Consider the following 114,547-nt stretch of genomic DNA (forward strand, 5'->3'; position numbering starts at 1 on the left):
GCACATCGCGGCCCGCGCCCACCGGGTGGTCCGGGTGGCGGACGGGCGGTGCCGGAGCGTGCCCACGGCCGGCTGAGCCGCGGCCGGGTGACCTACGGCCAGGTGAGCAGCGCGCGGGCGGTGGGCTCGTCGACGACCAGGGTGTGCAGGATCCCCGAGCGGAGCAGCGCCGAGATGGCGTCGCGCTTGGTCGGTCCCCCCGCCACGCCCATCACGTTGTCGATGGCGCGGAGATCCTGGAGCGAGATCCCGATCCGGCGGTCGTCCAGACCGCGCAGCGCCTGCCCCTCGGCGTCGAACATGAGGGCGCAGGTCTCGGCCGCCACACCGGAGGCCAGCAGCGCGTCCCGCTCGGCCGGCGCGAGCCGGTCGTACACCTGGGACTCGGGCGGTGTCCACGAGCCGACCGAGACGACGGCGCGGGTCACCTTGCGGTACTGGGCGATGGTCGCCTTGACGCCGGGCTGGCGGCGCAGGGAGTCGGCGGACTCGGGGTCGGGGGTGATCATCGGGGCGTAGATGGGATGGGCCCGGCCGCCGCTGACCGAGGTGATGCGGCCGAGTATCTCCAGGCCCGTCTGCTGGACCGTGCCGGTCAGCCCGGTGAGCTGCACGACATCGCACGGCGGAAGCCGGTTCAGATGGTCCGCGATATGGCTGACGGTCCGTCCGCTGTCCAGCCCGAGCACATCGTCCTTGGTGACCGTCTCGGAGAGAACTCCGGCTGCCACCCGGCCGAGACGGTCGTGGATCTGCGCGCGGTCGGCCTCCTCGTCGGCCGTCTCGTCGACCCGCACCGCGTACGCGTGGCGCAGCCCGAACCGCCCGGCGAGGGCGTCGGAGACCTCCGGCGCGATCAGGGCGCTGGGCTTGATGGTGATGGTGACCAGGCCGGACTCCAGAGCGGCGTCCAGCAGCCGGCCCGTCTTGAACCGGGAGATGCCGAGGCGCTCCGCGATCTGAACCCGGGTCAGCCCGCCCAGGTAGTAGAGGCGCGCGACGCGCCCCATGAGTTCCACATCTCTTGTCCCGGTCATGCCGTCATCCTGCCCTAATGTGGGCGAGACTCGCAAACGAGTGCTCATGTGAGCAATGCATTGACGTGTGAGCAATCCGGGGTCAGCATGGCACCACTCGCCACGGGAGGCGGGGAAAAAACGCCCCAGCCATCGTTGCCTCGGGGAAGGAGCCGTGATGGACAGCGACGGATCAATAGCGGCCGAGCCCGCCATGCTGGAATGCCGGGAGTTGTACAAGTCCTTCGGCGGCGTGCCGGTCCTCAAGGGAGCGGGTCTCACCCTGCGGCCCGGTACGGTCACCGCCCTCGCCGGGGAGAACGGCGCCGGCAAGTCGACCATGATGAAGATCGCCTCGGGCCAGCTCAGGGCCGACCGCGGCGTCGTACACGTCCGCGGGGAGCAGCTGACACCGGGCGACCCCAAGGCCGCCCACCGGCTCGGGGTCGCGATCGTGCCGCAGGAGCTGGCCTCCATCGACGACATGACCGTCTACGAGAACCTCTTCGTCGGCCACGAGACCCGCACCCGCCTCGGGCTGCTGGACCGGCAGGCCATGATCGCCGCGGCCCGCCGCGCCCTGGACGTCTTCGAGGTCGGCATCGAACCGACCACGCGGATGTCCCGGCTGCCCGTGGGACTGCGCCAGATCGTGGAGATCGTCAAGTGCACCCACCGCGGTGCCAAGGTCCTGCTGCTCGACGAGCCGACCTCGGCCATCGCCAAGCACGAGGTCGACAGCCTGTACACCCTGGTCAGACGCCTCCGGTCGACCGGTGTGGCCGTGATGTACACGACCCACAAGATGGAGGAGATGCGGGCGCTCGCCGACCGGGTGGTGGTGCTCCGCGACGGCGTCCTCGTCGCCGACCGGAGCATGGCCGAGGTCAGCGACGACGACATCGTGACCGCCATGATCGGCCGCGACCTGGAGAGCCTCTTCCCGGCGGTACGGCCCCCCGCGGCCGAACCGGTCCTGGAGGTCCGCGACCTGCGGGTCACGGGCAGCCCGGAGCCCACCACGCTCACCGTCCGCGCGGGCGAGATCCTCGGCCTCGCCGGACTCGTCGGCGCCGGGCGCACGGAGCTGCTGGAGAGCATCTTCGGAGCGCGCCCCGACGACGGCGGCACGGTCAGCGTCGACGGCCGCCCGGTGGCCCGGCGCACCCCGGCCGGCTCGATCCGCAGCGGGATCGCGTTCGTCCCGGAGGACCGCAAGGGCGCCGGGGCCGTACTCACCATGAGCATCCTCGACAACGCCACGCTGCCCCGCCTCGCGGACTTCAGCATCGCCGGCTGGCTCCGTAACTCCGCCCGTACCAGCAGGATCGACACCGCCATGGAGTCGGTACGGCTGCGCAGCCGCGGCACCGGCCAGTCGGTGGGCACCCTGTCCGGCGGCAACCAGCAGAAGGTCGTGATCGCCCGCTGGCTCACCAGCGACGTACGCGTCCTGCTGCTGGACGAGCCCACCCGGGGCGTCGACGTCGGCGCGCGGTCGGAGATCTACCGGATCATCGCCGACCTGGCCGCCGAGGGCATGGCCGTGGTGATGGCCTCGTCCGACATGCCGGAGATCCTCGGGCTCTCCCACCGGGCGCTGGTCCTGCGCGGCGGCGCCGTCGCCGCGGAGCTGGACCGGGCACAACTCGACCGCGCCGACGCGCAGGCCACCATCTTCCGGATCGCCGCGGGGCTGGCGGACAGCGGGACGACCGCCGCCCCGGACGACCCGCCCGCCCCACCAGCGGCGGACACACCATCCCCCTCACCGGGCAAGGACGACGCCTCATGACCGCACTCTCCACCCACGACACCTCCCCGGGCCCCTCGGCGCCGGACGGACAGGGCAGCCGCGTCAGCGCCGCCTGGCTCAAGGCCATGGCGCTGCGGTACTCGATGTTCCTCGTACTGCTGCTGGTGATCGGCTACTTCTCGTACCGCAGCGCCCGGTTCGGCACGGTGGACAACCTCCAGACCATCCTGATCGCCGCCGCGCCGTTCGCGCTGATCGCCCTCGGCCAGACGCTGGTGATCCTCACCGGGGGCATCGACCTGTCCGTCGGCTCGGTCATCGCCGCCTCGGGGATGACCGCCGCCTGGACCGCGAAGAACTACCCGGGCAATCTCCTCCTGCCCATCGTGGCCGCGATGCTGGTCGGGCTGGCCGCCGGGGCCGTCAACGGATTCCTGGTCTCCCGGCTCAACGTGCCCCCGTTCATCGCCACCCTGGGCATGCTCACGGCCGGCAGCGGAATCGCCTATGTCATCGGCGGCGGCGCGCCCATCAGCGGGCTGTCGTCCGACTTCGGGAAGATCGCCAACTCCAGCTTCCTGGGCCTCAAGGTCCCGGTGATCGTCATGATCGTCGGCATTGTCGTCCTGGCGGCGATCATGCGCAGGACGGCCTACGGCCTGCGCGTCTACGCCGTCGGCGGCAACCGGGTGGCCTCCGAGATCGCCGGTGTCAACGCCCGCAACGTGCTCTTCAGCGTCTACGCGGTCTCCGGGATGCTGGCCGGCCTCTCCGGGGTCATGCTCGCCTCCCGGGTGATCTCCGGCGCCCCCGACCTCGGCCGGGGGTACGAACTCGACGCCATCGCGGCGGTCGTCATCGGCGGGGCCAGCCTGATGGGAGGCCGCGGCACGGTCTTCGGCACCGTCCTGGGCCTGCTGCTCATCCAGACGCTCAACAACGGCCTGGACATCCTGACCGTCCCCGCCTACTGGCAGAACGTGATCAAGGGCGTCCTGATCGTCGCGGCGGTCGCCGTCGACACCTGGTCGGCCCGCCGCCGCGTCACCTAGCGGTACGCCCCGCCGCGTACGCCCGTACGCCCCGAACCCCCGCACCCCCGCGCACTCCCGCGCACCCGCACCCCACACCCCCGCCCCTTCCTCCTCCGTGCTGCCCGTGTGCCCGCACGCCCGTACCAGCAAAGGAAAAAAGAGACATGCGCCGTTCCGTCAGCAACAGAATCATCACCTGTATCGCCGTCTCGGGCATGGCCGTCGGCCTCGCGGCCTGCGGCGCCGGGGACCCGGCCAAGGACTCCGGCGGCAATGACGCGGACCGCCGTCTGCGCGTCGGCGTCACCGTCTACAACATGTCCTCCTTCATCACCGAGGGCAAGGAGGGCATGGAGACCTACGCCAAGGCCAACAACATCGAGCTGGTCTGGAACTCGGCCAACAACGACGTCTCCACCCAGGCCAACCAGGTCGACCAGCTGATCAACGCCGGCGTCGACGCCATCATCGTCGTCCCCGTGCAGGCCGACTCCCTGGCCCCGCAGATCGCCGAGGCCAAGAAGAAGAAGATCCCCGTCCTCGCCGTCAACGCCGAACTCAACAGCTCCGACCTGGCCGCGAGCGTGCAGCCGGACGATGTCGCCGCGGGCGCCCAGGAAATGGAGATGATGGCGAAGAAGCTGGGCGGCAAGGGCAATATCGTCATCCTCCAGGGCCCGCTCGGCGGCTCGGGCGAGATCAACCGCGGCAAGGGCATCGACCAGGTCCTCGCCAAGTACCCGGACATCAAGGTCCTGGCCAAGGACACCGCGAACTGGAAGCGGGACGAGGCCGTCAACAAGATGAAGAACTGGATCTCCGCCTTCGGCGGCAAGATCGACGGCGTCGTCTCCCAGAACGACGACATGGGCCTGGGCGCCCTCCAGGCCCTCAAGGAAGCCGGCCGGACCGTCCCGATCGTCGGTATCGACGGCATCCAGGACGGCCTGAACGCGGTCAAGGACGGCAGCTTCATCGGTACGTCGCTCCAGAACGGCACCGTCGAGCTGTCCGCCGGACTCGCCGTCGCGGACAAGATCGCCCGTAACGAGAAGGTCGCCACCGAGCCCGTCTACATCATGCCCGCCATCACGAAGGACAACGTCGGCGTCGCCATCGAGCACGTGGTCACCGGGCGCGCGGACTTCCTGGCCAAGCTGCCGAAGATGACGGAGGAGAACCTCAAGACGGGCGACATCGCCTACGAGGGCATCCCCGGCCAGAAGCAGCAGTGATTCCCCCCGGGAAGCAGACCGGGCGCGACCGCTCCGGCCCGGAACCCCGGCCCGCCAGGGAGCCCCGGCTGCTTCCCCCCACGCTCCTACACCCCCACGAGGCGCCCATGAACGGCACGCCCGACGCGTCCGTCCAGACCATACTCGACGCCGCTCGCGACCTGATCCGGCTGGAAGCGGCCGCCCTGACCAACCTGGTGGACCAGGTCGACCAGAGCACCGCCCAGGTCGTCGGCATGATTCTCGCCGGAACCGGCAAGGTGATCACGACGGGCACCGGCACCTCCGGCATCATGGCCGAGCGCCTGTCCCATCTGCTCGCCGTCACGGGCACCCCGGCGTTCTACCTCCCCTGCCTGGACGCCCTGCACGGCGGAATGGGCTCGATCGCCCCCTCCGACCTCGTCATCGCCTTCTCCAAGGGCGGCAAATCCGCCGAGCTGACCCAGCTGGTCACCCGGCTGGAGGAGCGCGGCATCCGGGTCGTCGCCGTCACCGAGAGCCCGGCCTCCGAATTCGCCGCCGCCGCCAGCCATGTTGTCACGATCACCACGGACCCGGCGGAGGCGGACCTCGGCGGCCTTGTCGCCACCGGATCCACCCTGGTGGCGGGCGCCTGGGGCGACGCGCTCGTCGCCGTACTGATGAGCGCGCGCCAGTACAGCTGGGAAGAGGTCATCTCCACCCACCCCGGCGGTATCGTCGGTCAGCAGGACACCCTCCCCGCCCGGATGCGTCTGGACCCGCACACCGGACCCGCTGTCGCCGAGGAGGCCCCGTGACCGGCACGCTCGTCGCAGGTGTGGACTCCTCCACACAGTCGTGCAAGGTCGAGCTGCGCGCCCGGGACGACGGCCGTCTCATGGGCAGCGGCTCGGCCCCGCACCCGCCGGCCACCCCGCCGGCCAGCGAACAGGACCCGGGGGCCTGGTGGGACGCGTTCGTCCTGGCCTTCTCCGCCGCCGTGCGCGACGCCGGCGCGGCGCCCGGCGACGTGTCCGCGATCAGTGTCGCGGCGCAGTGCCACGGACTGGTCGTGCTCGACGCCCACGACGAGGTGATCCGGCCGGCCAAACTCTGGAACGACACCACCTCCACCCCCGAACTCCTCGAACTGCGCGCCCGGATCGGCGACGCGGCCCTCATCCGGCGCACCGGATCCCTGCCCACGGCGGCCTTCACCCTGAGCAAGATCGCCTGGCTGGCCCGGCACGAACCGCACGCCTTCGCCCGGGTGCGCCGCATCCTGCTGCCGCACGACTACCTCACCTTCCGGCTCACCGGCCGCGCGGTGACCGACCGCTCCGAGGCATCGGGCACCGCCTACTACGACGCGGCGGAGAATCGTTACCTCACCGAGCATCTGGACCTGGTCGCGGACGCCGACTGGCTGCCCATGCTCCCGGCCGTCCTCGGACCCGACGAACCCGCGGGCGAGGTCACGCCGGCCGCGCTGGACGCCCTGGGCCTGCGCGGTCCGGTCCTGGTCGGCGCCGGCGGCGGCGACCAGCACGCCGCCGCCCTGGGGCTCGGCATGGTCCCGGGCGACCTCATGTACTCCTTCGGCACCTCAGGAGTCGTCATGGGGGTCAGCGAGCAGCCCGTCCACGACCCGGAGGGCTTCGTCGACGGCGTCGCCGACATGGCCGACGGCTATGTCCCCCTGGTCAGCACGCTCAACGCGGCCAAGGTCACCGACACCTTCGCCCGGCTCCTGGGCGTCGGACACGAGGAGCTGTCCCGGCTCGCCCTGCGGGCCCCGGCCCTGGAGCGCCGCCCGGTCATGGCCGCGTACCTCGACGGGGAGCGCAAACCCAACCGCCCGGCCGCCCGCGGGCTGCTGAGCGGCATCACGTCCCACACCACCCGGGAACAACTGGCCCGCGCCGCCTACGAAGGAGTCGTCTTCGGGCTCTACGCGGGCCAGGGACACCTGGAGCGCAGCGCCGTGCCCACCTCCGGACGGGTGCTCGCGGTGGGCGGCGGCGCCCGCTCGGCCGCCTACACCCAGCTGCTGGCCGACACCGTACGGCGCCCGGTCCTGCTGGCCGACGCCGCCGAGGCGACCGCGCGCGGCGCCGCCGTCCAGGCCGCGGCCGTCGCCACCGGCACCCCGGTCGTCTCCGTACGCGACGCCTGGGCTCCGCCCACCCGGGTCGCGGCCGAACCCGGTACGTTCCCGGCGCGCGCCTGGGACGACTACCGGGCCACCGCCGCGGTGACCGGACTGGACCCGGCATGAGCGAGACCGCGCACGACCCCCTCCGCGCTCCTCGCGATCCGCTGCGCGACTGGTACCGGCAGTTCCCGCCGTTCACCGTCGGCGGCAGCCTGTACGCCGTACCGCCCGCGCACCGCGCCGCCACCGCGGCGGCGCTGGCCGCGCGCGACTGCCGGGTGCACATCGACATCATCGTCGACGCCACCGGGCGCGGCCTCGGTGTCAGCGCGCGGGAGCTGGCCGAGGCGCGCGCCGCCGCTCCGTACGCCAGGATCGACCTGCACCTCATCGTCGCGGACACCCTGCCCGCCGCCCTGGCCGCCGAGGTCGTCGGGGAGACGGTCGCGACCGCCCTCCGGACCGGGGCGGAGGCCGTCACCATGGACCTCGCCCGGATCGGCCGGCACCCGGCCGCGGTCGAGGCGCTCCACCGCGGCGGGGTCGCGCTCTGGCTGGAACACACGCCGCGCGCCCGGGTGCTGGAGGTTCCGCCCGGCGTCGACGGCGCGCTCGTCATGTTCATCCCGCCGGGCACCAAGCAGAGCGCCGACCCGTCGATGCTCACCGAGGTCGGCCGGCTGGCCGCCACCCTGCCGACCGCCGTCGACGGAGGCATCACGGCACCGGTCGCCGCGCGGTGCGCGGAACGGGGCGCCGCGTACATCGTCGCGGGCCGCAGTCTGCTCACGGCGGCCGTTCCCTCCGCTCCGGCCCCGGCACCGGCGTCGGTACCCGCGTCCGTACCGGCGCCCGCATCCGTATCCGCACCCGCACCCGCACCTCGCACCGAGAACCACCGAGAGGATCTGCCATGACCAGCACCGGCACCGGCGCCGTCCCGTCCACCATGAGGGCCAGTGTGCTCACCGGTCCGCGCACCCTGACCGTCCAGGAGGTCCCGGTCCCGGAGTGCGCCTCCGACGAGGTCGTGATCCGTGTCGCCGCGGTCGGTGTGTGCGGCTCCGACACCCACTACTTCCGGCACGGCCGCATCGGTGACTTCGTCGTGGACGCGCCCCTCATCCTCGGGCACGAACTATCCGGCCGTATCGTGGCCGTGGGTACGGAGGTCCCCGCCACCCGCGTCGGTGAACGCGTCGCCGTCGAGCCCCAACGGCCGTGCCGCCGCTGCCGGCAGTGCCGCGCGGGCCGTTACAACCTCTGCCCCGACATGGAGTTCTACGCCACCCCGCCGGTGGACGGCGCCTTCGCCGAGTACTGCGTCATCCGTACCGAGTTCGCGCACACCGTGCCCGACACGCTCTCCGACGAGGCGGCGGCCCTGCTGGAGCCGCTGTCGGTGGCCATCACCACCATGCGCAAGGCCGGTGTCGTCCCCGGATCCAGCATCCTCATCGCCGGTGCCGGGCCCATCGGCATCATCTGCGCCCAGACGGCGCGGGCGTTCGGTGCCGCGCGGATCGTCGTCTCCGACCCCGTGGCGGAGCGCCGCGAGCGCGCCCTGCGCTTCGGCGCCACCGAGGTGATCGACCCGCTGGACACCGATATCGCCACCGCCGGCCTGGACGTCGACGCCTTCGTCGACGCCAGCGGCGCCCCGGCGGCCGTCATGGCCGGGATCAAGGCCGTCGGGCCGGCCGGGCGGGCGGTGCTCGTCGGGCTCGGCTCCTCGGAGATGCCGCTGCCCGTCGAGCACATCCAGAACCGCGAGATCACCGTCACCGGCATCTTCCGCTACACGGACACCTGGCCCGCCGCCATCCATCTGGCCGCGACCGGGCAGGTCGACCTCGATGCCCTGGTCACCGGCAGGTTCGACCTCGAACACGCCCCCGAGGCGCTGGAGAGCGACCTCGACCCGGCCGGCCTCAAGTCCGTCGTCTACCCCGTGTCCGCCCCTGCCTCCGTCTCCGCCCCCGCCTCCGCTTCGTAGCGACTCCGCGGTCACGGAAGGCGGTTCGCGCCGCCGCCCGGGGCCGGGTCCGCTCCCGTACTCACCGAAAGGTCACCCGCACATGTCATCTCCCTTCAGCCTGGAAGGCCGTACCGCGCTTGTCACCGGCGGCAACCAGGGGCTCGGCAAAGCCTTCGCGTTCGCCCTCGCGGAGGCCGGTGCCCGTGTCGCCATCTCCGGCCGGCGGGCCGAGGCCAACCGCGCCGCCGCCGACGAGGCCGCCGCGGCCGGCCACGAGTTCGTGGCCATTACCGCCGACATCACCGACGACGCCCAGGTCACGGCCATGACGGAGGAGGCCGAGGCGGCTCTCGGCGGACATATCGACATCCTCGTCAACAACGCCGGTACGTGTTACCACGCACCGTCCTTCGAGGTCACCGACGACCAGTGGTCCTCGGTGTTCGACCTGAACGTACGCGCCCTGTGGAAGACCTCCCTGGCCGTCGGCGCGGGCATGTGCCGGCGGGGCTCCGGCTCGATCGTCAATATCGGCAGCATGTCCGGGCTCATCGTCAACCGCCCCCAGTGGCAGCCCGCCTACAACGCCTCCAAGGCCGCCGTCCACCATCTGACCAAGTCCCTCGCGGTCGAATGGGCGCCCCACGGCGTACGGGTCAACGCGCTGGCCCCCGGCTACACCAAGACCGAGATGGCCCCGGTCGACCGCCCCGACCTGCGCCGCCACTGGATCGACGACTGCCCCCAGCAGCGCGCCGCGCTCCCCGAGGAGATCGCGCCCAGTGTGGTCTTCCTCGCCGGCGACGCCGCCAGTTTCATCACCGGATCCATCCTGGTCGCCGACGGCGGCTACACCGCGGTCTGAACAGGAGACACCCCCATGAGCACCCCCGCCACCAACCGTCAGGTCGTCGTCAACTCCGCCGACGACATCCGGATCGAGCGGATCCCGCGCCCCGAACCCGGGCCCGGCCAGGTCCTCGTCCGCTCCACCGTCGTGGGCATCTGCGGCTCCGACATGCACGCCGTCCACGGCCGTCACCCCTTCGTCAGCCTGCCCATGCGCCCCGGCCACGAGGTGGTCGGAGTCGTCGCCGCGGCGGGCCCCGGGGTGGACCCCGCGCTCACCGGCGGCCGGGTCGTCATCGAGCCCAACCTCGCCTGCGGCAGCTGCGCGCAGTGCGCCCAGGGCCGATACAACATCTGCGCCACCCTCGATGTCTTCGGCTGCCAGACCCCCGGCGGTATGACCGACTACTTCACCATCGCCGCCGACCGGGCCGTGCCCCTCCCCGACGACCTCGACGACCTGCGGGCCGCCCTGGTCGAACCGGCGGCCACCCCGGTGCACGCCGTCCGCCGGGCCGGTGACCTCACCGGCCGGCGGGTCGTGGTGATCGGCGCCGGTCCCATCGGCCTGTTCGTCCTCCTCGCCGCGCGCGCGGCCGGGGCCGCGCACATCGCCGTCGCCGACCTCCTCGACAGCAAGCGGGATCTCGCGCTGCGGCTCGGCGCCGACTCCGTCCTCGACCCGGCGGACCCCGGCGCCGCCGACCACACCGTCACGGCGCTGGACGGCAGGGCGGACGTCGTGTTCGACTGCGTGTCCCGGGAGTCGACCGTACGGCTGGCGATCAACGTCCTGGACAAGGGCGGTCTGCTGATGACCGTCGGTGTGCCCAGCGGCCCCACCTCGATCGATCTCGATCTGGTGCAGGACCGCGAACTCACCATCATGGGCAATCTCATGTACACCCGTCAGGACGTCGACCGCGCCATCGAGCTGCTGCGCGACGGTACGTTCGCGCTGACCGACATCGTCACGGCGACGTACGACATCGAGGACGCCGCCGACGCCTTCCACGCGTCCGACGATCCCCGGCATGTCAAGGTGCTCGTCACCGTCGACCCGTCCTGAGCCCCCCCGGCACCGTCCGGACCCTGAGCCACCGTCCCGCCGACGGTGGCTCAGGTGTTGTGTCCCGGGTGTTGTGCTCCAGGTGTTGTGTCCTCCGGGCGTGTGCCGGGCCGGCCGGCGGTCTCCTACCGGCCCGGGTCGTCGATGGCCGCCACGATCGCGTCCCAGAACCGGGACCTGGCCCGAAGAGCCAAATTCGCCGTCTCCGCGGCCTCCTGCCAGCGGGTGTCGTCGTCGCCGCAGAGATCGGCGACCATCGCCATGGCCATGGGAGTGTGTTCCTCGCCGTCCACCTCGATATGGCGCGCGAGATAGTCGCGGAAGAGGGGGAACCGGTCGGCGCCCTCCCTCTTGATCACCTGGTCGAACATGTCCGGGATGAGGTCCTCCCGGGCGAAGGCGAAGGCCGCCGCGCGGGAGTGGAGCGGTCCTTCGGTGATGAACCCGAAGGTGGTGGTGACGAACTCGGCCGCCGGGCGGGGGACCTGGGCGACGCGCAGCGCGGCGGTGACCTCGTGGCCCTCCACCAGCAGGGCCAGGAAGGTGTCCAGCCGGGTGGTGTCGGCGCCGGCCTCGGCCATCCCGGCGCGGTACAGCTCGAAGTGGCTGGTGAAGCCGGAGCCCAGCTCGTCGCTCTCCTCCACCAGCACGATGTCGTTGATCAGCCGCCGGGCGACCGCCGAGCCCCGCGGCACCCACGGGACCTCCACACAGGTCAGCTCCCGCTGGAGGGACTTCAGCAGCGACATGAAGTCCCACACGGCGAAGACATGGTGCTCCATGAAGGCCGCCAGGTCTTCCCGCGTGTTCATCCGCCGGTAAATCGGATGCGTGGTGACTTCTTTCCGTGCCGGCTCGATCGCGGCTCGTGTCCTGTCGATTCCCTCGTGGGCAATACCCCAGTCATACCTGGACATGGGTCTCCTTCTTGCTCTTTCGGATCCGGCCCCGGATCCGGCTGACGCGGCAGTTCGCATTGCCCCCGAAGTTGCCGCCGGGGCCGATGTTGCCGCTTCCCCGAGTGCCCGGCAAGCGATTCTCGGAATTTGCGGAAGATGGCAGTCCATTTTCTGCGACAAACTTCTTGTAAACGGACAAAGGTTGATAAGAAGCCATGTGTCGGGTGGCCGAAAAAAATCCGTTGAGAGTTGAACAGAATGGTCCCTCTTCCCGTAATAAGGGGCGTGACCAGCAATTCTGTAACCGTCACCATCGCCTATCAGGTGGTGCCGGGCAGTGAGGCGGCTTTTCACTCCTGGGCGTGGGGTGTGCTGGGTGCGAGTGCGCGGCAGTCGGGCTTTCTGGGCGGCGGCGTACTGGTCGGCGGAGAGATGGAGTCGCATGTGATATACCGCTTCGGAAGTGAGGCGTCGGCCCGGATCTGGGAGGAGTCGGAAGAGCTGGCGCGCTGGTCGGACCGGGGGGTGAGGTTTGCCCACGAGACCGGCCGAAGATCGGTGCGGGATTCGAAGATGTGGTTCGATTCGCAGTCCCCGACCGTGTCGGCACCCAGTCCGCCGCCGAAATGGAAGCTATGGTTCGTGAATATGAGTGCGGTCTTCCCGCCGGTGCTCCTGTTCAATCTCTCCGTGCTTCCGTATCTCGGCAGCCTTAACCCGCTGGTCCGCACTCTGCTGTTGTGCCTGGCGGTCACGGCCATTGTCACGTGGATCCTCATGCCGCGACTTCAGCGATTCTTCAAGAAATGGCTGTACCCGCCGTTGCAGGCCCTCCGTGGCCGTCATAAACGACGGGCTGCGCCAGGCTGAGAACGAAATAGGGAGGTGAGCGGGTGAAAACCCTGCTCGTCGACAACTACGACTCGTACACGTACAACCTGTTCCAGCTGATCGCCGAGGTCAACGGCGAGGAGCCGGTGGTCGTCCTCAATGACACCCCGGCCGGCGAGGTCCCGGATCTCCGCGACTTCGACAATGTGGTGGTGTCACCGGGACCCGGACACCCCGGAAAGCCCCGTGACTTCGGGATCAGCGCGATCCTGCTGGCCCGGTCGCCCCTTCCCGTCCTGGGCGTCTGCCTCGGCCACCAGGGCATCGCGGCGGGGGAGCGCGCCCGGGTGGCGCCCGCGCCCCGACCCCGGCACGGACATCTCTCCCGGATCCGGCACAACGGCGAGGACCTGTTCCGCGGACTGCCGCAGGACTTCACCGCCGTCCGCTACCACTCGCTGTCCGTGCGCGAGCCGCTGCCCGCGAGCCTCCAGGCCACGGCCTGGGCCGAGGACGGTGTGCTGATGGGACTGCGGCACCGCACCCGGCCGCTGTGGGGCGTGCAGTTCCACCCGGAGTCCATCCTCACGGAGTTCGGCCACCGGCTGCTCCTGAACTTCCGGAACCTCACCGAGACCCGGCCCCGCCCCGCGAATCCCCGTACCCGCGAGGGAGGTTCCCCCACCGCGCGGACCGGGTCCGAGGCCGCGCCGGTGACCGCGCGGGCGACCGCGTCCGCCCCCCTGACGGCGGCGGTCCTCCCCGGCCCCCGGCGCCCGGCCCCCGCGGCCGGCTACCGGCTGCACACCCGCCGGATCGCCACCGCCGTCGACACCGAGGCCGCCTTCACCCGGCTGTACGCCGACGCCCCGAAGGCGTTCTGGCTGGACAGCTCCCAGGTCGAGGAGGGACGGTCGCGCTTCTCCTTCCTCGGCGACGGCAGCGGCCCGCTGGCCGAGTTCGTCCGGTACGACGTCGAGACCGGCGTCTGCGAGATCGAACGCGAAGGACGGCCCCCGCGCACCGTCCGGACGAGCGTCTTCGACTACCTCAAGCAGCAGCTGACGGCCCGTCATGTCGACCCCGGCGAGCTGCCCTTCGACTTCACCGGCGGCTATGTCGGCTACTTCGGCTACGAGCTGAAGGCCGACTGCGGCTCCCCGAACCGGCACCGGGCCACCACCCCGGACGCCTGCTGGCTCTTCGCCGACCGGCTGATCGCCGTGGACCACCGCGACGGCCACACCTACGCCGTCTGCCTCGCCGAGAACACCCCCCGAGGCACCCGCGCCGCCACCGACTGGCTCGACAGCACCCTCGCCCAGCTGAGCTTCGTGGCGGCGGCCGAACCCGCCGCGCCCCCGCCGCCGTCCGCACCGGACCCCGGCGCCGCCGAACCCTGGCTGGTCCGGGACCGTACGGCCTATCTCGCCGACATCGAGGCATGCCACCGTGAGCTGAACGCCGGCACGAGCTACGAGATCTGTCTGACCAACGCCGCCCGGCTGCCCGCGCCCGACGATTCCTACGCCTTCTACCGGGTACTCCGCCGGCTCAACCCCGCGCCGTACGGGGCCTTCCTGAGGTTCGGCGAGCTGGACGTGGCCGGCTCGTCCCCCGAACGGTTCCTCCGGATCACCCGGGACGGGCTCGCCGAGGCCCGGCCCATCAAGGGCACCGCGCCCCGCGACAGCCGGCCCGAGGAGGACGCCCGGCTCCGCGACTCGCTCGCCGCGGACCCCAAGACCCGCGCCGAGAACCTGATGATCGTCGACCTCCTCCGCAACGACCTGGGCCGGGTCAGCGAGACCGGCACCGTACGGGTGACCGGCCTGATGACCACCGAAACCTACGCCACCGTGCACCAGCTGGTCTCCACCGTCGAAGGCCGGCTCCGCGCCGGCACGGACGCGGTGGACTGCGTCCGCGCCTGCTTCCCCGGCGGCTCGATGACCGGAGCGCCGAAGCTCCGCACCATGGAGATCATCGACTCCCTGGAGACCGAGGCCCGCGGGGTGTACTCCGGCTCCCTCGGCTACCTCGGCTGCGGCGGCGGCGCCGACCTCAACATCGTGATCCGCACCGCCGTCCTCACCGGCGGACAGACCCACCTGGGCGCCGGCGGCGCCATCGTGCTCGGCTCGGACCCCGTCGCCGAGTACGACGAGATGCTCCTGAAGACCGCCGCCCAGATGCGCGCCCACCACGACGTCCTGGCCGCCGGGCCCGCGCCCGTACAGGAGCCGGTCCGGTGACGCCCCCGCCCACCGCCGCCGGGAACCTGGCGGCCCGGCTCGCCGCGCTGGCCGAACACCGCGGCTGGACGTCCCGCCCCGCCTTCCACCAGGACCACCGCACCTGGACCCACGGCGAGGTGCACGGCCTCGCGGCCCGCGCCGCGAGCGTCCTGGCCGGCCACGGAGTGCGCCCCGGCGACCGGGTCCTGCTCGCCCTGCCCGACTCCCTCGCCTGGGTGACGGCCTTTCTCGCCGTCGCCCGGCTCGGCGCGGTCGCGGTGCTGGTCAATCCGGAACTGCCCCCGGACGAGATCGACTTCATGGCCAAGGACGCCGACGCCGCGCTCTGTGTGACCGGACCTGGCCCGGCCGAGCGGTTCGCCGGACGCGCCCGGCTGGGCGGCGACCAGCTCGTCGCCCTCACCCCGGACGCGCCGCCCGCCACCGACGCGCACCCGGCAGGACCCCGCACGCCCCTCTACATCCAGTACACCTCCGGCACCACCGGCCCGCCCAAGGGAGTGGTGCACGGCCACGGCGACCCGGAGACTTATCACACACTCATCGGCGACCGGCTGCTGCGGATCACCGAGGACGACGTCACCCTCTCGGTCTCCAAGCTGTTCTACGCCTACGGCTTCGGCAACGCCTTCGTCTTCCCGCTCTTCTCCGGCTCCTCCGCCGTCCTGGTGGACCACCGGCCGAACCCCGCCGCCGTCGACGAACTCGTCGCCCGCCACCGGGTCACCCTGCTGTACTCCGTACCCTCCGCGTACGCCGCGCTCGTCACCGACCGCGCGTCCGGACACGGAAGATGCTTCGCCTCCGTACGGGCGGCCGTCTCGGCCGGCGAGGCGATGCCCGCCGAACTCGGCGAGCGCGTCACCGAACTGCTCGGCGCCCCCGTGCTGGAACAGATCGGCTCCACCGAGGCCGGGCACGCCTTCTGCGCCAACAGCCCCGCCCACAACACCCCGGGCACCGTCGGCCGCCCCGTCCCCGGCTTCGAAGTGGAGCTGCGCGACCGCGCGGGGCGCCCCGTACCGGACGGCGCCGAGGGCGAACTCTGGCTCCGCGGACCGACGGTGACCAGCGGCTATCTGAACCGTCCCGAGGAGACGGCGCGCACCCTCGTGGACGGCTGGCTCGCCACCCGGGACCTGGCCCGGCGCGAACCGGACGGCACCTACCGCCATCTGGGCCGGGCCGACGACATGGAGATGGTCGGCGGCATCACCGTCTCGCCCCTGGAGGTGGAGGCCGTACTGCGCACCCATCCGGCGGTACGGGAAGCCGTCGTCGTCGCCGTGCCCGACGAGCGCGGCGCCACCGGACTGCGCGCGTACGTCGTCACCGCCACCACGGCCCCACCGGGCCTGGAGGCCGAACTCATCACGCTCGCCCGCGGCGCCCTGGCCGCCTTCAAGGTGCCCAGAGCCGTCCACGTCGTGGCGTCGCTGCCCCGCACCCCCACCGGAAAACTCCGCCGCCACCTCGCCCGCCACGGCGCGTGGTGACGGTGGCCGCGACCATGAACACCGCAGAAAGGAACAGGCCCGTGCGACAGCCGCAGCCCATGCTCTCCGATCGTGGTTTCTACCTGGGTCCCCTCTTCGAGCAGGCGGCCGCCCGGCACGGAGCCGTCCCGGTCACCCTGGACCGTCCGCTCGACATCAGCCCCGGACTCGGGCTCGACCTCAGCTATCCGGTGCTGGCCGGCCTGGTCGAGGAGCTGTCCGGCCGGCTGTGGGAGGCCGGCGTCCGGCCGTCCGAGCAGGTCGCCGTCCACAAGACGGACAACGCCGACATCGCCCTGCTGGCCTGCGCGGTCTCCCGGATCGGCGCCGTCCCCGTACTCCTCTCCCCGGGCCTCGACGGCCCCGTCGTCGGCCAGCTGCTGGCCCGCCTGCACGACCCCTGGCTGATCACCGACCGCGCCAAGCTGACCGGCCCGCTCGCGGACGCCGGCGGCGCCGCGCCCGTACGGCGGACCCTCACCGTGGACGACGGACCCGGCGCCGTACCGCTGGACAAGTACGCCGGAGCCGCGCCCCACGCGGCGGTCCGGCTGCACCCCCGCGAACCCGCGCTGATCACCCACAGCTCGGGCACCACGGGCGTCCCCAAGCTCGCCGTGCACTGCGCCGCCACCATGTGGAACCGGCTCGTCCCGCAGAAGGCCATGGGCTGGCCCACCCGGGGCGAGAACGCCGCGCTGCACATGTCCTTCGCCCACTCCCGCTTCTACCATCTGCTCGGCGTACTGCTGCACTTCGGCAGCCCGCTGCTGCTCCTCACCGACCCGGAACCCGCCGCGGCCGGCCCCCTGCTCGCCCGGCACCGCCCCGGCATCGTCGAGACCCACCCCAACACCTTCGTCCTGTGGGAGGAGCTGGCGGACGCGCCCGGCGCGCCGCTGTCCCGCGTCCGCTCGTACGGCTCCACCTTCGACGCCATCCACCCGCGCACCGTGCAACGGCTGCTCGGGGCCTCGCGGCGGCGCTCCCCCTGGCTGATGCAGCTGTACGGACAGAGCGAGACGGGCCCGGTCGCGTTCCAGTGGTACACCCGGCGCGGCGCCGCGCGCGCCGACGGCCGCCGCGTCGGGATCCCGATCCCCGGCTTCACCCGGATACGGATCGCGGGCGACGACGGCCGGCGCGCCGAGCCCGGGACACCGGGCCGGATCGAGGCCCGCACCCGGGGCCGGATCCTGACGTACCTCGGCGCCCGCGACACCTACGACCGCCAACTCGACGGCGAATGGTGGCAGATGGGCGACATGGGATATCGGAGCCGGTGGGGCGCGCTGTATCTGATCGACCGTGAGATTGACCGGATCGACTCCGTGCACAGCAATCTGGAGATCGAGGACACACTGATGTCCCGGCTCGACGAACTGCGCGAGGTCGTCATCGTCCGCGGCGCCGACCACGAGCCCGTGCCGGTGGTGTGTGTCCGGGGCGAACAGCCCCTGGACCCGGGGCGCTGGCGGGAGGCCACCGCCGATCTGCCGCCGATGGCGGAGCCCCGGCAGTGGCGGTTCGACGAACTGCCGATGACCGCCACCTGGAAGGTCAAGCGGGTGGAGATCACCCGCATGCTCACCGAGAGCGCCACCCCGGCCGGCGCCGTCGCCACCGCCGTCCGGCCCGGCAGTGGCGGCTGACATGGCGCATGTCGTCGTGGTGGGCGCCGGCCCCGTGGGCCTGTCGGCGGCGCTCGGCCTGCGGGCGCACGGACTGCCGGTCACCCTTCTGGAGGCGGATCCCCAGGGCCGCCAACGGCCGGGCAGCCGCGCCCTGTTCGTCCACCGGGAGAGTCTGGCGCTGCTCGACGGGATGCGGCCGGGACTGGCCGGCACGATCACCTCGTACGGCAGCACCTGGCACACCCGGCGCACGCTCTACCGGGGCCGCGAGGTGTACGCCCGTACCTTCCCGGCGCCCGAGGGCCCGCCGCCCTTCACCAGCCTGCGCCAGGTCGACACCGAACGGTTCCTCCTCGCCGCCTGCGAGGACGCCGGGGTGGACATCGTCTGGGACGCCCGGGTGACCGATGTACGGGTCACCCCCACCGGCGTCGCCCTCACCGGCGAGGACGGGCGCGGCTGGACGGGCAGCCATGTCATCGCCGCCGACGGCGCCCGCTCGGCGGTCCGGCGCCTGCTGGACATCCCCATGGAGGGCAGCCACGCGGACGGATTCCACGTGGTCGCGGACATCGCCGACATCCCGGGGGCCGAACTCCCGCTGGAGCGGGTCTTCCACTACGAACACCCCGGGGCCGGCGGACGCACGGTGATGCGGGTGCCCTTCACCGGGGGCTTCCAGGTGGATCTCCAGTGCCGGGAGGACGATCCGGAGGAGTCCTACGGGAGCGAGGAGGCGGCGCGCCGGTGGCTGCCGGGGATCGTGGGGGAGAGATACGCCGAGCGCGTCCTCTGGGTGTCGACGTACCGCTTCCTGCGCAAGGTGGCGGCCTCGTTCACCGACCCCCGCCACCGGGTGCTGCTCGTCGGCGAGGCCGCCCATCTCTTCCCGCCCTTCGGCGCCCGCGGCATGAACAGCGGTATCGCGGACGCGGCGGCAGCGGCGGCGGCCGTCGCCGCGGGCACCGAGGAGGCCGTCGCGGAGTTCGCCGCCGCCCGCCGGGCGGCGGCCCTGTTCAACAGCGCGGCGGCCGGCACGGCCCTGGACCATCTGCGGCCCCGGCGCCGGATCGTCCGGGCCAGACAACGGGCCGCCGCCGCGCTCGCACCCGTACTGCCGCGGTGCGGCGCCTGGCTGGAGCACGCGCCCTACGGGCCGCGCACCGGCTCACCCGCGAGCGCCGGCCGCACCTACTGAAAGAGAGAGTCCGACCATGATCAAGAACGACAGCACGCCGCGTGTGGCGCTCAAGAAGACAACCCCCGAGGTGTCCGGCGCGATGGGCGCGCTGCACGGCGCCGCCGTCTCCGCCGCGCGGGACGCCAAGGTGGAACCGGAGCTGCTGGAACTCATCAGGATCCGCGCCTCGCAGATCAACGGCTGCGCGTTCTGCCTCGACATGCACACGAAGGACGCCCGTGCCCAGGGCGAGAGCGAGCAGCGTGTCCACGCGCTGAACGCCTGGCAGGAGACGCCCTTCTTCACCGAACGGGAGCGCGCCGCCCTCGCGCTGACCGAGGCGGTCACCCTCGTCCACGACGGCCGGGTCCCCGACGAGGTCTACGCGCGGGCCGCGGAGGTCTTCGACGAGGCACAGCTCGCCGCGGTGATCTGGGCGGCCACCGTCATCAACGCGTACAACCGGATCGCGATCGCGACCCGTATGGTGCCGGGGGCGTACCAGCCGGCCCCGAGAGAGAGCTGAGCGCCCCGCCGGGCCGAACTCCCTGTCTGGGCACGGTCAGCGGTCCCGGCGGGCGTTGAGCCGGGCGGCCCGGCGCGTCAGATGGTCGCGCTCGGCGAGATTGGGGGCCCGGTGGGCCGCCTCGGCGTACAGCCGCGCCGCCGTCGCCAGGTCGCCGTCGCGCTCGTGCAGATACGCCGCGACCGCGGTGTGGCGGGGCAGCGAGGCGTCCAGCGCCGCGAGCGCCGCCAGACCGGCGCGCGGCCCGTCGGCCTCCCCGACGGCGACCGCGCGGTTGAGCCGGACGACCGGGCTGTCGTCGGTCAGCCGCGCGAGTTCGTCGTACCACTCGACGATCTGCGGCCAGTCGGTCTCCCCGGCCGTGGGCGCGTCGGCGTGCAGCGCCGCGATGGCGGCCTGGGCCTGGAACTCGCCCAGCCGGTCACGGGCCAGGGCCGCCTGGAGGATCCCGACGCCCTCGGCGATCAGCGTGGTGTCCCACCGGCCGCGGTCCTGCTCGGTGAGCGGCACCAGACTGCCGTCGGCCGCGGTCCTGGCGGCCCGCCGGGCGTGGTGGAGCAGCATGAGGGCGAGCAGCCCGGCCACCTCCGGGTGGTCGATACGGGCCGCGAGCCGCCGGGTGAGCCGGATCGCCTCGGCGGCGAGGTCGACATCGCCGGAGTACCCCTCGTTGAAGACGAGGTAGAGGACGCGCAGCACGGTGGCGACCTCGCCGGGCCGGTCGAACCGTACGCCCGAGACGGTGCGTTTGGCCCGGCTGATCCGCTGCGCCATGGTGGCCTCGGGCACCAGATAGGCCGCGGCGATCTGGCGGGTGGTCAGCCCGCCCACGGCGCGCAGCGTGAGCGCGACCGCCGACGCCGGGGTCAGCGACGGGTGGGCGCAGAGGAAGTAGAGCTGGAGCGTGTCGTCCACCGCGGGCGCCGGACCGGGCGCCGGCTCCTCCTCGACGCGGTACTCCCGCCGGCGCCGGGAGGCGGCGGCGCGCGTCGTGTCGAGGAACTTGCGCCAGGCCACGGTGGTCAGCCAGCCCCGGGGATCCCGCGGCGGGTCGGCCGGCCAGACCCGCAGCGCCTCGACCAGCGCGTCCTGCACCGCGTCCTCGGCCGCCGCGAAATCGGCTCCGCGGCGGACGAGGACGGCGAGCACGCCCGGTGTGAGGCTCCTGAGCAGGGTCTCGTCCATCGGTGACGTCACAGGTCACTCCGTGATGGTGGGCGGCGCGGTGAGGAACGGGCGTACCTCCAGCCACTCGTGGATCGGCCTGCCGCCCGCCCCGGGGGCGGCCGACAGCTCCCCGGCCAGCTCGACGGCGCGTTCGTAGCTGTCGACGTCGATGATCATCCAGCCGGCGATGAGGTCCTTGGTCTCCGCGAACGGCCCGTCGGTGACCGGCGGACGCCCCTCGCCGTCGTAGCGGACCCACGCGCCCTCGGGCGCGAGCGCCTGCCCCTCGACGAACTCGCCCGTCTTCTCCAGCCGGGCCGCGAAGTCGTTCATGTACCCCATGTGGGCGGTGATCTCCTCCGGGCTCCACCGGTCCATCGGTACGTCGTTGACCGCCGCCGGGGCGCCGCGGTAGTGCTTCAGCAGCAGGTACTTGGCCATGGTCGTTCTCCTCGGTGCGGGTGCGGCCCATTGTGGCCGCGTTCACTCCGGGGACGGAGCGGGACGCGGGTTCTCGACATCGCCACCCGATTTTTTTACGACTTCTTTTTACGGCTCTCCTCTTACGGCTCTTCTCTCACGGCTTCGCGGTGACGGCCCGCGCGGGCTCGGCCTCGTCGGCGGTGGCGGAGGCCGCGGCGTGCGCGGGGCGGTGGCGGGGGAGGAAGACGGCGAGGCCGAAGGCGAGGAGGGCCGCGCCGGCGCCGATGGCCATGACCGTCCGGAAGCCGTTCTCGGAGGGCAGGACGCTGGTGCCGAAGGTGGTGGTCATCTGCGCCAGGACGACGCCCGCGACCGCGCTGGCGACCGAGGTGCCGATGGAGCGCATCAGGGTGTTCAGACTGTTCGCCGCGGCCGTCTCGGACGCCGGCACGGCGCCCATGATCAGCGCGGGCATGGCCCCGTACGCGAAGCCGACACCGGCGCCGATGACGCAGGACACCAGCACCAGGTGCCAGACCTCGGACATCAGCAGCATGTTCAGGCCGTAGCCCGCGGCGACGATGAGGGCACCGGCCATCAGGGTGATCTTGGGCCCCCGGGCCCTGGAGATGGCGGCGGACAGCGGCGCCATGGCCATCATCACCAGGCCCTGCGGCGCCATCACCAGACCGACGGCGAGCATCGACTTGCCCAGCCCGTAGCCGGTGGCCGAGGGCAGCTGGAGCAGCTGCGGCAGGACCAGGGACATCGCGAACATCGAGAAGCCGAACGCCACCGAGGCGAGGTTGGTGAAGAGCACCTGGCGGCGGGCCGTGGTGCGCAGGTCCACCAGGGGCTGGGCGGTGCGCAGCTCGTACGCGCCCCAGGCCAGCAGGACGACGACCGCGGTGGCCAGCAGGCCGAGGACCGTACCGCTGGTCCAGCCCCAGTCGCCGCCCTTCGAGACGGCCAGCAGCAGGGACACCAGTCCCACGGCCATACCGAGGGAGCCGACCAGGTCGAAGCGTCCGCCGGTGCGCACCTTCGACTCGGGCACGAACGCCAGGACGAGCGCGATGGCGACGGCGCCGAGGGCGGCCGAGGTCCAGAACAGGACGTGCCAGTCGAAGTTGTCGGCGATCAGCGCGGCCGACGGCAGTCCGAGCGCGCCACCGACGCCCAGGGACGCGCTCATCAGCGCGGTCGACCCGGTGAGGCGCTCGGCGGGCAGCTCGTCGCGCATGATGCTGATGCCCAGCGGTACGACGGCGGCGGCCAGGCCCTGCATGACCCGTCCGGCGATCATCGGGATCAGGGAGTCGCTCAGCGCGGCGACGACCGACCCGGCCACCAGCAGACCGAGGCTGACCAGCAGCAGCCGGCGCTTGCCGAACATGTCGCCGAGGCGTCCGGCCACCGGGGTGGCCACGGCGGCGGCGAGCAGGGTGGCGGTGACCGCCCAGATGGCGTTGGACGGCGAGGCGTCCAGCAGCCGGGGCAGCTCGGGGACGATCGGGATGACCAGGGTCTGCATCAGCGAGACCACGATGCCCGCGAAGGCCAGAACCGCCACCACGGCGTTCGGCCTCGGCGGGGTGGAACCTCGGGCCTCGGTGGCCCGGGCAGGGGCTTCGGACATGGGACTGCCTCCGTCAGGGGGTGAGCAGGGGGGAACAGGGATGAAACGGATTGCTTGACTCACGCAACATAATACGCTTGATTGAGTTAAGCAAATGATGCTGGTGGGGGGCGTGGGACCGGGTAGTCCGCTCGGCGGCCGTCATCGGCGCAGCGGCAGTTCGGCGACGACTTCGAAGCCGCCCCCGGGCCGGCGGCCCGCGTGGAGCCGGCCGCCGGCCGAGAGGGCGCGCTCGCGCATACCGAGGAGCCCGAAACCGTCGCCCGGCGGCGGGGCGCCGGGGGCGGAGGGCGAGCCGGGGGAGGGGGACGAGCCGGGGGAGGGGGACGCCGTACCTCCGTCGTCGGAGACGGTGATCTCCAGCAGGTCCCGCGTGTAGGCGAGCCGCACCTCGGCGGCGCCGGTGGCGGCGTGCTTGGTGACATTGGTCAGCGCCTCCTGCACGATGCGGTACGCCGTGAGATCCGCGCCGGGGGTCAGCGGCGCCGGGGGCCCCTCGACGACGACGGTGACGGCGAGTCCCGCGCCGCGGAACGAGGCGGCCAGGCCGGGCAGCCGGTCCAGCCCGGGGGCCGGCTCCGGGGACCGCTCCGGATCGTCCGTGTGGCGCAACAGGCCGACGACGGCCTTGAGTTCGCGGATGGCCGAGGAGGTGCTGTCGGCGAGTTCGCCGACGATCCGCTCGGCCTCGCCGGGCCGGGTACGCAGCGACCGCGCGGCGGCGCCCGCCTGGATGTGGGCGAGGACGAGATGGTGGGCGACGACATCGTGCAGTTCGCGCGCGATCCGCATGCGCTCCTCGGTGACCCGGCGCCGGGTCTCCTCCTCCCGGGTGCGTTCCGCGTGCTCGGCCCTGGCCCGTACCGCGTCCAGATAGGCCGCGTGGATCCGGCCCACGGTGCCCAGGGAGGTCGGCAGCAGCAGCCAGGCCGCCGGGCCGACCAGCTTGAGGACCAGCGGTTCCCCGGCGGGGCCCGCGAGCAGCGCCGTACCCGCCAGCAGCGCGATGACGACGGCGGTGCAGAGGTTCGCGGTCCCGCGGCCGGTCCGCCCGGCCAGCGAGTAGAGCGCCACCAGGAGCGCTCCCAGCAGCAGGACGGTGACGACATAGCCGAGCGCGGTGATGGCGACGGCGCAGACCGCGGCCACCGCCACCGTGGTACGGGGCCGGTCGCGGCGCCACAGCAGGGTGGCGCAGGAGACCCCCGCCAGGCCCTGTCCGGCAAATAGCGCCGTCCGCCCGTAGGGCGGGGCTCGCGGCGTCTGGTGCGTGCGATCGCAAGGCGGAGGGTCGTCCTCGTACTGGACGTACTTGGACGGGCCCGACAACGCGGCGAGCGTGCGTGCCAGGCGTCGTGAGCCAGGCGGGATTTGCCGGACAGGGCCTGGCAGCACCCCGGGCCACCACGGGGGTCCGGGGGAGCGGCCCGGCAGGGTGATCATGCTGCCGGGGAAGGAACAGGCGAAGAGCGCCAGGGCCAAGGCCGCGTCGACGGTACGGGGATGGCCGCGCAGACGCCGCCGCAAGCTGTCGATCATGAGGTCGGGTCCTGTCCGGCGTCCTGTCCGGGCGGCGCCGGTGCTGGTGCCGCGGCCGGAGAGGTGCCGCCGTGGGCATGGCCGGTACGTACGGGGGCGGCTGAGGCCGGGCGGCGGGGCGCCGTACCGGAGCCGGGCGGCGCGCCGGTTCCCGCCGACCGGTCCCGGTCGGCGGGAACCCGGAGGCCGTCGGTGTTACGCCGCCGGGCCGTCGAAGGTGACGACGACCTTCTCCGCCGCTCCCGGCGTGAGGGTGAGGTCGAAGGCGCGCCCGACCTCGGAGAACGGGACGCGGTGGCTGATGAGCCGGGCGAACCGCTCCTGGTGCTCGACGATCTCCGGGGTGACCTCGAAGATCTCCGTGGGGTAGCCCTGGGAGGCGATGAGGGTCAGCTCGCTGCGGAGCATGCCGCCGAGATCGATGGCGGCGGACTTCTTCTGGACGGCGACCATCACCATCTTCGCCCCCCACTTGGCGGACGCCACGGTCGCGTCGAAGACGGCGGGCGCGCCGGCGGCGTCGATGTAGATGTCGGTGCCGGCCCTGGGCTGGCCGAGGGCGTTGACGGCCTCGCCGTGCAGCTCGGTGAGGCGGGCGGTGACGTCCTCGGTGGCGGAGTTGATGACGGCGTCCGCGCCGATGGCGAGGGCCGTCTCCAGCCGCTCGGGGATGACGTCGGCGACGGTCACATGCTCGACTCCGCGCAGCTTCAGCCAGATGGCGGCGCCCAGCCCGATCGGCCCGGCGCCGAAGACGACGACCTTGTCGGCGGGGCGCGCCCCGGAGCGGTTGACGCAGTGACGGGCGACGGCCATGGGCTCGTTGAGCGCGGCGACGTCGAAGGGGACGGTGTCGGGGAAGACCGCGACGTTCTTGCCCACGGCGGCGCCCTCGATGAGCAGATACTCGCGCATCCCGCCCAGCTCGCCGCCGCAGCCGATGATGCCGGAGGGCACGCCCTGCGGGTTGACGACCACACGGTCCCCGGCCTTCAGCCCGGTGACCTCGGCGCCCGCCTCGACGATCTCACCGGCCGGCTCGTGCCCGAGGGGCAGCGGGATCATCGACCCGCCGGGGCCGAAGGGGGCGCCGCCCATGTGCAGGAAGCTCACATCGGTGCCACAGATGCCGCAGGCGCGGACCCGTACCACCACATCCCGGGGGCCGGGGACGGGCCGCTCGATCTCCACCACGTCGACGGTGTTCGGCGCGGTGCCGGTCTGGACGGACTTCATCGTGGCCATGGGGGCTCTCTTCTCCTCGGAGGTACGGAAAAAACAGGAAAACCGGCCGGGTGCGCACCCGGACCGGGACCCAGTTGCTTGAGTTAGGCAAGCATAAATGAGTTACTTGAGTCAAGCAAGCTTCTTATGCGTTGCTTAAGTTACGCAACTATCGGTTAGGGTGGCGGCATGTCCCCACAGTCCCCCGGCGCGGACCCCGTCTCCGCTGATGTGATCGAGGTCGAACGGCTTCTCACCCGTATCGCCTATCTGGCCGGCGGTGTCCGGCAGCACGGGCAACTCGCGGCCGAGGCCGGGCTGTCGCTCGACCGGGCCGCCGTGGCACTCCTGCGCCACGTCGCCGACAGCGAGCCGCTGCGCCCGGGGGAGCTGGCGGCCCGGCTCTCCGTGGAGGCGTCCCACATCACCCGCCAGCTGCGGCAGTTGGAGGCCGGCGGCTATGTCGTCCGGGTGCCCGACCCGGACGACCGGCGCGCCCGGCGGGTCCGCCTCACCGACGCAGGCCGGGACGCGATCGACCGGATCCGCGCGGTGGGCCGCCGGGGCATCGAGGTGGCGCTGTCGGACTGGTCGCCCGAGGATCTGCGGCGGATCGCCGGGCTGTTCGACCGGCTGGTCGACGACTTCGTCGCGCACGCCGCCCCGAACGCCGCGCTGCGCGATGTCGTCGCCGAGGACGCGGCCATCCGCGAGGGGCTCGACGGCTCCGGCACGGTGCCGTCCCCCCGGACGCCTCCGGGCCAACCGCCGCGGCGGTGACGGGCCGGCGGATCAACAGACCTCTCCCGTAGGGGAGTTGGGCCCCAGGACCGTCAGGCGTCCGAGGTGTCCGCTGCCGGATCGCCGGACTCCGGGCCGAGCAGCGCCAGGAAGTCCCGGAACGCCGTGGGCATGTCGACCGCTCCCGGGTCCAGCAGCCACTGGAGCTGGAGCCCGTCCATCACCGCGACGAGCAGGGGAGCGGCGCGCTCGGGGGTGAGCCCGCCCGGCAGCCGGTCGCCGTACTCCCTGCGCAGCACCTCGACCAGTGACGCACGGACCTGCGCGTAGCGGTGCTCGAAGAACTCCCGGGCCGGATGGTCCTCGGTGACACTGTCACCGGCCAGCACCGTGAAGGTCTGTACGACACCGGGCCGGTCCGCGTTGTACTCCACCAGCCGCGCCAGGGTCTCCAGCGGCCAGGGCTCGCCCTTGGTCGCGGCGGAGGCCATGTCCCATTCGTCGCGGGCCTCCAGGACCGCGACCATCAGCGCCTCCTTGCCGGGGAAGTGGTGCAGCAGACCCTGCTGGGTCAGCCCCGCCCGCTCGGCCACGGCCGCGATCGACGTACCCCGGTAGCCGCGCTCGGAGATGATCTCCAGAGCGGCCTGGATGATCTCCGCGCGCCGGTTCGAGGCCCGGAGTGCCCGGCCGCCCTGTCGTCCCGGGGAGTTGCCTGCCATGGCGTGAGCCTAACGCGCCGGAGGAGCCTCTCGTGACGTAAGAATTACGAATGTATAACGACACCTACCGGAAATGAGGTCCGCGGGGTCACTATGCAGACACCACTTCCGACTGCCGCCCGGCTCAACGACCCACCACGCGCCACCACGACCCACAAGGAGTGAACTCCTCATGACCGACTACGCCAAGACTGTCGAGGACGCCGTCGAGACCGCGCTCGGCAAGCTCGATCTGGACGACAAGGCGCGGCTGCTGGCCGGGCAGGACATGTGGTCGCTGCCGGCGTTTCCGGGGATCGGGCTCGGTTCGCTGGTGATGTCGGACGGTCCGGTGGGGGTCCGGGGGGTGCGCTGGACGGCGGATGATCCCTCGGTCGCGCTGCCGTCGCCGACCGCGCTGGCGGCGAGCTGGGATCCGGGGCTGGCGCGGCGGGCGGGGCGGCTGCTGGCGCAGGAGGCGCGCCGCAAGGGTGTGCATGTGCTGCTGGCTCCGACGGTGAATCTGCACCGGTCGCCGCTGGGCGGGCGGCACTTCGAGGCGTACAGCGAGGACCCGTACCTCACGGGCGAGATCGGCACGGGATACGTGCTGGGCGTCCAGGACGGCGGCGTCGGCACGACCGTCAAGCACTTCGTCGCCAACGACGCCGAGACCGACCGCTTCACCGTCGACAACATCGTCGCCCCCCGCCCCCTGCGCGAGCTGTACCTCGCCCCCTTCGAAGCCATCGTCAAGAACGCCCACCCCTGGGGCATCATGGCCGCCTACAACCAGGTCAACGGCTCCACCATGACCGAACACCGCTACCTCCAGAACGAGGTGCTGCGCGGCGAGTGGGGCTTCGACGGCTACATCGTCTCCGACTGGATGGCCACCCGCTCCACCGCCGCCGCCGTCAACGGCGGCCTCGACGTGGCCATGCCCGGCCCCCGTACGGTCTACGGCGAGGCCCTCGCCGCGGCCGTACGGAGCGGAGAGGTGGCGGAGGCGGTCGTCGACGGCGCCGTACGCAACGTCCTGCGGCTGGCCGCCCGCGTCGGCATCCTCGACGGCACCCCGCCCGCCGTCACCGAACTCCCCGCGCACACCGACGGCCCGGCGCTCGCCCGCGAGATCGCCCGCCGCTCCTTCGTCCTCGTCCGCAACGAGAACGGCACCCTGCCGCTCGCCCCCGGCGCGGACGCCACCATCGCCCTGATCGGCGCCGCCGCCCGCGAGGCCCGCGTCCTCGGCGGCGGCTCGGCCCAGGTCTTCCCCGCCCATGTCGTCTCCCCGCTGGAGGGCCTCACCGCCGCCCTGCCCGCCGGGGCGACCCTCACCTACGCCACCGGCGCCGACCCCACCGACGAACTCGCCGCCGCGGGCGCGGGCTTCACCCTGCGGGCCGTCGTACGGGACGCGGCCGGCGAGATCCTGGGCTCCGGTCCGCTGCCCAGCGGCCAGATCCAGTGGTTCGGCAGCGACCTCCCCGACGGCGTCACCTACGAGGCCCTGCACAGCGTGGAGGTGACCGGCACCTTCACCCCGCGCGAGAGCGGCCCGCACACCTTCGGCACCAAGGGCCTCGGCGGCTTCAAGCTGGCCGTCGACGGCCGGGTGCTCTTCGACGGAGTGGCGAGCGCCACGAAGGACGACCCGTTCGAGGCGTTCTTCGGCGAGCCGGTCCCGCGCGGACAGGTCGACCTCACCGCCGGCCGGAGCGTCGAGGTCAGCCTCTTCCACATCGCCACGAAGCCCGCGGACGCGCCGATCCAGTCGATCGGCTTCTCCCTCGCGCACCGCGCTCCCGAGCGCGACGCCGACGAGATGATCGAGGAGGCGGTGGCCGCCGCCGCTGCCGCCGGCACCGCGATCGTCGTGGTGGCCACCACCGACCGCGTCGAGAGCGAGGGCTTCGACCGCACCTCGCTGGCCCTCCCCGGCCGGCAGGACGAACTCGTCGCCCGCGTCGCCGCCGTCAACCCCCGTACCGTCGTCATCGTCAACTCCGGCTCCCCGGTGGAGCTGCCCTGGCGTGAGGACGTCGCGGCGGTGCTGCTCGGCTGGTTCCCGGGCCAGGAGGCCGGCGCCGCGCTCGCCGATGTGCTGCTCGGCGCCGCCGAACCGGGCGGCCGGCTCCCCACCACCTGGCCGGTGGCCCTGGCCGACGTCCCGGTCACCCAGGTCGTGCCGGACGACGGGGTCCTCCGCTACGACGAGGGCGTGCTGATCGGCTACCGCGCCTGGGAGCGCGCCGGCACCGTCCCCGCGTACCCCTTCGGCCACGGCCTCGGCTACACCACCTGGTCGTACAAGACCATCGAACTGACCGGCCGCACCGCCAAGGTCCGCCTCCGCAACACCGGTTCCCGGCCCGGCCGCGAGGTCGTCCAGCTGTACGTGAGCCCCGAGGCCCCGGAGACGGCCGGGACGCCGGGGACGCCCGAGGCCCCGGAGCGCCCGGCGCGCTGGCTGGCCGCGTTCGGCTCGGCCGAGGCCGGGCCCGGCGAGACGGTCGATGTCACCCTGGAGCTGCCGGAGCGCGCCTTCCAGATCTGGGACGAGACCGCCGGCGACTGGAGCACCGTCCCCGGTGTCTACCACCTCGCCGCGTCGCACTCGCTCACCGACCCCCGGATCTCGATCTCGCTGCGCGTCGGCGGCTGACGGACCTGTCCTCCGGACCGGCGGTGGCCGCCGCCGGTCCGGGGATAGGCTGCTCCCCGGTCCTGACGCCGAGGTGGGAAAAGGGTGCGTATGGCACGCGCGGAGCTGTTGGCACCGGCCGAGGTGTGGATGCTGGTGCGGGAGCACCCCGTTCCGCTCCAGGGCTCGACCCGTGAGCTGGCCGACGCGTTCACCGCGCGCTTCGGAGACCGGTTCGCGGTCTGGCACACCGACGAGTTCGTGTTCGGCGTCCGGGACGGGCGGCCGGTCCTGCGCACCCTCGCCGGGCTGGACGTGCCCGCCCCGAAGGTGGTGTGCGTACGGCAGATCCCCGGCTCGATGCGGCACGACCGCGAGGTGACCCTGCTGCGCCAGCTGGAGCGCATGGGGGCCACCCTGATCAACCCGCTGGCGGGCCAGCTGATCTGCCGGAACAAGATGTGGCAGCTCCAGGAACTGGCCCTGGCCGGGCTGCCGGTGCCCGACACTCTCTCGTACGCGACCGCCCCGCTGGCCGGTGTCGTCCGTACCCCCGGTCTCGACGCGCCGTGCGTGGTGAAGTCCGTCGGCGGCCACAAGGGCAGACAGGTCTTCCTGGCCCCCGATGTCCGGCTGCTCCAGGAGGTGTCGGGTGCCCTCGCGCAGGAGACGCCGTATCTCTTCCAGGAGTATGTGGCGCACTCGCACGGCCGGGACCTGCGGCTGATCGTGGTCGACGGCGAGACCGTGGCCGCGGCGGTCCGTACCTCCCGGGACGGCGGCCTCGCCTCGAACATCGCCCAGGGCGGCTCCGCCGCGCGGTGCCTGGGCGACCATCCGCACGCGGAGGCCCTGGCGGTCCGGGCGGCCCGCGCGGTGGGACTCACGGTCGCGGGCGTGGATCTGCTGTTCACGTCCCCGGACGGCTACACCGTCTGCGAGGTCAACTCCGTGCCGGGATGGCGCCCGGAGATGACGGCGGTGGCGCCGGCCGTCACTGACTGCGTCGAGCGCGGCCTGGCCGCGTGGAAACCCATGGAGGACGTCTCCCCCTGAGCCCCTGAGCCGCCGAGCCGCCGAGCAAAGACGACGGAGGCCCCTTCCCGCCGGGGAAGGGGCCCTGTCGTATCCCGAGTTCAGGACTGGGGGCGGCTGCCGTGGTTGGCGCCGTTCTTCCGACGTGCCTTCTTCTTACGGCGTCGCTTCGATGACATGCCGTCTCCTTTCCGGTTGCGCTGTCCCGTTCCGTGCGGTGTCGCACCGGACCCCGAGTGCCGCGGCCTCGGCGTCCGGCCGACCAAACTACCCGTTCCGCCCCGCCCGGCGCGGCAATTCGCCCGCTTCCGCGTTGCGGCGGCGCGCCGGACGGAACGCGTTCAGACGACCGTGCAGGGCGTGGAGTTGAGGGTGAACGCGGACGGCCGGTTGTTGGCGCTCGTCCATGACGCGGTGAAGCCGACGGAGACGGTGGCCCCCGGGGCGATGACCGCCGTGTACGAGGCCGCGGCGGCGCTGACCGAGGAGCCGCTCTGGGTCGCGGTGGCCCCCCACATGTTGGTGATCCGCTGGCCGTTCGGGAAGGCCCAGGCCAGCGTCCAGCCGTTGACCGCGGCCGTCCCGGTGTTGCGGATCGCGATCTCGCCCTGGAAGCCGCCGCTCCACTGCCCGCTGACGGTGTAGGCGACCGAGCAGGCGGAGGTCGTCCCGCCGCCCCCACCGCCGCCGCCGGACGTTCCGTACACCGTGGCCTGCTGGGAGGTGCTGCCGATGCCGTTGGCGCCCTTGAAGATGCGCTGTCCCCAGGAGCTGAGCGCGTTCGGGTTGAAGCCGGTCGCCATGTCGAGGTACTCCACACCGCCGCTGTTGCCGCTCCACGACCAGCCGAGATAGCCGAGGCGCAGGGACTGCGTGGTGGCCATGATGGCGTCCTCGTCCGGGTCGCCGTCCGAGTGCATGTCCCCGAACTCGCCGACCAGGATGGGCAGTCCGGCGTTGACGAAGGTGTTGAGATACGCGCTGACCTTCGCCGCCGTGTTGAAGACGCCGTACATGTGGATGGAGAACATGGTGTTGCGGTCCGGGTCGGCGGCGAAGACGGACGCGGCGTTGTCCCGCATGGTGAAGGACCAGTCCTGGCCCCAGTTGGGCGCGTCGACCATCAGGGTGTGGCCGAACCCGGCGTTGCGCAGCTTGACGATGGCCGCCTTGGTGTCGGCCGTCCAGCCCGCGTAATTGGTGTTGCCGTAGGGCTCGTTGCCGATGTTGACGATGACATAGCTCTCCTGGCCGGTCAGCGCGGACTGGACGCTGATCCAGTAGTCCGCCGCGCGGGAGAGGGTGACCGCGGCGCTCTGCTCGCCGTAGCCGGTGGTGTCATGTGCCTCCAGCACACAGATCAGCTTGTTCTGCTTGCACTGCGCGACGATGTTCGCCACATCCGCGGTGTCGTTGCGCGTCCACTGGTCGCCGGTGCTCAGCACCACGCGCACGGTGTTGGCGCCGAGCGCCTTGATGTCGCTGAGGGCGGCCGTGGTCCGGCCGGTGTACCAGGTGTGGGCGTGGTTGACGCCGCGCATGACGAACTCGTTGCCGTTCGCCTCCAGCAGTCTGCCGTTGCTGACCCGCAGACCGGTGGCGGCGGCCTCCCGCGCCTGCGCGGCCGGGGCGGGCAGCGAGACGGCGAGCAGGCCGGCCAGGGCGAGCAGGGGGAGGAGCAGGCCGAGCAGGGGGAGTCGCCCCCTTCGGGGCCGGGCGGTGGTGTGGGGTGGTGCGACGCTCATGGGGGGTCTCCTGGGACGTCGTTGTTCCGGGATGTCGGTGTGAGCGGGAGAACGGACGAGGGGTCTCAGCGGGCGGTGCAGCCCGCGACGGTGGTCGCCGGATTCCCGGAGGCGGTCCGGGACGCGATGAAGCCGAAGGCGGTGCTGGCCCCGGCGGCGAGCGGGCCGTTCCAGGACGCGTCGGCGACGCTCGCGGTGCCCTGGCCGGTGGTGAGGGTGCCGTTCCAGATCTGGGTGATCGCCTCACCCGTCGGTACGGTGAGCCGTACCGTCCAGCCGTTCAGTGGCGCCGTGCCGTTGTTGCTGACGGTCACCTCCGCCTGGTAGCCGCCCTGCCAGGACGAGACGGTACGGAGCGACGCGGCGCAGCCGGTGGTGCCCGGGGCCGTCGGGGTCGGCGTCGGGGTGGGTGTCGGGGTCGAGGTGCCGGGGGTCAGCAGCGGGGTGAGCGCGGGGAACCATCGGCCCGCGATCTTGTCGTCGCCCGCGCTGTTGGGGTGGACACCGTCGTAGGTGTCGGCGGCCGTGCTGAACCCGGTCCACTGGTCGACGGCGGTCACCGGCGACCGGGCGGTGCTGCGGCCCGCCGCCCAGGCGGGGATCCGGGCGTTGAACGCCACCACGCGCTGGGCGCACTCGCCGCAGCTGCTCGGATTCATCGGGATGATCTGGGCGACCAGGATCTTCATGTCCGGATTGCTCGCCCGCATCTGGTCGACCAGTGTGTCGAAGGCGGCGAGGATCCGGTCCGGGGCGATGTTGCTCCACACATCATTCGTGCCGAAGTGCATGACAACGATGTCGGGTCGCGTGGCGGACAGCCAGCCCGGCAGCAGGTTCTGCGCGGCGACATTGGTGGCGAGATACCCGCCGTGGCCTTCGTTGTTGCCGTCGCTGCCCTGCGCGCAGCCCTGCGGGCCGAGCGTGCCGACGAAGTCGGCCGAGGTGTAACCGGCGTTCAGGAGACGGTTCTTGAGCACGGCCCGCCAGCAGCCCGGCGAGCCGGTGATCGAGTCGCCCAGCGGCATGATCCGTACGGGGTCGGCCGCCGCCGAGGCGGTGCCGCCGGGGTGCGCTACAAGCGCGCCGAGGGTGAGCGCGGTGAGCGCGAGGACGGCCAGGACCGCCCGCAGCGCGGTGCTGCCCGGTGATCGCGTGGGGGTGTGCGCGGTCGGGTACGAGGTCGTGCGGGGTGAGGGGTCGTTCCGCATATCCAAGGTCCCTTCTCGTGTATGCGGAGGTTCGAGAAGAAGTGGGAGCGCTCCCACTTCTGGGCGAGAACGGTCCGTGTGCGCGGCCTGGCCACATCAACCCACTGTTGTCGAAGGCACGTCAAGGGTGGTGACGGATGTCGGCCGCCGGGACGGCCGACATCCGTTCACTCCTGCCCCTCGCTCCTCAGCAGCCGCCCAGGCGCAGCATGACCTTGCCGCTGCCGCTCCCGGCCGCCACGGTCAGCGCCTCGTCCGCCCGCTCGATACCGAAGCGGTGGCTGATGACGGGGGAGACGTCGAGCCCGTCCCGCAGCGCGCGCAGCGCCTCGTCGATCTCGTCCACGAACCGGTACGAGCCGATCCAGCTGATCTCCCGGGTCACCAGGGAGCCGAGCACGGCGGGTACGGCCGTACCGGGCAGATTGCCGACCTGGACGAGGGTGCCGCCGCGCGCGGTCGCCGCCAGGACGGGGCCGAGCGCCGCCGGGGCGCCCGAGGCGTCGAAGGACAGCTCGATGTCCGCGGGCAGTTCCTCGCCGGCCGCGAGGTCGACCGTACGGTCCGCGCCCATGGCACGGGCCACGGCGAGCGGGGCCGCCGAGATGTCGGAGGCGATCACGGTCGCGGCGCCGCGGTGCTTCGCCGCGGCCACCACCAGCGCGCCGATCGGTCCCGCGCCGTTGACGAGCACCGCCTTGCCCCGTACGTCACCGGCGCGGTGCACGGCGTGCAGCGCCACGGCGAGCGGTTCGGCGAGCGCGCCGTGCTCGGTGCTCACCCCTGCGGGCAGCGGCCGGATCAGCTCCGCGCGGACCGTACGGTACTCGCTGAACCCGCCGTCGGTGTGCGGGTCGAAGGCGGCCGAGCCGAAGTACCGGACCCGCGGGTACAGATTCGTCCGGCCGGCGATCCGCTCCGGCAGCGGGTCGTCCCCGACCGGCTCGGCCGGGTGCACGGTCACCGGCTGGCCGTCCGTCAGCCCGTCAACTCCCGTTCCGACAGCGGCGATCCGACCGGCGACCTCATGGCCGAGCACCAGCGGATGACGCAGGGTGGCGGTCCCGGAGGCGCCGTGCTTCCAGTAGGCGACGTCCGAGCCGCAGATCCCGCCCCACTCCATGGCGACGAGGACCTCGCCGGGGCCCGGCTCCGGCCGGGGGCGCTCGTCTATCCGCAGATCGCGCGGACCGTGCACGACGACGGCCTTCATACGGCGTCCTCCATCCGGACCAGATCGCGCCCGCGCGTCTCGGGCGCGAGGACGGCCGACACGAGGGTGATGAGCGAGTAGACGACGAGCATCGCGGCGATCGGCCACCAGCTGCCGGTGACCGCGGTCAGGGTCGCCGCGACGACCGGCCCTATGGCGGTGGCGAGGATGCCGCCGATCTCCTTCGACAGGGCGAGCTGGGTGAAGCGGGTCCGGGAGCCGAAGAGTTCGGCCATCGTGACGCTCTCCAGCGAGAACAGGCCGAGGACACCGACATTGAGCCCCAGGACCATGCCGAGCATCAGCGCGGATGTGCTGCCCGAGGTGATCAGCAGCATCATCGGGAACGCGAACGCCATGGTGATCAGGGTGAGCGCGATATACATCGGACGGCGCCCGAACCGGTCCCCGAGCAGCCCGACCAGCGGCACGGTGACAAAGCCCAGCAGCGAGCCGTAGACGATCGCGTCGGTCGGGACCGCCCGGTCGGCGTGCAGGTTCGTGGCGATGTAGCCGACGAGGAAGGTCTGGATGAGCCCCGAGTTGCCCGCCTGGCCGAACCGCAGCCCGAGGGCGAGGAAGAACGCCTTGCCCTTGCGCTGCCGGATCCCGGCCTCCAGGACGCTCGCCGGCGGGGTGACGGGCGAGGACCCGGCGGAGCCGGCGGAGGAGGACTTGGCGGCGGGTTCGGTCGCGGCGGACTCGGCGATGACCGATTCGACCTCCGTACGGGAGAGCGCGACGCCGTCGACGACATCCGCCCGTCCCTCGAAGACCGGGCTCTCCTTCAGATTGCGGCGCAGCCAGACCGCGAAGATCATGAGCCCGAAGCTCAGCAGGAACGGCAGCCGCCAGCCCCACGAGAGCAGTTGTTCCTCGCTGAGCACGGCGAGCAGGATCGCCCACAGCCCCGACGCCGCCAGGGTGCCGGAGTTGGTGCCGAGCGACACCAGCGACGCGACGAGGCCGCGTCGTTTCACGGGCGCGTACTCGGCGAGCATGACGGTGGCCCCGGCGATCTCGGCTCCCGCGCCGAAGCCCTGGACGAGCCGCAGGACGACCAGCAGGATCGGGGCGAGGATACCGATCGTGGCGTAGGTGGGCAGCGCGCCGATCAGGGTGGTCGAGGCGCCCATCAGCAGGATGGTCAGGAACAGCACCCGCTTGCGGCCGATCCGGTCGCCCATCCGCCCGAAGTAGACGGCCCCGGCGAGCCGGGCGACATACCCGACGCCGTAGGTGGCCATGGCGGCGATGAGCCCGATGGCGGGGCTGACATCGGGGAAGAAGATCTTGTTGAAGACGATGGCGGCGGCCAGCGAGTAGAGCTGGAAGTCCATGAACTCCATGGCGGTGCCGAGCCAGCCGGAGACGGCGGCTCTGGTGAGGTCGCGCGTGGTGCGCGTGGCGGCGCCCGGGGGCGCCGTTCTGGTGGTGTCGGTCATGGCGAACTCCGTTGTTCAGGGCCGTACGTGAGCGGTGCGGGGGACGGGTGGGGGGACGGCTGGTGAGAGGGGACGGTGGTGAGCGGGGACGGGAAGGCGGAACGGATGGAGCGCGGGGACTGGACGGAACGGACGGTAGGGGCGGCCGTACGGGTCAGATCTCGACCCGGCCAGCCCGCAGCGCGGGGAGCCGCGCGGTGACGGCGGAGACCAGCGCGGGGTCACCGGCCAGATCGGCGGCGCCGACCGCACCGAGCAGCCGCCGTACGGTGTCCGCCGTGTCCGGGGTGTCCGGACCGTCGCGCCGGCAGGCGGCCAGCCCGGCGGCGGCGGGGTCCGTCGTCCCGTACACCTGACGGCCGCCGCCGTCGGGGGCCGGGCGGGTGGCGTTCACCCAGGCGGCCAGGGCGAGTTCGAGCACCGGGGTGGGCGCCGAGGCGGCACGCAGCGCGCGCAGCGCCCCGAACCACCGCTCCGGGAGTTTCAGCGACCCGTCGGAGCCGATCTGCTGGAGCAGATGCCGCATTCCGGGGTTGCGGAACCGCGCGACGAGATCGTCCGCGTAGGCCGCCGGATCGGGGCCGCCCGCCGGCAGTGTCGGTCCGACCTCGGCGCAGAACGCCCGTACCAGCCGCTCGCCCCACTCCGTCGCCAGCGCCTCGGCGACGGATCCGCACCCGGCGGCGGCGCCGATATGGGCCAGCGCGGAGTGTGATCCGTTGAGCAGCCGCAACTTCGTGAGCTGATACGGCACGACGTCCGGGACGAAGAGCGCGCCGTCCCGTTCCCACGGCGGCCGGGCGCCCGCGAAGGCGTCCTCCAGCACCCACTGCCGGTACGGTTCGGCCACCACCGGCACCCCGTCGCGCACCCCGAGGGCGCGATGGGCCGCCGCCCGGTCCGCCTCGGCCGTCGCGGGCACGATGCGGTCGACGACCGTCGAGGGGAAGGCGACCGAGGTCTCCAGCCAGTCGAGGAGCGCGCGCCGGCCGGGCCAGGACGACGCCTCCACGAAACCGCGGAGGACCCCGGCGAGCGCCGGGCCGTTCGCGGCCATGTTGTCGCAGGAGACGACCGTGACCGGGGCGCCGCCGGCCCGCTGCCGCGCGGCGAGCCCGGCGGCGAGCCGCCCGACGACCGTGGCGAGACCGGCGGTGTCCGGCGCGGCGAGATCGGCCGCGATCCCCGGCGCCCCGGTGTCGAGAGCCTGGGCGTCGAGCACGCCGGAGCCGGGGCGGCGGTGGTACCCCTTCTCGCTGATCGTCAGGGTCACCACCGTCACGTCCGGGGAGGCCAGCAGCGTGTCGATCCGCGCGGCGTCGGACCCCATGCGCAGTGCCTCGGTCACCGATCCGACGACCCGGGTGACCGGACCGTCCCCGTGCAGGCCGGTCACCGAGTAGAGACCGTCCTGCGCGCGCAGCGCCGCCACCGTGTCCGCCGAGCGCGGCGCGACGGCGGCGATGCCCCACGGCTCGCCGGAGCGGGCCGCGGCATGCTCGGTGTAGACGGCCTGGTGCGCCCGGTGGAACGCGCCGAGGCCGAAGTGGACGATACGGGACCGCAGTTCACGCGGATCGACGGCCGGGCGCAGCTCGGGCGCGAGCCGGTCGAGCGTGCCGAATGCCAGCGTCGCGTCGGGCCCGGAAGCGGGCCCCGACGCGGGCCCGGCGGAGTGCGGAGGCATGGCGCTCATGGCGTTCACCAGTCGTGCACCGACCCGTCGAGCCGCCGCGCGACGGGCAGATAGCGGGCCTGGTACGGGAACCGCTCGGCCGCCTTCTCGTCGTACGCGACCCCGAGCCCGGGCTCCTCCGACGGGTGGAGCATGCCGTCCGCGAAGGTCACCCCGCTCCGGAACACCTCGGCGGTCTCGTCCGCGTGTCCCATGTACTCCTGGATGCCGAAGTTGGGCACGGTGATGTCCACGTGCACGGCGGCGGCCAGGGAGACCGGCGAGAGGTCCGTCGCCCCGTGCGAGCCGGTCCGCACCTGGTAGAGCGCGGCCAGGTCGAAGATCCGGCGCAGATGCGTGATCCCGCCGGCGTGCACGACGGTGGTGCGTACGTAGTCGATGAGCTGCTCGGTGATCAGGTGCTGCACGTCCCAGATCGAGGTCAGCACCTCGCCCACCGCGATCGGTGTCGTCGTGTGCTGCCGGATGAGCCGGAACGCCTCCTGGTTCTCGGCCGGGGTCGGGTCCTCCATCCAGAACAGCTGGGCGTCCTCGACACGCTTGCCGAAGCGGGCCGCCTCGATCGGGGTGAGCCGGTGGTGCACGTCGTGCAGCAGATGGAAGCCGAAGCCGAAGCGCTCGCGCACGGCCTCCAGATACGTCGGCGCGAACCGCAGATACGCCTCGGTGTCCCAGGGCTGCTCGTCGGGGAGCGCGGTCGCGGCCGGCTCGTACACCTTGCCCTTGCGCACCCCGTAGCTGCCGCCGACGTCCGGGACGGCGGCCTGGGCGCGGACGGCCTTGTACCCGAGGGAGAGGAACCGCTCGACATCGTCCAGCAGCGACGGTACGTCCGTACCGCTGGCGTGCGAGTAGACCATGACGCCGTCCCGGGACCGGCCGCCGAGCAGCTGGTAGACCGGGAGGCCGGCGACCTTGCCCTTGATGTCCCACAGCGCCGTGTCGACGGCGGCGATCGCGGTCATCGTGACCGGACCGCGCCGCCAGTACGCGCCCCGGTACAGGTACTGCCACATGTCCTCGATGCGCGCCGGGTCCTTGCCGATCAGCAGCGGGACGAGATGGTCCCGCAGATAGCTCGCGACGGCCAGCTCACGGCCGTTGAGGGTGGCGTCGCCGAGGCCGGTCACCCCGTCCGACGTGGTGATCCGCAGGGTAACGAACGTCCGCCCGGGGGAGGCGACGAACACCTCCACGCGTTCGATGGTGCTCACAGGTCCCACTCCTTCGGACGCGGCCGGCGCGCCACTGGTCGACATCGCTGGTATACAAGCACTGGTCGTGCAGCGATGCAATACTTTCGGAGGGGTGAGTGTGCCCTGGTCCGGCGGGTGGCCGGACGCCGATCGGACAGGAGTGCGGCAGTGGTGACGCCACCCCGATACGATGACCGCATGGCTCACTCGAACCGGCGGCGGACCAGCCGCCGCGCCGTCTACGCGACGCTGCGCCGCAAGGTTCTGACCCTGGAGTTCCCCCCGGGCGCGGCGCTGTCCGAGAACGAACTCGCGGCGGCGCTCGGGGTGAGCCGCACCCCGGTCCGCGAGAGCCTGATCCTGCTGTCCGAGGAGGGCCTCGTACAGGTCTTTCCCCAGGTGGGATCCTTTGTCTCACGGGTGGACCCGGCCCGCGTCGCCGACGCGCAGTTCCTCCGGGAGGCCGTGGAACTCGCCTCCCTCGACGACCTCCCCGCCGAGCTGGACCCCGCGCTCGTCGGCGAACTCCGGCAGAACCTGACGGAGCAGCGGCGGCCGGGCCTCGGACTGGAGGACTTCTTCGAGCTGGACGAGGCGTTCCACCAGGGCCTGCTGCGGCTCAGCGGCCACGGCAGCGCCTGGGCCACCGTCGTCTCGGCCAAGGGCCATCTCGACCGCGCGCGCCGGCTCGGCCTCTACGACACGGCCTCGTCGGCCGGGTTCGCCGCGCAGCACGTCGAGATCCTCGACGCGGTCCTCGCCGGTGATGTCTCCCTGGCCCGGACCGCCATGCGCACCCATCTCCGGGCCGTCTTCGACGATGTCGAGCGGATCAGACAGCGCTCGCCGGAGCTGTTCGCCACGGACACCGGAGCCGTGCCGGTCCGGCGCAACATCGTCGTCTGGGAGTGACCGGACACACCGTCAGGTTCACCACGGGCGGGCGGGCTATCATCCCCCGATGAACGCTACTTGGGAACCCGGAACACCGGGCATACTGCGGCTGCCCTCGGGCCGGCTCGTCCGGGGACGGGGCCTGCGCCACCCACTTCCGGACGGCCGGCCGCCCGCCTTCGGCCTCTATCTGCTGGGGCACGAGCCGCCCGCCGTCGACTGGGAGTCCCGCTGGCTGCGCTGGCCGGACTTCCGGCTGCCCGCCGACCGCGCGGACGCGGGCGTGGCGCTGCGCGCGGTCTGGGAGCGCGCGGAGACCGAGCGCGTCGAGGTCGCCTGCGGCGGCGGCTTCGGCCGCACGGGTACGGCGCTGGCCTGCCTCGCCGTCCTGGACGGGGTCCCCGGCGGCGAGGCCGTCGCCTATGTCCGTACGCACTACAACCGGCGTGCCGTGGAGACCCCCTGGCAGCGCCGCTTCGTCACCCGCTTCTCCTAGCGCTCCACAGCCGGAAGGGGAGGGGGCACCGGCGTCTGGAAATATGAGAAAGGGAGATCAAGGGGGGACTGGAAATGTCAGGGAACGCGGGGCGCTTTGTCGACAGTCCGGGGTTCATGGGCCTGAGCATCCTGTTCTGGGGATGGACTGCGGCCAGCAGCGCCACCCCGACCTGGTCAAGGGTTGTCGCGCTGCTTGCTCTGGCGGCCTGGGTGACGCTGCTGGCGAGGCATCTCCTGCGCCGCGACCGCGCCCGCGCGTCCTCCGCTCCTCCGGACGAACCGGGCGCGCCCTGACCGGCCTCCACCGCCCGTCATCCCCGCAATTCCCCGTAATCCCCCGAGGGAAAGAAGGAACCGCCGTGCTCCTGACCCATCTGCTGCACCCCGGCATTCTTGAGGCGCTGGCCGGTGCCGGCCATGGCGCACGCGTCCTGCTCGCGGACGGCCACTATCCCGCGAGCACCGCCACCGGCGAGCGCGCCAGGACGGTGCACCTCAATCTGGCGCCGGGCCTCCTCGATGTGACCACCGTGCTCGATGTCCTGCTGCGCACCGTTCCCGTCGAGTCGGCCCAGGTGATGGTGCCGCCCGAGGGCGAGCCGGAGCCGCCGGCCATCGCCGAGTACCGCTCCCGGCTGGCCCCCGTCCCGGTCGGCACACTGGACCGCTTCGCGTTCTACGAGGCCGCCCGCACCCCCGACCTGGCGCTGGCGATCGTCACGGCCGACATCCGCACGTACGCCAATCTGCTTCTCACGATCGGTGTCCGCGACACCGGGACCCCGGCATGACCGCCGGATTCCCGGCGTGACGCCCGGATTTCCGGCGTTACTGGAAGAACCTCGGCAGCCACCCGGCCCTGTACTCCGGATGGCCCGCGTGCTCCGCCGCCAACTGCCGTACGACAAAGCCGAGTCCGACCGCGCGGCCCGCCCGGAAGGTCTGTTCCGGGCGGTCCACGTCCAGCTCCGCCACCTCCTCGTACTCGTCGAGCAGCACAAGGCTGGTCTCGACGCGGCGGACGGTACGGGCCGGGTCCTGGAACGCGGTGTGCCGGTCGTAGCCGAAGCCCTTCAGGGTGAACGCGACCGCGCCGTTGGCGTCGTGCACCTCGCCCGGCAGATCGGGCGGGCAGCGCCAGGAGTCACCGCCGGCGGCCCGGGCGAGCGCCTCCTCCTCGGCGAGCCGCGCGCGTACGAATGCCACCAGAGGGGCGTTGGGGTTCTTCATCAGGGTCCGGTCCTTCGTGCAAGTCACCCGGAGGGCCCCGAGGCCCCCATCGGGTTCCGTCCGTCCGGCCCAGGATGGCGTACGGCGGCGCCCCGCGTCTCCCCGGCCCCGCCCTGACCGGCCCTTACCGGACACGGCGGGGCCGGAGGGAGCGGGCCGCGATCAGGACGGACCGGTGTCCGTAAAAGCTGTCAGGCCGTCAGCCGCGCGGGCAGCCAGGCCAGTTGGGCGGCCTGCTGGTACGCCCCGCCGCCCTCGTGGTCGTTGAAGTCGTACACCTCGATCGCCTTGTCCTCGTGCGCGTAGGCGTTGAAGGCCGCGAAGACCGTCGACGGCGGGCACGTCTGGTCCTCCAGCGCCACCGAGAACAGCGCCGGGGCCAGCGCGCGCGCCGCGAAGTGCACACCGTCGAAGTAGCCGAGGGTGCGCGTGACCGTCTCCGTCCGGCCGCGGAACGTCTTGAGGTAGTTGCCGATCTCCCGGTACGGATGGCGGTCGGTGATCGTCGTCGCGCGCGGGAAGTCGCAGAGGAACGGCACATCCGGCGCCGCCGCCACCAGGTCCGGCACGAGCCCGGCCACCGCCAGCGTGATCCCGCCGCCCTGGCTCGCCCCGAGGACCGCCGTGCGCGACGCGTCGACCAGCGGGTGGGCGCGGGCCGCCTCCACGGCGCGGACCGCGTCGGTGAACAGCCGCCGGTAGTAGTACGTCTCCGGGTCCTCGACGCCCCGGGTCATGAAGCCCGGGAACGAGGAGGCGCTGCCCACCGGGTCGGGGGTGTCCCCGCCGTTCCACCCGGCGCCCTGCCCCCGGGTGTCCATCACGAAGTGCGCGAACCCGGCGGACGCCCAGAGCAGATGGCTGTGCGGCAGCCCGCGGCCGCCCCCGTAACCGATGTACTCCACCACCACCGGCAGCGGCTCCCGGGCGCCGGCCGGCAGCACCAGCCAGCCCTTGACGGGGTGACCGCCGAAGCCGGCGAAGGTCACGTCGAGGACCTCCAGCGTCGACAGCGCCGTCGCCACGGGCTCGAAGCGGGCGGCGAGATCGTGGCCGCGCGCCTCGGTGAGGGTCTTGGCCCAGAACTGGTCGAAGTCCGCGGGCTCGACGGACAGGCTGCGGTAGCCGCGGAGTTCGTCGAGGGGCAGATCGGACAGGGACATGAAGGAACCACCTCGGTGGAAGTCGGCCGCTCACACGGCGGAACGCGCGAATGATCACACCGTACGTGCGGAGGGACGCCCGCAGAAGAGGCCGTCGGGCAGCGGCCCGCCCGCCCATGTGCTGAACTGTCCGGCGTGCGCGTCCCCGACCCGGGGCGATCGAGCAACAGGAGCCCTCTTGACCACCAGTTACCGCCACCCCGGCGTCGTCCTCACCGATCACCGCTTCACGGTCCCGCTGGACCACGCCGATCCGGCGGGGGAGCGGATCGAGCTGTACGCGCGCGAGGCCGTCGCGAGCGCCCGCGCCGGCGAGAACCTGCCCTGGCTCCTGTATCTGGAGGGCGGCCCCGGCTTCGGCGCGCGCCGGTTCATCGGCCGGCAGGCGTGGCTCGGCCGCGCCCTCCAGGAGTTCCGGGTGCTCCTCCTCGACCAGCGCGGCACCGGCCTGTCCACCCCGGCCAACCGGCAGACCCTTCCGACGCGCGGCGGCCCGGAGCGGCAGGCCGCGTACCTCACCCACTTCCGCGCCGACTCCATCGTGCGCGACTGCGAGACGATCAGACCGCAGCTGACCGGCGGCGCCCCCTGGACCGTGCTCGGCCAGAGCTTCGGCGGCTTCTGCGCCACCCACTACCTCTGCGCCGCCCCCGAGGGACTCGACACCGTACTGATCACCGGCGGGCTGCCCTCCCTGGACGCCACGGCGGACGAGGTCTACCGCGCCGCCTACCCGCGCGTCGCCCGCAAGGTCGAGGCGCACTACGCCCGCTATCCGCAGGACATCGCGCGGGCCCGCCGGATCGCGGAGCACCTGGCCGAGCACCGCCCCGTACTGCCCACCGGATACACCCTGACCCCCGAGGCGTTCCAGTCGCTGGGCATCCTGCTCGGCGGCTCGGACGGCAGCCACCGGCTCAACCACCTGCTGGAGAACGCCTTTGTGCGCACCCCGGCGGGCCCGGCCCTCTCCGACGCCTTCCAGGAGGACGTGACGGCCGCCCTGTCGTTCGCCGGACACCCGCTGTACGCCCTGCACCACGAGCCGATCTACGCCCAGGACGGCCGGCCCACCGAGTGGGCCGCCGAGCGGGTACGCGGCGAGTTCGCCCGGTTCGACGCGGCCACGACCCTCGCCGGGGAGACACCGCTGTACTTCAGCGGCGAGTCCATACACCCCTGGCACTTCGACTGCGACCCGGCGCTGCGCCCGCTGCGCGAGACGGCCGAGCTGCTCGCCGCCCACCGCGACTGGCCCGCGCTGTACGACCCGGTCCGGCTCGCCGCCAACGAGGTACCGGTCGCCGCGGCCGTCTACCACGACGACATGTACGTCGACCGGGACCATTCGCTGCGCACCGCGCGGACGATCCGGGGGCTGCGCACCTGGGTGACGGACGAGTTCGAGCACGACGGGGTGCGGGCCGGCGGGCCGCGCGTCCTGGACCGGCTGCTGATGCTCGCGCGCGGCGAGAACTGAGCAGGATCGTTTCCTCCCCCTTCCCTTTTTCTCTTTCTCTTTCTCGCCTCCCTTCCCCTGCCGCCTCGCCCGCGCTCCTCACCGCGCGGATTCCGGGCGGCGGGGGGACAATGAACGCCGGGGGATCGTGGCCCGGCCGCGCGCGAGGAAGCGGGTGGCGCACGGGCCGTTTCTGCGCGTTTCTGCGTGTTTCCGAGCGGAGGTGGTGGGACATGCTGCTGCCGAACAGGCATTTGGTCACGGATCTGCTGGCCCGGTACCGGGCATGGGAGCGGCTGGTGCTCGCCGACCCGCTCGACGACACCGTCCGGGGCCGCTTCGAGGATGTCGCGTACACGCTGTGCGTGCTGATGGGGCAGCGTACGGCGCGTGAGGCGATCTGGCAGGCCGAGGCGTATCTGCGCAGGATCCGGCCCGTACCGATCTTCCCGGACGTACCGAAGACGGCCGCCGTACCGGCGGTCCGCGACTGACCCGTCATCCGGGCCGCGGCACCGCGGCCGACTCCCGTACCCCGCACCACCGCTGGAGCCCGCGCGAGCCGCGCGGGCTCCAGCCCGGTGTTCGGCGCCGAGCTGTTCCCAGAGAGACAAGCGACCGCTTAGTATGCGCCTACTGCCGATCGCGTGGAGGCCCGAATGCTGGCATGGCGAGTGCACCGGAACGGCGAGCCGGACGAGGTGATGCGACTGACGGAGACGGCGCCCCCGGTGCCCGGCGAGGGGCAGCTCCTGCTGCGGGTCAGGGCCGCGAACATCAACTTCCCGGATGTGCTGCTCTGCCGCGGCCAGTACCAGGTCAGGCCGCCGCTCCCGTTCACCCCGGGCGTCGAGATCTGCGGGGAGACCGAGGACGGCCGGCGGGTCATCGCCACCCCCGCGCTGCCCGACGGCGGACTCGCCGAGTACGCCGTCGCCGACGCGGCGGCGCTGCTGCCCGCCCCCGACGCGCTCGACGACGCCGAGGCCGCCGCCCTGCTCGTCGGCTACCAGACGGGCTGGTTCGCCCTGCACCGGCGGGCCCGCCTCCAGCCGGGCGAGACCCTGCTCGTCCACGCGGCGGCCGGCGGGGTCGGCAGCGCCGCCGTACAGCTCGGCAAGGCCGCGGGCGCCACCGTCATCGGGGTCGCCGGCGGCCCTGACAAGGCCCGTGTCGCCCGCGAACTGGGCTGCGACACGGTGATCGACCGCCGTACGGACGATGTCGTCGCCGCCGTCAAGGAGGCCACCGGCGGCCGGGGCGCGGACGTCGTCTACGACCCGGTGGGCGGCGACGCCTACCAGCAGTCCGCGAAGTGTGTCGCCTTCGAGGGCCGCATCGTGGTCGTGGGCTTCGCGAGCGGCACGATCCCCGCCCCCGCCCTCAACCACGCCATGGTGAAGAACTACGCGGTCCTCGGCCTGCATTGGGGGCTCTACCGCACCAAGGACCCGGCGGCGGTGGCGCGTTGCCACGAGGAGCTGACCGCGCTCGCGGACCGGGGCGACATCAGGCCGCTGATCAGCGAACGGGTGCCGCTGAAGGACGCCGCCGACGCCATGCGGCGCGTCGGTGACGGCACCACCACCGGCCGGGTGGTCGTGCTCCCGGCGCCGGAGGGAGAGCCCCGATGACCGACGCCGCCGAACTGCGCGCCCGTACCGCCGCGTTGCTGGCCGCCCACCCGCCGGCCACCACCGGCCGCACCGACTTCCTCCGGGCCCGCTTCGACGCCGGACTGGCCTGGGTGCACTACCCGGCCGGACTCGGCGGACTCGACGCGCCCCGCTCCCTCCAGGCCGTCGTGGACGACGGCCTGGCGGCGGCGGGAGCCCCCGACAACGACCCGCGCCGGATCGGCATCGGCCTCGGCATGGCCGCGCCCACCATCCTCCGCTACGGCACGGCGGAGCAGAAGGAGCGCTTCCTGCGGCCCCTCTGGGTCGGCGACGAGGTGTGGTGCCAGCTCTTCAGCGAGCCGGGCGCCGGCTCCGACCTCGCGGCCCTCGCCACCCGCGCCGTACGCGAGGACGGCGCGGACGGAGCGGGCTCCGGCGACTGGATCGTCGACGGACAGAAGGTGTGGACATCCAGCGCACACCTCGCCCGCTGGGCCATCCTCATCGCCCGCACCGACCCCGGACTCCCCAAGCACCAGGGCATCACCTACTTCCTCTGCGACATGACCGACCCCGGTGTCGAGGTCCGGCCGCTGCGCCAGATCACCGGCGAGGCCGAGTTCAACGAGGTCTTCCTCACCGGCGTACGGATCCCCGACGCCCACCGCCTTGGCGAGGTCGGCGCGGGCTGGCAGGTCGCCCGCACCACACTGATGAACGAACGCGTCTCCATCGGCGGCGCCTCGCTGCCGCGCGAGGGCGGCATGATCGGCCCGGTCGCCCGCACCTGGCGCGAACGGCCCGAGCTGCGTACCCACGACACCCATCAGCGCCTGCTCACCCTCTGGACCGAGGCCGAGGTCGCCCGGCTCACCGCCGAGCGGGTACGCCAGCAGCTCGTCGCCGGACAGCCGGGACCCGAAGGCAGCGGGCTCAAACTCTCCTTCGCCCGGCTCAACCAGGAGATCAGCGCCCTTGAGGTCGAACTCCTCGCGGACGAAGGGCTTCTGTATTCGGACTGGACCATGCGCCGGCCCGAACTGGTCGACTTCACCGGCCGGGACGCCGGCTACCGCTATCTGCGCTCGAAGGGCAACTCGATCGAGGGCGGCACCAGCGAGGTACTGCTGAACATCGTCGCCGAACGCGTCCTCGGACTGCCCTCCGAGCCGCGCGACGACAAGGACGTCGCCTGGAAGGACCTCTCCCGATGAGCGTGCCGCCGACCCCGTCGCGGGAGACCCCGCCCGATCTGCTCTACTCCGAGCCCGAGGACGATCTGCGGGCGGCCGTGCGCGCGCTGCTCACCGACCGCGCCGACCTCCCGGCCACGCTCGCCCGCGCCGAGGCGGGCGACCCGTACGACCCCGCGCTGTGGACCGCGCTGACCGCCGGTATCGGCGCGGCCGGGCTGCTGATTCCGGAGAAGCTCGGCGGGCAGGGCGCGAGCCACCGCGAGGCCGCCGTGGTCCTGGAGGAGCTGGGCCGGGTCGTCACCCCCGCGCCGTATCTGACCAGTTCGGTGGTGGCGACCGAGACGCTGCTGGGCTGCGACACCGACCGCGCGGACATCGCCGCGCTGCTCACCGCGCTCGCGGGCGGCCACCGTGTCGCGGTGCTCGCCGTACCGGCGGCCACCGCCCCGGACGCGCCGCTGCCCGTCCTGCCCGCAGGCGCGGAGGCGGTGACCAGCGCGGACACGGTGACCGGCGCGGACACAGTGCCGGGTGTCGCCGACGCCGTACGGGCCGATGTGCTGCTCGTACTGCGCGAGGACGGGCTGTACGTGGTGGAGACGGCCTCGCCCGCCGTCACCGTCGTGCCCCTCACCCCGCTCGATCTGACCCGGCCGGTCGCCGCCGTCACCCTCGCGCCCGGCGCCGGAACGCGGATCGCCGAGGGGCCCGCCGCCGAGGCCGCCGTACGGCGCGGGCTGCTCGCCGGGGCGGGGCTGCTCGCCTCCGAGCAACTCGGTATCGCGCAATGGTGTCTTGAGGAGAGCGTCCGGCACACCAAGGAGCGGCACCAGTTCAACCGCCCCATCGGCTCCTTCCAGGCGCTCAAGCACCGGATGGCACAGCTGTGGCTGGAGGTCGTCTCCGCCCGCGCCGCCGCGCGCGCCGCGGCGGACGCGCTGGCCACCGGGGCCCCCGACGCCCCGCTCGCGGTCGCGCTCGCCCAGGCGTACTGCGGCCCGGTCGCCGTCCACGCGGCCGAGGAGTGTGTCCAGTTGCACGGCGGTACGGGAATGACCTGGGAACACCCCGCGCATCTGTATCTGAAACGCGCCATGGCGGACCGCATCACCCTCGGTTCGCCGGGCCGCCACCGGGAGACCCTGGCCGCCCTCGGGGACCTGCCCGGACCCCGGTAGCGGAACGCCCCCGTTCCGAACCACCCGTACGGCGGACACGCCAGTCGGCTGTACGGACCGTCTCCTCCGCCACACTGGCGGCCAAATGCCGCAAACCGGTGCGGCGGAGGAGGTTGTCCGTGGCCATTTCCATTTCCGTGCTGCTGCTTCTGATGATTCTCGCGGTGGTGTTCCTGCGCAGCGGCGGGCTGAAACTCTTCCACGCGGTGGTCTGTGTCCTGCTCGGTTTCCTGCTCGCGGGCACGAGCATGGCACCGTCCATCGCGAACGGTATTTCGGCGACGGCCGGGGTGGTCAGCGGCCTCAATCCCTGACGCTGGAGCGCGCGTTGGGCCCGGAGGCGACTAATCACAGAATGCCGCGTTTCGCAACCCGCGCCCATTCGCCCGCTCATTGTCCCTATCCTGTGCGTCTGCCGGGCTGCCATTGGGGGGTGCCCGGCCCGAACGCGAGGATGTCCCATGCGTCACACCCGCATAGCCACCGCCGCCACCCTCGTGGCGGCGTTCGCCGGCTCGGTCCTGCTGCCCGCCCAGGCGCAGGCCGCCCCCGGCTCCGTACACCTGTACAAGATCTACTACAACAGCCCGGGACCGGACAACCGTTCCAACGCCAGCCTCAACGCCGAGTGGGTGCAGATCAGAAACACCACCTCCAAGGCCGTGAGCCTCAAGGGCTGGACGCTGACCGACGCGTCGAGGCACGAGTACACCTTCGGCGCCTTCACCCTCGGCAAGGGCAAGTCGGTGAAGGTGCGCACCGGCAAGGGCAAGGACACGGCGGCCAACGTGTACCAGAACCGCGGTGCCTACGTGTGGAACAACGACAAGGACACCGCGACGCTGCGCAAGGCGTCCGGCACGAAGGTCGACACCTGCTCGTACAAAAACCCCAAGGTCGAATACAAGCTCTGCTGAGCCCTGACGGAGCGCCGGCCGACGAGCCGTAGACCCTGTCTCTCCCCGTATCTCCGCCGCTCTCCCGGCCGTCTCGTATGCTCCGGGCCATGAACAGCGGGGATACGGAAGGACGGGTCGTCGACGGGCGGTTCGCCCTGGAGGCGCGGCTCGGCGACGGCAGCATGGGCACGGTGTGGCGGGCACACGATCTGGTGCTGGACCGCCCTGTCGCGCTCAAAGAAGTACGACCGCCCGATCCGGGGCTCGCGGAGCACCACCCGGAGGCCGCGCGGGCGCTGCGAGCCCGGGTGCTCCGGGAGGCGCGGGCGCTCGCGCGGGTCGACCATCCCCATGTCGTGACCATCTACCATGTCGTGAACGGCGAGGGCGACGGCGACGGCGATACGGACGTCGATGGCGCTGGGGACACCGGCTATCCGTGGCTCGTGATGGAGCTGGTGACGGGCGGGTCGCTCCGGGAGCGGCTCGCCGAGGGACCGATGGAGCCGGCGGCGGTGGCGCGGCTCGGCCGGGATGTACTGGCCGGGCTGCGCGCCGCGCACGGCGCCGGGATCCAGCACCGGGACGTGAAGCCCGGCAACGTCCTGCTGCGGCCCGACGGCCGCCCCGTCCTCACCGACTTCGGCGTCGCCGCGCTCCACGAGTCGGCCGCGCTGACCGTGACCGGCGCCCTCATGGGCACCCCCGAGTACATGGCGCCCGAGCGGATCGCCGGGGCCGACGGCGGACCGGAGTCCGATCTCTGGTCGCTCGCGATGATGCTGTACGTGGCCGTCGAGGGCCGTCATCCGCTGCGCCGGCGGACGACGATGGCGACCCTCGCCGCCGTCCTCAAGGAGGAGCTGCCACCGCCGCGGCGGGCGGGGCCGCTGACCGGTGTACTCACCGCGCTGCTGGTCAAGGACCCGGCCGCGCGCCCGGACGCGGAGACGGTGGACGCGATGCTGGCCGCCGCCGTGGCCGCCCCACCGCCGCGTACCGCCGTACCAACACCAACACCGACACCGACACAGGCATCGGAACCGGCACCCACACTGCCACCGACGCGCCGGGGCGCGGCACCCCGCCGCCTCGTGATCGGCCTCTCGCTCGTCGTCGCGGCACTGACGGCCGCGCTGGTGTGGGCGCTGCTCCCGGGGGCGGACAGCACCGGGGACGCGGACACCGGAGTGGCGGCACCCTCCGCCGGTGTCCCCGGGAGACAGACACCAGAGGCGAGGGAGCCGCAGAAGGCGAAGAAGGCGCGGGAGCCCGCCGATCTGCTGACTCCCGACGGCATCCGGCAGGCCGTCACGGCGCTGAAGGCCGAGACGGGCACCGCCCGGGTCGGCGGCTTCGTCGTGTACCCCGCTCACATCTCCGCTCAGGCCATGGTCAAGGGCAGCGAGAAGCGGTACGACACCTACACCTACCGCGTCGGCCAGGGGGTCTCCCGCGCGCCCATCGGCGGAACCCTCATGGACGGTCAACTCCCCGTCGAAATGGACACGTTCGACTGGGACGCCGTGCCCGAGCTGCTGCGCCGGGCGGACCGGGACCTGAAGGTGGACCGGCCCACCTCCCGCTATCTGCTCATCCGCCCACCGAACGAACTCTTCGGCTCCGCCGCCGGACTGACCGTGTATCTCACCGACGACTACGGCACCGGCTATCTGGAGGCCGACAGCGGCGGCAGGGTGACACGAGTGGTCCCGGCCGGCTCCTGACCCGGCCGGATCCCGTGCTCAGCCGGTGGCCGGCGGGGCGGGCCGTACGAGTCCGGAACGGTAGGCGATCACAACGAGTTGGGCGCGGTCGCGGGCGTGCAGTTTGGTCATGGCGCGGTGGACGTGGGTGCGTACGGTCAGGGGGCTGACGAAGAGCCGCTCGGCGATCTCGTGGTTGGACATGCCCTCGGCGGCCAGCGCCGTCACCTCCAGTTCGCGTGCGGTGAGGGAGGCCAGCCGGGTCGGCGGAGCCGCCGGGGTGGCGTGGTCGGGGGCGGCGAGAAAGCGGGAGATGAGGGCGCGCGTGGCCACGGGCGAGAGCAGCGCCTCGCCCGCGGCCACCGTACGGATGCCGTCGAGCAGCACATCGGCGCTGACGTCCTTGCCGAGGAAGCCGCTCGCGCCGGCGCGCACCGCCTGGGCCACGTACTCGTCGGTCTCGAAGGTGGTGAGGATCAGTACACGGGTGGCGGCGAGGTCCGGATCCGCGCAGACGGCGGTGGTGGCGGTCAGCCCGTCGGTGCCGGGCATTCGGATGTCCATCACGACGATGTCCGGGTGGTGGGCGCGGGTGAGCGCGATCGCCTCCTTTCCGTCCATGGCCTCGGCCACGACCTCCATGTCGTCGCAGGAGTCGATGAGGATACGGAAGGTCGCCCGCAGGAGGGCTTGATCGTCGGCGAGCAGGACGCGGATGGTCATGTGTTCCGTCAACTTCCGGGGGAGATACGGGGGCGGGGGGTGTCGGTGTCACGGGAGAATGGGCAGCGCCGTCGTCACCCGGAAGCCGCCTTCGGGCCGGGGCCCCACCTCCAGACTGCCACCGACCGAGCGGGCGCGTTCCTGGATGCCGATGAGGCCGAAACCGCCGCCCTGGGCGGGGACGCGGCCGGGGACCCGACCGGGCGCACGGCTGGGGACGCGGCTGGGGACGCGGCTGGGGAGGCGACCCGGCGCGCGGCCGGGCGCGGCGCCCCCGCCGTCGTCGCTGACCGTGATCGTCAGCCGGTTGTGGGCGTACGCGAGCCGCACCCGCGCCGACACCGCTGCGGTGTGCCGGGTGACATTGGTGAGCGCCTCCTGCACGATCCGGTACGCGGTCAGATCCACCCCCGGCGAGAGCGGCCTTGCCTCGCCCTCGGTGGTGACGGTGACCGTGAGGCCCGCGGCGGCGAACGCGGCGGTCAGGCCCGGGAGTTGACCGAGGCCCGGGGCCGGCTCCAGCGGAGCGTCGCTCTCGCCGGCCTGACGCAGCAGCCCGGCGCCGGCCCGGAGTTCGCGCAGCGCCGAGGAGGTGGTGCCCGCGAGGTCGGTGAGGATCTGCCCGCTGCGGTCGGGGTGCGTACGGACGAGATGCGCGGCCGTGCCCGCCTGGGCGTGGGCCACGGCGAGGTGGTGGGCGACGATGTCGTGCAGTTCGCGGGCGATCCGTACCCGCTCCTCGGCGATCCGGTGCCGGGTCTCCTCCCGTACGGCCTCCCGATACAGGCGCCGCAGCCGTACGGCCGTGCCCGCGGCGACCGGCAGCAGCACCCAGAAGGCGGGGCCGAGCGTCTTGAGCACCAGCGGATGGTGGAAGGGGTCGGAGACCAGCGCCGTGGGCACCAGCAGCGCCACGACGACGACCAGACCGATGTGCGCCGTCCGCCGGTCGGTGCGGACGGCCAGCCAGTACAGCGCGGCGATCACCGGCGCCAGCAGCAGCGGGGTGAGCAGATAGCCCAGCGCGCCCGCGGTGTTGGCACAGATCACGGTGGCGGCCACGACGGTCCGCGGCAGCCGGCGGTGCCACCACAGGGCGAGACAGGCGGCGCCCTCCAGGAGCGCGCCCGGCCACCGGGCGATCCGCTCGCCCGAGGGCCCGATGCCGCCCACCCAGCAGCCCAGGAAGCCGAGCCCGAACAGCAGCGTGATGACCAGCGCGTCGACGACGCGGGGACGGTCCTTCGCGTACTGCTGCCATCTGACGGTCATCGGGTTCTCCGGTCGGGCTCGGCTGGGACCATGGTGCGCGACATGGCGGGAAAACGGCCGGTGAGGGCCGCTCGTGTCCCGCACGAGCGGCCCTCCGGGGTCAGGACGGGGTGTCAGGACGGGGTCACGACGAGGGGGACCGGAGGGCCGGTCAGACCCGGGCGGTCTCCCGGTCGGCCGCGCCGTCCCGGTCGGGGGCGGCGGAGGAAGGCAGCCCGCTGAGCGCCTCGCCCTCCACATCGACCCGGGGCAGCAGCCTGTCCAGCCAGCGCGGCATCCACCACGCCCTCCTGCCGAGCAGGGCCAGTACGGCGGGTACGAACGCCATGCGGACGACGAACGCGTCGAACATGACCGCGATGGCGAGCCCGAACCCAATCATCTTGATCATGGACTCGCCGGCGCCGACGAACCCGGAGAACACCGCCATCATGATGAGCGCCGCCGCGACGACCACCCGGGCGCTGTGCCGGAAGCCGCTGACCACGGCCTCGCCCGGCCCGTCCCCGTGCACGTACGCCTCCCGCATCCGGGCGACCAGGAAGACCTCGTAGTCCATGGCGAGTCCGAAGACGATGCCCACCAGGAAGATCGGCATCATGCTCATGATCGGGCCGGTCTGCTCCACACCGAGGAGCCCGGCGCCCCAGCCCCACTGGAAGACCGCCACGACCGAGCCGAGCGCGGCCAGCACCGACAGGAGGAAGCCGAGCGCCGCCTTGACCGGTACGAGGAGGGAACGGAAGACCACCATCAGCAACAGGATCGCCAGGCCCACCACGACCACCAGATACGGGATCAGCGCGTCCTGCATCTTCTGCGCGACGTCGATGTTCACCGCGGTGGTGCCGGTGACCTCGAACTCCGCCCCGGTGGCGGACTCCGTCGCGGGCCGCTCGGAACGGATGGTGTGGACGAGGTCCTTGGTCTTCTCGCTGGTGGGCGCGTCGGCCGGCACCGCGGAGAACATCGCGGTGTCACCCGCCGGGTTGAACCGGGCGGCGGAGACCGAGACGACCCCCTTCGTGGCGCCGATCTTCTCCTCGATCGTCTTCACCGCGGCCTTCGGGTCGTCGGCCTTCCTGGCGTCCACCACGATCGTCAGCGGCCCGTTGAAGCCAGGCCCGAACCCCTTGGCGAGATCGTCGTAGGCGCGCCGCTCGGTGGTGGAGGTGGGCTTGGCCTCGTCGCCGCTCGTCCCGAGCTGAAGCCCCGTCACCGGGACCGCCAGCACGCCCAGGCCCGCGACCGAGAGGAGGAGTACGGGCAGCGGGCGGCGCAGTACGAACCGGGCCCAGCGGCTGCCTCCGTTGTTCTCGCCGGACTCCTTGATCCGGCCGCGCCGCCGGGAGGAGCGCGACAGCACGGCGTTCGGCCAGAAGGCGAGGACGGCCGGGACCAGGGTCAGCGCGACGATGACGGCGACGACGACCGCGCCGGCGGCGGCCAGACCCATCTTGGTGAGCGTGGGCACACCGACCACCGAGAGCCCGGCCAGCGCGATGACGACGGTGAGCCCGGCGAAGACGACCGCCGAGCCGGCCGTGCCGACCGCCCGCCCCGCCGCCTCCTGAGGAGTGTGCCCCTTGGCCCGCTCCTCGCGGTAGCGGGAGACGATGAAGAGCGCGTAGTCGATGCCGCACGCGAGACCGAGCATCATGGCCAGGGTGCCGGATGTCGTGGACAGTCCGAGGGTGCTGCCCAGGGTCAGGATCGAGGCCATGCTGACACCGACGCCGATGATCGCGGTCAGCAGCGGCAGCCCGGCGGCGGCCAGCGAACCGAAGGTCATCAGCAGCACGACGGCCGCGATGGCGATACCGATGCCCTCGGCCGCGCCGCCCGCCGCGGGCTGGGTGGCCAGGGCGGACCCGCCGACCTCCACGGTCAGCCCCGAGTCCCGGGCCTGCTGGACGGCGTCCTCAAGGACGGTCTTGGTGCCGTCGGTCAGATCGGCGGCCTTCACCTTGTAGGTGACGGTCGCGTACGCGGTCGAGGCGTCCTCGCTCACCGCCTTCGCCTGGAACGGGCCCACCGCGCCGGCGACCTGCGATCCGTGGCCCATCTCCTCGACGGCCCGGTCGACGGCCGCGCGGTGCGCGCTCGCGGTGATCTTCTGGCCGTCGGGAGCGACGAAGACGACCCGGGCGTTGGCCCCGTCGGCCGAGGCGCCGGGGAAGCGCTCCTCCATCAGGTCGAACGCCTTCTGGGACTCGATGCCCGGCATGGAGGACCCGGGGTCGGGGGCCGCGGGCGCGCTGACGGCGCCGAAGCCGACGACGGCCAGGATCGCCACCCACAGCAGGACGACATACCGGCGGCGCCGGAAGGCCAGCCTGCCCAGTCGATAGAGAAAAGTAGCCACGGGACGGGTCTCCACATCTGATTGCTCGGGAACCCCACCAGGCTGTCCCGGAGCAACCCCTCCCGTCGTCGTGCGCCTGCCGTCACTCCGCACTACTGAGAACGCAGTACACGACGCGCCCCGGTCAGCCGTGGGCATGACCTGGGGCGCGCCGGACGAGGGAGGTCAGGAGCGGGGGCGTGCGGCCCGCTCCGCGTTCCGCTCCTTGATACGTACGGACTCCTTGCGCACCTCGGCCTGGGTGGCGCGCTCCTTCTCCAGCCACTCGGGCCGGTCCTCCTTGAGGGCGTCGATCTCGGCGGTGGTGAGCGCGTCCGTGACTCCGCCCCGCGCGAGACCGGCGATGGAGACGCCCAGCTTCGCCGCTACCACGGGCCGGGGGTGCGGGCCGTCGCGGCGCAGCTCCAGCAGCCACGCGGGCGGATCGGCCTGGAGGGCGGTCAGCTCGCCGCGCGAGACGACACCCTCCTGGAACTCTGCGGGTGTGGCCTGGAGGTACACACCCAGCTTCTTCGCCGCGGTCGCGGGCTTCATCGTCTGGGCGGTCTTGTGCGAGGTCATGGGGCCAGGGTAAGCGAGCAGGTGTGCCACCTCCGACCACCGCCCGATACCCTGGCCCGGTGACAGGCTCGGAAACACCTTCCTCGTTCCGGCTCGCGTACGTCCCCGGCGTGACGCCCACGAAGTGGGTGCGGATCTGGGCCGAGCGGCTGCCCGGCGTCCCGCTGACCCTCGTACCGGTCCCGGCCGCCGAGGCGTTCGGGGTGCTGCGGAGCGCCGGCGCCGACGCCGGGTTCGTACGGCTGCCGGCCGACGGCGAGGACCTCAGCGCGATTCCGCTCTACGCCGAGACCACGGTCGTCGTGGTGCCCAAGGACCATGTCGTGGCGGCGGTGGACGAGGTCAGTGCGGCGGACCTGGCCGGCGAGACCGTACTGCATCCCCTGGACGACACCCTCGACACCCTCGGCTGGGAGAGCCCGCCGGGTGTGCCCGCGAAGGAGCGCCCCGCCACCACGGCGGACGCCGTCGAGCTGGTGGCGGCGGGCATCGGTCTGCTCGTCGTCCCGCAGTCGCTCGCCCGGCTCCACCACCGCAAGGACCTCACCTACCGGCCGCTGACGGACGCGCCCGAGTCGCGTGTCGCGCTGTCGTGGCCGCGGGACGCCACCACCGATCTGGTGGAGGAGTTCATCGGCATCGTCCGGGGCCGTACGGTCAACAGCACCCGGGGCCGCCCGCCGACACCGCCCCAGCCGAAGGCGAAGCGCGCCGCCCGCGCCGGTTCCGGTTCCGCTTCCGGCGGTGCCAGGAGCGGCAAGGGCGGTCAGGGCGGCAAGGGCGGACAGGGAAGCAGGAGCGGCAAGAGCGGACAGGGCGGCAAGAGCGGCCGGCCCCGGCGCCGCTCGTAGCCGCTCGCGGTACGGACGAACGCGCGGGGCCGGCCTGGGGTGGCGGACGGCCGGTCAGATGCCGGCCGCGGCGGCCCTGAGGTTCTCGGCGGCGAGGCTCAGGCCCTCGATCTGGTCCAGCTCCTGGTCCTCGTGCTCGATGTTGACCGCCATCTCCGGGTCCACCTTGTGCAGGGCCCGGAGGAACTCGGTCCAGAAGGCGTGGTCGTGCCCGCGCCCGACGGCGACGAAGTCCCAGGAGGCGTTCTCGGGCCAGCGGCTGAGCGTGTACCGGCCGCCGAGGGAGACGGCGCCCGGCTCGTCGGCGCGTACCCGTCCGTGGCGGTGGTCGAGGACACCGTTGAGCTTGGCCTCCTCGTTGATACGGGTGTCCTTGGCGGCGGCGTTGTACACGAGGCCGCCGAGCCGGTTCACCGCGGCGACGGGGTCGATGCCCTGCCAGAACAGATGGCTGGGGTCCATCTCGGCGCCGACGTGGGTCGCGTCGATCTCGGTGGCCAGGCGCTCCATCGTGCCGACGTTGTAGACGAGGTTGTGGGGGTGCATCTCGATGCAGACCTTCACATCGGCCGCGGCGGCGCGCGCCTGGATGTCCCGCCAGAACGGGATCGCCACCTCGTCCCACTGGTAGTCCAGGGCGTCGAGATAGGCGCTGTCCCAGGGCAGCACCGACCAGGAGGGCAGCCGGCCGCCCGGGTCGGAGGCGGGCAGCCCGGACATCGTGACGACGCGCTTGACGCCGAGGAGCGCGGCCAGTTCGATCGCGTCGCGCACGTCCTGCGCGTGCTTGGCGCGCACCTCGGGGTCGGGGTGCAGCGGATTGCCGTTGCAGTTGAGCGCGGTGAGGGTGATCCCGGCCGCCGCGAACCGCGCGAGGTAGGCGTCGCGCGCGTCCTGGCCGGAGCGGATCGCGTCGATCGGCAGATGCGGCGCGGGCAGGAAGCCGCCGGAGTTGATCTCCGCGCTGTCCAGGCCGAGTTCGCGCAGGACACGCAGGGTCTCGTCCAGGGACTTGTCGTGCAGGACGGCGGTGTAGGCACCGAGTTTCATGGGGGTGTTCCTTCACTTCACGGGGTGAGTGCGGGGGCGGTACGGAGCGGTACGGAGCAGGGCTGTCCGGGGCTGAGCGGTACGGGGCCGGCCCGCGCGCCGGGCCGGGCCGGGCGCGGTCACTGGACGGTGACGCTCTTGCCGCCGGCATGGGCGGAGGCCGTGATCGCCTCGATCACCCGCAGGTTGTGCAGCCCCTCGGCGAACGTGGCGCAGCGCGGCAGCCGGTCCAGGCCCGCGATCTCCTCCAGGAAGGAGCGCGCCTGCCAGACGAAGAACTCGTGCTGTCCGTGGCCCACGCTGGGGAAGTCCATCGGCAGTCCGCCGGCGATGTACGGGTGCTCGGGGCCGACGACGACCCGGCGGTAGCCGTTGACCCGGTCGGGCGCCGAGGTGTCGGCGAGGGTGAACTCGGCGGGGCGGGACAGGTCGAAGAGCGCGGCGCCGCCCTCCGAGAAGACTTCAAAGCCGAGCGCGTTGGCCAGTCCGAAGGCGACCCGGGAGACCGAGAAGGTGCCCACCGCGCCGTTCCGGAAGAGCGCCGTGAAGGTCGCGATGTCCTCGTTCTCGACGGCTTCGCGCCGGTCGCCGACCGCCACGTCGGCCGAGTGCCCGACGGCGGTGCCCAGCGGTACGGGACGGTCCGGCACCTGGGTCGAGAGCACCGCGCCGCGCACACTCTCGACCGGGCCGCAGAAGTACTCGCCGAGGTCGATGAGGTGGCTGCCGATGTCGGAGAGCGCCCCGGAGCCGATACCGCCCTTGTAGCGCCAGCTCATCGGCGCGTCCGGGTTGTGCCCGTAGTCGCACCAGTAGTGCCCGTTGAAGTGTTGTACGCGGCCGAGCGTCCCGTCCGTCACCTCCCGGCGGATGGCGTTGACCGACGGGGAGCGGCGGCAGGTGAAGCCGGTCGCGGCCACCAGACCGGTGCCGGCGGCGGCGTCCGTCATCGCCTGGGCGTCCGCGACGCCGGGGGCGAGCGGCTTCTCGCAGAGCACGTGCTTGCCCGCCGCGAGCAGGCCCTCGACGATCTCGCGGTGCAGATGGTTGGCGACGACGACACTGACCGCGTCGATGTCGGGGGCCGCCGCGATCGCCCGCCAGTCGGTCTCGGCGCGCTCGAATCCGTAGCGGCGGGCGGCGTCGCGGGCGAACGGCTCGTACGCGTCGGCCACGGCGACCAGCCGGATCTCCGGCAGACCGGCCTCGTACAGGGTGGAGGCCGTCCGGTAGCCGTTGAGATGGGCACGGCCCGCCATGCCGGCTCCGATGACGGCCACGCCGATCGACTTCTGGGTCATCGCGTTTCCTCTTCCTTGAGGTGGGTGCCTGTGTGTGCTGCCCGGTGTCTGCGGGTGCCTGCGCGCCGCCCTGGAATGTCCGGTCGACAGGACTTTTTAAAGCGCTTTAAATCACCGGTAATATGAGTCCGGCAGCGAGGGTCTGTCAAGAGGTGTGGTGCCGAGGAGTCCGGGGAGACGATGGCGGAGCGGGTGGACGGTTCAGATACGGCCGGGGCGGGGCGGGCGGCCGCAGGCCCGCCGCGCCCGGCCGGGGGGACCCGGCCGCGGCTGGAGGAGGTGGCGGCGCGGGCCGGTCTGTCGACGGCCTCCGTCTCCCTCGTGCTGCGCGGCGCGCCGGGGCCCAGCGAGCGCACCCGGAAGCGGGTCCTTCAGGCCGCCGCCGACCTGGGGTACCGCCCGGACCGCAACGCGAGCCTCCTGGCCCGCCGTCGCAGCCGGCTGCTCGGCGTCCTGGTCGACATGCGCAGCGCCTTCCACGCGGAGCTGGTGGAGGATCTGTACGTGTCCGCCGAGGCGATCGGCTACGACCTCGTCCTGAGCACGGTGACCCGCACCCGTGACGAGGCCAAGGCGGTGGAGACGCTGCTCGACTTCCGCTGCGAGGCGCTGATCCTGCTGGGCGCGGAGGCGCCCGCCGCCCGGCTGGCCGCCCTGGGGCAGCGGCTGCCCGTCGTCGTGGTGGGGCGCCGGGTCGGCGGGGCGGACCTCGATGTCGTCCGCACGGCGGACGAGGACGGGGTGGCGCAGACCGTCGGCCATCTGGCCGGTCTGGGGCACCGCTCCATCGCCTTTGTCGACGGCGGCAAGGGCGTGATCGCCGCCGACCGCCGCCGGGGGTACCGGGGCGCCATGCGCCGCCACCACCTGGATGAGCACATCCGGATCGTGCCCGGCGATCACACCGAGGAGTCGGGCGAGCGGGCGGCCCGGCGGCTGCTGGCGGACGGCGGCCCGCCCACCGCCGTGGTCGCGTCCAACGACCGGTGCGCGGTCGGTGTCCTGGCCACCCTGAGCCGCGCGGGCGTGGACGTCCCGGGCGCGGTCTCCGTCGTCGGCTACGACGACAGCGCGCTGTCCCGGCTGGCCTGCTTCGACCTCACCACGGTGAGCCAGAACGCCGCCGACCAGGCACGCCACGCCGTCACGGCCGCCGTCGAGCGGCTGGACGAGGGCCGGACGGAGCCGCGCGAGATCGTCCTCGCGCCCCGGCTGGTGGTACGGGGCACGACGGCCGCCACGGGCTGAACTCCGCTCCCGTATCCGCTTGTTCAGAGCAGCGAGACGGCGGTGTCCACCGCGGTCGCGACATCGCCCGTGGCGGGGTAGAGCAGGGACCGGCCGACGACCAGGCCCTGGACGGTGGGCAGCCGCAGCGCCTTGCGCCATTTCTCGTACGCGCCCTCCTGGTCCGCGCCCACCTCGCCGCCCAGCAGCACGGCGGGCAGGGTGGAGGCCGCCAGGGCCCCGGCCATGTCGTCGGGGTCGCGGGTGACGGGCAGCTTGAGCCAGGTGTACGCGGAGGTGCCGCCGAGACCGGAGGCGATGGCGATGGAGCGCGTGACGGCCTCGGCGCTCAGATCGTTGCGTACGGCACCGTCCGTCCGGCGCGACAGGAACGGCTCGATGAACAGCGGCAGCCGGCGCGCCGCCATGTCGTCCACGGCGCGGGCCGCCGTGTGCAGTGTGTCCAGCGAGCCGCGGTCCTCGTAGTCGATGCGCAGCAGCAGCTTCCCGGCGTCGAAGCGGAGCCGCTCGATGTCCTCGGCGCGGTGGCCGGTGAAGCGGTCGTCCAGCTCGAAGGAGGCCCCGGCGAGCCCGCCGCGGTTCATGGAGCCCATGACGACCTTGTTCTCCAGGACGCCGAGGAGCAGCAGGTCCTCCAGGATGTCGGCGGTGGCGAGCACCCCGTCCACCCCGGGCCGGGAGAGCGCGACACAGAGGCGTTCCAGCAGGTCGGCACGGTTCGCCATGGCCAGGCGCCGGTCGCCGACCGCGAGGGAGCCGCGCGCCGGATGGTCGGCGGCCACGATCATCAGGCGCCCGCTGTCGCCGATCAGCGGCCGGCGGACCCTGCGCGCGGCCGCTTCGGCGATGGCCTCCGGGTGCCGGGCGCGTACGGTGACGAGATCGGAGATGTTGACACTCAAGAGACGGGCTCCGTTCAGGGGTGCGGCGGTCGGTCGCGAACGAGCGGCGTCCGGTGCCTCTCAGGTGTAGATCCCGGCGCCGCCACTGTCAATGGTTTGTACAGACATTCGGACCTGCTTCTGAAATGATGTCTTAACAAAGTATTGACAGGTGGGTGCGGCAGGGGCTTGTATCCCTTCCCAAGCGACCCGGCCGCGCCACCGGCGCAGGACAGGACATCTCGTCCAAGCCCTGCGAGGGTGCCGCGCCCGGAAGCCGTCCGCCCGTTTCCGTTCCCTTTCCCCCTTGTCGCACAGTGAAGTGCAGGAAAGTTGGACCGCATGTTTCACCCTCGTTTCAGCAGAGTCGCTCCGGTCGTCGCCCTCGCCGCGGCGTCCGCCCTTCTCGCCGCGGGCTGTGCCAGCAGCTCCGGTGGCAAGAAGTCGGAGGAAAGCGACTCCAACGCCTCGGCCGGCAAGGCCAACACACCGAGGATGACCATCGCGATGGTCACCCACGCGCCTCCCGGCGACACCTTCTGGGACACCATCCGCAAGGGCGCCGAGGCGGCGGCCCTCAAGGACAACGTCAAGCTGATCTACTCGGGCGACCCCATCGCGGGCAACCAGGCCAACCTGATCCAGAACGCCATCGACCAGAAGGTCGACGGAATCGCGATTACGATGGCCAAGCCGGACGCGATGAAGGACGTCGTCGCCAAGGCGAAGCAGGCGGGCATACCCGTCGTCGCCTTCAACTCCGGGCTCGAGGACTGGAAGAAGCAGGGGCTGCTGGCGTACTTCGGCCAGGACGAGCGCGTCGCCGGTGAGGCGTTCGGCAACAAGCTCAACGACCTGGGCGCCAAACACAACATCTGTGTGATCCAGGACCAGGGCCACACCGGCCTGGAGGCCCGCTGCGCCGGTGTGAAGGCGACCTTCAAGGGCAAGACCGAGAACCTCTACGTCAACGGCACCGACATGCCGTCCGTGAAGTCCACGATCACCGCCAAGCTCAAGCAGGACCCCTCGATCGACTACGTCGTCACCCTCGGCGCCCCCTTCGCGCTGACCTCCGTGCAGTCGGTCGCCGACGCGGGCAGCAAGGCCAAGGTCGCCACCTTCGACCTCAACAAGGAGCTGGTCAACGCCGTCAAGGACGGCAGCATCCAGTTCGCGGTCGACCAGCAGCCCTACCTCCAGGGCTATCTCTCCGTCGACTCCCTGTGGCTCTACAAGACCAACGGCAACTTCAGCGGCGGCGGTGTGGAACCGGTGCTGACCGGGCCGGCGTTCGTCGACAAGTCCAATGTCGAGAACATCGCCAAGTTCGCGGCGAAGGGCACCCGGTGATGGCGATGAGCCAGGCAACGGCACCGGCGGCGCGCCGTGAGCCGACGTCGCCGCCGGCCACCCAGAAGGACGGACGCACCGCACAGCGCTCCCTGGGCCGCAGGCTGCTCGCCCGACCCGAGATCGGCGCGCTCATCGCGGCGGTCGCGGTGTATGTCTTCTTCTTCGCGGTGGCCCCCGCCTTCCGTGATGTGGGCGCGCTCTCCACGGTCCTCTACCAGGCGTCCGTCATGGGCATCATGGCGATTCCGGTGGCCCTGCTGATGATCGGCGGAGAGTTCGACCTCTCCGCCGGTGTCGCGGTGACCACCTCGGCGCTCACCGCCAGCATGATCAGCTTCCAGCTCTCGATGAACGTGTGGACCGGTGTCGTCGTGGCGCTGGTCGTGGCGCTCGCCGTCGGCGCGTTCAACGGCTGGCTGCTGGTACGGACCGGACTGCCCAGCTTCCTGATCACCCTGGGCACCTTCCTGATCCTCCAGGGCGCCAACCTCGCCGTCACAAAGATCTTCACCGGCAATGTCGCCACCGACTCGATCAGCGACATGCAGGGCTTCGACCAGGCGAAGAAGGTGTTCGGCTCCGAGATCGGCATCGGCGGTGTCGACTTCAAGATCACCATCTTCTACTGGCTGATCTTCGCCGGAATCGCCACCTGGCTCCTGCTGCGCACCAAGTTCGGCAACTGGATCCTCGCGGTCGGCGGCAACAAGGAGAGCGCCCGCGCCGTCGGTGTGCCCGTCAACTTCACGAAGATCGCCCTGTTCATGGGGGTGGGCTTCGGCGCCTGGTTCGTCGGCATGCACCTGCTGTTCTCGTTCAACACCGTCCAGTCCGGCGAGGGTGTGGGCAACGAGTTCCTGTACATCATCGCCGCGGTCATCGGCGGCTGTCTGCTCACCGGCGGGTACGGTTCGGCCGTCGGCCCGGTCATCGGCGCCTTCATCTTCGGCATGGTCTCCCAGGGCATCGTCTACGCCAACTGGAACCCGGACTGGTTCAAGGCATTCCTCGGTGTGATGCTCCTGCTCGCCGCCCTCGTCAATCTGTGGGTCCGCCGCCAGGCGACCCGGAGGTGAACCGCCCCATGACAACAGCCAACGGAACCTCCACGCCCGCCGATCCGCCCTCGCCCACCGGCCCCTCCTCGTCCACCGCCTCCGGCACACCCATCGTCGAACTGCGCGGCGCGGGCAAGTCGTACGGCAACGTACGCGCCCTGCACGGTGTCGACCTTGCGGTCCGTCAGGGCCGGGTGACCTGTGTCCTGGGCGACAACGGCGCCGGCAAGTCGACCCTCATCAAGATCATCTCCGGGCTGCACCAGCACACCGAGGGCGAGTTCCTCGTCGACGGCGAGCCGGTGCGCTTCACCACCCCGCGCGAGGCCCTCGACAGCGGTATCGCCACCGTCTACCAGGACCTCGCCACCGTGCCGCTGATGCCGGTGTGGCGGAACTTCTTCCTGGGCTCCGAGATGACACGGGGCCGCTGGCCGCTGCGCCATCTCGACATCGCGCGGATGAAGCGGACCGCCGATGACGAACTGCGCGAGATGGGCATCGTCCTCGACGATCTGGACCAGCCCATCGGCACACTCTCCGGCGGCCAGCGCCAGTCCGTGGCCATCGCGCGCGCCGTGTACTTCGGCGCGCGTGTGCTCATCCTGGACGAACCCACCGCCGCGCTCGGTGTCAAGCAGTCGGGTGTGGTGCTGAAGTACATCGCCGCCGCCCGCGACCGCGGTCTCGGCGTCATCTTCATCACGCACAACCCCCACCACGCCTATATGGTCGGTGACCACTTCGGTGTGCTCCGGCTCGGCACGATGGACCTGAACGCCGCCCGCAGCGAGATCAGCCTGGAGGAGCTGACCAACCACATGGCCGGCGGTGCCGAACTCGCCGCGCTCAAGCACGAGTTGGCGCAGGTGCGCGGTGTGGACGTCGAAGGGCTCCCCGAGGAGTCCGACCTGCATGTCTCCGCGGCGGCCTCCTCTGCGGCCTCCTCCGAGAAGGTGTCCTGACCGGCCCTGCTCCTGACCGACCCGATACCGGTGCCCCGGGATCCGCCCCTGACGGCGGGCCCCGGGGCACCGGCGTGACGGGTCAGCCCCGGCGTACCTCTTCGAGGAGCACCGGCCGGTGCTCGCTCAGCGACAGCGCGCACGCCTCGGCGATCCAGCCCGCCTCCAGAGCGTCGGAGACGGTGCAGGGTGAGGGCCGACCGCCCGCCACGACCTCGGTGAACGCCGCGAGTTCGGCCCGGTAGGCGGCGGCGAAGCGGTCCATGAAGAAGTCGTGCGGAGTGCCGGCGGGGAAGCGCGTACCCGGCTCGACGGAGCGCAGCGGCAGCCGGTCCTCCAGCCCGACGGCGATGCTGTCCTTGAAGCCGTGCAGCTCCATCCGGACGTCGTAACCGCGCGCGTTGTGACGGCTGTTGGAGACGACGGCGAGGGTGCCGTCGTCGAGGGTGAGGATCGCGGAGGTGGTGTCGGCGTCGCCGGCCTCGGCGATGTACGCGGCGCCGCGGTTGCCCCCGGTCGCGTACACCTCGGTGACCTCGCGGCCGGTCACCCAGCGGATGATGTCGAAGTCGTGCACGGCGCAGTCGCGGAAGATCCCGCCGGAGGCGGCGACATACGCGGGCGGCGGCGGCGCCGGGTCCAGTGTGGTGGACCGTACGGTGTGCAGCGGGCCCAGCTCGTCGCCGCGCACCGCCTCGCGGGCGGCCACGAAGCCCGCGTCGAAGCGCCGGTTGTAGCCGATCTGGATGGCGACACCGCTGCCGCCCACGGCGTCGAGGACTTCGAGGCCCTCCGCCATGGTGCGGGCCACGGGCTTCTCGCAGAAGACGGGGATGCCCGCCTTGACCGCGGCGAGGATCAGCGCGGGGTGCGCGTCGGTCGCGGCGGCGACGACGACACCGTCCACCCCCGCGGCGAGTACCGCCTCGGGCGAGTCGGCCACCTCGGCGCCGAAGCGCTCGGCGGCGGCCGTCGCCGCGGCGGCGTAGGGGTCACTGACGACGAGGCTGTCGACCGCGTCGAGGCCCGCGAGGGTCTCGGCGTGGAACGCCCCGATACGGCCGAGGCCGAGGATGCCGATACGCATGGTTCCTGGTGCTCCTTGCTGTGGGGGTACGGGGGTACGGGGTGCGGAAGGTACGGGGTACGGGGGTTGTACGGGGTTACGGGGGAGGGGCGGAGGCGCCCGCGTCAGTCCTGCGCGCCGACGACGTTCTGGTCCCAGTCGATGACCGACCCGGTGACCACACCGCTGCGGTCGGAGAGCAGCAGCACCACGAAGTCGGCGATCTCGTCCGGCTGTCCGAGCCGGCCCATGGGCAGCCGGCGCGCGGCCTCCTCGCGCCAGTCGTCGCCCGCGCCGTGGAAGGTCCGCTGTGTCGCGTCCTCCCCCTCGGTGGCGGTCCAGCCGATGTTCAGGCCGTTGATCCGGATCCGGTCCCACCGGTGGGCGTGGGCGGCGTTCCGCGTGAGCCCCGCGAGCCCGGCCTTGGCGGTCGAGTACGGGGCCAGGTGCGGCGGTCCGCCGTGCGCGCAGTTGGAGCCGATGTTGACGATCGTGCCGGGCGCCTTCCTGGCCAGCATGTCGGTCACGACGGCCTGCATGGCGAAGAACGGGCCCTTGAGGTTGATCGCGATATGCGCGTCGAACAGCTCGGGCGTCGTGTTCAGCAGCGAGCCGCGCGAGGTGAGACCCGCCGAGTTGACCAGGCAGTCCACCCGGCCGAGCGCGGCGACGACCTCCGCCACACTGCTGAGCGCCTGCTCGGCGTCGGAGAGGTCGGCCCGTACGTACAGCGCCTTGGCGCCGGCCGCGGTCAGCTCGGCCACCAGCGCCTCGCCGGTCTCCGGGCGCCGCCCGGTGACGGCCACAATCGCGCCCTCGCGCGCGGCGGCCCGGGCGACGGCCGCGCCGACCCCCTGACTGCCGCCGTTGACGAGGACGACCTTGTCCTGAAGCAATCCCATAAGTCCTGCAACTCCTCAGCTTTTACGGTGCCGGCTTCTGCGGCGCTAGCTTTGGCTTTTACGGCGCTAGCTTTTACGGCGCTCGGCGCCGGCCCGCAGCGCGTCGCGGAGCGATTCCGGCGACCGGTCCTCGGCCAGGGCACGGCGTACGAGATCCGCCTGGGACGGCGGTGCCAGGCCCTCGACCGGCGGATCGGCGTCGAGGTTGGTGGGGAAGGGGTAGCCCTCGGCGCAGGCCGCGATCACCGTGTCCAGCCACGCCGCGTCCGCGCCCTCGGCCCGGCGCCGCCGGAGCACGGGGTAGACCGCGTTCACCATGGCCTCGCGGTCGACGCTCTCCATGGCGCGCCCGAAGGCGGAGGAGATCTGGAGCAGATTGGCCATGCGCCGGATACCGGCCGAGCGGTTGGTGCCGGCCGCGTGGAAGAGCGCCGGGTTGAAGAACACCGCGTCCCCCTTGGCCAGCGCCAGCTGCACGTGCGCGGTCTCGAAGTACTCCTGGAAGCGCGGCAGCCGCCAGGCCAGATAGCCGGGCTCGTACGCCTGCGAGTACGGCAGGTACATGGTCGGGCCCGACTCGACGGGCATGTCGCAGTGGGCGACCGCGCCCTGGAGCGTCAGTACGGGGGAGAGCCGGTGGACGTGCGCCGGGTACGCGGCGGCCACCTCGTTGGAGAGGAAGCCCAGGTGGTAGTCGCGGTGCACGTTCTGGGCGGTGCCGCCCGGGTTGACCACGTTGATCTGCGAGGTGATCTGATAGCCCGGGCCGAGCCATGCCGCCGAGACCAGCGCGACGATGTCGTTGGCGTAGTAGTCGGCGAACACCTCCGGGGCGTGGAGGGCCGTCTTCTCGAGCGCGTTCCAGACCCGGTCGTTCGCGCCGGGCGCGGCGAAGTGGTCACCGGCGACGGCGCCGGAGGCCCGCTGCGCGTCGATCAGCGCGTCGAACGCGGCGGTCGCCCGGTCGACGATCCCGGCGTCCGGGAAGGCCCGCCGCAGGACGACGACGCCCGGTCCGTCGGTCAGCGCGCCGATCAGCTCGGCGCCGGCCGCGCGGCGGCCCTCGGGCGTGGCCGCCGCGGCCCGCAGTGTGTCGCTGTCGTAGATCGGGACGCCCCGCTCCACCGAGACGGCGTGCGGGTGGTCGGCGAGGTCGGTCGTCCGCTCGACCAGGGCGCGGAAGGTGTCGAGGTCGCAGTCCTGCTCGGACAGCCACGCTCGGCGTTCTGCTGTGGTGAAGGACATCATCGTCCTTTCGGGGGACTGGAGCGAGTTTGTGCTGTCATTCTGATGAACGCACACACATCAAACAACCAGCAGCCGACCGTCAAAAACCCCTCAAGGGAGTCATTCCGATGGGCCACCCCTATCCGCTCCGGGAGATAGCCTGGCAGGCGGGCCTGAGCGAGGCCACCGTCGACCGCGTCCTGAACGGGCGGGGCGGGGTCCGCGGCAGTACGGCGGCCGAGGTGCACCGGGCCATCGCCGAACTGGACCGGCAGCGGACCCAGGTCCGGCTGGTCGGCCGCACCTTCATGATCGACATCGTGATGCAGTCGCCCGACCGGTTCTCCACCGCCGTACGGGCCGCCCTGGAGGCCGAGCTGCCCTCGCTCCACCCGGCCGTGGTGCGATCGAGGTTCCACTTCCGCGAGACCGGCCCGGTGGACGGGCTGGTCGCGACCCTGGACCGGATCGCCCGCCGCGGCACCCAGGGCGTGATCCTCAAGGCCCCCGACGTCCCCGAGGTGACCGCGGCCGTCGGCCGGCTCGTCGCGGCGGGCATCCCCGTCGTCACCCTGGTGACCGACCTCCCGGCCAGCGGCCGGCTCGCCTATGTCGGGATCGACAACCGGGCGGCGGGCGCCACCGCCGCGTACCTCATGGGCCAGTGGCTGGGCGACCGCCCCGGCAATGTCCTCACCAGCCTCAGCAGCGGCTTCTTCCGTAACGAGGAGGAGCGCGAGATGGGCTTCCGCGGCGCGATGCGGGCGCTGTACCCGGGGCGCACCCTGGTCGAGATCACCGAGGGACAGGGGCTGGACGAGACCCAGTACCGGCTGGTCCACGCCGCGCTGGAGCGCGATCCGGAGATCCGCGCGGTCTACTCGATGGGCGGTGGCAACGCCGCCACCCTGGCGGCCTTCGAGGCCCTGGGCCGCGAGTGCGCGGTGTTCATCGCGCACGACCTCGACCACGAGAACACCGGGCTGCTGCGCGACCACCGGCTCTCCGCGGTGCTCCACCACGATCTGCGCCAGGACATGCGGCATGTCTGCGGGACCGTCATGCGGGCCCACGGCGCGCTGCCGGCCGCGGGCCCGGCCCTGCCGTCCGCGATCCAGGTGGTCACGCCCTACAACATGCCTCCCGAGGCACCGGCCGGCTGACCGGTGGCGTCCGCCGGCTGACCCGCGGCCGCCGCGCTGACCCGCGGAGCCCGGCCATCAGGCGGCGTCCGGCGACTCCCCCGGGAAGACGATGCCGCACTGCCGCCGTATCCCGTCCATCACCCGGAGCGTGGTGAGCGAGTCGGCGAGCGGCCGGAGCGGGGTCTGGGTGCGCCCCTCCGCGATACAGCGGGCGACCTCCGCCGCCTCGTGGCACAGGGCGTCGTGGGCGGTGCGCGGCTCGGTGTACGTGAGGGGTGTGCCGCCGCCGGCCGGGGTGAGCACGAGGTCCCCGGGCTGGTAGAAGGGGCCCGGCAGGGTCAGTGTGGCCCGGGTGCCCGCGATGACCGCCGTGGTCGGTGTGTCGCTGAACAGGGTGGTGTGCAGGACGGCCTGGTCCCCGCGCGCGGTGCGCAGGACGGCGGACAACTGTCCGTTGACACCCGCCGGATGCGGCTGCCCCGTGGCCAGGACGGTGTCGGGCGCGCCGAGCACCCAGGTCGCGAGCGCGACGGGGTAGGTGCCGAGGTCGAGCAGCGGGCCGCCGGCCAGCTCGGGGCGGAAGATACGGTGGCCACCGGCCGGATCGAAGTACTCGCCGATGTCGGCCAGTACGGTACGGATCTCACCGAGGTCGCCGGATTCGAGGAGCCTGCGGACCACGTCGAAGCGGGGCAGGAACAGCGTCCACAGGGCCTCCGCGCAGAACAGCCCCCGCTCGGCGGCGAGTCGCGCGGTCAGCGCCGCCTCGGCCTCGCTCGGCGCGAGCGGCTTCTCGACCAGGACATGCTTTCCGCCCTCCAACGCGAGCCGCGCGCCGGAGAGATGGGCGGTGTGCGGCGTCGCCACGTACACCACGTCGACCTCGGGGTCGGCCACCAGGCTCTCGTACGAGCCGTGGGCGCGCGGGATGTCGTGGCGCGCGGCGAACTCCGCGGCGTGGCCGCCGTCGCGCGAGGCGACCGCGGTGAAGCGCTGACGGGTGTGGCGGCGTACGGAGCCGATGAACCGCTCCGCGATCCAGCCGGTGCCGAGGACGCCCCAGCGCAGGGCGGGCGCGGTCGCCGGGTCGGGGGTACGCGGGGCGGGCAGCGCGGAGGGGAACGGGGACACGGGGACTCCCAGCGGGCGGGGCGGGCGGGGCGGACGGGATCGGAGACGCGGACTGGTGGGCCGTGGGCGGCCCGGACCGGACGGGGCCCGGACCGGCGAGCGGCCCGGGCCACCGGCCCGGTCCGGCCCACCGGCCCGCGCTCCGGGTCAGAGTTCCGGGACGGTGACGGGTACGGTGCGCCCGCCGTCCTTCATCGAGGCGATCACCGCTTCGGCGACCACGGACGCGGTCAGTCCGTCGTACGCGGTGGCCAGCGGGGAGGGCCGGCCGGCGGCGACCGCGTCGGTCCACGCCAGCAGCTCCAGCCGGTAGGCGTCGGCGAACCGGGGCCGCCAGTCGGCGGGATGGCCGGTGGACCGGGTCCCGGCCAGATCGGTCACGACGCGCGGGGCGGGGGCGGCGAGTGTGAGCGCGCCCCGCTCGGCCACGATCTCGCAGCGGACCTCGTAGCCGTAACGGGCGTTGAGGAACACCTCGACGGTGGTCAGGACACCGTCCGCGGTGTGCAGCAGCATCAGCTGCGGATCGCGCAGGCCCGGCGCGGACTCGCCGTCCGGCGCGTGCCAGGAGACCGCCTCGACCGGACTGCCCAGCAGCCAGGGCACGGTGTCGAACTCGTGGATCGCGGAGCCGGTCACACTGAACTCGGTGATCGCCCCCGGCGCGGCGGACACACCGCGGCTGACACAGTGCACCAGGCGCGCGTTCCCGCACCGCCCCTCGCCGAGTGCCTCCCGCAGCTCCACATGGCCGGGGTCGAAGCGGCGCATGAACCCCAGCGAGATCAGCCCGCCGCCGGCCGCCCGCTCCGCCCGTACCACCCGGACGCACTCGGCGACGGTCGGCGCCAGCGGCTTCTCGCACAGCACCGGTTTGCCCGCCTCGACGGCGGCGACGGCCAGGTCCGCGTGGGTGGAGTCGTGCGAGGCGATGATCACCGCGTCCACCGAGGGATCCGCGATGACCGCTCGCGCGTCGTCGGCGGTGCGCGCCCCCGGCACGGAGTCCGCCGCGGCCCGCGCCCGCGCCGGGTCGGTGTCCGCCACGAGCACGACCTCGGCCGCCGGGACATACCGGTGCAGTGTGTTCACATGGTCGGCGCCCATCACCCCGGCGCCGATCACACCGATCCGTACGGTCATGACGTGCCGTCCAGGGTGACCCACGCGCCGCTCTCGGCGGACCGCGTCATGGCGTCCAGCGCGACGGCGCTGTGCACGGCGTCCTGGAGCGTGGCGCCGTACGGGGTCCGCTCCGCGACGGAGCGCAGGAAGCGGTACGCCTCGACGACCTTCAGATCGTCGTAGCCCATGCTGCTCGCGGCGCCGGGCTGGAAGGCCGCGTACTCCCCGTCGCCCGGGCCGACGTACACGGTGCTGACGGGCTGGTCCTGGAAGGCGGTGCCGCGGCTGACGCCCAGCTCGCCCATACGGCGGAAGTCCCAGAACACCGCGCCCTTGGTGCCGTGCACCTCGAACCCGTAGTTGTTCTGCTCGCCCACCGAGACCCGGCACGCCTCCAGGACACCCCGGGCGCCGGAGGCGAAGCGCAGCAGGCAGGAGACGTAGTCCTCGTTCTCCACCGGCGCCAACTCGCCGCCGGCGGCGCGGGTATGACCGGCGGTGGCACCGGTCGGGCGGGCCCGCTCGGGGACGAACACGGCCGTGTCGGCGGTCAGCGACGCGATGTCGCCGAGCAGGAAGCGGGCGAGGTCCACACCGTGCGAGGCCAGGTCACCGAGCACCCCGCTGCCGCCGCGCTCGCGCTCGTACCGCCAGGTCAGGGCGCCTTCCGGATGGGCCGCGTAGTCGCTGAACAGCCGGATACGGACATGGGTGACGGTGCCGATCTCACCGGCGGCGATCATCGCGCGGGCGGTCTCGACGGCGGGCGCGTTGCGGTAGTTGAAGCCGACCGCGGTCTGCACACCGGCCTTGGCCGCCGCGTCGGCGACCGCGCGGGCGTCCGCCGCCGTGAGGCCGACCGGCTTCTCGATCCAGATGTGCTTGCCGGCCTCGGCCATCGCCACACCGATCTCGCGGTGCAGGAAGTTCGGCGCGGTGATGCTCACCGCCTCCACCCGGGGATCGGCGGCCACCTCCCGCCAGTCGCGCGCCGTGCCGGCGAACCCGTACTGCGCGGCGGCCTCCTCGGCCCGGCCCGGCACCTCCTCGGCGACCGTCACCAGCCGGGGCCGTACACCGAGCCCCGGGAAGTGGTGCAGCACCCGGGCGTACGCCTGGGTGTGCACCCGGCCCATCCAGCCGAAGCCGACCACCGCGACGCCGAGCGGCCGCCGATCGGATTCCCTGGCCTCGTCGTCCTTGACGTCGTTGTCCATGACTCCACCTTTTTGGACCGGTCCAAATGTTCTGGGCCTCACCCTGAATCCCCATGGAGCCGCTGTCAACACCTTTGACAACATCGTGGACGCGCTGAGAGAGTCTGGAGAACTATGTGGAACGGTCCAAGAAGCCCGGGAAGCGCCAGAAATTTGAGAAGCCGAAGAAGCCGAAGAAGCCCCAGAGGTTCAGCACGTGGCTGAGACGCCGTCCGGACGGCCGACGATCCGTACGGTCGCGGAGCGCGCCGGGGTCTCCAAGTCGCTGGTCTCGCTGGTGCTGCGCGGCTCCGACCAGGTGCGGCCGGAGAAGCGGCAGGCCGTGCTGGACGCCATGCGGGAGCTGGGCTACCGGCCGAACGCCGCGGCGCGCAGCCTCAGCGAGCGGCGCACCCGTACGGTCGGCGTCCTCCTGCACGACCTGCGCAACCCCTGGTTCGTGGATCTGCTCGACGGTCTGAACTCCCTGCTCAACGACAACGGGCTGCACATGCTCCTGGCCGACGCCCGGCTGCACCGCCGCGCGGGCCAGGACCTCACCCGCCCCTTCCTCGACCTCCAGGTCGACGGTCTGGTGGCGGTCGGCACCCTGCCCGATCCCGCCGCGCTCGGCTCGGCCGCCGAGCGGATACCGGTCGTCGTCGCGGGCACCCGCGAACCGGCGCTGCCCGGGGTGGACATCGTCGCCAACGACGACGAGTACGGCGCACGGCTCGCCACCGAGCACCTCATCGCCCTCGGCCACCGCCGGATCGCCCATATCGCCGGGTACGGCGCCGTCGGCGAGCTGCGCCGGCGCAGCTTCGAGGCCACGATGCGCGCCCACGGCCTCGCGGACGGCATGACCGTCGAGCCCAGCGACATGACCGAGGAGGGCGGCTACCGCACCACGGTCCGGCTGATCGGCCGCACCCCCCGCCCCACCGCCGTCTTCGCCATCAACGACACCGCCTCGGTCGGCGCGCTCTCCGCCGCCGAGGAACTGGGGCTGCGGGTGCCCCAGGACCTCTCCGTGGTCGGGTACGACAACACGAGCGTCTCCCGGCTGCGTCACCTCTGGCTCACCACCGTCGACGGCGCGGGCCACGAGGTCGGCCGCCGCGCCGCCCGCTGTCTGCTCGACCGCTTCGCGGACCCGTCCCGGCCCGGCGGTGTCCATCTCGCGGCACCGGTGCTGGAGGTCCGGGGGACCACCGGGGCTCCGCGCGACTGAAGGCAGGGTGACGCCGGAAAGCCGGGCGACGCCGGAACGAAATACGTCCGAACGATTGACGTGTACATAACGCTTACCTATCTTCTGGTCGAAGCTGCGCACGCCGTTCGAAATACCGCACAAAGCAAGCGGAGGACGTGTTGAAGAGATCCGTAAGACCCCTGCTCACCCTGCTGGTGATGGCGATCGCCCTGCTGGGCCTGCCCGCCACGGGCAGCGCCTCGGCGGCGGAGCCGCCCGCCGGGCAGGCGACGCGGTACACGATGACCGCGTTCACCAACGCCAACGAGTCGAACATGTACGTATACGACTCGCCGGACGCCACCGGCTTCACCCTGCGCAGCGGCCCGGCCTACACCCCGCCGTCCGGGCTGATCCGTGACCCCAGCGTCTTCAGACACACCGACGGCTACTACTACCTGACCTACACCACCCGCACCTGGTCCGCGCTGAGCACCACCATCGGCTTCGCCCGCTCCGCCGACCGCCTCAACTGGACCTTCCTGTACGACTACGCGATCCCCATCAGCGGTCTGGCCCGCACCTGGGCGCCGGAGTGGTTCGTCGACACCGACGGCAGTGTCAATATCATCCTCTCCGCGTCCACCACCGCCGGCGGCGAGTACATCTTCACGCCCTACAAGCTCACCGCCACCAACTCCGCCCTGACCGCCTGGAGTTCCCCCACCGTATTGAGCGGCATCAGCCCCAACTACATCGACACCTTCATCGTCAAGACCGGCAGCACCTACCACGCGTTCACCAAGAACGAGACGACCAAGTACATCGAGTACGCCACCGCCTCCAGCCTCACCGGCCCCTACACGCTGCGCAGGACGGGCGACTGGGCCGGCTGGGGCTCGTACCGCGAGGGCCCGGCGCTGGTGCAGCTCGGCAACGGCGGCTGGCGGATCTACTTCGACGGCTACGGCGCGGGGAAGTACTACTTCAGCGACAGCTACGACAACTTCGCCACCTGGTCCGCCCCCACCGAACTGCCCGGTCTGACCGGGACCGTCCGCCATCTCACCGTGCTCAAGGAGACGGTCGCCGGCGGTGTCACCCTGCCGCTGAACACCACCCGCTCGCTCCGCTCGGTCAACTACCCCGAACGCTACGCCGTCGTACGGTCGGACAGCCTCGGCTATGTGGACCCGGTGACCTCGGCCAGCACCACCGCGGTGAAACAGAGCGCGACCCTCACCGTTGTCCCCGGCCTGGCCGACGCGAACTGCTACTCGTTCCGCGACAGCACCGGTCGCTATCTGCGGCACTGGGACTTCCGGATCCGCTTCGACACCACCGATGGCACGGCCGTGTTCGGCAAGGACGCGACCTACTGCGCCCGGCCGGGATCGGCCACCGGATCGGTCCGGCTGGAGTCGTACAACTACCCGGGCCGCTATCTTCGCCACTACAACTACGAGCTGAGAGTGGACCCCTACCAGGCCACCTCCACCTTCCTCGCCGACAGCTCCTTCACGGCCGTCGCCGCCTGGTCCTGAGAGGGGAATCCGTGACCGCTCCCGCCGCCCGTCCCGTCCCGCGCACCGACGCCGACCCCGCGTGGCTGCCGCCCGAGGCGTTCCGGGCGCTGGGCTCCCGGCGGGTCCTCGTGTGCGGGACGGGCGACCTGACCGACACCGTGCACGGTGAAGTCGACGCGGCCTGCGCGGAGTTCGGCGGTACGGCGGTACGGGCGGCGGTGGCGGACCATCGTCCGTACGACCGGCCCTACGACCTGGTGCTCCGCCTCGACGGGACGGCCGACGGGACGGCCGGCGGCGCGGAGCACCGGGCCGACGACGAGGCGTTCACCCTCGTACGGGAGCGGGGCCGGACCACGGTGAGCGGCGCGGGCGGGCGAGGGCTGCTCCACGGGCTGTTCCACGTGGTCCGCCTCGGCGAGGCGGCGTTCGGCGCCGACCGGCCGCCCGTCACCCACCGTCCCGCGCTGGCCACCCGCATGCTGAACCACTGGGACAACGTGGCCGTCCACCCGGTGATGGGCCAGGTGGAGCGCGGCTACGCGGGCGGTTCGCTGTTCTGGCGCGACGGCCGGGCGCGCGGCGACCTGGACCGGGTCCGCGCGTACGGACGGCTGCTCGCCGCCTGCGGCATCAACGCCGTCTGCGTCAACAACGTCAATGTGCACACCACCGAGGCGCACCTGCTGACCGACCGGATCGGGGAGGTCGCCGCTCTCGCGGACGCCCTGCGCCCCTACGGGATCCGCGCCCACCTTTCGGTCACCTTCGCCGCGCCCCTCGTGCTCGGCGGACTCGGCACGGCCGATCCGCTGGACGCGTCGGTGCGCGCCTGGTGGGCGGCGGCCACCGCACGGGTGTACGCGGCGATCCCGGACTTCGGCGGATACGTGGTGAAGGCGGACTCCGAGGGACAGCCGGGCCCCTTCGCCTACGGCCGCAGCCACGCGGACGGCGCGAACCTGCTCGCCGACGCGCTCGCCCCCCACGGCGGCACCGTGTACTGGCGGGCCTTTGTCTACAACCACCGCCAGGACTGGCGCGACCGCACGACGGACCGGGCGCGCGCCGCGTACGACCACTTCGTCCCGCTCGACGGCGCCTTCCGGGACAACGCCGTCCTCCAGGTCAAGCACGGCCCGGTGGACTTCCAGCCGCGCGAGCCGGTCTCCCCGGTCATCGGCGCCCTGCCGCGCACCCGGATCGCGGTCGAGGTGCAGGCCACCCAGGAGTACACCGGCCAGCAGCGGCACGTGTGCGCGCTCGCGCCGATGTGGAGCGAGGTGCTGGGCTTCCGCCCCGGGGCGGGCGCGTCGCCCACCGTCGGTGAGCTGGCCCGGGGCGGGCTCGTGGCCGTGTCCAACGCCGGTGACGACCCGTACTGGACGGGGCATCCGCTCGCCCAGGCCAATCTGTACGCGGCCGGCCGCCTCGGCGCGCGGCCCGGCGCGGACCCCCACGCGGTCCTCGACGAGTGGATCGAGCTGACCTTCACCCCGGACACCTGCCCCGACCCGGAGCGGCTGCGCGCCGGACTCCGCGCCGTGCTGCGCGGCTCGTGGCGTACGTACGAGAAGTACACCGCGCCGCTCGGTGTGGGCTTCATGGTCCAGCCGGGCCACCACTACGGGCCCAGCGCGGACGGCTACGAGTACAGCCCCTGGGGCACCTACCACTTCGCCGACCGGGACGGTGTCGGTGTCGACCGCAGCCGTGCGACCGGCACCGGGTACGCGGGGCAGTACGCGGAGCCGTGGGCGACGCTGTACGAGTCGCCCGCCACCTGCCCGGACGAACTGCTGCTGTTCTTCCACCATGTGCCCTACGGCCATGTGCTGCACAGCGGCACCACGGTCGTCCAGCACATCTACGACACCCACTTCGAGGGCGTGGCGGAGGCCGCGGCGGCGCGCGACATCTGGACCTCGCTCGCCGGGCTGATGGACGGCGCGCGCCACGCGCGGGTGGCGGAGCGCTACGAGGAGCAGCTCCGCGGCGCCCGCGAGTGGCGCGACCACATCAACAGCTACTTCTTCCGGAAGTCAGGGGTGCCGGACGCGCGGGGCCGCCCGATCCACTGAGCCGGCCCGCAGCACCGCCACCCCGCGCGGATCGAGGGTGAGGGGCTCGCCCCGCTCGATGTGTTTGCCCGTGAGCAGGTCGGTGGCGGTGACATGGGCGGTCAACAGGGCAGGTTCCGAAGCGTGGTTGAGGAGGAAGTGCAGATGTGTGCCGTCGGGGGCGACCCGGGTGGCGCTCTCCACGGCCGGATGGCCGGCGTACGGGCCGATCAGGCCGTGCCGGCCGAGGACACGGCGGACCACCCGGTCCACACCGGGCCGGTCCAGCGCCGTGGCGACGTACCAGCCCTCGCCCGCGCCGAAGCGGTGACGGGTGACGGCCGGGGTGCCCGCGTAGAAGTCGGCCCCGTCCCCGGTGCCGTAGCTGCCGACCGGTTCGGCGCCCCGGGGCAGGACGATCTCGAAGACCAGGCGCGCCCCGACGGTTTCGGTGTCCGCCGTGTCCGCTCCGCCGCCGCCCAGCTCGACGGGGTGGGCGGTGTCCGCCGGGCGGGCGTCCCACTCGTCGATCCGGATGCCCATCAGCGGGGCCAGCGGGCCGGGGACATCGGTGAGGAAGGCCCGGTCGTGTGTGTCGACCCGGCCGGAGAGGAAGGTGGCGAGGACCGTGCCACCGCGCGCGGCCACCGCCTCCAGCCGGGCGGCGAGGTCGCCCTTGACCATGTGCAGTGTGGGCGCGAGGACCACGTCGTACGCGTCGAGCGCGGCGGTCACCGGGACGACGTCCACATCGGCCCCCGCCTCCCGGGCGGCCCGGTAGTAGCCGTGCACCTGCTCCTGGTAGCGGACGAGCCGGGAGGGGCCGTCGGAGATCTCCAGCGCCCACCAGCTGTCCCAGTCGAAGAGGAGCGCGACCCGGGCGGGTGTCCGGGCCCCCAGTGTGCTGTCCCCGAGCAGCTCCAACTCCTTTCCCAGCGCGCTCACTTCGCCGAAGACCCGGGTGTCGTCGCGGCCCACGTGGCCGATGACGGCACCGTGGTACTTCTCGCAGGCGCCGCGCGAGGCGCGCAGCTGGAAGTAGAGGACGGCGTCGGCGCCGTGGGCCACCGCCTGCCAGCTCGCCAGCCGCAGCTCACCGGGGCGGCGCAGCGGGTTGACGTCCCGGCAGGCCGTGGTGGAGGGGGTCTGCTCCATCAGCCAGAACGGGGCGCCGTCCTTGAGCCCGCGCATCAGGTCATGGCCGAGCGCGGCCCAGGTCGGCGGGGCGTCCAGCGGGGGATAGCTGTCCCAGGAGGCGAAGTCGAGGTGGGGCGCCCAGCGGTGGTAGTCCAGCGGCCGGTACATGCCCATGAGATTGGTGGTGACGGGGGTGCCGGCGCTGTGCTCGCGGATCGCCGCCTTCTCCGTGAGAAAACACTCCAGGAGCGCGTCGGTGGTGAACCGCAGATAGTCCAGCGTGATGCCCTGGAACGCGGTGTGGTCGGGGCCGCGCCAGTGCTCGGTGAGGGCGCTGGGCGGTTCGATCTCGTCCCAGTCGGTGTAGCGGTGCGACCAGAAGGTGGTGCACCAGGCGTCGTTGAGCGCGTCGAGGGTGCCGTGGGCCGTACGCAGCCAGACGCGGAAGGCGGCGGCGCACCGCTCGCAGTAGCAGGCGCCGCCGTACTCGTTGCCGATGTGCCAGGCCAGCAGGGCCGGATGGGCGGCGTACCGCTCGGCGAGCCGGCCGGCCAGCGCGCCGGCCGCGGCCCGGTAGACCGGTGAGCTGGGGCAGAAGTTGTGCCGCTGCCCGTAGCGGTGGCGGCGGCCCTCGAAGTCGGTGCGGTTGACCTCGGGACGGGCCCGGGCCAGCCACGGCGGGAGGGCGGCGGTGCCGGTGGCCAGACACACCCGGCGGCCCTCGGCGGCGGCGCGCTCCAGGATGCCGTCGAGCACGGTGAAGTCGTACACGTCCTCGGCGGGCTGGGTGAGGGACCAGCTGAACACACCGACGGTGAGGGTGTCGATACGGGCCAGGGTGAACAGCCGGTGGTCCTCGTCCCGGACTGGCTCGGGCCACTGCTCGGGGTTGTAGTCGCCGCCGTAGCGGATCCTGCCGGTGGGGGGCGGAGTCATACGGTGAATCTCTCCTCGGTCTCGGTGATCACCGGGCGGCCGGCGTGCAGCAGGGACAGCAGCAGAAGCGGGGCGAGCAGGGCGGGCAGCGCCTCGGTGACGGTCAGCGCGAGACCGGCGGCGAGGACGGTCAGCGAGGCGGCGCCGAGTGTGCTGCGGCCGTGCCGGAACAGGAAGTACGCGGCGAGCCGGCAGATGTCCGCCGTCCGGAAGTCGAAGAGCGAGACGAGGACCAGCGCGTGGGCGCCCCAGAGCAGCCCGCCGAGGCCCAGCACGGCCAGCAGCACGGCCCACCAGCCGGGCAGCCCGGTGACCGTGAAGTGGCTCAGGGAGAGCGCGATGACGGTGAGCCAGCCGGTCATCGGTGCCCAGATCCGCAGAGCGGGCCGGGCGTTCAGCCGCCAGCCGCGCCAGTAGTCGCGGGCCGGGTGCAGATCGGTGAGATCACGGCCGCGGTGATGCAGCGCGTACACGGCGGCGGCGAGCGCGGGGCCGAGCGGCAGCAGACAGAGCGCGGCGAGCGGCAGATCGGCGGGGGTACGGCCGAGCCCGGGCAGGAGAAGCAGGCCCGGCGCCGCCGCGACGAGCAGCATCGCCTCCACGGTGAGCAGGGTGTGGACCAGGGCGGCGGCCCGGGAGAGCGGACCGTCCCCGAAGAGACGGCCCGCGGACCGGTCCGCCGGGGACACACTGGACGCGGGAGACACACCGGACGCGGGGGACACGCCGGGTCAGCCCTTCTTCTGCTGGAAGCGCTCGTACGCCTTGTTGTGCAGATCGACGTACCGGTCCATGTTCTTGCTCTTCAACTCGCCCAGATAGGCGTCCCATTCGGACAGGGGCCGCTTCCCGAGGGCGAACTTCATGGTGTTCTGGGCCACATGGTCCTTCAGCGGGGTCTCCCAGAGGACCGCCTGCTCCTGCTCCTCCGCCCGCAGCGGATGCGCGGGCTCGACGGGAAGCAACCGCCACCCCGCGATGGCCTCCTGGAACTTCCGTTCGTCCGCCGCGAAGGACGAGGAGACCAGCGCCCGGCTGCCGCCGTACGCGAACACACCGTTGGAGAAGCCGAAGTCCTTCTGGAGGTCCTTGGGGGCGTCCGCCGGAGTGCCCATGAGGCCGATCCCGTCGGCGACTTGATACCGGCCCGGTCCCGTACGGGTGTAGGTGACGCCCTCGACACCGTACTTGCTGAACTCCTGTCCGGCGTCGGAGTACCAGAGCCAGTCCACGAACTGCATCAGCGCGACGAAGTGGTCGCTCTTGAGCGCCGCGCTGGAGATCATCACACCGTTCTCCAGCCGGCCGTCGGCCACCACCTCACCGGCCGGGCCGACCGGCATCGGGATCATCTCGACGGTGGCGCCCCTGACCTGGCGGCCGAGGTTGTAGCGGTAGTTCTGCACCAGCTCCTGCGGGTTGGAGCTGATCACGAACGACTTCTCGGAGAGCAGCTTCTGCACCGCCTCGTCGTCGGTCTGGGTGAAGCTCTCCGGGTCCAGCAGCTTCTCCGCGCAGAGCGAGTGCAGGAAGTCGAGCATCTCCCGGTACGCGTCCATGGCCCCGGTGAAGACGAATCTGTCCGCGCCGGCGTCGAAGGTGACGTTCTCGTAGTCCCAGCCGCCCTTGGTGCCGTACGCCCGGGAGAGATACTTGAGCAGCGAGCCGGCCGGGTAGGTGGGGACGCTCCAGCGGTCCGAGAACGGATAGCGGTCCGGGTACTCCCGCTTGATGGCCCGGAGCACCTCGCGCACCTCCTCCCAGGTGCCCGGCAGCGGCAGACCGAGCCGTTCCAGCACATCGGTGCGCAGCGCCAGCGAGTAGCCGGGTTTGGGCTTCTCGTGCAGACCGGGCAGCAGATAGAACCTGCCGTCGGACTGGCGGATGGAGTCCAGCTCGCCGGCCAGGCCCCATGCCTTCACCTTCGCCGTGAAGTTCGGCATGAGATGGGTGTATTCACTGACCGGCAGGATCGCGCCCGAGGAGACGAACGCGGCCTCCTGGGGGTGGTACGTCTTGGGGATGATCCAGGGCGCGTCACCGGCGCCGATCATCAGGCCGCGCTTCTTCTCGTAGTCGCTGTTCGGCACCGCGGTCGGCTTGAAGGTGACATTCGTCCGCTTGGTGACCTCCTGCCAGAAGAGCCACGAGTCCTTCATCGGATAGTGCGGCATGCTGTTGTGCAGGACCGGGAAGGTCAGCGCCGAGGCCGCCAGGAACTGGTCGCCCACGCCGTACTTCTCCATCGCCCCCGCCCGCTTCTTCGACAGGTCGGCGGGGCCCTTGTCGTCCTCGGTCCCGCCGCCGCAGCCGGTGAGGGCGGCGAGCCCGGCGAAGCCCGCCGCGGCGAGCAGACCGCGGCGCGACAGCTGTCCGGAGTTCTTCACGGATACTCCCTTGTCCTGGAGGTGGGGGTACGGGACGGAGCGGTCAGCCCTTGACGGCGCCGAGCATGACGCCGGAGACGAAGTAGCGCTGGACGAACGGGTACACACAGAGAATGGGCAGCGCCGTGAGCACGATGGTGACCGACTGGATGTTCGAGGCGACCTGGGTGAGCTGCTCCGTACTCGCCCCCGCGTTCGTCCCGCCCGTGGCGCCCACGATGAGGTTGCGCAGATACACGGTGACCGGCATCAGCTCCGTCCGGTCCATGTAGAGGAACGCGGAGAACCAGGAGTTCCAGAAGGACACCGAGTAGAAGAGCACCATCGTCGCGATGACCGCCTTGGACAGCGGCAGCACGATCCGCAGCAGAATGCCGTACGTGCTGAGGCCGTCGATCTGCGCGGCCTCCTCCAGCTCGTCCGGCAGACTCTCGAAGAACGCCTTCATCACCAGCAGGTTGAACACACTGATCGCGTTCGGGATCACCACCGCCCAGAGCGTGTTCTTCATACCGAGGCTGGTGATCAGTACGTAGTGGGGAATCAGCCCGCCGGAGAAGAACATCGTGAACACGGCGACCCCGACCAGGACCCCGCGCCCCTTCAGCTCCTTCTTCGACAGGACATAGGCGTAACAGGTGGTCAGGGCCATGGCGACGGCGGTGGCGACGACCGTGTAGAGCACGGTGTTGCCGTAGTTCCGCCAGAACATCCCGTCGCCGAGGACGATCCGGTACGTGGTGAGGTCGAAGCCCCGGGGCCACAGACTCACCTCGCCGGCCCGGATCCTGGACTCGGAGCTGAACGACCGCGCGATGATGGTGAGGAACGGGTAGAGGGTCACCACCACCACACCGGTCATGATCAGCGCGTTGACCCCCCGGAACACCCGCAGGCCGCGCGTCGGCCGGCCCGCCGTCACCACAGGCTCGTCCCCACCGCGCGGCGGGACAGCTGGTTGGCGGAGAGGATCAGGATCAGGCCGATGACCGCCTCGAAGAGACCGATGGCCGCCGCGTAGCTGAAGTTGTTGGACTCCACACCCGTCCGGTACAGATACGTGGAGATCACATCGGCGGTCGGGTACGTCAGCGGGTTGTAGAGCAGCATGACCTTCTCGAAGCCGACGGCCATGAACGTCCCGATGTTGAGGATCAGCAGGGTGATCATGGTCGGCCGGATGCCCGGCAGGGTGACGTGCCAGATCTGGCGCCACCGGTTCGCGCCGTCGATCCGGGCCGCCTCGTACAGATCCTCGTCGATGGTGGTCAGCGCGGCGAGGTAGAGGATGGTGCCCCAGCCCGCGGTCTGCCAGATCTCCGAACCCACGAAGACGGTACGGAACCAGCCGGGCTCCTGGAGGAAGGCGACCGGCTCCCCGCCGAAGGCCCTGAGCGCCTGGTTGACCGGCCCGTCCGTGGCGAGCAGCTGCATGGTGATACCCGCGACGATCACGATGGACAGGAAGTGCGGAAGGTACGACACCGACTGCACGAAGCGCTTCAGCGCCCGGCCGCGGAACTCGTTGAACAGCAGCGCCAGCACGATCGGCACCGGGAAGCAGAACACCAGGATCAGGGTGCCCAGCCACAGTGTGTTCGTGAACACCTGCCAGAACGTGGGATCGGCCAGGAACATCCGCACATAGCGCAGTCCCACCCACCGTTCGCCCAGAAGGGAACCGCCCGGCTCGAACCGGCGGAAGGCGATCACATTGCCGATCATCGGCAGATAGCGGAACACCAGGAAGAACAGCAGCGGCAGCACCACCAGCGAGTACAGCTGCCAGTCCCGGCGCAGCGCCCGTCGCCAGGAGCGGCCGGCGGTGGCGGTCGTCATGATCGGGCCTCCCGTGGCGAATGACGGGGGAAGGGCGGCGCCCTTCCGAACGGCCCGTCAACAGGGTGTGGGGGTCGGGAAGTTCTCCGAATATTTCGGTAATGAAGCGGCAACATATGGGTGGGTGAATCCGATGTCAATGGGTTCTGTAGGAAGCCGTGGTGCGTCAGACTCGGTGTGAGTCGGTATATCTCCCCGGGAACCGGGGGAGTTGTTCTGCTGTCGGCCCGCTGTCGATCCTCGAAAGTTTCCGTCACTCAAGCGTAATAACCGGACGGTTTCGATCGTCCCCGGCCCGCTGTGAGGTGTCATGCCCGCGTTCGACCTGCCGCTCGACGCACTGGAGAAACACCGCCCCGACCTTGAGGAACCCGCGGATTTCGACACCTTCTGGCGGGCCACCCTCAAGGAGGCCGGCCGGACCGCCCCGGTGCTGTCCGCGCGGCCGGTCGACAGCGGGCTGCGCCTGGTCGAGACCTGGGACGTGACCTTCCGCGGCTTCGCGGGCGAGCCGGTGCGCGCCTGGTACACCCGGCCCGCCCGCGACCCGCTGGCCCGCCCGGCCGTCGTCGAGTACGCGGGGTACGGCCGCGGCCGCGGCCTGCCGCACGAGCGGCTGACCTGGGCCTGCGCCGGCTACGCCCATCTGCTCATGGACAACCGGGGCCAGGGCGACCAGTACGGGAGCGGCGGCGACACCCCCGACCCGCACGCCACGGCGCCGGGCGGTCCCGGACCGGCCGTCCGCGGGCTGCTGGACCCGCACGACTACCACTACCGGCGGCTGATCACCGACGCCGTACGCGCGGTCGCCGCCCTGCGCGCGCTGCCCGGGGTGGACCGCGCCCGGGTGGCGGCCGTCGGCAACAGCCAGGGCGGCGGACTGGCCCTCGCCGTCGCCGGACTCGTCCCCGGCCTCGCGGCGGTCCTGGTCAGCGCGCCCCTGCTGTGCGGCATCCGGCGCGCCCTCGACCTCACCGACGCCGGCCCGTACGGCGAGATCGCCGGCTATCTCGCCGTCCACCGGGACGCCGTCGCCGCCGCCCGCCGTACCCTCGGCTATGTCGAGGGCATCTCCTTCGCCCGCCGGGCCACCGCCCCCGCCCACTTCGGGGTCGGACTGCGCGACACGGTCTGCCCGCCCAGCGGCGCCTACGCCGCGTACAACCGCTACGGCGAACTCGGCGGACACGACCCGCGCCGGGAGATCCACGCCTACCCGTTCAACCAGCACGAGGGCGGCGACGCCGTACACGTGAGGCGCCAACTCGACTGGCTGGCCGGGGTCCTGGGACCGTGAGCCGCACCGGAAGCACACCGCACCGACTGGTACCGGGCCGGCTCCGTCACCCACCACTACCTGGACCGCGGCGCCATCGGCACCGGATACCGGGCCGCGCCACAGGTGTTCGGGTACGGGGTCGACATGTGGGCGATCTGCGACAGCGCCAACCGCTGTCTGCTCTCCTCCGAAGCGGCCTGCGCCCGAACGGGTGGTCATCGGCGCAGGCTGTTCCGTCGCGTTCCCGGCCGGCACTAGGTTGCGGGGCGACCCGATCCCGCCCCGCCCCGAGGACACCGATGGCCATCCCCGCCCTGGACCACGCGACCACCCGTCACTCCCTCGCCCACGCCTACTGGATGGCCAGAGCGGCCGGACTCGCCGTGCTGGACCCCGCCGGCATCGAGGCCGAGGCCACCGCCTGGGGCTTCGACGAGGTACGGCACTTCGAGTCGTCCCACCGTATGCCGTTCCCGATCGAGGACACCCAGGCGTACGTCATGGCCGGCGACCGTATGATCGTCATCGGTTTCCGGGGCACCGAGGTCCTGAAGATCTACGACTGGCTCACCGACGTCAACACACCGCCCGTGCCCGGACCGGCGAACAAGGGCTTCGTCCACTACGGCTTCCACCGGGCCCTGGCGTCCGTCTACCCCGAGATCCGCGACACCGTCCTGAAGCTGCGCACCGGCGGGCAGAGCGTCTGGTTCACCGGACACAGCCTCGGCGGAGCCCTCGCGATGCTGGCCGGCGCCCGCTTCCACTTCGAGGAGCCGCGCCTGCTGGCCGACGGTGTGTACACCTTCGGCCAGCCGCGCACCTGCGAACGGCTGCTCGCCGCCGCGCACAACACGGCCTTCAGGAACCGCTGTCACCGCTTCGTCAACAACAACGACATCGTCCCCCAGCTCCCTCCCGAGCCGGTCTACACCCATGTCGACGCGGCACACTACTTCGACGCCGACGGCAAGCTCCACGACTCCATGCCGCTGCTGGCGAGGCTGGCGGACCGGGCCAAAGGGGTGAGCGCCGATCTGTTCGCCCCGGAGACGGACGCGATCAAGGACCACCATCTGAGCAACTACCTGGCCGCGTTCGAGAAGAACCTCGCCCGGACCTGACCGCCGCCCCGCCACCGGCCGTCGGACATCAAACGGCGGCCGGCGGCGGGCCGGGGAAGACCAGACCGGCGGGTACGGGCGGCGGATAGGCGGCGGGGGTGAACGGCACCCGGTACTCATGCGTGCCGGAGCCCACGGTCACCGGCGCGGAGCCGTCGGGCAGGAAGACCTCCGCCGTGGTGTTCGGCGGCACCTCCACCCGGAGCGCGAACATCCCGTCCCTCAGCGTCCACCCCACCGACGCCCGGCCGTACGGCGTCTCGTGCGCGGACCGCGCCCGGGTCAACTCCCCGCCGGGGCGCGGCCGTACGGTGATACGGCGGTAGCCCGGGGCGGCCGGGGCCAGACCGGCGACCACCCGGTGCAGCCAGTCGGCCACCGCCCCCAGGGCGTAGTGGTTGAACGAGGTCATCTCACCCGGGTTCACACTGCCGTCCGGCAGCATGCTGTCCCAGCGCTCCCACACCGTCGTCGCGCCCATCGTCACCGGGTAGAGGAACGACGGGCAGGTCGTCTCCAGCAGCAGCCGGTACGCGAGCTGGACCTCACCGGCATCGGTCAGCGCGTCATTGACCAGCGGGGTGCCGACGAAGCCGGTACCGATGTGGTAGCCGCCCATGTGCACCAGCTCCGCCAGCCGGGACCCGGCCCGGGCCCGCTGGGCGTCGTCCAGCAGCTCGAACCGCAGCCCCAGCGCGTACGCGGTCTGCGCGTCGCTGCTGATCCGGCCGTTGGGCGACACATACTCGGCGGCGAACGCCGCGCGTACCTCATCGGCGAGCTTCCCGTATCTCTCGGCGTCCTCGGGCCGGCCGATCAGCCCGGCCACGAGCGCGGTGACCCGGGCGGAGCGCGCGAAGTGCGCGGTGGCCACCAGATGACCGTCCGTCTTCGCGTCGCCGGGGCGGTCCGGGGGAGCGCTCGGATCCAGCCAGTCGCCCAACTGCCAGCGGTCCGTCCACAGCAGATCGTCCCCGGCCAGCTCATGGACCCGGTCGACCCACGCGGTCATCCCCTCGTACTGCCGGGCCAGCAGCTCCAGATCCCCGAACCGCTGGTAGAGCGCCCAGGGCGCGAGAGTGACGACATCGCCCCAGGCGGCGTTCGCCATGTTCCAGCCCATCGCCGGGTCGGGCACGGTCAGCGGCGGGGTGCGCCCGGGGGAGGCGAGCTGCTCGGCCGACACATCCCGCAGCCAGGACGCCAGCGTCCCCGAGCAGTCGTACAGATAGGAGGCCGTCGGCGCGAACACCTGGAGATCACCGGTCCAGCCGAGACGCTCGTCGCGCTGCGGACAGTCGGTCGGCACATCCAGGAAGTTGCCGCGCATCCCCCAGACGACGTTCTCGTGGAGCCGGTCCAGCAGCGGATGGGAGCTGTCGAACCAGCCGGTGCGCTCCATGTCGCTGTGCACGACGACGGCCGTCAGATCGCCCTTCTCCAGGGTCCCGGGCCAGCCGCCGATCTCCGCGTACCGGAAGCCGTGGAACGTGAACGACGGCTCCCACTCCGCACGCCCGCCCGCCGGATCCCGCCGCTCCTCCGAGCCGTCGCAGATGTAGCGGTCCTCGGCCTTCACCAGCCGCAGCGGACGCACCCCCAGCTCACCGTTCTCCAGCACCTCGGCGTGGCGCAGCACGATCTCGGTCCCGGCGGGCCCCTTCGGCCGGATCCTGATCCGCCCCACCAGGTTCTGCCCGAAGTCGACCAGCGTCCGCCCGCTCGGCGAGGTGAGGATCTCGACGGGCTCGACGAGCTGCGTACGGCGGACGGGCGGGCCGTCCGGGGCGACCAGCCGGGTCCGGTCGAGGGCGGCCACCCGCACGGGCCCCCAGCCGGAGTCGTCGAAGCCGGGCGCCGACCAGCCAGGACGGCTCAGCCGCGCGTCGAAGACCTCACCGTCGTAGATGCTCGCACCGCGCACCGCACTCGGCGCCGTACACCACTGCCCGTCCGTCCGGACGATCTGCGTGGTGCCGTCCGCGTACCCGATCTCCAGCTGGAGGAAGAGCCCGCCGCGGTCGCCCCAGATGTCGCGCTTCCCGCCGTCGAAGCCGAGCCGGCCGCGGAACCAGCCCTCCGCGACCAGCGCGCCGAGCGCGTTGGGCCCCTCGGTGAGCGAGTCCGTGACGTCATGCGTCCGGTAACGCAGCCGGTGGTGGTAGCTCGTCCAGCCGGGGGCCAGCACCTCGTCGCCGACGACGGAGCCGTTGAGCCACAGCTCGTACACACCGTGCGCGGTCACCCGCAGGCGCGCCCGCGCGATGTCCTTCCCCACGGTGAACTCGCGCCGGAACGCCGGGACCGGGTCGCCCTCACCCAGGTGCTCCACCGTGGTGATCAGCTCGGCCGTCCACTCCTCCGGCGAGAGCAGCCCGGCCTCGACGCCGTACGGCACGCTCCACCCGGTCGCGCGGCCCTCCCGGTCCCACGCCCTGACCTGTACGGTCCGCCGCTCCCGGGAGGCCAGCGGGCTCGCGGGCCACGGGACGAGGCTCGACTCGTCGCCCTCGATCCGCCCGCTGGTCCAGCCGTCCGAGGTGCGGACCTCGTACGCGCTCTGGTACCAGCCGGCGGTGTCCGCGTCCCCGCCGCCGATCCGCCAGGAGAGCCGGGGAGCGGCCTCCCCGATGCCGAAGGGCTCGCGGTGGTGCTCGAAACGCAGCGCGGTGATGTGCGGCAAGGGTCCTCCCGGGAAGTGCATTGAGACGATTCAATGCCGCCGGGACAAGCCCTGTCCAGTGGCCGGGAGTGTGTTCTCCACGTCGTCGAGGGGCCCGGCCGGGCGCCGGGCCGCCCCGGGGTCTTCAGGCGCCCATCCGGATCCGCTGGAGGGAGGTGAGCCGGAGCACGAAGGCGAGGGCCAGCGCGGAGGCGCCGATGCCGAGGACATTGGTGAACTGCGCGAGGAAGATGGCGTCATTGGCGCCGGCGGCGAAGTCCGCCTCGTACCAGGTGCTCATCCCGTCGTTCACGTACATGACGAAGTAGCCGAGCCAGCACCACCACCAGGCGTTCAGCAGCGACCGCGAGTCGCTCGCCCGGCCGGCGGTCGTCGCCGTCCAGATGTCGTTGGCGATCCGCTTGGGCATGAAGAGGTTGACGACGGGGATGAACCAGGAGCCGACCGCCAGCCCGATCCCGTGCCGGATACGGCCCGGGGCGAACGCCTCGGCGTTGAGCCGCATACGGTGGAACCAGAACGACCACGCGATGATCACGCCGAGATGTGCCACCACGTTGAGTGTGTCGGCCACGTCCGTCGCGAACACCAGCGCGTCGTAGTCCATGATGCCCGCGGTGAGGGCCGTGTCGTCCTCCGCGTCGAGCTGGGAGAACGCGATCTCCAGGACGACGGTCCGGAGCAGCAGGGGCAGCACGTACAGACAGAGCAGAATGGCCAGGACCGCGGAGAGGCCCCGGGCCGGCCGGACCAGCGGGGGAGGGACGAACGACGGGGTGAAGGCCGGGGCCGGGAAACCGCCGGAGTGAGCGGTCACCTGGGGCAGGCTGCCCGGATGCGGGGTGGACCACACGGGCGCCGCGGGCGCGTACGTGAGCGGCGGGCCGAAGCCGGGCACGACGGTCGGCGCCTGGCCGGCCCACTGCGGCTGACTGCCCGTCGCACCGCCGGGCAGGGTGCGGCCCTCCGGGTCCTCGCTGTCCAGCAGCCGTACGGCGTGCCTGCCCAGCTCCGCCAGCACCTCGCCCGGCAGCCACGCGCCGCTCCGCGCGGTGTCGGTGCCGCTCTCCATCTCCTCGATCCGCGTCAGCAGTGTGTCCAGGGTGGGCCGCCCCGCGGGATCCTTCGTCAGACAGTCGGCTATCAGCCCCTGCCACTGCTCGGGCACCCCGGTGAGATCGGCCTCCCCCTCCGCGATCCGGAAGAGCAGGGAGTGCACCCCGCCCTCGCCGCTCCCGAAGGGCTGCTGTCCCGTCGCGGTGTACGCGAGCACGGCGCCGAGGCAGAAGATGTCACTGGCGAACGTCACCTGCTCCCCGCGGACTTGCTCGGGCGACATGAAGCCGGGCGAGCCCAGGAGGGCGCCCGTGCCGGTGAGACCGCCGCCGGACTGCGTGGCCGCGTCGAGGGCGCGCGCGATGCCGAAGTCGATGACCCGGGGCCCGTCGATCGTCACCAGCACATTGGACGGCTTGAGATCGCGGTGTACGAGCCCCGCGCCGTGGATGGCCCGGAGCGCGTGGACGAGCCCGGTCGCCAGCGCGTGCACGGACTTCGCGGGCAGCGGGCCGTACTGCTTCTCCACCACCTGGGAGAGCGAGGGTCCGGCGACATAGCCGGTGGCGACCCAGGGCGTCGCCGCTTCGGTGTCGGCGTCCAGCACCGGCGCCGTCCACTCGCCGCCGACCCGCCGGGCCGCCCGTACCTCCTGCGCGAAGCGCTGCCGGAAGTCGGACCTGCGGGCCAGTTCCTCCTTGACGACCTTGACCGCGACCGTACGGCCGCGGTCGGAACGGGCCAGGTACACCCGCCCCATGCCGCCCTCGCCGAGCCTGCCGAGCAGCCGGTAGCCGCCGATCCAGCTCGGATCATTCGGGTCCAACCCATCCATACGTGTGCTCCCTGTGCCCCCGGTGATGCGTCCGCATGAGGATAGGAGACGGGGCGCGAGGGAGTGTCGGTGGCTGCCCCTACTATGAGATCTCCGGCGGAGTCGAGGGGCTGATGTCCCTTCCGTGGCAAGCGGGTTGGCGGAATGCCGAGCCGACGCCCCCGGAGCGTACATCTGTTGCCGGTTTTCTGGGAGGGCGTGTTCGGTGCATCCGCTGCATGAGACCGATCCGACGGACATGGGCCGCTACCGTCTGGCGGGCCGGCTCGGGGCGGGCGGCATGGGCGATGTCTACCTGGGGCGCACCCCGGGCGGCCGGCCCGCCGCCGTCAAGGTCATCAGCGCTCAGTTCCAGTCGGATCCGCAGGCGTTGAGCCGTTTCCGCCGTGAGGTGGAGACGCTCAGGACGGTCCACAGCGCGTACACGGCCGCACTCATCGACGCGGAGGTGACGACACCGCCGTACTGGATGGCCACCGAGTACATACCGGGGCCGACCCTGGCCGACGCGGTCCGGAACACCGGACCCCTGCCGCCGCAGCTGTGCCGGGCGCTGCTGGCCGCGCTGGCCGAGGGCCTCACCGACATCCATGTCCGGGGGGTGCTGCACCGCGACATCAAGCCGCAGAACGTGATCCTCTCCGCCACCGGCCCCCAGCTCATCGACTTCGGTATCGCGCGCGGCTTCGAGCCCTCCGATCTCACCCAGGCCGGGGTCGCCATCGGCACGCCCGGATTCATCGCGCCCGAGACGATCACGGAGAGCGTGACCGGTCCGGCGGCCGATGTCTTCGCGCTCGGCGCCACCCTCGCCCACGCCCTCACCGGCCGCCCGCCGTACGGCGAGGGCTCCATGATGACCGTCGCCTACCGCACGGTGCACGAGGAGGTCGATCTGCGCGGGGTCCCCGCCGACATCGCGGAGCTGGTCGCCTCGTGCACCCACCGCGACCCCGGCCGGCGGCCCGACCCGCAGCGGATCGTGGACCTCTGCGGGACCGGCACCGACCTCGTCCAGCTCCCGGCCTACCGGCGGGCCGCCGCGACGACGGCCCCCGTCGCCGCCCCGCCCGCGGCCGCCGCACCCGAGGCCACCGCGCCGGCGGCCGAGCAGGCGACGGCCGTCTCCCAGGCGGCCACCGCGTTGGTCGCCGCGCCGGCCCCCACGGCCGCCGCGACCGTGTTCGCGCCGGGCGCGGCGCAGGCGCCGCCGGCCACCATGCTCGACTCCGCCGGGCCGGCCCCCGCGGGGACGGTCGCGTCGGCCGGGTCGGCCGCTTCCGTCACCGCCGAGCCCGTCACGGCCGCGACCGCCGCGGCGAAGTCCGGATGGCGCGACCCCCGGCGGCTCGCGCTCGGCGCCGTGCTGACGGCCGGGGCCGTGACCGCGACGGTGTTCGGGTTCTGGGGCTCCGGCGACGGCAAGGAGAGCGAGGCGGGTGAGCGTCCTTCCTCGAACCAGAGCCGGAGCGAGGGCCGGCCCCTGCCGCCGGAGGACGGCGGGGACCCGCCCTCGGAGCAGCCCGGCGAGGCCGGCTCGGACAACCCGGCGGCGCCGGACGAACCGGTCCAGGACGCCCCCGAGGCGCCACCGGAATCACTGGTCGTCCCGGCCGGACTCACCCTGAAAATAGGCGAGTTCATCCAAGCGGCACGCGCGAAGCTGATCATGGACCAGGACGGCAACCTGGTTCTCCTCGATGAGAACGGCGAGGCCCGCTGGTCGAACCAGCAGCCGGGCCCCGACTTCATCACGACCTTCCAGACGGACGGCAATCTGGTCGTCTACGACGCCGCGCACCAGGCCAGATGGGCCAGCCGGACCGATGGCGCCGAGGGCGCCGTGCTCGAACTGCGCGCCGACGGGAACATGGTCATCACCAAGGACGGCCAGGACCTCTGGCAGACCGATACGGCACACTGACCCGGCGGGGGCCAGGGCCCCCGCCGGCCGGTCCCGGCGCCCGCGGCCCGGTCAGCCGCCGACATAGGCCGCCAAGTGCTCGCCGGTGAGGGTGGAGCGCGCGGCGACCAGATCGGCCGGGGTGCCCTCGAAGACGACCGATCCGCCGTCGTGGCCGGCCCCGGGCCCGAGATCGATGATCCAGTCCGCGTGCGCCATGACCGCCTGATGGTGCTCGACCACGATCACCGACCTGCCCGCGTCCACGATCCGGTCGAGCAGCCCGAGCAGCTGCTCCACATCGGCGAGATGGAGACCGGCGGTCGGCTCGTCGAGCACGTACACCCCGCCCTTCTCCCCCAGGTGGGTGGCGAGTTTCAGCCGCTGCCGCTCGCCGCCGGACAGGGTGGTGAGCGGCTGTCCGAGGCTGAGATAGCCGAGCCCGACATCGGCGAGCCGGTCGAGGATCCGCCGCGCGGCCGGGGTGTGCGCCTCGCCCGGACCGAAGAACTCCCGCGCCTCGGTCACCGGCATCGCCAGCACCTCGCTGATGTCCCGGCCCCCGAGGTGGTGATCGAGCACCGAGGCGTGGAACCGCTTCCCCTCGCACTCCTCGCAGGTGACGGCCACCCCGGCCATCATCGCCAGATCGGTGTAGACGACACCGGCGCCGTTGCACGTGGGGCAGGCGCCCTCGGAGTTGGCGCTGAACAGCGCCGGCTTCACCCCGTTGGCCTTCGCGAACGCCTTGCGGATCGGGTCCAGGAGCCCCGTGTACGTCGCCGGGTTGCTCCGCCGCGAGCCGCGGATCGCGCCCTGGCCGATCGACACCACCTCCGCGCCCCCGGCGGCCGGCCCCCGGCCCAGCGACCCGTGCACGAGCGAACTCTTGCCGGAGCCGGCGACACCCGTGACGACGACCAGTACCCCCAGCGGGATGTCGACATCGACATCGCGCAGATTGTTCGTACGCGCGCCGCGGATCTCCAGGGCGCCGGTGGGCTTCCGTACCTCCTCCTTGAGGGCCGCCCGGTCGTCGAAGTGGCGGCCGGTGACGGTGCCGCCGGCCCGCAGACCCTCCACCGTGCCCTCGAAGCAGACGGTGCCGCCCGCCGTACCGGCGCCCGGGCCGAGGTCCACGACATGGTCCGCGATCGCGATCGTCTCCGGCTTGTGCTCCACGACGAGCACCGTGTTGCCCTTGTCCCGCAGCCGCAGCAGCAGATCGTTCATCCGGCTGATGTCATGCGGGTGCAGCCCCGTGGTGGGCTCGTCGAAGACATACGTGGTGTCGGTGAGCGAGGAGCCGAGATGCCGGATCATCTTGACGCGCTGCGCCTCGCCGCCCGACAGCGTGCCCGAGGGCCGCTCCAGCGCGAGATAGCCGAGGCCGATCTCCACGAACGAGTCGAGCGTCCCCCGCAACGAGGCGAGCAGCGGCGCCACCGAGGGCTCGTCCAGGCCGCGGACCCAGCCGGCCAGATCGCTGATCTGCATGGCGCAGGCGTCGGCGATGCTGATCCCCCCGATCCTCGACGACCTCGCCCCCTCGCTGAGCCGGGTGCCGTCGCACCCGGGACAGGTGGTGAAGGTGATCGCCCGGTCCACGAACGCCCGGATGTGCGGCTGCATCGCCTCCTTGTCCTTGGCGAGCATCGACTTCTGGATCCGCGGGATCAGCCCCTCGTACGTCATGTTGATGCCCGCGATCTTCATCCTGGTCGGCGGGCGGTGCAGAAAGTCGGCCAGCTCCTGCTCGGTGAACTCACGGATCGGTTTCTCCGGATCGAAGAAGCCCGACTCGCTGTACATCCGGTAGCTCCAGCCGCCCGTCTTGTAGCCGGGGACGTTCATCGCGCCCTCGGCCAGCGACTTGGAGTCGTCGTACAGCTGCGTCAGATCGACATCGGAGACCGCGCCCCGGCCCTCGCACCGCGGACACATACCGCCGGTGACACTGAAGCTGCGCCGCTCCTTCACCGTCTGCCCGGCGCGCTCCACGGTGACCGCGCCCGCCCCGCTCATCGAGGCGACGTTGAAGGAGAACGCCTGGGGCGAGCCGAAGTGCGGCTGCCCGAGCCGGCTGAAGAGGATACGCAGCATCACACCCGCGTCGGTGGCGGTGCCGACCGTGGAGCGGGGGTCGCTGCCCATCCGCTGCTGGTCGACGATGATCGCGGTCGTCAGCCCGTCGAGCACATCGACCTCGGGCCGCGCCAGCGTCGGCATGAACCCCTGGACGAAGGCGCTGTAGGTCTCGTTGATCAGCCGCTGCGACTCCGCGGCGATCGTGCCGAACACCAGAGAACTCTTGCCCGAGCCGGAGACACCGGTGAACACCGTCAGCCGGCGCTTCGGAATCTCGATGTGGACGTCCTTGAGGTTGTTCTCGCGCGCGCCGTGCACACGGATCAGATCGTGGCTGTCGGCGAGGTGCGGCGCGGACGCGCGCGCGGCCGGCCCCGGGGTCGTGCTCATCATGTCTCCGTCCGACGCCTCGGGAGCGTCTGCGCGATCGGTGGTCATGGCCGTTACGGTAGGCGCGGCGCGGCCGCCGCGCTTCTCCATTCCTGACCGATTCCGCTCCACGGTCCCGGCCCGGTGCCGCTCCGCCCGCGCGCCGGGCCGCCGTCCGCCGTACCGTACGCCGTCGTTAGTGTGGGGGCATGCGAGCGCCCCGGGAGACCCGTACCCTGCCGGCGTTCGCCCCGGGCGCGGTGCCGGTGCCGTTCGTCATCATGGGGTACGACGAGGTCGTCGCCCACGACACCAGCTGGAACGCGCACTCCCACCCCTGGCACGAACTGCTCTGGAACGAGCGGGGCGCCTCCATGACTGTGGTGGGCGCGCGGGCGTGGACGGTCACCCCCACCCTGGGCCTCTGGATGCCCGCGGGCACGATGCACTCCGGCTCGGCGGTCGCCGGGACCTGGTTCCGCGCCGCGTTCTTCGGCTTCGCCACCACCCCCTCGCTCTCCGAGGTGCCCGTCACCGTCGAGATCACCCCGCTGCTCCGGCTGCTGCTGGAACGGCTCGGCGACCCCGCGCTGCCGCCCGCCTCCCGGGCGGCGACGGAGACCCTGGTGCTCGACGTACTCACACCGTCCTCGCGGGAACTCCTCGTCCAGATGCCCACCTCACCGCTGCTGCGCCCGATCGCCAACGCGGTACGGGAGAACCCCGGGGACCCGCGGACGCTGACCCGCTGGGCGGCCGAACTCGGTGTGAGCCCCCGGACGATCACCCGCGCCTTCAACGCCGAGACGGGCGTCAGCTTCGCGCGCTGGGTCGCCTCCGTACGGGCACAGCACGCGGTCGCGCTGCTGACCAGGGGCGGCGAGGTGGACGAGGTCGCGGAGGCGGTCGGCTACCGGTCGGCGAGCGCGTTCGGCGCGGCCTTCCGGCGTACGACGGGGATGACGCCGGGCATGTTCCGGGCGCACTGAGCGCCACAGGGTCTCCGGGTGCCCCGGGCCTCTCCGGCTGTCCGGGTGGCCGGATCGCTACAGCCGCTGTCTTGAACGATTGATTGCGACACGTGCCCCCTTTTCGTAAAGTTCAAAGGCAAGCCTTACCTAAGTCGCTTGCGCCAGTACGGTGCACCGCTCCACGACCGCATTCCGCGACCCATACGTGCGAGGTCCGACACCGGCCAACCCGGAAGTGGAGTCACGGATCCATGCGTACACAGCGCCTGCGCGCGGTCGCTCTCACGGCTGCCCTCCTGCTGGGCCTCACGGCCTGCGGCGGAGAGTCCGACAGCGGCAAGGACGAGAAGGACACGGCGGGGAGCGGCGGGAAGACGGCCGGGGCGAGCGCGTTCCCGCTGACGATCAAGCACGCCCTGGGGACGACGACCGTACCGAAGAAGCCCGAGCGCGTCGCGACGGTCAACTGGGCCAACCACGAGGTGCCGCTGGCCCTCGGTGTCGTCCCGGTCGGCATGGCCGCCGCCAACTTCGGTGACGACGACGGCGACGGGATCCTGCCCTGGGTCAAGGACCGGCTGGAGAAGCTCAAGGCCGACACCCCGGTCCTGTTCGACGAGACCGACGGCATCGACTTCGAGGCCGTGGCCGACACGAAGCCCGACGTCATCCTCGCCTCGTACTCCGGGCTCACGAAGCAGGACTACAAGACGCTGAGCGAGATCGCCCCCGTGGTCGCGTACCCGGACGCGGCCTGGGCCACCCCGTGGCGCGAGATCATCCGCCTGAACAGCGAGGCGATCGGCCTCGCCGACGAGGGGGAGAAGCTGATCGGCGAGGTCGAGGGCGACATCGCCAAGACCGTCGCCAAGTACCCCCAGCTGAAGGGGAAGTCGGCGATGTTCATGACGCACGTCGACATCAACGACGTCAGTGAGGTCGGCTACTACACGGCGCACGACACCCGCACCCTGTTCTTCGAGGACCTCGGTCTGACGATGCCGAAGAGCATCGCCAAGGCGTCCGAGGGCACCAAGAAGTTCGCGCTGACCCAGAGCGCCGAGCGGATCGACGCGTTCAACGACGTCGACATCATCACCGGCTACGGCGACGACAAGGGCGAACTCCTCAAGACCCTGAAGAAGGACCCCCTGCTCTCCAAGATCCCCGCCGTCGAGCGCGGTTCGGTCTACCTCCTGCCGGGCAGCTCCCCGCTGGCCACCGCGGCGAACCCCACGCCGCTGTCGATCTCGTACGTCCTGGACGACTACGCGGCAGCGCTCGCCAAGGCCGCGGACAAGGTCAAGTGACAACGCTCGACACCCGACGCACGCCGGACGCCGCCGTGGTGCGGCGTCCGGCGCGTGTGCGGATCCTGTGGCTCCTGCTCTCCCTCCTCCTGCTGGCGGCGGTCATGGTGGCCTCGGTCGCCATCGGCTCGCGCACCGTCGCCTGGTCCGACGTCTGGGCGGCGCTCGGCGGCGCGGACGGCTCGCTGGAACAGGCCGCGGTCACCAAACGGATCCCGCGCACCCTGCTCGCCGTGATCATCGGCGCCGCCCTGGGCCTGGCCGGCGGTGTCATGCAGGGCGTGACCCGCAACCCGCTGGCCGACCCGGGCATCCTCGGTGTCAACATGGGCGCGTCGCTCACCGTCGTCACGGCGGTCGCGTTCTTCGGGCTCACCTCGCCGACGGGGTACGTGTGGGTCGCCATGGCCGGGGCGGGCCTCTCGGCGGTGTTCGTCTACACCGTCGGCTCGCTGGGGCGCGGCGGCGCCACGCCCCTCAAGCTGGCCCTCGCGGGCGCCGCCACCTCCGCGGCGTTCGCGTCGCTGGTGACCGCCGTCGTCCTGCCCCGCAACGATGTCGCGGGGAGCTTCCGGCTCTGGCAGATCGGCGGCGTCGGCGGCGCCTCCTTCGAGCGCATCGGACATGTACTGCCCTTCCTCGCCACCGGCTTCGTCATCTGCCTGCTGTCCGCGCGGGCGCTCAACTCCCTCGCCCTGGGCGACGAACTCGCCGCCGGACTGGGCGAACGGGTCGCCGTGGCCCGGGCCGTCGCCGCGGCCGGCGCCGTCGTGCTGTGCGGCGCCGCGACGGCGGCGGCCGGGCCGATCGGCTTCGTCGGACTCGTCGTCCCCCACGCCTGCCGCCTCATGGTGGGTGTCGACCACCGCTGGCTGCTGCCGTTCTCCGCCGTGACCGGCGCCTCGCTGCTGACCGCCGCCGATGTGGCCGGACGGATCGTGGCCCGGCCGGCCGAGGTCGACGTGGGCATCGTGACGGCGCTGATCGGCGCCCCGTTCTTCATCTACACCGTCCGCCGTCAGAAGGTGCGTGCCCTGTGAGCGCCCCCGCCGTCCCCCGGCCGTCCGTCCGACAGGCCGTCACCCGCGGCCGGACCCGGAACGCCCGTCGGCGACGCCTCGTCGTCCTCACCCTGGCCGTGCTCGTCGTCGCCGCGTTCGCCGTGGCCCTGATGGCCGGACAGACCTTCTACCCGCCCCGGGACGTGATGCGGGTGATCCTCGGCGAACAGGTCCCGGGCGCCACGTTCACCGTCGGACGGCTGCGGCTGCCGCGCGCGGTGCTCGCCGTGACGGCCGGGTTCAGCTTCGGCATGGCCGGTGTCACCTTCCAGACGATGCTCCGCAACCCGCTCGCCAGCCCCGACATCATCGGCATCAGCTCCGGAGCGAGCGCCGCCGCGGCCATCGCCATCGTCACCCTGTCGCTCGACGAGACCCAGGTGTCGGTCCTCGCGATCGTCGCCGCGCTCGCCGTCGCCCTGCTCGTCTACACCCTGGCCTTCCGGGACGGCGTCGTCGGCACCCGGCTGATCCTGATCGGCATCGGCATCTCCGCCATGCTCGACAGCGTCACCTCGTACGTCCTGTCCCGGGCCGCGGAGTGGGACCTCCAGGAGGCCATGCGCTGGCTGACCGGCAGTCTGAACGGTACGAGCTGGAACCAGACCGTGCCCGCCCTGCTGGCCCTGCTCGTCCTGGCCCCCGTCCTGCTGTCCCGGGCACGCGACCTCTCCACGATGCAGCTCGGCGACGACACCGCCTCCGCCCTCGGCGTCCGTGTCGAACGCACCCGCATCACGGTGATCGTCGTCGCCGTCGGCCTGATCGCGTTCGCCACGGCCGCCGCCGGGCCGATCGCCTTCGTGGCGTTCCTGTCCGGACCGATCGCGGCCCGGCTGGCCGGCACGGGCGGCTCCCTGCTGGTGCCCGCCGGGCTGGTCGGCTCCCTCCTGGTGCTCGTCGCCGACTTCACCGGCCAGTTCGCACTCGGCACCCGCTACCCGGTCGGGGTCGTCACCGGCGTCCTGGGCGCGCCCTACCTCGTCTATCTGATCGTCCGTACCCACCGGGCCGGAGGCTCGATATGACCACGTCCCACTCCCTGACGGCCGAGCGGCTCACCCTCGGCTACGGCGACCGCGTCGTCGTCGAGTCCCTCGATCTGACCGTGCCGCCCGGCAGGGTCACGGTCATCGTCGGCGCCAACGCCTGCGGGAAGTCGACCCTCCTGCGCTCCATGTCCCGGCTGCTCGCGCCGCGCGAGGGCCGGGTCGTCCTGGACGGCCGGCAGGTGCACCGGATGCCCGCCAAGGAACTCGCCCGCACACTCGGGCTGTTGCCGCAGTCACCAGTGGCGCCCGAGGGCATCACCGTGCTCGACCTGGTCGGCCGCGGCCGCCACCCGCACCAGGGCATCTTCACCCGGTGGAGCGAGAAGGACGACGCCGCCGTGGCCTCCGCCCTGGAGGACACCCGGACGGCGGAGCTGGCCGACCGCGCCGTGGACGAACTCTCCGGCGGCCAGCGCCAGCGGGTCTGGATCGCCATGGCACTGGCCCAGCAGACCGATCTGCTGCTGCTCGACGAACCCACCACCTTCCTCGACGCCAGCCACCAGATCGAGGTCCTCGACCTGCTGACCGACCTGAACCGGACCCGCGGCACGACCGTCGTGATGGTCCTGCACGACCTCAACCTCGCCGCCCGCTACGCCGACCACCTCGTCGCCCTCGCCGACGGCCGGGTCCACGCCTCCGGCGCGCCCGCCGACGTACTGACCTCGGAGATGGTCGCGGCGGTCTTCGGCCTGGAGAGCCGCGTCATCGAGGACCCGGTCTCCGGCAAACCCCTGATGCTCCCCATCGGCCGGCACCACGTCCGGCCGCTCTCACCCGTGGGCGACGGCGCGGCGGGTGAAGGTGGGTAAAGGTGGGTGAGGGCGGGTGAGGGCGGTTGGAGCCACTGTCCCATCGTTTTCCCATCGGATTCCCATCAGCGCCCGGCAACCTTGGCCGCGTACAGACAGAAGTGTCCCCGTACGGGTTTCCGGGAGGTCATGTTGTTGTCCATGGTCAAACGCTCGGCGATGATTCTCGCCGCGCTGCTGGGTGTCGCGGTGGCGAACGCGCCCGGCGCGTCGGCCGCCGCCGACGGCACGGTCAGATTCACGAATCAGCAGAACGTGGCGTGTATCAGAGGGGCGGCCTTCGGCCTCAACACCGACTGTTTCGGCCCCGCCGCCGAAATGAACTGGACGCTCAGACAGATCCCCACCGCGCCGGTCGAGTACCGGTACATCCAGAGCAACTTCGGCAGGGGGTGCTGGACCGATGACGACTCGGTCTTCTATTTGAGCGCCTGTAACTACGGAGGACTCCCCGGCCGCCAGATCTGGAGCATCGTCCGCTACCAGCCGGGCCCACCACCCTCAGGCATGGCGGGGGTACGGCTGGAGAACGTCGTGACCAACAAATGCATGGACACCGACGCCACTGGCTCGACGCTGGTCCGCAACAATTGCAGCAACTCCTCCAGGACGCAGCAGTGGAACATTCCGCTGGCCGCCTTCAACGCCATGTTCACCCCCTGACGGAGGCGGCCCGACGTGCGATCACATCTGAGATACGCGCTCAAGTCACTGCCGGCGCTGCTGACTGCACTGACGCTGGTCCTTCTCGCACCCGGCCCCGCGCTGGCGAACACGCCCAAGACCCGTCTCACCAACACCTACAGCAACGAGTGTCTCCGGGCGACCGGCGAGGCGGTGACGGTCGCCTCCAACTGTAGCGGTGCCGCGCAGAACTTCGAGTGGCGCTTCGACCAGGTTCCCGGCGGACCCAACACGTTCAAGTACATCAAGCTGGACGCCTCCGAGCACCCGGGTACCTGCCTGGACAACAACGGCTCCCGCATCTACGCCCTGAGGTGCAACACGGGCACCTACCAGCAGTGGGTCGTCACCCGTTTCGAGCCCCTGCGCCCTCCGAGCGGGCAGGTGGGTGTGCAGCTGAAGAACGTCCAGACCGGTATCTGCGTGGACACCACACGGTCGGGCAGCGGTTGGCGGATCTATCCCCATGCGTGCAACTCCGGCTACTTCCAGCAGTGGAACATCAGCGCGGATGCCGCCAACTTCATTGGCTGGTGACCGCCCTGACCGGCGCCTCGGCCAACGGGACCGCTGAAAGGCCCGGTTGAGAGGCAGGACCGGGCCCGCGGCCGATCCGTACCGGCTCCGCGGGCCCGGTTCTCAGCACCGGGCGCCGAACGCGGAGCACGGTCACCCCATCCCCTGGCCGTCACCGCCGTCATCCGCCGACTCCAGCAGCGCGGCCAGCCGGTGTTCGGAGCGTTGTCGCCAGCGCGGGCAGCCGAGTTCGCCGTTGTGCCGGACAGCTCGCCGCAGCAGGCCGATCGCCGTTTCCCTCTCTCCCGCCACGGCGGCCACCTCACCGAGGAAGTGGTCGATCGAGCCCCAGCACAGCATCGCGGAACCGGTGGTGACCGCGCGCCCCGTGTAGGGCAGCAGCCGGCCGAGTGCCCAGCGGCAGGACGGTCCGTCCCCGCACAGGGCCCAGGTGTAGGCCCGCAGGACCATCTGGAGCAGCCAGAGCCAGTCATGGGGCGGTTCGGGAAGCTGATGGGCCGGCGGGCAGTACGCGACGGCTTCGGTGAAGCGGCCCCGCAGGGCCAGGACGAGGCCCACGTGTTCCGGGGGGACCGGGCTGCCCGCCCGGTGCACCGCGCGGACCAGCTCTTCCATGTCCGCGAACCGGTCCTGGTCCAGCAGCCAGGTGATCCGGTGGGCGAACAGGGCGGGTTCGGCACCCCACCCGAGCCGCCGGTGCAGGTCGTACGCCTGCCCGGCCAGCCGTTCCGCCACCGCCCGATTGCCCGCCAGCCCGCTGCGCAGCGCCTCCCACCAGCGAAGATGGATATCGACCTCGGTCAGGCGCACCTGTTCGTTGGCGGCCGCGCAGGCAACGATGTCCGTCTGCGCCGCCGCCATGTCACCCGCCTCCAGCCGGGTGAGGGCCCGGCGCAGCAGCGCCATCGGCAGCCACTCGGGACCTGCGCCGGGACGCGCGGCCAGGGCCAGTTGCTCCTCCACCAGGGCCTGGCGCTCGCCGAGGGTGTCGGGGTGGCGTATCGCTTGGAGCCGCAGATGCAGTACGCGGAAGAGCAACTGCTCGTCGCCGAGCCGGCGGGCCATCGCCACCGCCTCGGACGACAGCCGCACCGCCGCCGTGCCCGGACCGGGTGCTCCCGACGGCGCGGACGGCTTCGACGGCTCGGACGCGCTGTCGTGGTACAGCTCGGCGGCGAGGGCCGCCAGGGCCAGGCACCGCAGGGGCGAGTCCGTCCCCGGCAGCAGCCGTACCGCGTCGCGCAACGCGGTCAGCACGGTGTCGTCGGCGGTCCGGTAGTCCCGTACCGCCAGGAACGACTCCAGTGTGTGTACGGTCGCGGCCGTCGCGAGCGCCTGGACGTCGTTCAGCTCCCGGGCCAGGGCGATGGCACGGTTCAGTACGGTGGTGGCCTCCTCGCGCTGGGCACCGCGACTGGCCAGCCGGCCCCGGCGGACGACCAGGTCGAACAGCCGGCGGGTGCCGTCGGAATCGGCGGGGGCGGCGCGCTCGTCGATGATCTCTATCGCCGCGGTGAGCAGACGCGCGGCGTGCTGGTGGGCGTGGACCCGCTCCGCGCGCCCGGCGGCGGCCGTCGCCGCGGCGACGGCCTGTTCCGCGTACCCCGCCGGCGTGGCCGCCAGCCAGTGGAAAGCCGCGTCGTCGAGCAGTTCGGCGTGGCCCCGGACACCGGCGCGCACCCGGCGCTCCAGGGCCTCGGCTATCCGGGCGTGCAGGCCGGCCGTCCGTAACCGGGAGAAGGACCGGCGCAGTGTGTCGCGTACCAGGGCGTGGCTGAACCGGTAACACCCCGTCGGCCCGTCCTCTTCGATCAGGCCCCATCCGATACCGGCCTCCAGTGTGTCCAGCAGCCGTTCGCGGGGAGTGTCACTCGCCTCGGCCAGTATCCCGAAGTCGAACCGTTCCCCCACGACGGCGGCCACCGCGAGGGTGGTCTCCGCGCCGTCGGGAAGTCCGCGCAACCGGTGCCGGACCAGGTTGCGGGTGCCCTCCGGCAGCGCCTCGGTCAGCCGTCTTGTACCCAACGTCGGTACGAGACGCGCGAGTTCGTTCACATGGAACGGGACGCCTCCGCAGCGCCGGTGGATCACACGGCCGGTCTCCGCCCCGGTACCGGGGCCCAGCCGGCGGCCCACCGCCCGTACCACCTCGGCCTCGGTCAGCCGGCGCAACGGCCAGCGGTTGGCCCATGTGCCGGTCAGACCGGCGACCAGGGCACTCGCGGCGCCGTCGAGTTCGGGGCCGTCACGGCTGGTGACCAGGAGCAGCAGCGGTAACTCCGGCAGCATCGTGGTCAGTACACGCAGCACCCGCACCGAATCGGGGTCGGCCCAATGCAGATCGTCGAGGACGACGAGGAGCGGGCGTTCCCGCGCGGCACACGCCAACAGCTCCACGATGACGGTCGGCCCTCGTGAGGACGCGCCCCCGCCGTCACCGTGACGCCCTTCCCCGGCAGGGCCCTTGCCCATACCGAGGGACCGTGCCCTCCCCGGGGCGGGGCGGTCGCTGTCACCGCCCGTGATCAGCGCGTTCGCCCCGAGCTGGTCGGCCAGCCTCCGCAGCCGTCTGCCGCCCCCGCCGATCACGGCCCGCAGCACCATCAGCCACGGCCACAGGGCGGGAACCCCCTGCCCCTCGGGACATCGGCCGACGACCGCCGCCAGCCCCCGGCCCGCCGCCCGCTCCAGCGCTGCCTGAGCGATCCGGGTCTTGCCGATGCCCGGCTCTCCCGTAACCAGCATCAGACCGCCCCGGCCGCCGGACGTCCCGGACAGCGCGCGGTCCACTCCGGCCAGTACGTCGTCCCGCCCGTCGAGTCCGTCCCGGCTGTCGGGCTCCGGGACATCGGCACGGGTGACCGTCCCGGCCGCCGGACGCGCAGCGGCACTTGAACCCGGAACAGGACCCGAACCAGGACCTGGACCTGGACCGGCCGCCCGTACGACCCGGCGCGCTTCCAGGTCCAGCCCCGCGTCCTGGTGGACGATGTCCCGCTCCAGCCGGCGCAGCCTTCGGCCGGGGCCGACTCCGAGGTTCTCGTCGAGCGCGCCGCGCGCCTGCTGGAGCACCGCGAGGGACTCGGCGCGCCGCCCACAGCGGTACAGGGCGAGCGCGAGCATCTCCCAGCGCTGCTCCCGCAACGGTTCGGAGGCGACCAGCGTTCTCAGCCCGGCGACGGCCGGCTCGGCGAGCCCGGCGGCCAACTGGGCTCCCGCGTGCCGCTCCTGGGACGTCAGCCGAAGCTCCTCCAGCCGGGTCGACTCCAGCGCGGCGAACGGCTCGGACGAGAACTCCCCGAAGGCGGGCCCTCTCCACAGCGCGAGCGCCTGATCGAGGTCGGAGAGCGCGTCCAGCGGCCGGCCACCGGCCAGCGACGCCCGGCCCGACTCGGCCAGCTTCCCGAACGACATCGCGTCGTACCGTTCCTCCGGCACGCGCAGACAGTATCCGGTCTCCGTGCTGACCAGCACTTTCCCCGCCTCTCGCGGTGGCCGGTCCGGCTCCAGCCGCCGCCGCAGATTGGCGACGTACGACCGCAGAGTGCCGACCGCCGTCGGCGGCGGCCGCTCCCCCCACACACTGTCCACCAACCGGGAAACCGGCACCGGACCGCCCGCCTCCGCCAACAACACGGCTAGCACCCGCCGCTGTTTGGCTCCCCCCAGGGCGACCGGTTGATCACCGACCCGGACCTCGACCGCTCCCAGCACCGACCACCACATAGCGTGGAACCTATTACGACAGGGAGTCATCGAACAACGACGCCTCCCGCCTCCAAAACCACTCGCGCCACAGCCCGGGCATCAGATGAAGCGAACACGGACTCCTTGCGACTTATGAGATAAGTTGCTACGAGGCGCGAGGGCGCGGTACCGGACGGAGGGATGGCGATGGCGCAGAGGATGACCCGTCGTGGGCCGCTGACCAGGGACGAGATTGTGCGGCAGGCGCTGGTGGTGGCTGAGACGGAGGGGATGGAGAAGCTCTCGCTGCACAAGATCGCCGCGGCGGTCGGGGTGCGGACCATGTCGCTCTACAACCATGTCGGGGACAAGGCCGATGTGCTCGACGCCATGGCGGATGTGATCCTCAAGGGCATCGTCATCCCCGACGCGGACGAGATGCCGTGGGAGGACGCGCTGCGCGCGCTGGCGCGGGCGTTCCGTGTCGCGGCCCTGCAATATCCGCACTCCGCGCCGCTGGTGCTGACCCGGCGTCTCAACGCCCCCGCCGCCATGCCTGTCGTCGAGGCCGCGCTGCGGATTCTGGGCCGTGCCGGGCTGGACGGTGCCTCCGCCGTCCATGTTCTGCGCGCTGTCATCGCCTTCCTGATCGGCACGCTCTCCCGGGAGGTGGGATTCGCGCCGACGTACGCCGGCGCGATCCCGGGAGTCGTCGCCATGCGCGAGCGGGACCTCATCGAGAGCGGACTGCCCGCCGTGGCCGCGGCCTCCGCCGAACTGGCCGTCTGCGACCACGAGATCGAGATGGAGTTCGGGCTGGAGCTGCTCCTCGACGCCGTCCGCCGCCGGGTCGAAGCCCTCTCGTAGCGGTCCCGCCGGCTCATGGGCCGGGACGGCCGGCGCTCCGCGCGGGCTCCGGGGGCCAGGCGCCGGGCGCCAGGATCCCCGTCACGTACGCGCGGGCCACCAGAGCGGCCCTGCCGGACACGCCCCAGCGGCGGGACAGCCGCTTGAGGTGGTAGTTGACCCCGTCCGCGGTGAGGCCCACGGCCGAGGCGATCTGCGCCGTCGTCGCGCCGCCCGCGGTCAGCGCGAGGATACGGACCGCCGTGGCGTCCACCGCGCCCGCGCAGACGGCGGACGCCACCGGCTCCGCCTCCGGTTCGGCGACACGCACGATCACCAGCAGATTCGGCTCGTCGAAGGAAGTGTCGTCGACCAGATCGACACTGACCTCACCGCGCCGCTCCACACCGTTCACCGCGGTCCAGCGGACGGCGACCGGATAGCGCGACCGGCGGTGCAGCCGGATGGCCTCCGCGATCGAACGCAGCTGCCCCCAGCTCTCCGGATGGAACAGCTCCAGCGCGCTGCGCCCCCGGAACGCCCCCGCGAGCTGCCCCCATTCGGCGGCCAGCGCCGGGTTCGCCCGCAGGATGGTGCCATCGGCCCCGCAGAAGGCCGCGGGCAGCGGGATACGGTCGAACAGCCCGGTGGTGCGGTTGCGCCAGAAGACCGCCGCCGCGCTGTCCGGCACCACATGGCGCGCGCCCGCGAAGCCCTCCCCGCCGCTCATACGCTCCTCCTCCGGCATCCTGTCTCCTCCTCCTTTGGCGGACTGCTGTGTCGCACATGGTCCGGTACGGCGCCACTCCGGACGCCCGGCCGGCGGACGGCAAGTACCACCGGCCGGTGTCGCCTACCAGTTCCGGTAGGCACCCGGTGGTGACAACGGCCCGAACGGCGCGACGCTGGAAACGGGCCGCCCGCCGGGCGTCCCGCGCACCCGGCCTTCGAACGCAGAGGGAAGCCCCCATGACTGAGGTCATCCTCCCGCCGCACACCGAGACCCGCCACGGACTGCCCGTCGTCGATCCCTCCGCCGCTCCCGCCCCCGCCGGCCCGCTCGTGCTGGCCACCATGGAGCGGGCCAGAACGTACGGACCGGACTTCTACCAGCGGTTCGGCGGCCACGAGCTGCTCTTCGCCGGCGGGCTCGGCCTGGTCACCGAACTGGCCGACGAACAGCGGTTCGCGAAGTTCGTGGGGCCGGCGCTGGTGAACGTACGCGAGTTCGCCGGTGACGGCCTGTTCACCGCCTTCAACGACGAGCCGAACTGGGCCAAGGCCCACGATCTGCTCATGCCGGCCTTCGCCCTCGGCTCCATGCGCCGCTACCACCCCGTCATGCTGCGCGTCGCCCGCCGGCTGCTCACCGCCTGGGACGGGCACGCCGCCGCCGGTACACCGGTGGACGTCGCCGACGACATGACCCGGATGACGCTGGACACCATCGGACTGGCCGGGTTCGGCTTCGACTTCGGCTCCTTCGACAGCGACCGGCCGCATCCCTTCGTCGGCGCCATGGTGCGCTGTCTGACCTGGGCCATGACCCGGACCGGCCGCCCGCCCGCCACCGCCGCGGGCGCGGCCGACGAGGCCGCCGCGGCGGACACGGCGTTCCGCACCGACGCGGCCTATCTGGCGTCCGTGGTGGACGAGGTCATCGCCGCGCGCACCGCCGCGCCCCGGCCCGGAGCCAAGGACCGGCCCGGCGCCGACGACCGGTCCGACGCCGACGACCTGCTGGGGCTGATGCTGACCGCCCGGCACCCCTCCGACGGCACGACACTGGACGTCGAGAACATCCGCAACCAGGTCATCACCTTCCTGATCGCCGGACACGAGACGACCTCCGGCACCCTCGCCTTCGCGCTGTACTTCCTCTCCCAGCACCCGGAGGTACTGCGCGCGGTACGCCGGGAGGTGGACGGGCTGTGGGGCGACGCCGCCGACCCGGAGCCGACGTACGAGGACATCGGCCGGCTCCGCTACACCCGCCAGGTCCTCAACGAGACCCTTCGGCTGTGGCCCGCGGCCCCCGGATTCGCCCGGCAGGCACTCGTGGACACGGTGATCGGTGACGGTGTCCACCTGCACGCGGGGGAGCCCGCCTTCGTGTCGATCCCGATGCTGCACCGCGACCCGGTGTGGGGCGACAACCCGGAGCTCTTCGACCCCTCCCGCTTCGACCCGGAGGTGGAGGCCGCCCGCTCCCCGCACGCCTTCAAACCGTTCGGCACCGGTGAACGCGCCTGTATCGGCAGGCAGTTCGCCCTGCACGAGGCGACGATGCTGCTGGGCATGCTGGTCCACCGCTACCGGCTGATCGACCAGGACCGCTACACACTCACCATCAAGCAGACGCTGACCATCAAACCCGACGGCTTCACCCTGGGCCTCGTCCCCCGCACCCCCGCCGAGCGCGCCGTCCCCGCCGCGGCGCAGCCGTCCGCCCCCGCCTCCGCCGCCGACACCTCGCTGCCCACACGGGTCCGGGAGGGCACCCGGCTGCTCCTGCTGCACGGCTCCAACTACGGTGCCTGCCGCGACTTCGCGGGCCAACTGGCCGGCGCGGCGGGCGAACTGGGCTGTGCCACCGAGGTCGCCCCGCTCGACGCGTACGCCGGCGCGCTGCCGCTCGACCGCCCGCTGATCATCACGGCCGCCTCCTACAACGGGCAGCCCACCGACGACGCGACCGCGTTCGTACGGTGGCTGGAGACCGCGGAACCCGGCGCGGCGGACGGTGTCACCTACGCCGTGCTGGGCATCGGGGACCGCAACTGGGCGGCGACGTACCAGCGCGTTCCCACCCTCATCGACCGGCGGCTCGCCGAACTCGGCGGCACCCGGCTGCTGGCCCGCGCCGAGGGCGATGCCTCGGGCGATCTGGCCGGTGCCACCCGGGAGTTCACCCGCCGGATGCGCACCGCGCTGCTCGCGCGCGCGGGCGACCCGGCCTCCGCCGGAGCCGCCGTCGCGGCGGGCCCCGGGTATCTCGTGCACGAGGTGGCAGGCGCGCCGGGGGCCGCGCTGGCCGCCCGCCACGGGATGACCGCGATGACCGTCACCGCCGCCGGGAGCCTGAGCGCGCCCGCGTATCCGCGCGCCAAGCGGTTCGTACGGGTGGCGCTCCCGCCGGGCGGGACCTACCGGACCGGCGACCATCTGGCCGTACTGCCCGTCAACGACCCGGCCCTGGCCGAGCGGGCCGCCAAGCTGCTGGGCGCCAACCTCGACACCGTCCTCAGCATCACGCCCGTACCGCCGCGCTCCGGCGCTCTCGCCGTCGACCGGCCCCTGACCGTACGGGAGTTGCTGACCCGCCACGTCGAACTCCAGGACCGGCCGACCGCCGAGCAGCTGCGCACCCTGGCGGCCGTCAACCCGTGCCCGCCCGAGCGGCGGGCGCTGGCGGCGCTGGCGGCGGACGCACAGGCCCTGGCCGCCGATCCGCGCACACTGCTCGATGTGATCGAGGACCATCCGGCCCTGCGGGAGGCCCTGACCTGGCCGGTCGTCCTCGATCTGCTGCCGCCGCTGCGGCCCCGGACCTACTCGGTCTCCTCCTCGCCGGCCGTCGACCCGGAGCGGATCGATCTGATGGTCTCGCTGCTGGAGGCGCCGGGCCGCGCGGGCCGCGGAACGTACCGGGGGACCGGCTCCGGGCATCTGCACACCGTGGTCCCCGGCGATACCGTACTGGCCCGTCTCCAGCCCTGCCGCGAGGCGTTCCGGATCGGCCACGACGACCGGGACCCGGTCATCATGGTCGCCGCGGGCACCGGGCTCGCGCCGTTCCGCGGAGCGATCGCCGACCGCCGTACGCGCGCCGCTGCCGGCGACCGGCTCGCCCCGGCGCTCTGCTACTTCGGCTGCGACGCGCCCGACGCCGACTATCTGTACGCCGAGGAGCTGCGGGCGGCCGAGGAGGCGGGGGCGGTCTCCCTGCGGCCGGTCTTCAGCGCGGCCCCGGTGGCGGGGGCGCGGTTCGTACAGCACCGGATCGCGGCCGAGGCCGACGAGGTGTGGGCGCTGCTCGAAGCGGGGGCCAGGGTTTACGTCTGCGGCGACGGCCGGCACATGGCCCCCGGCGTCCGGCAGGCGTTCCGCGACCTGTACGCGCGGCGGACGCCGGGGCCCGGCGGACCGGCGGGCGAGCAGGCCGGCGAGGAGTGGCTGCGGCGGCTGATGGACCGGGGCCGGTACGTCGAGGACGTGTACGCCGGCTGAGCCGCCCGCGGCGGTGTCCGCACCGCCGCGGGCGCCGGGGGAGGTGCAGGGGGTCACGCGGGCCGCGGGGTCAGGCGCGTGTGACCCTTGCGGTCGTAGTACGCCGTCATCGCGAAGCCGAAGAGCAGGGCGAGCGCGGCGCCGACCGCGATCATGGTCCAGGCCCGGGTGAGCCCGGCGTCGCCGCGCGCGTCGAAGTAGAGCAGCGCGCGGACCCCGTCGCTGAGCTGCCGCATCGGCTCGAAGTGGGACAGGAAGCGGTAGAACGCGGGCACCGCCTGGAGCGGCACGGTGGCGCCGGACGACGGCAGACCCAGCACGATGAACACGAACATGGACACGAGCTGGCCGATGCCCCCGAAGGCGGCGTTGATCGCCTGCACGCCCAGGCCGACCGCGAGCGCCGCGCAGTAGGAGTAGATCCACAGCAGCGGGATGTGGGTCGCGTCCATGCCGAGAATGGCCACGCACGAGACCAGGACGAGCGTGACGCTGAGGACCGTGATGCCGGCCGTCATGGCCATCTTCAGCAGCAGGGTCTGGGTGCGGTTGACGGGGACCGTGGGCAGGCGGGTGTGCCAGGGGCCGATCTCGTTGTCGGCGTACCCCAGCGAGGTGTCGACGCCGTTGCTGATGACGTTGCCGCCGAGGAAGCCGGCGAGCACGAGCAGCAGGGTGTAGTAGAAGGCGCTCAGCCCGAGTCCGCTGTGGCCGCCGAGGGGGTGGCCGACCTGGGTGGTGACGGCGACCGGGTCGGCGAGCAGCAGTCGCTGGGTGGCGCCCGCCCCGGTGGCGGCGGCGGTGAGCTGCTTGCCGATCGTCAGGGACGCCTGATGGGCGGCGGCCGTGGTGATCTGGGTCGCCAGGGACGAACCGAGGCTGCCCTTGCCGGGGTTGGTCAGCACCGTCATCGCCGGGCGGGCGGTGGCGTCCGTGGTGGTGAGGGCGGCGACGGAGTCGGTGAAGCCGGCGGGGATGACCAGGGCGCCGTAGACCTTGCCGGAGTCCAGCGCGTCCTGGGCCTGCCGGAGGGTCAGGGTCCGCCAGGCGGCCTTGCCGTCGGAGCGGTCGGTGGCGATGGCGTGGGCGATCTGGGTGCCGAGGTTGCTCGGCTGTCCCGGCAGCGGCTCTCCCCGGTCGGCGTTGACGAGCGCGATGGGCAGGTCGTGCAGATCGCGCTGCGGGCTGACGACACCGCCCATGTAGAGGACGGAGAGCAGCAGGGCGAGCAGCCCGGTGAGGATCGTGGGCACCAGCCACAGCTTGGGGCGGCGCAGCAGCGTGGCGGCGCGGGCCCCCGGCGGGGCGTCGCGGTCCGGCCGCGGGCGGGTGTCGGGGGTCGAACCGTCGGGGTTCGTGCCGTCGGCGGTCATGGTTCTCCGGTCGTGTTCGGGGACCGGACGGGGCGGGGCCGCTCCGGAGCCGGTCGTACGGGGGCTGCCGGGCCAGGATGGGGAGAGGGACGGCGAGTCGGCCCGAGCCTCGCCGTACCTCGCCCGGTTGGAGCAGCGAGCCGGCCACTCGCTCAGGGGTGCGGAGGATCCGTTACGGGGGCGCCCTGCGCGGTCGCCCCAAGGGGTCGCTCTGCGCGGTCGCGCTACGGAGCCGCCCTACGGGGTCGCGCTCTCCGCCGTGCCCGCCCGTGCCTTCTCGAAGAGGGCCGGGTCATGGGCGCTGACGAGCAGGAGCCCGGCCTCGTCGCGGCGGTACAGCTCGGCGAGGCGGGTGTGGTGGGCGCGGACCCGCTTGCCGTCGTACGCGATGACGGCCTCCATGGCTCGCAGGGAGAAGGGGACGGGGGTACGGCCGTCGAGGGTGCCGTGGTGGTAGAAGGCGTCCCCGGCGTGCAGGATCCAGTGCGTACCGGCGTCGACCGCGACGGCGGCGTGGCCGCGGGTGTGGCCGGGGAGGGCGAGCAGGACGATACCGGGCGCGATCATGTCCAGCTCCCGGGCGGCGGCGAACCCGCGCCAGCTCTCCCCGTCGGGACGGTGCTCGACCAGCCGCGGGCCGTGCGCCCACTGGGCGCTCTGATAACGGATCCGCTCCCGCCAGGAGGGCGCGTGGACGGCGCCGAGCGCCTCGTCCGCGGTCAGATGGACCTGGGCGTGCGGGAAGTCTGCGAGACCGCCGATGTGGTCGGCGTCGAAGTGGGTCAGCACGATGTGGCGGACGTCGTCCCGGCGGAACCCGAGCTTCTCGACCTGCCGGGCGGCGGTCTCCTCGGGATCGAGGACGGGCCGGACGAAGTGGCGGGCCGGCCCGATGCGCCGCCGGGGGTCGGCGATGTCACCGAGGCCGTAGCCGGAGTCCACGAGGACCAGCCCGTTCGCGGTCTCGATCAGCAGCACATGGCAGACGAGCCGGGCGCCGGGCGGACGCATGCTGCCGCAGTTGAGGTGGTGGACCTTCATGTCGGTGTCCTTGGAGGGGGAGGGGAGGCGGGCGCGGATCGCGGGCCCGCCGGTGGAACACCCCAGCACACTTACGGCGTATGTCCACCCTTCCCCACCCTGACTTATGGCATAAGTGATGTCAAGCGCGGTGATCGCCCGGGGCGGACGGTTGAGGGCCCAGGCCCCCGACTTATGGCGTAAGGGTGAGGGCGTACCATGATGAGCACGGCTTATGCCATAAGTTTCATTCGGAAGGAGAGCGGACATGAAGATCGTCGTACTGGGGGCCACCGGCAATATCGGGTCGCACGTCGTGAAGGAGGCGCTGTCCCGGGGGCACGAGGTCGTGGCCTACGTCCGTGACCCGGGCGCCATGGCGCCGCGCGCCGGGCTGACCGTGGTCCCCGGCTCCCTCGACGACCGGCCCGCGATGGCGAAGGCGTTCGCCGGCGCCGACGCCGTGATCTCGGCCATCGGCGTCGCCCTGCGCGCGAAGAAGCCCGTCGACCTGATGCGGCGCACCCTGCCGCTCATCACCGCCGCGGCCGAGGACGCCGGTGTCGAGCGGTTCGTCCTGGTCTCCGCGTTCGGTGTCGGGGACACGGCGGCGAAGGCGTCGCCGTTGGGGCGGCTGGTCTACCGTACGGTCGTCGCCGCGATCTTCAAGGACAAGGAGCTGTCGGAGGAGAGCCTGCCCGCGACCGGCCTGAACTGGACGGTCGTCCACCCGGTCAACCTCAAGGAGTCCGCCGACGCCCCCGCCGCCGCGGTCCGGCGGCTCGACCGGGTGACCAGGGTCCCCGGCCTGCCGACGCTCCCCTTCGCGAGCGTCGCCCGGGCCCTCGTGGAGATCGCCGCCGACCGAGACCTGTCCGGGCAGCGGCTGCTGATCACGACCGAGAAGGGCTGGAAGTAGCCGGCCGCGCCGGCCGGACAGGGGTTGGTGCGGAACCGTCCCGATCAGCACACGGCGGACGGCGCCGGTGCCATGGGCAGCGGTAGCGCCGCGGCGTGCAGATAGTGGAGCTGGTGCAGGCCGTATCCCTGCGCGCCGGCCTCCGCGAGCCTGTTCTCGGTCAGTGCCTCCAGCACCTCCTCGGCCTCCGGCAGCGGCATCCGGAGCAGGTCCGGCGGTGGCAGCCGGCGGCCCACCACGCTGTCGCGCGGCAGGGTGCCCAGATGACGGTACGCGCGCAGCTCGGGTTCGGTGAGCCCCGCCGTGGCCCGGTCGAAGACGCGGCGTACGGAGAGGTCGCCGACGGTCAGTTCGGCCAGCGCCAGCGCCGGGTCCATGAGCCGCTCCACCAGGCGGGACACCGGCCAGTGCGGCCGGCCCGCGATGCGGGCCCCCACCAGCCTTACACCCAGCGGCAGATGCCCCACCAGCCGGGCCGCCTCGGCGCACGCGGCGGGTTCGGCCGCGACCCGCTCGTATCCCGCGGTGCGCGTCAGCAGTTCCCGGGACTCCTCCGGCGTGAAGCAGCCCACTTCGGTGAGGTGGGCGGAGTCCAGCGCGCCCAGCCTGGACCGGCTCGTCACCAGCGTCGCGCACTGGTCCCCGCCCGGTAGCAGCGGCCGGACCTGCGCCTCGTCGACCGCGTCGTCCAGCACCACCAGTAACTGCCGGTCGGCGCAGACCGTACGGAAGAACGCGGCCCGCTCGCCCAGCCGTTGCGCCGCCGGGGCGGCGCGGTCGGCCGGGCCCGGGCCTACTTCGGCCGGCGCGCCCAGGGCCCGGCACAGCTCGTCCAGGACATCCGCACAGGAGCGG

At 72.2% G+C, this 114,547-nt stretch carries 96 protein-coding genes (2 of these 96 cut by a window edge); 53 read left to right on the forward strand and 43 right to left on the reverse strand.

What is annotated here, in order from left to right:
* Positions 1-76, forward strand: the end of a protein-coding gene (locus tag DVK44_RS32470) for an ABC transporter ATP-binding protein (protein WP_114664193.1). The gene continues 1,454 nt to the left of window position 1, outside the view; only the last 76 of its 1,530 coding nucleotides appear in the window; the start codon falls outside the window, past its left edge; it ends in the stop codon at positions 74-76.
* 16 nt (positions 77-92) lie between these two features.
* Here DVK44_RS32470 and DVK44_RS32475 read toward each other — a convergent pair whose 3' ends face one another.
* The gene (locus tag DVK44_RS32475) at positions 93-1,037 is read right to left on the reverse strand and encodes a sugar-binding transcriptional regulator (RefSeq protein ID WP_228447464.1); all 945 of its coding nucleotides are present in this window, start codon (positions 1,035-1,037) and stop codon (positions 93-95) included.
* Between the two features lie 157 nt (positions 1,038-1,194).
* On the opposite strand from DVK44_RS32475, the gene DVK44_RS32480 reads away from it, so the two are divergent.
* The 9 genes from DVK44_RS32480 to DVK44_RS32520 all read left to right on the forward strand — a co-directional run bounded on the left by DVK44_RS32480 (position 1,195) and on the right by DVK44_RS32520 (position 11,056).
* Positions 1,195-2,811, forward strand: coding sequence for a sugar ABC transporter ATP-binding protein (locus DVK44_RS32480; RefSeq protein WP_114664194.1), 1,617 nt, complete (start codon positions 1,195-1,197; stop codon positions 2,809-2,811).
* Complete coding sequence (locus DVK44_RS32485) at positions 2,808-3,824, forward strand: ABC transporter permease (protein WP_114664195.1); 1,017 nt, start codon at positions 2,808-2,810, stop codon at positions 3,822-3,824. The genes DVK44_RS32480 and DVK44_RS32485 overlap by 4 nt, the downstream gene beginning before the upstream one ends.
* A gap of 197 nt (positions 3,825-4,021) precedes the next feature.
* A complete protein-coding gene (locus DVK44_RS32490; protein WP_162794299.1) occupies positions 4,022-5,041 on the forward strand; it encodes a substrate-binding domain-containing protein in 1,020 nt (339 codons plus the stop codon).
* Positions 5,042-5,148: 107 nt separating this feature from the next.
* Positions 5,149-5,823: an SIS domain-containing protein gene (locus DVK44_RS32495; RefSeq protein ID WP_114664197.1), complete on the forward strand. Its 675-nt coding sequence runs from the start codon at positions 5,149-5,151 to the stop codon at positions 5,821-5,823.
* A complete protein-coding gene (xylB, locus tag DVK44_RS32500) occupies positions 5,820-7,283 on the forward strand; it encodes a xylulokinase (protein ID WP_114664198.1) in 1,464 nt (487 codons plus the stop codon). The genes DVK44_RS32495 and xylB overlap by 4 nt, the downstream gene beginning before the upstream one ends.
* Positions 7,280-8,077: a beta/alpha barrel domain-containing protein gene (locus tag DVK44_RS32505; protein ID WP_114664199.1), complete on the forward strand. Its 798-nt coding sequence runs from the start codon at positions 7,280-7,282 to the stop codon at positions 8,075-8,077. Before xylB ends, DVK44_RS32505 begins: the two co-directional genes overlap by 4 nt.
* The gene (locus DVK44_RS32510; protein WP_114664200.1) at positions 8,074-9,156 is read left to right on the forward strand and encodes an NAD(P)-dependent alcohol dehydrogenase; all 1,083 of its coding nucleotides are present in this window, start codon (positions 8,074-8,076) and stop codon (positions 9,154-9,156) included. Before DVK44_RS32505 ends, DVK44_RS32510 begins: the two co-directional genes overlap by 4 nt.
* 82 nt (positions 9,157-9,238) lie before the next feature.
* Positions 9,239-10,003 (forward strand): SDR family NAD(P)-dependent oxidoreductase, encoded by a 765-nt coding sequence (locus DVK44_RS32515; RefSeq protein ID WP_114664201.1) that lies wholly within the window; start codon positions 9,239-9,241, stop codon positions 10,001-10,003.
* Between the two features lie 15 nt (positions 10,004-10,018).
* Positions 10,019-11,056 carry a zinc-dependent alcohol dehydrogenase gene (locus DVK44_RS32520; protein WP_114664202.1) on the forward strand — a complete coding sequence of 346 codons (1,038 nt, stop codon included), beginning with the start codon at positions 10,019-10,021 and terminating at the stop codon, positions 11,054-11,056.
* A 125-nt stretch (positions 11,057-11,181) separates the two neighbouring features.
* Here the strand turns inward: DVK44_RS32520 and DVK44_RS32525 are convergent, their stop codons facing one another.
* Positions 11,182-12,033: a DUF3050 domain-containing protein gene (locus tag DVK44_RS32525; RefSeq protein WP_331461642.1), complete on the reverse strand. Its 852-nt coding sequence runs from the start codon at positions 12,031-12,033 to the stop codon at positions 11,182-11,184.
* Positions 12,034-12,213: 180 nt separating this feature from the next.
* Here DVK44_RS32525 and DVK44_RS32530 point away from each other — a divergent pair, with 180 nt between their 5' ends.
* The 6 genes from DVK44_RS32530 to DVK44_RS32555 are packed head-to-tail and all read left to right on the forward strand — an operon-like array spanning position 12,214 to position 19,880.
* Positions 12,214-12,825 (forward strand): hypothetical protein, encoded by a 612-nt coding sequence (locus DVK44_RS32530; RefSeq protein WP_114664203.1) that lies wholly within the window; start codon positions 12,214-12,216, stop codon positions 12,823-12,825.
* A 23-nt stretch (positions 12,826-12,848) separates the two neighbouring features.
* Positions 12,849-15,041: an aminodeoxychorismate synthase component I gene (gene pabB, locus DVK44_RS32535; protein WP_114664204.1), complete on the forward strand. Its 2,193-nt coding sequence runs from the start codon at positions 12,849-12,851 to the stop codon at positions 15,039-15,041.
* Complete coding sequence (locus DVK44_RS32540; RefSeq protein ID WP_114664205.1) at positions 15,038-16,540, forward strand: AMP-binding protein; 1,503 nt, start codon at positions 15,038-15,040, stop codon at positions 16,538-16,540. The genes pabB and DVK44_RS32540 overlap by 4 nt, the downstream gene beginning before the upstream one ends.
* Before the next feature lie 14 nt (positions 16,541-16,554).
* Positions 16,555-18,192, forward strand: coding sequence for a class I adenylate-forming enzyme family protein (locus DVK44_RS32545; RefSeq protein WP_114665587.1), 1,638 nt, complete (start codon positions 16,555-16,557; stop codon positions 18,190-18,192).
* 1 nt (position 18,193) lies between these two features.
* On the forward strand, positions 18,194-19,372 hold the full coding sequence (locus DVK44_RS32550; RefSeq protein WP_114664206.1) for an FAD-dependent monooxygenase: 1,179 nt from the start codon (positions 18,194-18,196) through the stop codon (positions 19,370-19,372).
* Positions 19,373-19,388: 16 nt separating this feature from the next.
* On the forward strand, positions 19,389-19,880 hold the full coding sequence (locus DVK44_RS32555; RefSeq protein WP_114664207.1) for a carboxymuconolactone decarboxylase family protein: 492 nt from the start codon (positions 19,389-19,391) through the stop codon (positions 19,878-19,880).
* A 36-nt stretch (positions 19,881-19,916) separates the two neighbouring features.
* On the opposite strand, the gene DVK44_RS32560 is transcribed toward DVK44_RS32555, so the two are convergent.
* From DVK44_RS32560 to DVK44_RS32585, 5 genes are all read right to left on the reverse strand, one after another.
* Positions 19,917-21,065: an RNA polymerase sigma factor gene (locus tag DVK44_RS32560; RefSeq protein WP_114664208.1), complete on the reverse strand. Its 1,149-nt coding sequence runs from the start codon at positions 21,063-21,065 to the stop codon at positions 19,917-19,919.
* A 15-nt stretch (positions 21,066-21,080) separates the two neighbouring features.
* Entirely contained in the window at positions 21,081-21,488 is a 408-nt protein-coding gene (locus tag DVK44_RS32565) for a YciI family protein (RefSeq protein WP_114664209.1), read from the reverse strand.
* Between the two features lie 136 nt (positions 21,489-21,624).
* Complete coding sequence (locus DVK44_RS32570; RefSeq protein WP_114664210.1) at positions 21,625-23,109, reverse strand: MFS transporter; 1,485 nt, start codon at positions 23,107-23,109, stop codon at positions 21,625-21,627.
* Between the two features lie 141 nt (positions 23,110-23,250).
* The gene (locus DVK44_RS32575; protein ID WP_228447465.1) at positions 23,251-24,648 is read right to left on the reverse strand and encodes a sensor histidine kinase; all 1,398 of its coding nucleotides are present in this window, start codon (positions 24,646-24,648) and stop codon (positions 23,251-23,253) included.
* A gap of 195 nt (positions 24,649-24,843) precedes the next feature.
* Positions 24,844-25,893, reverse strand: coding sequence for a zinc-dependent alcohol dehydrogenase (locus DVK44_RS32585; RefSeq protein WP_114664211.1), 1,050 nt, complete (start codon positions 25,891-25,893; stop codon positions 24,844-24,846).
* Positions 25,894-26,061: 168 nt separating this feature from the next.
* Between DVK44_RS32585 and DVK44_RS32590 the strand changes: the two genes are divergently transcribed.
* On the forward strand, positions 26,062-26,652 hold the full coding sequence (locus tag DVK44_RS32590; protein ID WP_114664212.1) for a MarR family winged helix-turn-helix transcriptional regulator: 591 nt from the start codon (positions 26,062-26,064) through the stop codon (positions 26,650-26,652).
* 53 nt (positions 26,653-26,705) lie between these two features.
* Here the strand turns inward: DVK44_RS32590 and DVK44_RS32595 are convergent, their stop codons facing one another.
* The gene (locus DVK44_RS32595) at positions 26,706-27,335 is read right to left on the reverse strand and encodes a TetR/AcrR family transcriptional regulator (RefSeq protein WP_114664213.1); all 630 of its coding nucleotides are present in this window, start codon (positions 27,333-27,335) and stop codon (positions 26,706-26,708) included.
* Between the two features lie 172 nt (positions 27,336-27,507).
* Between DVK44_RS32595 and DVK44_RS32600 the strand changes: the two genes are divergently transcribed.
* A complete protein-coding gene (locus DVK44_RS32600) occupies positions 27,508-29,982 on the forward strand; it encodes a beta-glucosidase H (protein WP_114664214.1) in 2,475 nt (824 codons plus the stop codon).
* 90 nt (positions 29,983-30,072) lie between these two features.
* Positions 30,073-31,017: an ATP-grasp domain-containing protein gene (locus tag DVK44_RS32605; protein ID WP_114664215.1), complete on the forward strand. Its 945-nt coding sequence runs from the start codon at positions 30,073-30,075 to the stop codon at positions 31,015-31,017.
* Between the two features lie 80 nt (positions 31,018-31,097).
* Here the strand turns inward: DVK44_RS32605 and DVK44_RS38000 are convergent, their stop codons facing one another.
* From DVK44_RS38000 to manD, 7 genes are all read right to left on the reverse strand, one after another.
* Positions 31,098-31,175, reverse strand: coding sequence for a 50S ribosomal protein bL37 (locus DVK44_RS38000; protein ID WP_370443954.1), 78 nt, complete (start codon positions 31,173-31,175; stop codon positions 31,098-31,100).
* A gap of 162 nt (positions 31,176-31,337) precedes the next feature.
* Positions 31,338-32,741, reverse strand: a complete 1,404-nt coding sequence (locus DVK44_RS32610; protein WP_114664216.1) for a cellulase family glycosylhydrolase — start codon at positions 32,739-32,741, stop codon at positions 31,338-31,340.
* Positions 32,742-32,806: 65 nt separating this feature from the next.
* A complete protein-coding gene (locus DVK44_RS32615) occupies positions 32,807-33,952 on the reverse strand; it encodes a cellulose binding domain-containing protein (protein ID WP_114664217.1) in 1,146 nt (381 codons plus the stop codon).
* A 187-nt stretch (positions 33,953-34,139) separates the two neighbouring features.
* Positions 34,140-35,165 (reverse strand): L-idonate 5-dehydrogenase, encoded by a 1,026-nt coding sequence (locus DVK44_RS32620; protein ID WP_114664218.1) that lies wholly within the window; start codon positions 35,163-35,165, stop codon positions 34,140-34,142.
* A complete protein-coding gene (locus tag DVK44_RS32625; RefSeq protein ID WP_114664219.1) occupies positions 35,162-36,610 on the reverse strand; it encodes an MFS transporter in 1,449 nt (482 codons plus the stop codon). The genes DVK44_RS32620 and DVK44_RS32625 overlap by 4 nt, the downstream gene beginning before the upstream one ends.
* 154 nt (positions 36,611-36,764) lie before the next feature.
* The gene (locus DVK44_RS32630) at positions 36,765-38,306 is read right to left on the reverse strand and encodes a mannitol dehydrogenase family protein (RefSeq protein WP_228447466.1); all 1,542 of its coding nucleotides are present in this window, start codon (positions 38,304-38,306) and stop codon (positions 36,765-36,767) included.
* Positions 38,307-38,311: 5 nt separating this feature from the next.
* Positions 38,312-39,565: a D-mannonate dehydratase ManD gene (manD, locus tag DVK44_RS32635; protein WP_181957580.1), complete on the reverse strand. Its 1,254-nt coding sequence runs from the start codon at positions 39,563-39,565 to the stop codon at positions 38,312-38,314.
* Positions 39,566-39,700: 135 nt separating this feature from the next.
* Here manD and DVK44_RS32640 point away from each other — a divergent pair, with 135 nt between their 5' ends.
* The 4 genes from DVK44_RS32640 (at position 39,701) to DVK44_RS32655 (ending at position 41,685) form a co-directional block, all read left to right on the forward strand.
* Entirely contained in the window at positions 39,701-40,414 is a 714-nt protein-coding gene (locus tag DVK44_RS32640; RefSeq protein ID WP_114664222.1) for a GntR family transcriptional regulator, read from the forward strand.
* Between the two features lie 49 nt (positions 40,415-40,463).
* Positions 40,464-40,892 carry a protein-tyrosine phosphatase family protein gene (locus tag DVK44_RS32645; protein WP_114664223.1) on the forward strand — a complete coding sequence of 143 codons (429 nt, stop codon included), beginning with the start codon at positions 40,464-40,466 and terminating at the stop codon, positions 40,890-40,892.
* A 116-nt stretch (positions 40,893-41,008) separates the two neighbouring features.
* The gene (locus DVK44_RS32650; RefSeq protein WP_162794176.1) at positions 41,009-41,188 is read left to right on the forward strand and encodes a hypothetical protein; all 180 of its coding nucleotides are present in this window, start codon (positions 41,009-41,011) and stop codon (positions 41,186-41,188) included.
* A gap of 65 nt (positions 41,189-41,253) precedes the next feature.
* Entirely contained in the window at positions 41,254-41,685 is a 432-nt protein-coding gene (locus tag DVK44_RS32655; protein WP_114664225.1) for an RbsD/FucU domain-containing protein, read from the forward strand.
* Positions 41,686-41,722: 37 nt separating this feature from the next.
* Here the strand turns inward: DVK44_RS32655 and DVK44_RS32660 are convergent, their stop codons facing one another.
* Positions 41,723-42,124 (reverse strand): DUF6221 family protein, encoded by a 402-nt coding sequence (locus DVK44_RS32660; RefSeq protein WP_114664226.1) that lies wholly within the window; start codon positions 42,122-42,124, stop codon positions 41,723-41,725.
* A gap of 191 nt (positions 42,125-42,315) precedes the next feature.
* Positions 42,316-43,287 (reverse strand): acetylxylan esterase, encoded by a 972-nt coding sequence (locus tag DVK44_RS32665; RefSeq protein ID WP_114664227.1) that lies wholly within the window; start codon positions 43,285-43,287, stop codon positions 42,316-42,318.
* Between the two features lie 178 nt (positions 43,288-43,465).
* Here DVK44_RS32665 and DVK44_RS32670 point away from each other — a divergent pair, with 178 nt between their 5' ends.
* The 8 genes from DVK44_RS32670 (at position 43,466) to DVK44_RS32705 (ending at position 51,365) form a co-directional block, all read left to right on the forward strand.
* Positions 43,466-44,767, forward strand: a complete 1,302-nt coding sequence (locus DVK44_RS32670) for an alpha/beta fold hydrolase (RefSeq protein WP_114664228.1) — start codon at positions 43,466-43,468, stop codon at positions 44,765-44,767.
* Between the two features lie 212 nt (positions 44,768-44,979).
* Positions 44,980-45,240, forward strand: coding sequence for a DUF5133 domain-containing protein (locus DVK44_RS32675; protein ID WP_114664229.1), 261 nt, complete (start codon positions 44,980-44,982; stop codon positions 45,238-45,240).
* Positions 45,241-45,405: 165 nt separating this feature from the next.
* Positions 45,406-46,380, forward strand: coding sequence for an NADPH:quinone oxidoreductase family protein (locus tag DVK44_RS32680; RefSeq protein ID WP_114664230.1), 975 nt, complete (start codon positions 45,406-45,408; stop codon positions 46,378-46,380).
* The gene (locus DVK44_RS32685; protein WP_114664231.1) at positions 46,377-47,579 is read left to right on the forward strand and encodes an acyl-CoA dehydrogenase family protein; all 1,203 of its coding nucleotides are present in this window, start codon (positions 46,377-46,379) and stop codon (positions 47,577-47,579) included. Before DVK44_RS32680 ends, DVK44_RS32685 begins: the two co-directional genes overlap by 4 nt.
* Complete coding sequence (locus tag DVK44_RS32690; RefSeq protein WP_114664232.1) at positions 47,576-48,739, forward strand: acyl-CoA dehydrogenase family protein; 1,164 nt, start codon at positions 47,576-47,578, stop codon at positions 48,737-48,739. The genes DVK44_RS32685 and DVK44_RS32690 overlap by 4 nt, the downstream gene beginning before the upstream one ends.
* A 119-nt stretch (positions 48,740-48,858) precedes the next feature.
* Complete coding sequence (locus DVK44_RS32695; RefSeq protein ID WP_114664233.1) at positions 48,859-49,053, forward strand: hypothetical protein; 195 nt, start codon at positions 48,859-48,861, stop codon at positions 49,051-49,053.
* Positions 49,054-49,200: 147 nt separating this feature from the next.
* Positions 49,201-49,656: a lamin tail domain-containing protein gene (locus DVK44_RS32700; RefSeq protein ID WP_114664234.1), complete on the forward strand. Its 456-nt coding sequence runs from the start codon at positions 49,201-49,203 to the stop codon at positions 49,654-49,656.
* Between the two features lie 89 nt (positions 49,657-49,745).
* Positions 49,746-51,365 carry a serine/threonine-protein kinase gene (locus tag DVK44_RS32705; protein WP_114665589.1) on the forward strand — a complete coding sequence of 540 codons (1,620 nt, stop codon included), beginning with the start codon at positions 49,746-49,748 and terminating at the stop codon, positions 51,363-51,365.
* A gap of 18 nt (positions 51,366-51,383) precedes the next feature.
* Here DVK44_RS32705 and DVK44_RS32710 read toward each other — a convergent pair whose 3' ends face one another.
* The 4 genes from DVK44_RS32710 to DVK44_RS32725 form a co-directional block, all read right to left on the reverse strand.
* Positions 51,384-52,067, reverse strand: coding sequence for a response regulator transcription factor (locus DVK44_RS32710; protein ID WP_114664235.1), 684 nt, complete (start codon positions 52,065-52,067; stop codon positions 51,384-51,386).
* A gap of 48 nt (positions 52,068-52,115) precedes the next feature.
* Positions 52,116-53,339: a sensor histidine kinase gene (locus DVK44_RS32715; RefSeq protein ID WP_114664236.1), complete on the reverse strand. Its 1,224-nt coding sequence runs from the start codon at positions 53,337-53,339 to the stop codon at positions 52,116-52,118.
* A gap of 151 nt (positions 53,340-53,490) precedes the next feature.
* The gene (locus DVK44_RS32720; protein ID WP_162794177.1) at positions 53,491-55,704 is read right to left on the reverse strand and encodes an MMPL family transporter; all 2,214 of its coding nucleotides are present in this window, start codon (positions 55,702-55,704) and stop codon (positions 53,491-53,493) included.
* 165 nt (positions 55,705-55,869) lie between these two features.
* The gene (locus DVK44_RS32725) at positions 55,870-56,265 is read right to left on the reverse strand and encodes a DUF5997 family protein (protein ID WP_114664237.1); all 396 of its coding nucleotides are present in this window, start codon (positions 56,263-56,265) and stop codon (positions 55,870-55,872) included.
* 59 nt (positions 56,266-56,324) lie between these two features.
* Between DVK44_RS32725 and DVK44_RS32730 the strand changes: the two genes are divergently transcribed.
* Positions 56,325-57,116: a LysR substrate-binding domain-containing protein gene (locus tag DVK44_RS32730; protein ID WP_114664238.1), complete on the forward strand. Its 792-nt coding sequence runs from the start codon at positions 56,325-56,327 to the stop codon at positions 57,114-57,116.
* 54 nt (positions 57,117-57,170) lie between these two features.
* Here the strand turns inward: DVK44_RS32730 and DVK44_RS32735 are convergent, their stop codons facing one another.
* Positions 57,171-58,166 (reverse strand): sugar phosphate isomerase/epimerase family protein, encoded by a 996-nt coding sequence (locus tag DVK44_RS32735; protein WP_114664239.1) that lies wholly within the window; start codon positions 58,164-58,166, stop codon positions 57,171-57,173.
* Between the two features lie 119 nt (positions 58,167-58,285).
* Positions 58,286-59,467 carry a Gfo/Idh/MocA family protein gene (locus DVK44_RS32740; RefSeq protein ID WP_114664240.1) on the reverse strand — a complete coding sequence of 394 codons (1,182 nt, stop codon included), beginning with the start codon at positions 59,465-59,467 and terminating at the stop codon, positions 58,286-58,288.
* 180 nt (positions 59,468-59,647) lie between these two features.
* Here DVK44_RS32740 and DVK44_RS32745 point away from each other — a divergent pair, with 180 nt between their 5' ends.
* A complete protein-coding gene (locus DVK44_RS32745) occupies positions 59,648-60,715 on the forward strand; it encodes a LacI family DNA-binding transcriptional regulator (protein ID WP_114664241.1) in 1,068 nt (355 codons plus the stop codon).
* Positions 60,716-60,738: 23 nt separating this feature from the next.
* Here the strand turns inward: DVK44_RS32745 and DVK44_RS32750 are convergent, their stop codons facing one another.
* On the reverse strand, positions 60,739-61,617 hold the full coding sequence (locus tag DVK44_RS32750; protein ID WP_114664242.1) for a Cgl0159 family (beta/alpha)8-fold protein: 879 nt from the start codon (positions 61,615-61,617) through the stop codon (positions 60,739-60,741).
* 312 nt (positions 61,618-61,929) lie between these two features.
* Between DVK44_RS32750 and DVK44_RS32755 the strand changes: the two genes are divergently transcribed.
* The 3 genes from DVK44_RS32755 to DVK44_RS32765 are packed head-to-tail and all read left to right on the forward strand — an operon-like array spanning position 61,930 to position 64,975.
* On the forward strand, positions 61,930-62,949 hold the full coding sequence (locus DVK44_RS32755; protein WP_181957581.1) for a sugar ABC transporter substrate-binding protein: 1,020 nt from the start codon (positions 61,930-61,932) through the stop codon (positions 62,947-62,949).
* Between the two features lie 5 nt (positions 62,950-62,954).
* Complete coding sequence (locus tag DVK44_RS32760) at positions 62,955-64,028, forward strand: ABC transporter permease (RefSeq protein ID WP_114665591.1); 1,074 nt, start codon at positions 62,955-62,957, stop codon at positions 64,026-64,028.
* An 8-nt stretch (positions 64,029-64,036) separates the two neighbouring features.
* Positions 64,037-64,975 carry an ATP-binding cassette domain-containing protein gene (locus tag DVK44_RS32765; protein WP_228447467.1) on the forward strand — a complete coding sequence of 313 codons (939 nt, stop codon included), beginning with the start codon at positions 64,037-64,039 and terminating at the stop codon, positions 64,973-64,975.
* An 82-nt stretch (positions 64,976-65,057) separates the two neighbouring features.
* Here DVK44_RS32765 and DVK44_RS32770 read toward each other — a convergent pair whose 3' ends face one another.
* From DVK44_RS32770 to DVK44_RS32780, 3 genes are all read right to left on the reverse strand, one after another.
* A complete protein-coding gene (locus tag DVK44_RS32770; RefSeq protein ID WP_114664244.1) occupies positions 65,058-66,062 on the reverse strand; it encodes a Gfo/Idh/MocA family protein in 1,005 nt (334 codons plus the stop codon).
* Positions 66,063-66,166: 104 nt separating this feature from the next.
* A complete protein-coding gene (locus tag DVK44_RS32775; RefSeq protein WP_114664245.1) occupies positions 66,167-66,943 on the reverse strand; it encodes an SDR family oxidoreductase in 777 nt (258 codons plus the stop codon).
* A gap of 66 nt (positions 66,944-67,009) precedes the next feature.
* A complete protein-coding gene (locus DVK44_RS32780; protein WP_114664246.1) occupies positions 67,010-68,188 on the reverse strand; it encodes a phytanoyl-CoA dioxygenase family protein in 1,179 nt (392 codons plus the stop codon).
* A 110-nt stretch (positions 68,189-68,298) separates the two neighbouring features.
* Between DVK44_RS32780 and DVK44_RS32785 the strand changes: the two genes are divergently transcribed.
* A complete protein-coding gene (locus DVK44_RS32785) occupies positions 68,299-69,333 on the forward strand; it encodes a LacI family DNA-binding transcriptional regulator (protein WP_114664247.1) in 1,035 nt (344 codons plus the stop codon).
* A 57-nt stretch (positions 69,334-69,390) separates the two neighbouring features.
* Here DVK44_RS32785 and DVK44_RS32790 read toward each other — a convergent pair whose 3' ends face one another.
* The 3 genes from DVK44_RS32790 to DVK44_RS32800 form a co-directional block, all read right to left on the reverse strand.
* Positions 69,391-70,446: a Gfo/Idh/MocA family protein gene (locus DVK44_RS32790; RefSeq protein ID WP_114664248.1), complete on the reverse strand. Its 1,056-nt coding sequence runs from the start codon at positions 70,444-70,446 to the stop codon at positions 69,391-69,393.
* A 147-nt stretch (positions 70,447-70,593) separates the two neighbouring features.
* Positions 70,594-71,589, reverse strand: a complete 996-nt coding sequence (locus DVK44_RS32795) for a Gfo/Idh/MocA family oxidoreductase (RefSeq protein ID WP_114664249.1) — start codon at positions 71,587-71,589, stop codon at positions 70,594-70,596.
* The gene (locus tag DVK44_RS32800; protein WP_114664250.1) at positions 71,586-72,788 is read right to left on the reverse strand and encodes a Gfo/Idh/MocA family protein; all 1,203 of its coding nucleotides are present in this window, start codon (positions 72,786-72,788) and stop codon (positions 71,586-71,588) included. Before DVK44_RS32800 ends, DVK44_RS32795 begins: the two co-directional genes overlap by 4 nt.
* A 196-nt stretch (positions 72,789-72,984) precedes the next feature.
* Between DVK44_RS32800 and DVK44_RS32805 the strand changes: the two genes are divergently transcribed.
* From DVK44_RS32805 to DVK44_RS32815, 3 genes are all read left to right on the forward strand, one after another.
* On the forward strand, positions 72,985-74,001 hold the full coding sequence (locus DVK44_RS32805) for a LacI family DNA-binding transcriptional regulator (protein WP_114664251.1): 1,017 nt from the start codon (positions 72,985-72,987) through the stop codon (positions 73,999-74,001).
* Positions 74,002-74,180: 179 nt separating this feature from the next.
* Positions 74,181-75,506 (forward strand): glycoside hydrolase family 43 protein, encoded by a 1,326-nt coding sequence (locus DVK44_RS32810; RefSeq protein WP_181957685.1) that lies wholly within the window; start codon positions 74,181-74,183, stop codon positions 75,504-75,506.
* Between the two features lie 11 nt (positions 75,507-75,517).
* A complete protein-coding gene (locus DVK44_RS32815; protein ID WP_114664253.1) occupies positions 75,518-77,569 on the forward strand; it encodes an alpha-glucuronidase in 2,052 nt (683 codons plus the stop codon).
* Here DVK44_RS32815 and DVK44_RS32820 read toward each other — a convergent pair.
* The 5 genes from DVK44_RS32820 to DVK44_RS32840 are packed head-to-tail and all read right to left on the reverse strand — an operon-like array spanning position 77,531 to position 83,847.
* Positions 77,531-79,621, reverse strand: coding sequence for a beta-galactosidase (locus tag DVK44_RS32820; RefSeq protein WP_114664254.1), 2,091 nt, complete (start codon positions 79,619-79,621; stop codon positions 77,531-77,533). The two genes, DVK44_RS32815 and DVK44_RS32820, sit on opposite strands and share 39 nt — an antisense overlap.
* The gene (locus DVK44_RS32825; RefSeq protein WP_114664255.1) at positions 79,618-80,310 is read right to left on the reverse strand and encodes a DUF624 domain-containing protein; all 693 of its coding nucleotides are present in this window, start codon (positions 80,308-80,310) and stop codon (positions 79,618-79,620) included. The genes DVK44_RS32820 and DVK44_RS32825 overlap by 4 nt, the downstream gene beginning before the upstream one ends.
* Positions 80,311-80,352: 42 nt before the next feature.
* Positions 80,353-82,008: an ABC transporter substrate-binding protein gene (locus tag DVK44_RS32830; protein ID WP_114664256.1), complete on the reverse strand. Its 1,656-nt coding sequence runs from the start codon at positions 82,006-82,008 to the stop codon at positions 80,353-80,355.
* Between the two features lie 43 nt (positions 82,009-82,051).
* Positions 82,052-82,870 (reverse strand): carbohydrate ABC transporter permease, encoded by an 819-nt coding sequence (locus DVK44_RS32835; RefSeq protein WP_114665593.1) that lies wholly within the window; start codon positions 82,868-82,870, stop codon positions 82,052-82,054.
* Between the two features lie 56 nt (positions 82,871-82,926).
* Complete coding sequence (locus DVK44_RS32840; protein ID WP_114664257.1) at positions 82,927-83,847, reverse strand: ABC transporter permease; 921 nt, start codon at positions 83,845-83,847, stop codon at positions 82,927-82,929.
* 310 nt (positions 83,848-84,157) lie between these two features.
* Here DVK44_RS32840 and DVK44_RS32845 point away from each other — a divergent pair, with 310 nt between their 5' ends.
* Positions 84,158-85,147, forward strand: a complete 990-nt coding sequence (locus tag DVK44_RS32845) for an acetylxylan esterase (RefSeq protein ID WP_114664258.1) — start codon at positions 84,158-84,160, stop codon at positions 85,145-85,147.
* A 281-nt stretch (positions 85,148-85,428) separates the two neighbouring features.
* On the forward strand, positions 85,429-86,253 hold the full coding sequence (locus DVK44_RS32850) for a lipase family protein (protein ID WP_114664259.1): 825 nt from the start codon (positions 85,429-85,431) through the stop codon (positions 86,251-86,253).
* 28 nt (positions 86,254-86,281) lie between these two features.
* Here DVK44_RS32850 and DVK44_RS32855 read toward each other — a convergent pair whose 3' ends face one another.
* Complete coding sequence (locus DVK44_RS32855; protein ID WP_228447468.1) at positions 86,282-88,936, reverse strand: glycoside hydrolase family 78 protein; 2,655 nt, start codon at positions 88,934-88,936, stop codon at positions 86,282-86,284.
* 124 nt (positions 88,937-89,060) lie between these two features.
* Entirely contained in the window at positions 89,061-90,827 is a 1,767-nt protein-coding gene (locus DVK44_RS32860) for a protein kinase domain-containing protein (protein ID WP_114664261.1), read from the reverse strand.
* A gap of 205 nt (positions 90,828-91,032) precedes the next feature.
* On the opposite strand from DVK44_RS32860, the gene DVK44_RS32865 reads away from it, so the two are divergent.
* Positions 91,033-92,751, forward strand: coding sequence for a protein kinase domain-containing protein (locus DVK44_RS32865; RefSeq protein WP_114664262.1), 1,719 nt, complete (start codon positions 91,033-91,035; stop codon positions 92,749-92,751).
* Between the two features lie 51 nt (positions 92,752-92,802).
* Here the strand turns inward: DVK44_RS32865 and DVK44_RS32870 are convergent, their stop codons facing one another.
* Positions 92,803-95,208, reverse strand: coding sequence for an ATP-binding cassette domain-containing protein (locus tag DVK44_RS32870; protein WP_114664263.1), 2,406 nt, complete (start codon positions 95,206-95,208; stop codon positions 92,803-92,805).
* 188 nt (positions 95,209-95,396) lie between these two features.
* Between DVK44_RS32870 and DVK44_RS32875 the strand changes: the two genes are divergently transcribed.
* The 7 genes from DVK44_RS32875 (at position 95,397) to DVK44_RS32905 (ending at position 101,617) form a co-directional block, all read left to right on the forward strand.
* A complete protein-coding gene (locus DVK44_RS32875; protein ID WP_114664264.1) occupies positions 95,397-96,176 on the forward strand; it encodes a helix-turn-helix transcriptional regulator in 780 nt (259 codons plus the stop codon).
* Between the two features lie 233 nt (positions 96,177-96,409).
* Complete coding sequence (locus DVK44_RS32880; RefSeq protein WP_114664265.1) at positions 96,410-97,468, forward strand: iron-siderophore ABC transporter substrate-binding protein; 1,059 nt, start codon at positions 96,410-96,412, stop codon at positions 97,466-97,468.
* Positions 97,465-98,508 (forward strand): FecCD family ABC transporter permease, encoded by a 1,044-nt coding sequence (locus tag DVK44_RS32885; RefSeq protein ID WP_114664266.1) that lies wholly within the window; start codon positions 97,465-97,467, stop codon positions 98,506-98,508. The genes DVK44_RS32880 and DVK44_RS32885 overlap by 4 nt, the downstream gene beginning before the upstream one ends.
* Positions 98,505-99,557, forward strand: coding sequence for a FecCD family ABC transporter permease (locus tag DVK44_RS32890; protein ID WP_114664267.1), 1,053 nt, complete (start codon positions 98,505-98,507; stop codon positions 99,555-99,557). The genes DVK44_RS32885 and DVK44_RS32890 overlap by 4 nt, the downstream gene beginning before the upstream one ends.
* Positions 99,554-100,396: an ABC transporter ATP-binding protein gene (locus tag DVK44_RS32895; RefSeq protein WP_114664268.1), complete on the forward strand. Its 843-nt coding sequence runs from the start codon at positions 99,554-99,556 to the stop codon at positions 100,394-100,396. The genes DVK44_RS32890 and DVK44_RS32895 overlap by 4 nt, the downstream gene beginning before the upstream one ends.
* A gap of 141 nt (positions 100,397-100,537) precedes the next feature.
* Complete coding sequence (locus DVK44_RS32900; RefSeq protein WP_114664269.1) at positions 100,538-101,059, forward strand: RICIN domain-containing protein; 522 nt, start codon at positions 100,538-100,540, stop codon at positions 101,057-101,059.
* 15 nt (positions 101,060-101,074) lie between these two features.
* Complete coding sequence (locus DVK44_RS32905; RefSeq protein ID WP_114664270.1) at positions 101,075-101,617, forward strand: RICIN domain-containing protein; 543 nt, start codon at positions 101,075-101,077, stop codon at positions 101,615-101,617.
* A 132-nt stretch (positions 101,618-101,749) separates the two neighbouring features.
* On the opposite strand, the gene DVK44_RS32910 is transcribed toward DVK44_RS32905, so the two are convergent.
* Complete coding sequence (locus tag DVK44_RS32910; protein WP_162794180.1) at positions 101,750-105,343, reverse strand: BTAD domain-containing putative transcriptional regulator; 3,594 nt, start codon at positions 105,341-105,343, stop codon at positions 101,750-101,752.
* 168 nt (positions 105,344-105,511) lie between these two features.
* On the opposite strand from DVK44_RS32910, the gene DVK44_RS32915 reads away from it, so the two are divergent.
* Entirely contained in the window at positions 105,512-106,171 is a 660-nt protein-coding gene (locus tag DVK44_RS32915) for a TetR/AcrR family transcriptional regulator C-terminal domain-containing protein (protein WP_228447469.1), read from the forward strand.
* 13 nt (positions 106,172-106,184) lie between these two features.
* Here DVK44_RS32915 and DVK44_RS32920 read toward each other — a convergent pair whose 3' ends face one another.
* The gene (locus DVK44_RS32920) at positions 106,185-106,880 is read right to left on the reverse strand and encodes a helix-turn-helix transcriptional regulator (protein ID WP_181957582.1); all 696 of its coding nucleotides are present in this window, start codon (positions 106,878-106,880) and stop codon (positions 106,185-106,187) included.
* A 239-nt stretch (positions 106,881-107,119) separates the two neighbouring features.
* On the opposite strand from DVK44_RS32920, the gene DVK44_RS32925 reads away from it, so the two are divergent.
* Positions 107,120-110,380, forward strand: a complete 3,261-nt coding sequence (locus DVK44_RS32925; RefSeq protein WP_114664272.1) for a cytochrome P450 — start codon at positions 107,120-107,122, stop codon at positions 110,378-110,380.
* Positions 110,381-110,433: 53 nt separating this feature from the next.
* Here the strand turns inward: DVK44_RS32925 and DVK44_RS32930 are convergent, their stop codons facing one another.
* On the reverse strand, positions 110,434-111,753 hold the full coding sequence (locus tag DVK44_RS32930; RefSeq protein WP_114664273.1) for a YhgE/Pip domain-containing protein: 1,320 nt from the start codon (positions 111,751-111,753) through the stop codon (positions 110,434-110,436).
* A gap of 237 nt (positions 111,754-111,990) precedes the next feature.
* Complete coding sequence (locus tag DVK44_RS32935) at positions 111,991-112,794, reverse strand: MBL fold metallo-hydrolase (protein ID WP_114665596.1); 804 nt, start codon at positions 112,792-112,794, stop codon at positions 111,991-111,993.
* A 247-nt stretch (positions 112,795-113,041) separates the two neighbouring features.
* Between DVK44_RS32935 and DVK44_RS32940 the strand changes: the two genes are divergently transcribed.
* Positions 113,042-113,692, forward strand: coding sequence for an NAD(P)-dependent oxidoreductase (locus DVK44_RS32940; protein ID WP_114664274.1), 651 nt, complete (start codon positions 113,042-113,044; stop codon positions 113,690-113,692).
* 44 nt (positions 113,693-113,736) lie between these two features.
* Here DVK44_RS32940 and DVK44_RS32945 read toward each other — a convergent pair whose 3' ends face one another.
* Positions 113,737-114,547 carry the final stretch of an AfsR/SARP family transcriptional regulator gene (locus tag DVK44_RS32945; protein WP_114664275.1) on the reverse strand. It continues 1,106 nt past the right edge of the window, so 811 of the gene's 1,917 nt are visible here — the last part of the coding sequence; its start codon lies beyond the right edge, outside the window — the gene reads right to left on this strand; its stop codon occupies positions 113,737-113,739.

Source organism: Streptomyces paludis (assembly GCF_003344965.1).
Taxonomy (GTDB): Bacteria; Actinomycetota; Actinomycetes; order Streptomycetales; family Streptomycetaceae; genus Streptomyces; species Streptomyces paludis.

What these genes read in the sequence shown, in the direction of transcription:
- DVK44_RS32475 (WP_228447464.1), bottom strand. Translation starts at nt 1,037, where the DNA reads ATGACCGGGACAAGAGATGTGGAACTCATGGGGCGCGTCGCGCGCCTC.
- DVK44_RS32480 (WP_114664194.1), top strand. Translation starts at nt 1,195, where the DNA reads ATGGACAGCGACGGATCAATAGCGGCCGAGCCCGCCATGCTGGAATGC.
- DVK44_RS32485 (WP_114664195.1), top strand. Translation starts at nt 2,808, where the DNA reads ATGACCGCACTCTCCACCCACGACACCTCCCCGGGCCCCTCGGCGCCG.
- DVK44_RS32490 (WP_162794299.1), top strand. Translation starts at nt 4,022, where the DNA reads ATGGCCGTCGGCCTCGCGGCCTGCGGCGCCGGGGACCCGGCCAAGGAC.
- DVK44_RS32495 (WP_114664197.1), top strand. Translation starts at nt 5,149, where the DNA reads ATGAACGGCACGCCCGACGCGTCCGTCCAGACCATACTCGACGCCGCT.
- DVK44_RS32505 (WP_114664199.1), top strand. Translation starts at nt 7,280, where the DNA reads ATGAGCGAGACCGCGCACGACCCCCTCCGCGCTCCTCGCGATCCGCTG.
- DVK44_RS32510 (WP_114664200.1), top strand. Translation starts at nt 8,074, where the DNA reads ATGACCAGCACCGGCACCGGCGCCGTCCCGTCCACCATGAGGGCCAGT.
- DVK44_RS32515 (WP_114664201.1), top strand. Translation starts at nt 9,239, where the DNA reads ATGTCATCTCCCTTCAGCCTGGAAGGCCGTACCGCGCTTGTCACCGGC.
- DVK44_RS32520 (WP_114664202.1), top strand. Translation starts at nt 10,019, where the DNA reads ATGAGCACCCCCGCCACCAACCGTCAGGTCGTCGTCAACTCCGCCGAC.
- DVK44_RS32525 (WP_331461642.1), bottom strand. Translation starts at nt 12,033, where the DNA reads ATGCGAACTGCCGCGTCAGCCGGATCCGGGGCCGGATCCGAAAGAGCA.
- DVK44_RS32530 (WP_114664203.1), top strand. Translation starts at nt 12,214, where the DNA reads ATGGTCCCTCTTCCCGTAATAAGGGGCGTGACCAGCAATTCTGTAACC.
- DVK44_RS32545 (WP_114665587.1), top strand. Translation starts at nt 16,555, where the DNA reads ATGAACACCGCAGAAAGGAACAGGCCCGTGCGACAGCCGCAGCCCATG.
- DVK44_RS32550 (WP_114664206.1), top strand. Translation starts at nt 18,194, where the DNA reads ATGGCGCATGTCGTCGTGGTGGGCGCCGGCCCCGTGGGCCTGTCGGCG.
- DVK44_RS32555 (WP_114664207.1), top strand. Translation starts at nt 19,389, where the DNA reads ATGATCAAGAACGACAGCACGCCGCGTGTGGCGCTCAAGAAGACAACC.
- DVK44_RS32560 (WP_114664208.1), bottom strand. Translation starts at nt 21,065, where the DNA reads ATGGACGAGACCCTGCTCAGGAGCCTCACACCGGGCGTGCTCGCCGTC.
- DVK44_RS32565 (WP_114664209.1), bottom strand. Translation starts at nt 21,488, where the DNA reads ATGGCCAAGTACCTGCTGCTGAAGCACTACCGCGGCGCCCCGGCGGCG.
- DVK44_RS32570 (WP_114664210.1), bottom strand. Translation starts at nt 23,109, where the DNA reads ATGTCCGAAGCCCCTGCCCGGGCCACCGAGGCCCGAGGTTCCACCCCG.
- DVK44_RS32575 (WP_228447465.1), bottom strand. Translation starts at nt 24,648, where the DNA reads ATGATCGACAGCTTGCGGCGGCGTCTGCGCGGCCATCCCCGTACCGTC.
- DVK44_RS32585 (WP_114664211.1), bottom strand. Translation starts at nt 25,893, where the DNA reads ATGGCCACGATGAAGTCCGTCCAGACCGGCACCGCGCCGAACACCGTC.
- DVK44_RS32590 (WP_114664212.1), top strand. Translation starts at nt 26,062, where the DNA reads ATGTCCCCACAGTCCCCCGGCGCGGACCCCGTCTCCGCTGATGTGATC.
- DVK44_RS32595 (WP_114664213.1), bottom strand. Translation starts at nt 27,335, where the DNA reads ATGGCAGGCAACTCCCCGGGACGACAGGGCGGCCGGGCACTCCGGGCC.
- DVK44_RS32600 (WP_114664214.1), top strand. Translation starts at nt 27,508, where the DNA reads ATGACCGACTACGCCAAGACTGTCGAGGACGCCGTCGAGACCGCGCTC.
- DVK44_RS32605 (WP_114664215.1), top strand. Translation starts at nt 30,073, where the DNA reads ATGGCACGCGCGGAGCTGTTGGCACCGGCCGAGGTGTGGATGCTGGTG.
- DVK44_RS38000 (WP_370443954.1), bottom strand. Translation starts at nt 31,175, where the DNA reads ATGTCATCGAAGCGACGCCGTAAGAAGAAGGCACGTCGGAAGAACGGC.
- DVK44_RS32610 (WP_114664216.1), bottom strand. Translation starts at nt 32,741, where the DNA reads ATGAGCGTCGCACCACCCCACACCACCGCCCGGCCCCGAAGGGGGCGA.
- DVK44_RS32615 (WP_114664217.1), bottom strand. Translation starts at nt 33,952, where the DNA reads ATGCGGAACGACCCCTCACCCCGCACGACCTCGTACCCGACCGCGCAC.
- DVK44_RS32620 (WP_114664218.1), bottom strand. Translation starts at nt 35,165, where the DNA reads ATGAAGGCCGTCGTCGTGCACGGTCCGCGCGATCTGCGGATAGACGAG.
- DVK44_RS32625 (WP_114664219.1), bottom strand. Translation starts at nt 36,610, where the DNA reads ATGACCGACACCACCAGAACGGCGCCCCCGGGCGCCGCCACGCGCACC.
- DVK44_RS32630 (WP_228447466.1), bottom strand. Translation starts at nt 38,306, where the DNA reads ATGAGCGCCATGCCTCCGCACTCCGCCGGGCCCGCGTCGGGGCCCGCT.
- manD (WP_181957580.1), bottom strand. Translation starts at nt 39,565, where the DNA reads ATGTCGACCAGTGGCGCGCCGGCCGCGTCCGAAGGAGTGGGACCTGTG.
- DVK44_RS32640 (WP_114664222.1), top strand. Translation starts at nt 39,701, where the DNA reads ATGGCTCACTCGAACCGGCGGCGGACCAGCCGCCGCGCCGTCTACGCG.
- DVK44_RS32645 (WP_114664223.1), top strand. Translation starts at nt 40,464, where the DNA reads ATGAACGCTACTTGGGAACCCGGAACACCGGGCATACTGCGGCTGCCC.
- DVK44_RS32650 (WP_162794176.1), top strand. Translation starts at nt 41,009, where the DNA reads ATGGGCCTGAGCATCCTGTTCTGGGGATGGACTGCGGCCAGCAGCGCC.
- DVK44_RS32660 (WP_114664226.1), bottom strand. Translation starts at nt 42,124, where the DNA reads ATGAAGAACCCCAACGCCCCTCTGGTGGCATTCGTACGCGCGCGGCTC.
- DVK44_RS32665 (WP_114664227.1), bottom strand. Translation starts at nt 43,287, where the DNA reads ATGTCCCTGTCCGATCTGCCCCTCGACGAACTCCGCGGCTACCGCAGC.
- DVK44_RS32675 (WP_114664229.1), top strand. Translation starts at nt 44,980, where the DNA reads ATGCTGCTGCCGAACAGGCATTTGGTCACGGATCTGCTGGCCCGGTAC.
- DVK44_RS32680 (WP_114664230.1), top strand. Translation starts at nt 45,406, where the DNA reads ATGCTGGCATGGCGAGTGCACCGGAACGGCGAGCCGGACGAGGTGATG.
- DVK44_RS32685 (WP_114664231.1), top strand. Translation starts at nt 46,377, where the DNA reads ATGACCGACGCCGCCGAACTGCGCGCCCGTACCGCCGCGTTGCTGGCC.
- DVK44_RS32690 (WP_114664232.1), top strand. Translation starts at nt 47,576, where the DNA reads ATGAGCGTGCCGCCGACCCCGTCGCGGGAGACCCCGCCCGATCTGCTC.
- DVK44_RS32700 (WP_114664234.1), top strand. Translation starts at nt 49,201, where the DNA reads ATGCGTCACACCCGCATAGCCACCGCCGCCACCCTCGTGGCGGCGTTC.
- DVK44_RS32705 (WP_114665589.1), top strand. Translation starts at nt 49,746, where the DNA reads ATGAACAGCGGGGATACGGAAGGACGGGTCGTCGACGGGCGGTTCGCC.
- DVK44_RS32710 (WP_114664235.1), bottom strand. Translation starts at nt 52,067, where the DNA reads ATGACCATCCGCGTCCTGCTCGCCGACGATCAAGCCCTCCTGCGGGCG.
- DVK44_RS32715 (WP_114664236.1), bottom strand. Translation starts at nt 53,339, where the DNA reads ATGACCGTCAGATGGCAGCAGTACGCGAAGGACCGTCCCCGCGTCGTC.
- DVK44_RS32725 (WP_114664237.1), bottom strand. Translation starts at nt 56,265, where the DNA reads ATGACCTCGCACAAGACCGCCCAGACGATGAAGCCCGCGACCGCGGCG.
- DVK44_RS32735 (WP_114664239.1), bottom strand. Translation starts at nt 58,166, where the DNA reads ATGAAACTCGGTGCCTACACCGCCGTCCTGCACGACAAGTCCCTGGAC.
- DVK44_RS32740 (WP_114664240.1), bottom strand. Translation starts at nt 59,467, where the DNA reads ATGACCCAGAAGTCGATCGGCGTGGCCGTCATCGGAGCCGGCATGGCG.
- DVK44_RS32745 (WP_114664241.1), top strand. Translation starts at nt 59,648, where the DNA reads ATGGCGGAGCGGGTGGACGGTTCAGATACGGCCGGGGCGGGGCGGGCG.
- DVK44_RS32760 (WP_114665591.1), top strand. Translation starts at nt 62,955, where the DNA reads ATGAGCCAGGCAACGGCACCGGCGGCGCGCCGTGAGCCGACGTCGCCG.
- DVK44_RS32765 (WP_228447467.1), top strand. Translation starts at nt 64,037, where the DNA reads ATGACAACAGCCAACGGAACCTCCACGCCCGCCGATCCGCCCTCGCCC.
- DVK44_RS32770 (WP_114664244.1), bottom strand. Translation starts at nt 66,062, where the DNA reads ATGCGTATCGGCATCCTCGGCCTCGGCCGTATCGGGGCGTTCCACGCC.
- DVK44_RS32775 (WP_114664245.1), bottom strand. Translation starts at nt 66,943, where the DNA reads ATGGGATTGCTTCAGGACAAGGTCGTCCTCGTCAACGGCGGCAGTCAG.
- DVK44_RS32780 (WP_114664246.1), bottom strand. Translation starts at nt 68,188, where the DNA reads ATGTCCTTCACCACAGCAGAACGCCGAGCGTGGCTGTCCGAGCAGGAC.
- DVK44_RS32785 (WP_114664247.1), top strand. Translation starts at nt 68,299, where the DNA reads ATGGGCCACCCCTATCCGCTCCGGGAGATAGCCTGGCAGGCGGGCCTG.
- DVK44_RS32795 (WP_114664249.1), bottom strand. Translation starts at nt 71,589, where the DNA reads ATGACCGTACGGATCGGTGTGATCGGCGCCGGGGTGATGGGCGCCGAC.
- DVK44_RS32800 (WP_114664250.1), bottom strand. Translation starts at nt 72,788, where the DNA reads ATGGACAACGACGTCAAGGACGACGAGGCCAGGGAATCCGATCGGCGG.
- DVK44_RS32810 (WP_181957685.1), top strand. Translation starts at nt 74,181, where the DNA reads ATGGCGATCGCCCTGCTGGGCCTGCCCGCCACGGGCAGCGCCTCGGCG.
- DVK44_RS32820 (WP_114664254.1), bottom strand. Translation starts at nt 79,621, where the DNA reads ATGACTCCGCCCCCCACCGGCAGGATCCGCTACGGCGGCGACTACAAC.
- DVK44_RS32835 (WP_114665593.1), bottom strand. Translation starts at nt 82,870, where the DNA reads ATGACCGGTGTGGTGGTGGTGACCCTCTACCCGTTCCTCACCATCATC.
- DVK44_RS32840 (WP_114664257.1), bottom strand. Translation starts at nt 83,847, where the DNA reads ATGACGACCGCCACCGCCGGCCGCTCCTGGCGACGGGCGCTGCGCCGG.
- DVK44_RS32845 (WP_114664258.1), top strand. Translation starts at nt 84,158, where the DNA reads ATGCCCGCGTTCGACCTGCCGCTCGACGCACTGGAGAAACACCGCCCC.
- DVK44_RS32850 (WP_114664259.1), top strand. Translation starts at nt 85,429, where the DNA reads ATGGCCATCCCCGCCCTGGACCACGCGACCACCCGTCACTCCCTCGCC.
- DVK44_RS32860 (WP_114664261.1), bottom strand. Translation starts at nt 90,827, where the DNA reads ATGGATGGGTTGGACCCGAATGATCCGAGCTGGATCGGCGGCTACCGG.
- DVK44_RS32870 (WP_114664263.1), bottom strand. Translation starts at nt 95,208, where the DNA reads ATGAGCACGACCCCGGGGCCGGCCGCGCGCGCGTCCGCGCCGCACCTC.
- DVK44_RS32875 (WP_114664264.1), top strand. Translation starts at nt 95,397, where the DNA reads ATGCGAGCGCCCCGGGAGACCCGTACCCTGCCGGCGTTCGCCCCGGGC.
- DVK44_RS32880 (WP_114664265.1), top strand. Translation starts at nt 96,410, where the DNA reads ATGCGTACACAGCGCCTGCGCGCGGTCGCTCTCACGGCTGCCCTCCTG.
- DVK44_RS32895 (WP_114664268.1), top strand. Translation starts at nt 99,554, where the DNA reads ATGACCACGTCCCACTCCCTGACGGCCGAGCGGCTCACCCTCGGCTAC.
- DVK44_RS32900 (WP_114664269.1), top strand. Translation starts at nt 100,538, where the DNA reads ATGGTCAAACGCTCGGCGATGATTCTCGCCGCGCTGCTGGGTGTCGCG.
- DVK44_RS32910 (WP_162794180.1), bottom strand. Translation starts at nt 105,343, where the DNA reads ATGTGGTGGTCGGTGCTGGGAGCGGTCGAGGTCCGGGTCGGTGATCAA.
- DVK44_RS32915 (WP_228447469.1), top strand. Translation starts at nt 105,512, where the DNA reads ATGGCGCAGAGGATGACCCGTCGTGGGCCGCTGACCAGGGACGAGATT.
- DVK44_RS32920 (WP_181957582.1), bottom strand. Translation starts at nt 106,880, where the DNA reads ATGAGCGGCGGGGAGGGCTTCGCGGGCGCGCGCCATGTGGTGCCGGAC.
- DVK44_RS32925 (WP_114664272.1), top strand. Translation starts at nt 107,120, where the DNA reads ATGACTGAGGTCATCCTCCCGCCGCACACCGAGACCCGCCACGGACTG.
- DVK44_RS32930 (WP_114664273.1), bottom strand. Translation starts at nt 111,753, where the DNA reads ATGACCGCCGACGGCACGAACCCCGACGGTTCGACCCCCGACACCCGC.
- DVK44_RS32935 (WP_114665596.1), bottom strand. Translation starts at nt 112,794, where the DNA reads ATGAAGGTCCACCACCTCAACTGCGGCAGCATGCGTCCGCCCGGCGCC.
- DVK44_RS32940 (WP_114664274.1), top strand. Translation starts at nt 113,042, where the DNA reads ATGAAGATCGTCGTACTGGGGGCCACCGGCAATATCGGGTCGCACGTC.